This is a genomic window from Pseudarthrobacter chlorophenolicus, assembly GCF_000962805.1.
Lineage (GTDB): Bacteria > Actinomycetota > Actinomycetes > Actinomycetales > Micrococcaceae > Arthrobacter > Arthrobacter chlorophenolicus_A.
The window spans coordinates 57672-172635 of sequence record NZ_JZTW01000002.1 but is presented as its reverse complement, the minus strand read 5'-3'; the positions used below and the strand labels follow the sequence as shown (position 1 = coordinate 172635).

Genomic DNA, 114964 nt, shown 5'->3' with positions numbered 1-114964 from the left:
CTTGTAGGCGCCCACGACGCTGCGGGAGGCCACGGTCAGGGCGAAGCACAACTGGTGCTCCAGGAGCAGATCGTCTTCGCGGGCGTCCGGTGCTGCTGCGGTGGTCATTGGTCCTCCAACTGTTAGTGCACTAATAATTAGCGTACACTTTTCATAGGCAGGATGTCAGATGGAAGGAAAGTTCATGGCCAGGCGCAACACTGAAGACAGGGGCAATGCTTCCCAGCGGTTCATGCGGGCCACCGGCAAGTTGCGGGCAGTCTTTGGGCCGGCCAACCGTTCCGCCCTGGGCCACGCCATGACCGAGGAGAACCGCCGCCTGCTCGCCCAGCGCCAGGCTGAAAGCCAGCAGTGGGAAACCATCACCCGGCCGGACGGGAGCACCTACGTGGTGCCGAAGGATCCGGGCGACAAGTCCCTGCGCTGACCGGCCTGCGGCACCCTCGACAACTGATCGGCTGCCGTTCCCTGCCGCGGGTTGACGCCTGATATGCCGGAGCTTTTTGGCCACTCGCGGCGTAAAATGAGGGGCACCGGCTCCCGGGTGGAGCCAATGGCTCATTTCCTCGCACCGGGGAAGGGGGTGGAAAACAGTGGCACACGTACTCAGCGGATTCATGAGCATGACGGACCGGCTCCGCTTCTTCTTCGGTCCGGCGACCCGGCTTGATGCCGATACTCCAGTGATCCACAGGCACGACGATTTCGAACAGGCCTCTGAGGAGGACCTTTCGCACTTCGTGGTGGAAACCGACTCAACAGGCCACCACTACGCCGTCCGGCGCGAAGACCTGGAACGGGAAAGCTGAACCCTTCCGGTCTACGGCCCCGGGCCGCACTACGTGAAAAAGCCGGGCTGCCTTCCATCAACTGATGGAAGGCAGCCCGGCTTTATGCCCGATTTTCGCCGGTCAGCGGCCGGTGCCGCCGTACACGGTGGCTTCGTTATCGCTGTCCAGCTCGAACGCGTTGTGGATCACGCGGACAGCCTCATCCAGCAGGTCCGCGTGAGTGACCACGGAGATGCGGATTTCCGACGTGGAAATCATGTTGATGTTGATTCCGGCGTCGGACAGGGCCTTGAAGAAGGTGGCCGAGACGCCGGGGTGGGAACGCATGCCTGCGCCGATCAGCGAGAGCTTGCCGATCTGCTCGTTGTACTCGATGGTCTCAAAGCCGATCTTGTCCTGCGCGGCGTGCAGGGCGGCAAGGGCATCAGCGCCCTCAACGATGGGCAGCGTGAACGAAATGTCGGTTTTGCCGGTCCCGTGGGTGGACACGTTCTGGACGATCATGTCGATGTTGGAATGGGCGTCCGCGATGACCTGGAAAATAGCGGCGGCCTTGCCCGGGATGTCCGGAACGCCCACAACAGTGACCTTGGCTTCCGAGCGGTCGTGCGCAACGCCGGAGATGATTGGCTGCTCCAAGGCAACTCCCTCTTGAGTGGTGATCTTGTCTTCGGCGCTGGGGATGACCCAGGTGCCTTCGTGCTGGCTGAATGAGGACCGGACGTGCAGCGGCACGCCGAACCGGCGGGCATACTCGACGCACCGGAGGTGCAGGATCTTGGCGCCCGACGCCGCCAGCTCGAGCATCTCCTCGCTGGAAATGGTGTCAATCTTTTGGGCGGACGGAACCACGCGGGGATCGGCCGTGTAGATGCCGTCCACATCCGTGTAGATCTCGCAGACGTCAGCTTCCAGTGCCGCTGCCAGGGCCACCGCCGTGGTGTCTGAACCGCCGCGGCCCAACGTCGTGATTTCGTTGGTGCTCCGGCTCATGCCCTGGAAACCGGCCACAATGGCGATATTTTCCTTGTCCAGCGCCGTGCGGATGCGGTGGGGGTCCACATCGATGATGCGGGCCTTGCCGTGGATGCCATCGGTGATCATGCCGGCCTGCGACCCCGTGAAGGACTGTGCGGACGCGCCGAGTTTGTTGATGGCCATGGCCAGCAGGGCCATGGAGATACGTTCGCCGGCGGAGAGCAGCATGTCCATCTCGCGGGCGGGGGCGGAGTCGGTGACCTGGGCTGCGAGGTCCAGGAGTTCGTCCGTGGTGTCGCCCATGGCGGAGACCACCACGACAACCTCGTTGCCGGCCTGCTGGGCGTTTACCACCCTGGCGGCAACACGCTTAATGCCGTCAGCGTCCGCCACGGAGGACCCGCCGAACTTCTGCACGATGAGCTGTTTGGTTACCGCACCGCCGGCCTGCAGGCCCTGCGGCTGCGTCGCGTTGTGCACTTCGGTGGTGGGCGTACTCATGGCGCATACCTTCATTGGATCAATGGGATTTTCGGAAGCCAGGCAGCGGGGCGGCCCGGCGTCCTCCGACAGTTTATCGCCGCCTGTACCGCGCCGCTGAATTGTGACCGAATCTCAGTCTGGAGGACGACAACCCGGCCACGGCAGCTGGCGTACGCTCGGAGGATCAGCACGAGCAACACTGTGGGGGACAGGTGCGCACACGATGGCAATAATTTCGGAACAGCCCGGCGGGCAGCAGGTTCCCGACGACGGGATTACGGCCCAGGGGGTGAGCCGCAGCTTTGGTGCCGTCCGCGCGGTGGACCATATGGACTTCCATGCCCCCGCGGGCAGGGTTACGGCACTTATTGGCCCCAATGGTGCAGGAAAGACCACCCTGCTTCTCATGCTGGCCTCGCTGCTGGCCCCGGACCAGGGCTCCATCACTGTTGGCGGCCTGGACCCTGTCCGGAACCGCGCGGAGGTCCGGCGCCGGCTGGGCTGGATGCCCGACACCCTGGGCGTGTGGGAATCGCTGACGGCCCGGGAGATCCTGACCCAGATGGCCAGGTTCTACCGGCTGCCCGCGTCCGGGATTGCCCCGCGGGTCACCGACATGCTGGAGGGTGTCCGGCTGGCAGCCCTCGCCGACCAGCCCGCCCGGGTCCTTTCACGAGGGCAACAGCAGCGGTTGAGCCTGGCCCGCGCCCTCATCCACGATCCGTCGGTGCTGCTTCTGGACGAGCCTGCTTCAGGCCTGGACCCCGGTTCCCGGGTTGAGCTGCGGACCATGCTCCGGCAACTCGCAGCCGAAGGAAAAGCCGTGGTGGTGTCCTCACACGTCCTCAGCGAACTGGATGAGATCGCGGACGGTGCAGTGTTCGTCAACAACGGGCGCACCGTCCGGCAGCAGACCACCGAGGAAGCGGCCGCCGCTGGCCGCCGTTATGCGATCACGGCGGCCGATACGGCTGCGCTCGCCGCGGAACTGGCGCGGCTGGGACTTGAATTCCGCCGCGAGGAAGGCCGCCGGCCGGGCGTCAGCCTCGTTCTGCACAACGAGGTCGGGGCGGAGCGGCTCCTGCGTGATCTGGTGCTCGCCGGCGTCGGAATCCGTTCCTTCGCCCCTGCCGCCGGTGCGTTGGAGGAGACCTACATGAACCTCGAGGGGGAACGGCGATGAGCAGCATGACGGAAAACCGGGAAGTATCTGCCCGCCGTGGAGCGCCCGGCCCTTACCTGTCGGGGATAGCCCATGTGGTGGCCCTGGAGCTGAAGCAGCGGCTCCGGTCCCGTGGCTGGTACATCATGCTGGCAATCTGGTTCGCCCTGACCGGACTGGTGACCTGGCTGACCTGGGCGAGCTGGAGCGCCTCGAATGCTTTCCAGACACGCGACTTCGGTGGCGTGTCTGGAACAGCCCTCACCGGCCCGGGCTCGCTGATCTTTGAGGTGGTGCTGGCGTTCGTCCTGCTGTTCGCGCTGCTGGTTGCGCCGGCACTGTCTGCCAACGCTGTGAACGGGGACCGGGCAGGCGGCACCTTGGCCATCCTCCAGGTCACGCTGCTGGAACCGGGCCAGATCCTTTGGGGCAAGTTTTTCGCGGCCTGGGCTGCTGCCCTGGCGTTCCTGGTGGCCAGCACCCCTTTCCTGGTGATTGGCGTGGCACTGGGCGGCCTGACTCCCGCGTACATACTTGTGTCCCTGGTGATGCTGGCGGTCGAGGTGGGCATTGTCTGCGCCATCGGCGTCGGGATTTCCGCGCTGGCCGGCCGCCCGTTGTTTTCCATTGTGGTGACCTACCTGGCGGTGGCCGGCCTGGTGGTGGGCACCCTGATTTCCTTTGGGCTGGGCACCGGACTGACCCAGGGCACGGTGATGGCCAACAATCCCCAGTACCGTGCCTACGCGCCGCTGCAGTCAGACCCCGTGGACGCCGGATACACCTGTGCCGGACCTCTGCGGGAACAGTCCGCCATGCATACCGAGCGGGTGGCGTGGACGCTTGCCATGAATCCATTCGTGGTGGTGGCGGACGCCATTCCGTACCCGGACAGGACGGTGCGGCAGAACTTCACGTCCATCGGCGCGATCGAAGGCATCAGCCAGGCGGCCCGCCAGGCCATGGCGGGGCCGGACGGAACCGTGGCGTGCGCCAACGGCAAGGTCCAGCCCACATATCTGGGACAAAAGACGCCGCTGTGGCCGTTGGGCCTTGGCCTGCAACTTGTGCTGTCCGGGTTCCTGATGTGGCTCGGCTGGCGTTCGCTTCGGACGCCCGCCCGCAAGCTCGCCCGCGGAACCCGCATCGCCTGAACGTGCCGGCGGGGCTGGTTCAGGCCCCGCCGGACGGGACCTTGCGAGGATTGCCCCATCGGGATCTGGACAGCCCGGGGCCGGTATCCCACGATTGAACCAGCTGTAATTCAATTGGCCGGCAATCGCCGGCCGCTTCCGGGGCTGGGGCCTGTCCAGGGAAGGCGGACCCCACGTGCCCGATCAGCGGCAACCTTCCGGAAGTCCCGCGCCGGAGCCCTTCTTTGAGCCGATCGGCAGGGACCCTGGCCCGCCGGGCGCTGATCCTTCCGGATCCCCTAATACCTGGGATGACGACGGCGACGACGGCGGGCGGACGGCCGGTCCGGCGTTGCGGGCGGCGGTGCTTTCGGCAGTCGTGGCCTGGCGGGGCAGTATGGTTTCGCTTCGCTTTTGGGCCGTTGCGGTGGGAGCAGCGTGTGCGGCGTGGGCCCTCGCCGCAGGCCTGGTGTGGGCATTGGCTGCTGCGGAAGGCGACCAGGCCGGCCTGGTTCCTGCTTCGCCGCTGATCTACGTTCTTGCGTCCTCGCTGCTGCCGGCTGCGGCGGCCTTGGTGGGGATGCACTGGGGCATGGCGTGCCAGCTGCGGCGAGCCGCGGACGGGGAGCCTTATGGGGGTTTTCTTCCCGCCGTCCTGGCAACTGCACTGCAGTGCCTGGTGTTCGCAGTGCTGGTGCTGGTCAGTCTCCTCATCCAGGCAGCCGTTGCCGGTGGTCCGGGATCCGTTGCTGCCACCGCGGCAGGGCTGGCGGCGGGGGAAGGGATCCTGTTCGGTGCGATGGGTGTTGCGGTGGCTGCCCTGGTGGCTCGTCCGGTCCTGGCGAACGTGGCGGGCTGGGTACTGGGCCTGTTCCTCGTGGCGGGGACACTGGTTGCCGGTGCGCTGCTGGTGCCTGCCGTCCGCTCCGAAGAACCGGTTACCGTGGCCCTGAACGTGCACCGGGACGCAGACGGAACTCCCGTTGCTTACGAATGCTCGCAGATCCCGGCCGGGACCGTTGAGGTTTACCGCACGGAGCGGATCATGTGGCTGCCGCCGGTGAGCCCGATTGTGGTGTTGATGATGCTGGCCGGTGAACCGGGGCCGGGGCAGGAACTGCCCGGCTGGCTTTCGGCGGAGCTGCAGACCGCGGCCGACGGAACCAGGGTTCCGTGCGTCAACGGGGAACCGAGGAACCTGGATTCGCCGCGAATGCCCCTCGCAGCGGCTGGCCTTTTGCTGCAGGCTGGCTTGACTGGTGTCCTGCTGGGCGGCGCGCACGTGGCGGCGTCCCGCCGTCGTCCGCCCGCCTGACAGATTCCGGCGCGTGCGCTGGCGGGAAACCGGACTCCGTCCTGTCTCCGACGCCGGGATCAGCTCAGGGCGTTCCGCCGGCCCTCGAACGCGCGGCCCAGCGTGACCTCGTCCGCATACTCCAGGTCGCCGCCCACGGGCAGTCCGGAGGCCAACCTCGTGACAGCAATCCCGATGGTCTTGAGCATCCGCGCCAGGTAGGTGGCCGTAGCCTCGCCCTCCAGGTTGGGGTCGGTGGCGATGATGACTTCCTGGATGGCGCCGTCGTTCAGCCGGGTGAGCAGCTCACGGATGCGCAGCTGTTCGGGGCCGACGCCGGCAATTGGATTGATGGCTCCACCCAGCACGTGATACCGCCCCCGGAACGAGCGTGTACGTTCCACCGCGAGGACATCCTTGGACTCCTCCACCACGCAGATGAGGGCCGGATCGCGGCGCGGGTCACGGCAGATGTTGCAGAGCTCCTGCTCCGTGACGTTGCCGCAGACCGTGCAGAACTTGACCCGGTCCTTGACCGTAGTGATGGCTTCCACCAGCCGCTTCATATCCTGTGGATCTGCTTCAAGGATGTGGAATGCCAGCCGCTGCGCCGACTTGGGACCGACTCCCGGAAGGCGTCCGAGCTCGTCGATAAGCTCCTGGACCGCACCTTCGTACACAATTCCCTCTTTAGCTTGGTTTGGTTGTTTTGCAGGTCATGGCGCGGCTGCCGCGTTCGTGGACCGGCGGCCGTCAGTAGCGCGGAGCTAGGGGGCTGCCGTCCGGTGAACGTTCTTCGATCAGCTTTCCGCCCAGAATACGCTCCACGGCAGCGCGTCCGAAGACGCCGGACTCCTCGATGGTTTCGTCGTCCGCGCTGGGAATGTCCTGCACATAAGTGGCCGCTGCTGCGGCCGCCCGGGCGGGAGCCTTGGCCCGTCCGGCTTCGGCTTCCGGGCTGTTGGACAGCCTCTGATAGAGGCTTTGACGGGTCGCTGCGGCGGCAGGCGCCGGGGCGGTTGCAAGGGCCGCCGAAGGTGCGGATACCGGCGAGGAGGATGCCATGGCATACTCGCGGGCCTGTTGTGGTTCCGGGCCGGCCGGCACTGGCGGTGCCGGCGATGCTGCCGCCGGCACGGTGGTGCGGGCCGGTCCGGCCGACGGAGTAACGGGGATGGAGGGCGGGGCCTGGGCCGTGGCGGGCTCGTAGTGCGGCGTGCTGGTCACCGCTGTGACACCTGCCGGCCTGTCCAGTTCCGCACTGGTCCCACCTGTGACGGGAGCGGCTCCCACGTTGCTTTCGGTCCCAACAACCCAGACGCCAGGGGCCTGTTCCACAGCCCGGGTCCAGGGGTCGTGGGCGCCGTCTGCTGCACTCGGGGGGCTCTGCCGGGCGTCCCCAACAGGGGGTGCCGGTGGTGCCTTTGCGGAGTGGGGTGCCGGTGAGGACTGCGGTGCCTGGGTGGTTGCGGTGGCCTGTGCTGCCGCTGGATTGCTTCCCTTAGCGGGCGAGGGCGCCCAGTCCATGGGAGGTTCTTCTTCCAGCGGGGGAGCGTCCTCGTCCCTCGGCGGTCCCCAGTCGTCGTCCGAGTAGGAGTAGTCGCCTGCAAGGGGCGCGTAGGTGTCCCCTCCGGCAGCAGCGCCGGTGCCTGAAGGTGCGGCGGTGCTGACGGGGCTGTTGGCGGCAGAATGCGCGTTAGTGCTGCCGGGTGTTCCGGCTCCGGACGGAGCGGGCCCGGTGGGGTTGCCGGCAGCGCCGGGGTTTTCAGTAGCGTGGCCGCCGGGTGTATAGCTGCCGGGTGCCGGGACATCGTCCCTCGCACCCTGTGCTTGCTCCTGCGACGCCGGCGCCATAGGGACTTCTGCGCGTTCGGCCGCTTGCGCTGCGCCTGACCCCCCGGGCGCGACGGAGGAACCGGTGCGGGTTGGCTGGGAGGATGCCGCGTTGTGGACGGGACGTTCGCCGGCATCAGCAGGTTCAGGCGTCGGGGTGGGCGCCGGGGCCAGGCCCCAGGCAACGTCAGCTGAGCTGGCCGTAACCGCCGGGCTGGCCGTTGCCGCCTGGTTGGCCGTAGCTACCTGGCTGGCGGGTGCTTTTGGGTTTGGTTCAGCGCTCGCTTGGCCTGCGCCGGCCGCCACTGCATTGATCTGGCAGTCGATGCCCACTGTTGTGTGGATCGCCTGGCGGAGGTTCTCCGAGTGGTCCGCCCGTCCAAAAGCACCAGCGAGGCCGGAGGTTGCGAAAGCGAGCGTAAGGACGCTGCCGTCGAAGGCGCTGACCTGGGCGTTCGGTTCCACCAGCGCCCAGGTGCTGCGCTTGATTTTGGACAGGGCCTGCAGCACGTCCGGCCACGCACGGCGAAGCACTTCAACGTCACCCATGCCTGCGGGGCCGCCAGGGGCCGTAGTAACGCGCGGCGCGTTGTGCCCGGCACTGGCCGTGCTGCCGGGGCCGGGAGTGCGGTCGCCGTGGTCAGGCGATGCGTGAGCTGAAGCTGCGGGGGCGGTTGCGTGCCGGGTTGGCAACGAAGCGGGCTGGGCCTGTTCCGAAGCGCGCTGTGGTCCAGTCGCCGCAGCAGCAGGTCCTGACTCGGGCGCCGGTTGGCCTGCACCGGGCTGGACCGGAGAGGTGATGCCTCCCGGGTGGCGCTCGTTGCCAGGCTGATCCACGGGCCAGTCGTTGGTGCTCACGCGCGGGGCGGTCAGCGGTGGGCGGTCATCCGTGGTCGCGGCGGTTCCCGCACCCGGAGCGCCTTGCGCCGTCCGCGGCGAAGATTCCCCCGTTGCAGGGCGGGAAGGTGCATCTGGACCAGCCTGCGGCTGGGCCGACGCGAGGGGGGCCCGGGGAGTCTGCCCTTGGGATCCGTCCGCAGGGGCCGGTGCTGGAGCAGCCTGCGGTACCTGGGTCTGACCAGCGGGAGCCTGGACGGCTGCGGCACGGCCAGGGGCGCCCTGCGTGGAGGGGGACTGGGCTGTGTGGGATTGGGCTGCGGGGGCGTAGGGCTCGGAAGCCTGGCCACCGGAAACCTGTGCTGCCGCCGGAATCGCGGCAGCTGCAGTGGCGTGTGGTGCCGAACCGGCACCCAGTGTGCCGCTGGCACCCTGGCCGGCGGCAGCCCCGGCGTCGTTCCCGGAGTAGTTCAGCCGCCGCTCGACGCGGTCGATGCGTGCAGCAATGCCACGTTCGTTCTGCTCCGAACTTGGCAGCAGGATCCGGGCGCAGAGCAGTTCCAGGTGCAGCCGCGGAGACGTGGCGCCTGTCATCTCGGTCAGCGCCGTGTTGGTGACATCGGCAGCACGGGACAACTCCGCGGCGCCAAGGTTATGGGCCTGGTTCTGCAGCCGGGCGATCTGGTCCGCCGGCATGCCGCGCAGGATGACTTGGGCGCTCTCCGGCATGGCCTGCACGATAATCAGGTCGCGGAACCGCTCCAGCAGGTCCTCAACGAAGCGCCGGGGGTCGTGCCCCGTTTGGATGACGCGGTCCACCGCTCGGAAAACGGTGGCTGCGTCCGAGGCGGCAACAGCCTCCACAACGTCGTCCAGGAGCGAGGCGTGCGTGTAGCCGAGCAGCGCAACCGCGAGCTCGTAGTCGAGACCGTTCGGCCCTGCGCCTGCCATGAGCTGGTCCAGGACGGACAGGGAGTCACGGACGGATCCGCCGCCGGCGCGGATGACCAGGGACAGGACGCCGGGGGCCACCGGAACGTTCTCCTGGTTGCACAGGAGCTCCAGGTAGGCCATCAGCGGTTCGGGCGGAACCAGCCGGAAAGGATAGTGGTGCGTGCGGGAGCGGATGGTGCCAATGACCTTGTCCGGTTCCGTGGTGGCGAAGATGAACTTGATGTGTTCCGGCGGCTCTTCAACGATTTTCAGCAGGGCGTTGAAGCCGGCCGAGGTAACCATGTGCGCTTCATCGATGATGAAGATCTTGTAGCGGTCGCGGACCGGGGCGTAGGTGGCGCGTTCACGGAGATCGCGGGCATCATCCACGCCGCCGTGGCTGGCCGCGTCAATCTCAATGACATCGAGGGAGCCGGAGCCGCCGCGGGCCAGTTCGACGCAGCTTGGGCACACGCCGCAGGGGGTATCGGTGGGGCCCTCCGCACAATTCAGGCAACGGGCCAGGATGCGGGCGGAGGTGGTCTTGCCGCAGCCTCTGGGACCGGAAAACAGGTAGGCATGGTTGACGCGGTTCTTGCGCAAAGCCGTCATCAGTGGTCCGGTGACATGCTCCTGCCCGATAACGTCTGCGAACGAATCGGGACGGTATCTGCGGTAGAGAGCGGTAGTAACTGTCACAGGAAAAACCCTACCAATCCGGGCCGACATCCTGCCGCCCTGTGGGGGAATAGTAAAGACCCCCCATGCACCCGCCAGAGCCCGTCTACCCTTGCTACCTTCCGGTCCTGGGGGAGTTCAACAGGATGACGCCACATGAGGGGCCGTCAGATACTTTACCTGAACATCGGGCCCGACTCGAATCGGCGGCGCCCACGCATCTTCCGCCCGCCCCGCCTGCCCGAGGATGGAACGGCGAGCGCAGAGGGGGTCATTTCCATTGCTTATCCCGCCGGCAGCCGCGATCATAGGTATGTACACCGATTGGGGCAATCTCAAGGTTGTGAGCTGTGTGGCCTGGCTGAACGGGCCGGACCCGGCAGCTCAACAGTGTGCGATGGAATGGGCGCGTTGGGGGCGCCCATTTCTGTTGCACGGCCCCTTTGGGTGGCTGGCCAGCCGGGCGGGCGGAACTCATCATGGCCAGCGCCGCGGCGGCCGGCCAGGCGCCGTCGTAATGCCGAAAATGGCCCAATTGGGCGATGCGCGAATCTTCAGGTAATCTAGTATCTGCTTTTGATTCAAGAGCAGCTGGAGAATTCGCCTAGCGGCCTATGGCGCACGCCTGGAACGCGTGTTGGGTTAACGCCCTCGGGGGTTCAAATCCCCCATTCTCCGCCAGCCAGGAACCCGGTCCCACGGTGTGGGGCCGGGTTTTTGCATGCTCTGGCCAGGAGGCGGGCATTCCGGAGGGCCTGTGCTTAGGCGTCGGGTGCCGCCATTCCCAACCGGAGCAGACGTGCCCGCGCGGCAATTTCACTCGGTCCACGGGGACCAAGCGTGAGGCGTACGACGCCGAGGACGGCTTTGGTGGCCAGCCTCACCGGCAGTGGGAACGGGCCCAGCCTCGGGACCGAGAGCCCCAGCATCTCCCGATACCGGGGCTCGAGGCTGTACACGGCGCCGGCAAAGAGAACACGATAGCCAGGCCGCAGCATCGGGTGCAGGGGAGCCTTTCGGATGAACTCCACCGTCTCGGCGACCCGGTGGTCCGCGCGCAGTTGGTTGCTGTCGTACCAGCGGTCCAGTTCGGCCCGCATCTCAGCCTCCGTCAACGGAGGCCGGTCGACGCCCATCAGCCTGCCTGCCTGCGCCCACTCACGGACGTAAGCATCAGGGCCACCCGGGACGGGGCCGCCCCAGATTTTGTGTGAGGCCAGGAACGCGTCCGTGAAGGCAACGTGGATCCAGCTGGCCAGGTGGGGATCGTTGGCGCTGTAGCTGTGCGCGTGGCCATCGTTGCCGTCATAGGTTCCGCGCACGGGTACATGCAGGCGGCGCACCCTGCCCGAGGCTTCTTCTGCGGCTTCCCGTGAACCGTACGTCACCGTGAAGATCCAGCGGATCGTGTGGGCAAGGCGGCCCAACGGGTCCTCCCGGAAGTTCGAGTGCTCGTGGACACCGGCCAATGCCCCCGGATGGAGGGACTGCATCAGGAGTGTCCGGATTCCCGCCACGATCGTGGACATGGAGCCGTGGACGGCCCACACAGCGGAACCGGGGTGGTGGTATCCGGCGTCGTCCCCGTCTTCGAGCCGCACGGCCCAGTCCGGAGGGGCGTCCGACCTTCCGGTGAACGTCCTCCTGATTTCGCCTTGCCACTTCCGAAGAAAGCTCCGCATACCCCATTGTTGCCCGGTTCTGCCGGTCGGTGGGAGGGACTTGCCCTGGACAGCTCACCGGGGACCAGGGCTTCCATGTCCCGCACCAGTCCAACCTGCGGGTTTCCACATAATCCCCGCAATGTGTTCTTAGGGGTTCACACCGGTCCACCCGTGTGGTCCCATGAGATGTACCGTCAAGAAAGCGCGGGTGGCTACCTTCTGGAGCCAGTCAATTGGGCAAGCATTGGGGAACCGGTATGGGCGGAGATGCCCGGCGCTTCAGCCACCCTGCCGCGCGTGCGCTGGTTGCTACCGGTGCCTTGGCGGTGGCCTTCGGTGCGGTCAACGCCAGTGCTTCGTCCGCCGGCCTGTGGCCAGGTTCAGCCGACACCGTCCGGACCGCCGCCACACCCGCGGCGAATGGGTCGTTAACTGGTGCGGGGAACGGCTTCCCACTTCCCGGGACACCTGACCTGGAGACACAGGCGTCCGGCCGCGTTGGTCCCGGCCTGCTGTCCCCGGCAATCCTTACGGATCCTGGGGCTGCCATAGCTTTTCCGCGCCCCCAGGTAGGCAGCTCGGGAGTTGGCTCACAGTCCACGGTGTCGATGGAACTGTCGGGCATCGGCAGGCCACCGGCAGGCTTCCTGATGGCACCGCTGGCCCTCCTGAATGCCAGCTCTCCCTTCGGTTTCCGCACCAGCCCGCTGACAGGGACGGCAGGGGATTTCCATCTTGGCCAGGACTACGCGGCGCCCTGCGGGACAACGGTGTACGCCGCCGATTCCGGCGTGGTGCGGGCTGCCGGCTGGCACCCTTGGGGCGGCGGCAACCGGGTGGAAATTGACCATGGCGACGGCCTCATCACCACCTACAACCACCTCGAGTCGATTGCAGTCCGTGCGGGAGACAAGGTGCAGGTTGGACAGGCCATCGCCCGGGTGGGGACCACCGGCTGGTCCACCGGGTGCCACCTGCACTTCGAAACGATCATGGACGGCCGTTACGTCAGCCCCCGGGGCTGGAGCCTGATGACGCTCCGCGCATTGGGAGGACCTGTGCCCGGGCCCATGGTTTCCTATGCCCCTGGCGCCGGAGCTCCATCGGGGGCCACGGTGTGGACCATTCCTTTGGGGGTGGGGGCGGATCCGTCGGCCGGCCAGGAGGAGAGCGCTGCACCGACGACGCCCCCCGCCACGGCGTCTCCGTCACCTTTCCCCCCGGTAACGCCAGGGCCTACGGGAACAGTCCTGCCGCCGCCGGGTGCTCCCCACGTACCGTCGCCTACGCCTACGCCTACGCCTACGCCTACGCCTACGCCGAGTCCGACGGCGCCGGCCGCGACCCCCAGCCCGACGCCGACACCGACGCCTTCGTCACCATCGCCCTCACCGAGCCCGACGCAGACGCCCACGCCGACCCCAACTCCCACGCCCAGGCCTACTCCGACACCAACGCCCACCCCGTCGCCAACGACTACGCCCACTTCTACGCCAGTGCCAAGTCCCACGCTGCCTCCCACGCCCACGCCCACTCCTACTCCCGCACCGTCGCCGAGCCCGACGCCCACTTCTACGCCAGTGCCAAGTCCCACGCTGCCTCCCACGCCCACGCCCTCATCGTCTGGCTTGACGCCGACTGCACCTCCGCCGTCGTCCGTGGCGCCAAGCCCGGTGCCGACTTCCACCGCCACCCTGCCCCCTACTGCCGCGCCGACCCCAACGCCGCAGCCCTCCGCCACGTTGCCTGCAACGGACCCTTAGGCCGGAATCCCCCCGGGCCCACGCCGAACCACCCCACGTACAGGAAACACGCAGCCGCGACCAGTACCGTGGGCGGTTGGCAACGAAGCACCGGCATGGACAACTACCTGAGGACGCAACGCGTGGCACCCCTGTACCCAATCCACCTGACCCTGAATGATGGCACCACCACCGAGTTCGCCCGGTTCAAGGGCAACGTGGTTCTTGTAGTCAACGTCGCCTCGAACTGTGGTTTCACGCCGCAGTACGCGGGCCTGGAAGCCCTGTACGGCAAGTTCCGCGACCGGGGATTCGAGATCCTCGGCGTCCCCTGCAACCAGTTCGCAGGCCAGGAACCGGGCAGTGACAGCGAAATAGCCGAGTTCTGCGAGCGCAACTTCGGTGTCTCGTTCCCGCTGACCACCAAGGCCGATGTGCGCGGCAAGAACCAGCACCCGCTCTACGCCGAGCTGACCAAGTTCAAGACAGGGATCCTTCCGGGGCTGGTGAAGTGGAACTTCGAGAAGTTCCTGGTGAACCGCGAAGGCGACGTGGTGGCGCGGTTCGCACCCACCGTGGAGCCGGATTCGGCGGAGGTCATCGACGCGATTGAAAAAGCACTCGGCTGAAATGTAGGCTATTTCCCGAATTTGCCCTGCAGAAAGCGCAGTTCTTTTAGCTTTTTCCACATCAGCTCCGGCGATTTGCCCAAAGTTTGCCAAATGTCTGATTGGATAAATATTACTGAGGGGTACAAGGGAAGCGCCGTTTCCCACCGACCACAGAGGTAGCAATGGAGCACATCGAGGCCGAACATCCCCGGCCACGCCACTTCCTACTCCACCTGAGCGATCCCCATTTGTTGGGAGGTCCGGAACCCCTGTACGGCGTCGTTGACAGCGAAGCCCGTCTTACGCAGCTCTTTGACGAGGTCAAGGCGTCCGGGGCGAGGCCGGAGGCCGTCATCTTTACCGGCGACCTTGCTGACAAGGGCGAGCCGGGCGCTTACGCCAAGCTGCGCGCTATTGTCGATCCCGCTTGCAAGGAGCTCGGCGCCGAGGTCATCTGGGCCATGGGAAACCATGACAACCGTGCCAACTTCCGCGAGGGCCTGCTGGACCAGCCCCGCGATGACGCTCCGGTGGACAACAGCTACTTCATCAACGGCCTGCGCGTGATCACCATGGACACCACCGTTCCCGGGTACCACCACGGGGAGCTGAGTGGGTCCCAACTGGAGTGGTTGGCCAGGGAACTTGAGACGCCCGCGCCGGACGGCACCATCCTCGCCCTGCACCATCCGCCCGTGCCCTCGGTCCTGGACCTGTCGGTGCTGGTGGAATTGCGTGACCAGGGAGCGTTGGCTGCGGTGGTCCGGAATTCAGATGTGCGGACCATCCTGGCCGGGCACCTTCACTATTCCACCACCGCCACCTTCGCCGGGATCCCGGTGTCGGTGGCCTCCGCCAGCTGCTACACCCAGGACCTCAACGTCCCGGTCGGCGGCACGCGGGGGCAGGACGGCGGCCAGGCATTCAACCTGGTCCACGTGTACGAGCACACGATTGTCCACTCAGTGGTCCCCATGGGAAGCGCGACGACGGTGGGCGAGTACGTCTCGCCGGAAGAGACTGCCCGGCGCCTCGCCGCAGCCGGGGTCCGCATCCCCGAGACCGCGAAGCAGCGCACATCGCCAAGGACAGGCGCCACCACCGGGCGCTGACTTTGCGCCGGCTTCCGTTGACGTCACAAGCGGTGCTACTTCTCCCAGGGCGCCTTGATGGGATAGTACTTTTCCAGGAAATCCGTGACCAGTTCGGCGCGTTCATCGGCTGCGACTTCCGGGAAGCTGCCGTCATTGAGGCAGAAGAAGTCCATGTTGCGCTTGGCCAGCAGCTTCGGCAGGTAGTTCAGCCCGGCCCGCATGGTGGTGTCCACGTAGCGCACCTTGGCCGCGGTCTGCGTGACGGCACGTCCGGTCAGCAGCGCGTAGTAGTGGTAGAACGAGTTGGTCACCGAGATGTTGTCGGCCGCCCGGAACCTGCTGGCGGCAGTCTTCCGGAACTCCTCCGGAAACTCCTCCTCCATCTGCGTGATGAGGCTCCGGCGCAGCGGCGCAGCAGTGTGCTCCAAGTGGCGGGTGGTGATCCGGCCGAACCTGGTCCAGAGCAACTTACGGTTGACCCGTGCTGCGTTCTCGAACCCGCTGCGTTCCGCGGCGTTGTCGCCCAGGCCGATCCTGGTTTCCGCCTCAATGAACTTGGTGATGCCGCCGGGGGTGAAGAACAGGTCCGGGCTGACAGGCCGGCCGAAGAACATGTCGTCGTTGGAGTACAGGAAGTGTTCAGAGAGCCCGTCGATGTGGTGCAGCTGGCACTCGACGGCCTGGGAGTTGTGGGTTGGCAGCACCGAGGGATCGGCGAAGAACTCCTCGCTCCGGACGATGGTCACCGCGGGGTGCTCTGCCAGCCAGGCCGGGGCGGGGGAATCCGTGGCGATGAAGATGCGGCGGATCCACGGTGCGAACATGTAGACGGAACGCAGCGCGTACTTGAGCTCGTCGATCTGCCGGAACCGGGCCTCGTGGTCGTCGCCCTCGCCCAGGACGGCGTCCTTCTGCTGGGCACGCCGGGCGGCAATGTATTCGGGCGAGCTGCCGTCCACCCAGGAGAACACCAGATCGATGTCGAAGCTGATGTCGCTGGCGTGGTCGGCGAACATGTTCTCGATGGTGGGCCAGGTGTGGCCGTAGCGTTCCACCGTTCCGCGGACCGCGTCCTGGCGCAGGAGCGTCCGGCGCGTCAGTGAGTTTTCGATGGGCAGGATGATCTGCTCGCCCTCGAAGGACCACAGCTCGATCTGCACACCGGCGGAGGCGCCGAACTCGAAGCCGCCTACCGGTTCCACGCGGGGCCGGTAGAGACGGAAGATGCGCGCCTGCCGGTTGGAGGACAGTTCGCCGTCCGCTACCAGGACGGAGGTCTTCTTCTTGGCGTCAACGGTCATGGAGTAGAAGGGCTCGTCCCGGCAGGCTTCCACCAGGGCGGCCCGGAGCTTTTTCCGGTCCCGCCAGCCCAATGCGATGACAGGCCGGTCGTTGTTGCCTCGCACCAGGAGGTACGCCAGCCCGGCGTTGGCCAGCACGTTGCGCAGGAACAGCAGGTCTTCCACCATGGCCTGGTAGGGGGTCCTGTTGTCGTTGACGACGGCGTAGCGGCCCTTGTGCCGGATCACGTCAGGGCGGAGCCTGAACCGCTGTTCAGCCTCGGCCGAGGTCACCTCGGAATGGAACTGTTCCTCGCTTGAGGGCTGTCCGGCGTAGTAAACCTCGTCCTGGACCGGTGCTTCTGTGATGGTTGTCTCCGTGCTGGTCAAAGTAAGCCTTTCTACCTGCATGATAGCGGCGCGGGGGAAACAGCTTGTTTCGCTTGCGTCGGCTGCCCGCGTCAAGCGGGATGTGGCGGACCTCCCGGGACCGGGTGCCGCGGGGGAGGGGCCGGCGTCAGGCGCCCAGCGCCTCCCGCCAGCTGCGCAGGAAGGCGCCGCCGGCGTCGTCGTGAATGACCGAATCTGAAAGTCCCAGGTCCCTGGCCGTCAGGATATCGTACGGCTTCTCCGGGACGCCGTCAGCGGGGCGGACGTCCACATGCTTAACCGGGTGGTCGTTGTGGTGCAGCCAGTCAGCCATGGCGTAATCAGTCCGGGAATCACCCACGGTCCGCCAGGCTTCGGGCGTGATCCCCTGGGCGGCCAGCAGTTCAACTGCCCGGCTCGCCCCAAGGTCCTTGCCCAGCCGCACCGACTCAATATCGGTGGAGATGATGGTGGGGTCCACGCGGTAGTCCACGCCGTCGTCGGAATCCGGCGCGTGGTGGTCCAGGCGCACTACGCCCAGGCCGTGGCGGGCCATCAGCTCCATGGCGTCCGCGTCGAAGAGTTTCTGTTCGGCAAGGTACTCGGCGCTGGCCACCTCAATGTGCTGCTCCACGGACACCATGGCCCGCTTGGTTTCATCGAAGAACATGTGGGCGCTGTAGTCCTCCGCGACCAGGCGGCGGATATCGTCACCGTACGCGGCAGGCACGGCCAGTTCCCGGTCAACGTGGACGGGGCCCGGGCCCGCGGCCGAGTAGCTGAACCACACCGCGCCCTTTTCGCAGACAGCATGGATGACGGTGCCGTCCGGGATGCCCGCAGCGAGCATCGGCTCCATGACCTGTTCCCGGATGAAAGCATCCGAGCGGCCGGTGTTGAAGATAACGGGGATACCGGCGGCAGCCAGTGACACAAGGTCCCCGATGATCTCCGGTTTGACGTCCCGCGTGACGGGGCTGGCTATTGGACCGTCCACATCCAGCAGGAGCGCCAGCGGCGGGGTTGACGGCAGGCGGGTTCCGGGCACGGACATGGCGGGGGCTTCGGATGCTGTCATGGAGCCATTGTCTCAGTTGGGTGGTCAACTCCCCGCTCCGGCGGCCCAAAGGTCACCGCGTGTGACATGGTCACCGTTTGGCTACAACCTCAAGGCGCCACGGCCGGGTACTTCCGCTGCCGTCGGCAGGATGCCTAGGGTGGCATGGTGATATTCAAAGCTGTGGGCGAGGGCCGCCCTTACCCCGACCATGGTTACAGCACGCCCAAGGACTGGGCCTCGCTGCCGCCGCGGCCGGTCCGGCTGGACGAACTGGTAACCACCAAGCGCACCTTGGACCTGGAGGCGCTCCTTGCGGAGGACTCCACGTTCTTCGGCGACCTGTTCCCGCACGTGGTGCAGTACCAGGGCACCCTGTACCTGGAGGACGGGCTGCACCGCGCGGTCCGGACTGCCCTGCACCAGCGCACCGCGATCCACGCCCGGGTCCTGGTGATAGATGGCTAGGAAGAAGAAGCCGCAGGACGTCAGCGTCCTGCACGGGCACCATGTGGTGAGCGGGCAGGAGCTGCGGGCCACGTTCGATGCAGGCCGGAACGCCGACGAAACAGCCCGTGTACGGCGGCGAGTGCTGCACGGCGTGGTCCTGGTGCTCCTGATCGGGCTGATCGCAGCCGGTATCATCACGGCCCTTGCCATCATCAACGGGAGATTCAGCATCCCCTCTGCGGAGCCCGCCGCGAAGACCGTCAGTGCCTGTCCGGCCACGACGTTCGACTACACGCCGAACGAACAGGTCAACCTCAACGTCTACAACTCCACCAGCAGGCCAGGGCTGGCGAAATCCGTGGCGGATGAGTTCCTGGCGCGCAAATTCGTGGTGGCGACGGTGGGGAACACCGAACCGAGTTACCGCGGGGTTGCCGCTGTGATCTCCGGAGCTGCCGGGCAGTCCGCGGCCTTCAGTGTCCAGCGGAACCTGCCGGGATCGGACTATTTCCAGGACAGCCGGACGGACGGCACCGTGGACGTCATTCTTTCGCAGGATTACCGGGCTCTTGCTCCGGCGGAACTGGTGGACCAGACTCCCGGCACGCTGAGCTGCCCCAGGGAAAGCCGGCGGGTGGCGGACGATGACATGTGGCCCGTGATGCCCTCGGCAGCGCAGGTCTCCTAACGCCTGTTGCCCCATCAGTTGGGGTAATTAAACCCGGCTTTTAGGGACCCGAAGTGATGGGGCAACTCAGCCGGCCACGGCGCGAAGCGGAGCCAACCGCACGGGCCGGCCGTCGTCGTCGAACCTTGCCCCGGCACCCAGCTGGATGAACCGTACGGTCCGCGCCACCCGCGCTTCCAGCTCCGCGGGCTCGTCGCTGCCCCTGGCCGCGCTCGAGGACAGGGTGCCCAAAATCAGCTGCGACTGCTGGCCCACATCGGCGGCAGGCAGGTAGCCCTGGTCCATGCCGTCACGCAGGATGCCCTGCAGGAGGACGCTCAGCTCACCGACATGGTCGGCAAGTTTGGCAAAGGACGACGGCGAGAGCACAGCGCCCATGGCGGGTCCGGGCGGCAGGTGGCGCCGGGTGAGGTCCTCCACCTGCGCGCGCACGTACAGGGCCAGCCGCTCCACCGGATTGTCCAGCCGGCTGAGCGCGTCCCGCAGCTCCGTGAGGAACTTTTCCGTCTCCTCCAGGGCGTATGAGATGAGCAGCTCTTCGATGTCCGCGTAGTAGTTGTACACGGCGGTGCGCCCCACCCCGGCGTGCCGGGCAACATCGGTCATGGTCAGCCCAGGCAGGCCGTGCGAGAAGAGCAGTTCGCCGAAGGCCGTCAGGATGCGGCGTTGGGTGTCGGCGCGTTGTGCTGCGTTGGTGGCCGCTGAAATCCTGGGCATACAGACACTTTACCGCGATGTGTCACTAAACGGTGAGTGCCCCGCCGGTAGCCGGATCAGACGCTGCAGCCGTCCGGGCCGCAGGCTTCGCCGTCGCCGGAATTTACCAGCACCAGGGGATTGGCGTCCTGCCAGGCCTGGTTGAGGGCGGCGGTGAACGTCTCTGTGGGCTGCGCCCCCGAGAGGCCGAATTTCCGGTCGATGACAAAGAAGGGGACCCCGTTGATGCCGAGGGCACGGCCTTCCTCAAAATCATTGCGGACGTCGTCGGCGTACTTGTCGGTGGTGAAAAGCGCCTCCACTTCGGCGTCCGGAATTTCGAGGTCGCTGCCCAGCGCGGTGAGGTAAGCCTGGCTGCCGATGTCCTTGCCATGCTCGAAGTGGTCGCTGAGCAGGCGCTCCTTGGCCGGGTCCTGCTTGCCGTGTGCGGCGGCCAGGTGGATGAGGCGGTGCGCGGTGAAGCTGTTGGCCACCACCACGTTGTCGAACCGGTACTCCAGGCCTTCACCCCTGGCCTGCTCCGCAACGTGTTCGAACATCTGGGAGACCTGCTGCGGGGCCATGCCCTTGCGGGTGCTGAGGTACTCGAGTTCGGTGCCGTCGTAGTGTTCGGGGAGGCCGGGGTCCAGCTGGTAGCTGCGCCACTGCACCTCGACCGACTCGCGGTGCGGGAACTCAGCCAGGGCCGCTTCGAAGCGGCGCTTGCCAATGAAACACCACGGGCAGGCAACGTCGGACCAGATCTCAATCTTCATGGACTGCATAACCGGTGCGGTTGTGCCGCCATTCCGGAACCCGGTATGAGATACCACACGGTAGGTATTGTGGGCCGACGCATCCTGCGCAATAGTCTGATCAGGGGTCCAGCAGAGGGCCGAATATACCCAAGCACTCCACCTCGGCTAGACGTGCCGCGGCGGGGTGGCGCCCGGCCCACTGGGGAGTCTGGCCCGTCTCACCTGGGAGGTCAGGATGCGGATTGGCCTGGTTTCAGGACCTTGGATTCCTGTTCCGCCGGCTACCTACGGCGGGACGGAACGGGTGGTGGACACCCTCGCCCGGGGCTTCGCCGCCGGCGGCCACGAGGTGTTCCTGGCTGCCCCTACGGAAAGTACCTGCCCGGTGCCCCTTGTTCCCGGCATGCGCCCGGCAGACTATTCGGGCATGGGCACCAGCCTGTCGGAGCTCAGCCATGTGGTCAGGGCCTATGAGGGGCTGGCGGACGTGGACATCATCCATGACCACACCCTTGCCGGCCCCCTCTATGTGCACCGGCCCGGGCGCGTTCCGGTGGTGACCACCATCCACGGCCCCCTGCATGCCCAGGCGGCCGACATTTACCGGGCCATTGCCCGGGCCGGGGCAGTGATCGCCATCTCCCGGGACCAGGCCGCGCATGCTCCCGGCGTACCCGTCACCCGGGTGATCCACCACGGGATGGACCTGGCGGCGGTTCCGGTGGGAACGGGACGGGGCGGCTACTTGTGCTTTGTGGGCCGGTCCTGCCCGGACAAAGGCCTGCTGGAAGCCATCAGCATTGCCCGGAAGGCGGGGATGCACCTGAAGATCGCGGTGAAGATGCGGGAACCGGAAGAGGTGCGCTATTTCCGGGACGTTGTTGAACCCATGCTGGGCACCAACGAGGACTTCGTGGGGGAGGTGGATGACGCGGCCAAGTACCGGCTCATGGGGGAGGCGGTGGCATTCCTTAACCCCATCCAATGGTCCGAACCGTTCGGCCTGGTCATGATCGAGGCCCTCGCCACCGGAACGCCGGTGATTGGAACGGCTGTGGGGTCCGCGCCGGAGATTGTGGAGCACGGCCGGACAGGATTCCTGGGCGGGACCGAACAACTGGCGTCCTTCGTTCCGGCCGCGGCCGCCCTGGACAGGGCAGTGTGCCGCAGCGCGGTGCAGGGCCGCTTCAGTGCGGAGCGCATGGTGGCGGACCACCTGCGGCTATACACCGAACTGATTGAAAGGAGGCTTACGGCGGGGGTTCCGCATGCCGCCGCGGTGGACCAGAATCGATAGGGCAACGGTGCTTCCCGGATTCCCAGGGCAGCACCTCGTCGCTGGAGAGGGGAGTCCCGGATGACCGCCTGGAACGCCGATAACGAAGCATCTGTGTCCGATTCCGGATCAGTCACCGTCCTGGAGGGCTCCTCCTTCTGCATCTCGTCCGGAAGCGGGGACATCACGGCCGACGGCGGCACGAACGGTGCGTTCTTCCAGGACACGCGCATCGTCTCGGGCTGGGTCCTGCGCATCAACGGCGCACTGCGCGAACCCCTGACAGCCCAGCGGCCGCAGCCGTTCGAGGCAATCTTTGTTGGCCGGGCAAAATGGCCCGGCGGCAGGTTCGACAGCCCGCTGGTAGTCCGCCAGGTCCGGCATATCGGACCGGGCATGCAGGACGACATCACCTTGGAGAACTACGCTGCCGAACCCGTGGAGTGCGAGATCGAGCTGCAGGTCCAGGCCGATCAGGCGGACCTGTTCGACGTCAAGGGCGGCCGGGACACCGGCACCGACGACACCACCCGGGCCGTCACGGACGGCAAACTCATCATCGAGGCCGGGCGGCATGGCCAACAGCGCGGAACAGCCGTCGGCGCCAAGGGGGCCGAGGTCAGCACCGAAGGCCTGCGCTTCCGCGTCAGCGTTCCGGCCCGGGGGAAGTGGACCACGAGTATCATCGTGGTCCCCCTGGTCAACGGTGACGCACCGGACAAACCATTCCGCGAGGGGCAGTTGCCACACCACCGCGAAGGCGTGCGCCGGCACCTCGACTGGGAAGAAGGCGTGCCGCGGATCAGGATCGAGGACGCCAGCCTCCAGGACCTGCTCAACCGCAGCCAAAGCGACCTCGGCGCGTTGCGCATCTTCGATCCCCACCATCCGGACCGGGCAGCCGTCGCCGCCGGGGCACCGTGGTTCATGGCCCTGTTCGGCAGGGACTCGCTGCTCACTTCCTACATGAGCCTGATGGTCAACCCCAACCTCGCCCTGGGCACGCTGCAGACCCTGGCCGGCATCCAGGGAAAGAAGGTGGACAACGACTCCGAGGAGGAACCCGGCCGCATCCCGCACGAGGTCCGGCTCGGGGTGACAGCGGGACTGTCACTGGGTGGCACCGCGTACTACGGCACCGCGGATGCCACGCCGCTGTTCGTGGCCGTCCTCGGTGAACTCAGCCGCTGGGGCCTGTCCAAGGACGTCATCCAGCCGCTGCTCAGCCATGCGGACCGGGCCCTGGAATGGATCGAAAAGTACGGTGACCGGGACGGAGACGGATTCGTCGAATATCTGCGCCCCAACGACCACGGGTTGGTCAACCAGGGCTGGAAGGACTCCTGGGACGGCATTAACTTCGCCGACGGGACTATCGCCGAACCACCCATCGCCCTCTGCGAAGTGCAGGCCTACGTCTACTCGGCCTATCTTGGCCGCTCCCTGCTGGCGCACTGGGGCGGGGACTCAGAACTGGAACACCACTGGGCCGCCAAGGCAGCAGCCTTCAAGGAGGAGTTCAACAAGAAGTTCTGGCTGCCGGACAAAGGCTATTTCGCCGTCGCCCTGGACAAGGACAAGCGCCCGGTGGACGCCCTGACCTCCAACATCGGGCACTGCCTCTTCTCCGGGATCGTGGACCGGGACAAGGCGCAGTCCGTGATGGAGCACCTGATGTCCCCCCAGATGTTCACGGGGTGGGGCATCCGCACGCTCGCCTCTGACATGGGGGCCTACAACCCTGTCAGCTACCACAACGGGTCCGTCTGGCCGCACGATACCGCCATGGTGGCCACCGGCCTGATGCGTTACGGGTTCGTGGACGAGGCGAAGCGGGTGGCCCTCGGGGTCTTCGAGGCAGCCGAACATTTCGACAACCGCCTGCCCGAACTCTTCTGCGGCTTCGACCGCGGTGAGTTCCCCGGCCCCGTGCCGTATCCCACCGCCTGTTCGCCGCAGGCGTGGGCTGCCGCGGCGCCGGTCCAGCTGGCGCGGATCCTTCTCCGCTTCGACCCCGTCTTTACCCGCGGGGTGGTGCACCTGGCGCCGATCCTCCCGGACACCGTGGGCGCGTTCAGGGCCGAAAACGTCCTGCTGGATTCGTCCCGCGTGACCATCACCGCCTCCGGTACCAGCGGCAGCATAGAAGGACTTCCCCCGGGATTGAAGCTGCTGGCCCAGCCGCGCCCGCCACTGGCCTACCCGCCGGGAAGCCCGGAGGCCGCTTCAGAGCATGGCGGCCTGAACCAGCCAGGCGCGTGAGTGCCTACGGGAGGGCGCGTTCCAGGACGAAGTCATGCTCCACGGTGTTGCCCAGCCGGAAGGACTTGGTGCCCACCTTCCGGAACCCGGACTTGCCGTAGAAGCGGATGGCACGGGCATTCTGGCTGTTGACACCCAGCCAGATCCCGGCCCGGCCAGCTTCGGCGGCTGCCTGTACGCTGGCGTGCATCAGTTCGGCGGCGGCACCCAGCCCGTGGTGTTCGGGATGCACGTAGCACTTGCTGAGCTCCACCGACGGCGTGAGCGTCAGGGCCGAGGCGACGTCCGGGTCAGACGCCGGCCGGTCCACCAGCAGGCTGTAGCCGTTGAGCCGGTCGCCGCTGTCCAGGACCAGGATGGTGATGTCCGGGTCCGCGAGGTAGCGGCGGAAGTGATCTTCGCTGAGCGTGTTCGCAATGTGCGCCGCGATGTCCTCCGGCGACGATGACGGCGGGCAGGCCAGCGGAAAGGTGACGGCCGCCAGTTCAGCCAGCGCGCCGGCGTCGTCCGTGGTGGCGCGGCGGATGGTGTGGCTCATGTGTATCCTCCGGGGTCAGGGGGCAATGGTGCGGATGGGGGAGCCGGCCAGCCAGGCGGTGACGTCCTCGAACGCGCCGCCGTAGAACTGCCGGTAGCTTTCCTGCGTGACATAGCCCAGGTGCGGCGACAGGACGGTGTTCGGGGCTGCCAGCAGCGGATGGCCGGCCTGCAGGGGCTCCTGGTCGAAAACGTCCAGGGCGGCGCCGCGGATCCAGCCTTCGTTCAGTGCCCGGATCAGCGCCTCCTGGTCCACGAGGGGGCCGCGGGCGGTGTTCACCAGGATCCCCTCCGGCCCGAGCAGCCTCAGTTCCTGTTCTCCAACAGTGTTCTCCGATCGCGGGGAGAGCCGCAGGTGCAGGGTGGCGACGTCGGACACGCGGAACAGCTCCTCCTTTGTCACCAGCCGCACCCCGGCCTCCGCCGCTGCCTCGGCTGTGAGGTTCTGGCTCCACGCCACCACCTCCATGCCGAACGCCTGGCCGTAGCCCGCGATCCGGCGGCCGATCTTGCCCAGCCCCACCACGCCCAGGGTCTTGCCTGCCAGTTCAACCCCTACGGTCTTCTGCCAGGAGCCCGCCCTCAGCGAGCTTTCTTCGGCCGGAAGGTGCCGTGCGATGGCCAGGAGCAGCGCCCAGGTCAGCTCCGGGGCTGCCGTTGGTGACCCCGGTGTTCCGCAGACCGTGACGCCGTGGTCAGTGGCTGCGGCGACGTCGATGGACGCATTGGCCATCCCCGTGGTCACCAGCAGTTCGAGGGCGGGCAGTTTCTCGAACACCTCGCGCGGGAATGCGGTCCGTTCCCGCATGGCGATCACGATGGTGGAGCCAGCGAGCGCCGAAACCAACGCATCCTGCGAGGCGAAGGGTTCGCGGAACGTGGAAACTTTGACCCCTTCCGCTTCCAGGGCCGCCCAGTCGGCGTAGCCATGGGCCACGTCCTGGTAGTCGTCGAGGATGGCAAGGCGGTGCGGCATGGCGGTGTCCTGTCCTTCGCGGTGTCCGTTGAGGGGGCAGGTTCATCCTAAGCCTGGGGGTCACGCGGTGCCGCCGGGAACCTGGCCCCCTGCGCGGCGTGATAGCAATGAAGGTGATGAGTGACTTCCTGTTCCCTGTTTCCGCCCCGTGAGCGGCCGGCTGTTTTCCCGTATTCCTGCCAGCTGGATCCTGCTCGCCTGCATTGGCCTGCTGGCACTGAACCTGCGCGGGCCGTTCGTGGCCGTCGCGCCGGTGGTGGGTCCCATGCAGGCAGAACTGCATTTCTCCCCTGTGGTGCTGGGACTTCTGACCAGCATTCCCGTGCTGTGCTTCTCGCTCGCCTCGCCGCTGGCGTCCCTGGCCGCGAGGAAGTTCGGCGCCGAGTTTGCCGTGAGCCTCACCATCCTGGGCGTCCTGGCGGGCGTGCTGGTTCGGTCCGCCGGGGGACCTGCCCTGGTGGTGGCGGGCACCGTGATCATTGGCCTGGCCATCACGGTAGGCAACATTGCCGTGCCGCTCATCATCCGCCGAGACTTCTCGCCCTGGCGGCAGGGGACCGCCATGGGCATCTACACCGCTGCCCTGAACATCGGTTCATTCCTGACATCCGTGGCCATGGCGCCCCTGGCTGAGTGGACCGGCTGGCGTGCCGCCCTGGCGTCGGTGGCCCTCCTGGCCGTGGCCGCTATCGTCGTGTGGACGTTGGCAGTAGGCCCGCGTACCGCACTCTTCGTCTCCGCTGCCGGGGACGCCGCCGAGGCCAAACTGCCGCCGGTGGCCGGAACCGGCTGGATCACCTTTGGCCTGACGGCCGGCTTCGGCGGCCAGGCCTTCTCCTACTACGGGGTCACCGCCTGGCTGCCCACCTATCTGCACGATGAGCTGGGCATGTCCGCCGCGGAAGCCGGTGCGGCGTCCTCCATCTTCCAGATCCTCGCCATCGTGGGCGGGCTCGGCGTGCCGTTCGCCGCCAAATACATGAGTACGACGGCGGTGGCGGTCACCCTGGGCGTGTTGTGGACGGCCGTCCCGGCCGGCCTGCTGCTGATGCCGCAGCTGTGGTGGCTGTGGTCCACCTGCGGCGGAATCGCCCAAGGCGGCGGCATCACCATCATTTTCATCGCCATCATCCGGCTGGCCCGGAACCAGGCCATGGCGGGCAGGATGTCCGCCACCGTGCAAGGCCTGGGCTACTGCCTCGCCGCGGTTGCCCCGCCCCTGGTGGGTTTCGTCCATGATGTCTCGGAGTCCTGGACGCCGGCATTGCTGGTCATCCTGGCCTCGGTGCTGACCTTCTTCGTCAGCACCACCCTCTCCGTCCGCAAGGTGCCGCGGGGCAGCTGAGGCGCGTGCCGCCGTCGGACGTTCACGCCCTAAAGCCTTAAACGCGAGGGATGGCATCCAACGTTGTTGGATGCCATCCCTCAAAGGGTTCCGTTGCCGGGCCGGCCCTCCGGATTTCGGAGGGGCCTGTTGCGAAGGGCGTGCCGGCCCGGCGGACGGAAGTACGGACAGCTGCGGCCGGTCAGGCTGCAGCGAGCTCCTCGACGGTGGCCTTTTCGCGGGCCTCGGTGAGGTACCGGGCGTAGGCCGGGAGGGTGAGGAAGGACGGGAACTCCGTGGCGAGGGTGACTTCCTCGAAGATGTCCCGGGCGTCTTCGAAGCGGTCGCCGTCGAAGCGTTCCAGCCGGGCGAATTCAGCGTCCAGCAGCTCCTCCACCCACTCATGGGTGACGATCTCGCCGTGGTCCGTGATGGCGCGGGCGTAGATCCACTGCCACAGCTGCGAACGGGAGATCTCGGCCGTGGCGGCGTCCTCCATCAGGTTGTGGATGGCCACCGCGCCGTTGCCGCGCAGCCAGGACTCGATGTAGCGGATGCCCACTTCGATGTTGTTGCGGATGCCCTGCTCGGTGATGGTGCCGTGCAGGGAAGCGATATCGATGAGGGCGCGGTCGTCCGGGGTGACGTCGTCGCGGCGCTTATCCAGCTGGTTGGGGCGCTCGCCGAGGACGGCGTCAAACACTTCACGGCAGATGGGCACCAGGTCCGGGTGGGCCACCCACGAACCGTCGAAGCCGTCCCCGGCCTCGCGGGTCTTGTCCGCCCGGACCTTTTCGAGGGCGTTGGCGTTGGCTTCGGGGTCCTTACGGTTGGGGACCGCTGCGGCCATGCCGCCGATGGCCATGGCGCCGCGCTTGTGGCAGGCCCGGACCAGCTGCTCGGTGTAGGAGCGCATGAAGGGGGCAGTCATGGTGACCTGGCCGCGGTCCGGCATGACGAACCGGGGGCCGCGGGTGCGGAAGTTCTTGATGATGGAGAAGATGTAGTCCCAGCGGCCGGCGTTCAGGCCCGAGGCGTGGTCACGCAGTTCGTAGAGGATTTCCTCCATTTCGAACGCGGCGGTGATGGTTTCGATGAGCACCGTGGCGCGGATGGTGCCCTGGGGGATGCCGAGCAGGTCCTGGGCGAGAATGAAGATGTCGTTCCACAGCCGGGCTTCGAGGTGGTTCTCGATCTTGGGCAGGTAAAAGTACGGGCCCTTGCCCTGGGCCAGCAGGCGGCGGGCATTGTGGAAGAAGAACAGGCCGAAGTCCACGATGCCGCCGGCGATGGGCTGGCCGTCGATGAGCATGTGCTTCTCCGGCAGGTGCCAGCCGCGGGGACGGACCACGATGGTGGGCAGGTCGCCCGCGGGCTTCAGCTTGTATTCCTTGCCCTCGTCGCTGGTGAAGTCGATCCGGCGTTCCAGGGCATCGGTGAGGTTCAGCTGGCCCTTGATGACGTTCCGCCAGGTGGGGGTGGAGGAGTCTTCCATGTCGGCCAGCCAGACCTTGGCGCCGGAGTTCAGGGCGTTGATGGTCATCTTCTTGTCCACCGGGCCGGTGATCTCCACGCGGCGGTCCTCCAGGCCCGGGGCCGGCGGAGCGACCCGCCAGGACGCATCGTTGCGGATGTGCTCGGTTTCGCGGAGGAACCGGGGGTCCTGGCCGGCGGCGATGGCAGCCCGGCGGCTGCGGCGGGCCTGCAGCAGCTCCTGGCGGCGCGCCGCCGTCGCGCGGTGCAGTTTGGCGATGAAGGCCAGCGCGTCCGGCGTCAAGACCTCGTCCTGCCGGCAAATGGGCTGGGCAGTCATGGTGATGCCGTTGATGGTGAAACTGTCAGTAAAGCTGTTCATGGGAATCTCCTGGTAACCCCGGTTGCTCTATCACTTTTGGTTGCCAAGGGGGCCTTTTAGGGACCAAAAGTGATAGAGCAACGAGCGGGACAAGCTGGGTTTTAGTGGAACTGGCCTTCTTCGGTGGATCCCACCAGGGCCAGGGTGGAGGCGTTGGGGTTGAGCGCCGTGGAGATGGTGTCGAAGTAGCCGGTGCCGACTTCGCGCTGGTGCTTGGTTGCGGTGTAGCCGCGGGATTCGGAGGCGAATTCCTTTTCCTGGAGCTCGACGTAGGCGCTCATGCCTTCACGGGCGTAGCCGTGGGCGAGATCGAACATCGAGTAGTTCAGGGCGTGGAAGCCGGCCAGGGTGATGAACTGGAACGTGAAGCCCATGGCGCCGAGTTCACGCTGGAACTTGGCGATGGTGGCGTCGTCCAGGTGCTTGCGCCAGTTGAACGACGGCGAGCAGTTGTAGGAGAGCATCTGGTCCGGAAACTCGGCCTTGACGGACTCGGCGAACTTGCGGGCCAGCTCCAGGTCAGGGGTGCCCGTTTCCATCCAGATGAGGTCGGAGTACGGGGCGTAGGCCTTGGCGCGGGCGATGCAGGGTTCGATGCCGTTGCGGACCTTGTAGAAGCCCTCGGCGGTGCGCTCGCCGGTGATGAATTCCTGGTCGCGCTCATCCACATCCGAGGTGATCAGGGTGGCTGCCTCGGCGTCGGTGCGGGCAATGACCACCGTGGGGGTGCCGGCGACGTCGGCCGCGAGCCGTGCCGCGTTCAGGGTCCGGACGTGCTGCTGGGTGGGGATCAGGACCTTGCCGCCAAGGTGGCCGCACTTCTTCTCGGAGGCGAGCTGGTCCTCCCAGTGCACGCCGGAGGCGCCTGCCTGGATCATGGACTTCATCAGCTCGTAGGCGTTCAGCGGGCCACCGAAGCCGGCCTCGGCATCGGCAACGATCGGGACCAGCCAGTCCTCGACGGTCTGGACACCCTCGGCGAATTCGATCTGGTCTGCGCGGAGCAGGGCGTTGTTGATGCGGCGGACCACCGTGGGGACCGAGTTGGCCGGGTAAAGCGACTGGTCCGGGTAGGTGTGGCCGGAGTTATTGGCGTCCGCGGCTACCTGCCAGCCGGAAAGGTAGATGGCGCGCAGCCCGGCCTTGACCTGCTGGACTGCCTGGTTGCCGGTGAGGGCGCCGAGTGCGTTGGTGTAACCGCCGGTCCTGTGCTCCTCGGTGAGCTGCTTCCACAGCTTCTCGGCACCGCGGCGGGCCAAGGTCTGCTCTTCGGTGACTCGACCGCGGAGGCGGACGACGTCGGAGGCTGAGTAGTCACGGGTCACACCTTCCCAGCGGGGGTTGGCGGCCCACTCGAGCTCCAGGGCGGCGGCCTGCTCTTCAGGCGTCTGCGAGGTGGGCTCAAATGCTGCAGTCATCGTTGATCTCCTTGATTGAGCTCCGGAGGGAGTAGGTGGGAACCGCGTCGTTGAGTTTCCCACCGGCTTATCCGGTGCGGTGTTTCTTTCCGTGAGAACTACTTTTCAGCACTATCGACCCCCTTTCCAGAGGAAAACTATGGAAAGAAATGCACTTCTTCACGTATTCTTCAGAAATGTCGCCTACAAGCTGGAACAGGGAAGTTTTGCCGCCGTCGTCCTCCGGGGCCGGCGCGGAACTGGACATCATTGCGCTGGGCCGCCGCGTCCGACACCTGCGCAAACAAGCCGGGCTCACGCTCGATGACCTGAGTGCCGCCGTCGGGACCGCCCCCAGCCAGCTCAGCCTGATCGAAAACGGCAAGCGCGAGCCCAAGCTGACACTTCTGCAGCACCTGGCCGCGGCGCTGAACATCAGCATCGACCAGTTGCTGGGCGCCGAACCGCCCAGCCGCCGCGCAGCCTTGGAAATCGAGCTGGAACGGTACCAACGCGGGCCGCTGTACGAGTCCCTGAACCTGCCGAAAATCCGCATCAGTTCGCGGCTTCCGCTGGACGTGCTGGAGGCGCAGGTAGGGCTGTTGCATGAGCTCGAGCGGAAGATGAACGAACAGGTGGCCACCCCGGAAGAGGCCCGGCGCGCCAACGGTGAGCTGCGGGCCATGATGCGGGAGCGGGGAAACTACTTCCCGGAGTACGAGGCGGAGGCGCAGAAGGTCCTCAAAGAGGTGGGCTACACCGCCGGTCCGCTGAGCCAACATGTCATCGCGGACATCGCCGCGCACCTTGGATTTGCCCTGTACCACGTGGGCGATTTGCCGCATTCCACCCGGTCCGTGACCGATTTGAAGAACCGCAGAATTTATCTGACGCAGAGCCAGCGGCAGGACCACGATCCCCGCTCCGTACTGCTCCAGGCCCTGGGACACTATGTCCTGGGGCATGAAACGCCCAAGAACTACGGCGACTTCCTGGCCCAGCGGGTGGCCACCAACTATTTCGCCGCCGCCCTGCTCCTGCCCGAGCAGGCAACCGTGGAATTTCTGCAAAAAGCCAAGGCCGCCAAGGAAATCGCCGTCGAAGACATCCGGGACGCTTTCGCCGTTTCCTATGAGACGGCGGCCCACCGGTTCACCAACCTGGCCACCAAGCACCTGGGCATCACCACGCATTTCCAGAAGACGCACCAGAGCGGCATCATCTACAAGGCCTATGAGAACGATGGCGTGAACTTTCCGCAGGACCATACCGGCGCCATTGAGGGTCAGCCTTCCTGCAAGGCCTGGACCTCCCGGGCAGTGTTCGACGTTCCGGACAAGTTCAGTGCCTACAGCCAGTACACGGATACCCCGTCCGGCACCTACTGGTGCACCGCGCGGACCGAGAGGTCGGCCACCGGCGAGTTTTCACTCAGCATCGGGGTGCCCTACCAGCACGTGAAGTGGTTCCGCGGGCGTGAGACGACAGCCCGTGCCACCTCCAACTGTCCCGACCCGAACTGCTGCAAGCGTCCGCCGGCAGCGCTGACGTCGGAGTGGGCCGGGAACGCCTGGCCCTCAGCCCGCGCCCATTCGCACCTGCTGGCGGCCATGCCGCCCGGCGCGTTCCCCGGCGTGGACGAGACCGAGGTGTACAGCTTCCTCCAGGCCCACTCGGGAAGCTGAGCTACGGCCAGTCGGCGGTTCCGGTGGTGACACGTTCTGGGATGTTCCGGACGCGTCAGTGGCCGACTCCCGGCACTGACCGACGCCCGCTCAGCTGTGGTGGGTTCCCCGCGACGCGCGCTCGCTTTCGTGAGGACAGTGAGCGGGCGCGTGGGGGAGAGCCGCCACGAGAGAGTGCGCGTCGGTGGGAGGGCCGCCGTTACCAAGCGCGTTGCTAGCCGTGCAGTGCCCGGTACGCGGCTGCGGCAGCGGGGTGCAGGGGAATGCCGGCGGTGTTGATCAGCGTTTCCGGGCTGAGGAACTGCACGCCGAGGCTGGACTGCGGAATCAGTTCGCCGGCGTGGTTCACCAGGAGCTGGACGGTCCGCTCGACCGTCCCGGCGTCCAGGTCGGCGCGGCACAGCAACAGGTTGGCTGTACCCACGGTCCAGACGGCGGGTACACCGGGGTAGCTTTCGGCGGGGATGAACACGCGGTCGTACTGGGCACCATGCCGGACGCGCAGTTCCGGCAGCAGGGAGGAGAGGTCCAGCAGCGCCAGCGGCACCTCCCGCTGCGCTGCGGTGATGGCGGCCGTGGGCACGCCGCCGGACCAGAACAAGGCGTCCACGGTACCGGCCTTCAGGGCCGCCAGGCCGTCGTTCAGGCCCAGGCTGACGACGGCGACGCTGCCTTCCGCCGCCGGACCGCCTTCCGCCGGGGTAGCAAGGCCCGCTGCCGCGAGCAGCCGCGGCGTGGTGAGCGACGTCCCCGAACCCGGCTGGCCCACTGCCACGGTCCGCCCGGACAACTGTGCCAGGGCAGTGATGCTGCTGCCCTTACGCACGATGCAATGGACGTAATTTTCGTAGACCTTCCCCAGCGCGGCCAGTGGCGCGACGCCCTCGCCTGCCGTGGCGCCCCCAGCCCCGGCAGGGCCGGCAACCGCATCGGCAAGGGATACGGCAAGAGTGGCCCTTCCCTCCCGCAACTGCGCCAGATTATCCAGGCTGCCGCCGGTGGCCACGGCTACAGCTTTCTGGGCCACGCCGTGGCGTTCCAGGGACGCGGCCAGGAGCGTTGAGAACTCGAGGTAGAAGCCACCCGCCTCACCGCCGGCCACGGTCAGCAGCCCGGGCCGGTTCCCGCTGCAGGCGGACAGCATGGCCGGGAGGAGGGCCGCTGCTGCCAGGCCTGCCCCGTTTTTCAGGAGGGACCGCCTAGGGAAGCCGGCACCGGTAAGGCCGGACGTTCCGGCCTCAGCCACGTCCATCCCCGCCTTCGGAGAGGCTGCCCAGCACCGGAACAGGAAATTCGAGCCGGGCAGACAGTCCGTGCGGTGACGCGGTTCCCAGGACCAGGCGGCCACCGTTGGCCGCCGCCAGTTCACCCACGATCGTCATGCCCAGGCCTGTTCCCCGGACCGAGGCGTGCTGCGGCGCCCGCCAAAATCTTGTTGACGCCTGGGCGAGGTCCTGTTCTGAAAGCCCCGGGCCGTCGTCGTAAATCTCCACCGTGACCGTGGAAAACTCCGCCCTGACGGCGGCAGTGACGGAGGCCCCGGGTGCGTACTTGACTGCGTTGCCCACGAGCTCGCCCACCATCTGGGCAAGCTCGGCCGGCTCGCACGCTACCAGGACCGGGGCCGGTGGCGGGGGAGCGATGACCAGCCGCACGCCGGCGCGGCCCGCAGCGGGGGCAGCCCGCTCCACTTCCTCCTGCAGGACGGGGTACGGGTCGATCGGCGCAGCAACGGGCCTGGCCCCCGGGCTGTTGAAGTCCCGGACGGCGTCCTCGCTGGCCCGATGCTCGGCGGCGGCCAGCTTCAGGACGTCATCCAGGATCTCCTCCACCCGCTCCAGTTCGGCCACCGCACTGGCGGCGGCGTCGTGTTCCCGTTCGGACTTCAGTTCAAGCTGGAGCACGTCCAGCCGAAGCCGGAGCGCTCCGATGGGGTTCCGCAGCTGGTGCGACGTATCGGCAATCAGTTGGCGCTGCGAGTCGATGCTGTCGCTGACCGTCCGCGCCATGGCAGAAAAGGACCTGCTCAGTTCGCGCAGTTCCGGCGGGCCGTCCTCCGGCAGCCGCCCTGCCCGGCCCGTGCGGCCCAGTTCGGTTACGGCGGAGTTCAGCCGCAGGACGGGCCGCAGCACCCAGCCGGTCACGCGCGCGGCGGCCAGCAGCAGGACGGCAGCGAGGGCGACGGCGGCGGCTCCCACCACGAGCCAGCGCTGCTGCAGCTTTGCCCGGGCGGCGTCGAGATTGACGTCCATGGCCACGCCACCCAGCACCTGGTTGGCGCTGCCGAAGGGGCGGAAGATCACCTCGGAGCCGGAACCGAGCGGCTCCAGCGGCGCCAGTGCGGTGCCGTTGACGTTCAGCCGGGCCAGGGACAGCGCATCCTGCACGTCGGAGCGCGATTCGCTGAGTCCTCCCGAGCTGAGCGTCTCCTGCTGCAGCCGGACCACGATCCCCTCGGCATAGAGGGCGGAGTACGTGTCCATCTCGCGCTGCAGCCGCGCGGTATCGCCGTCGCCGGCCGCATCGAAAGCAACCTGGGCCAGCCGGTTCAGGGACGCCACCCGGTTGATCTGGACCTCCTGCGTCAGCTCCCGCGCCGCCGAGGACAGGATGGTGCCGGACGCCAGGAACACCACCACGAGGCACAGCACGCTGAGGACGCCAAGGACCCGCAGCCTCACGCCGGATCCGCTTCCACCCGGTAGCCCACGCCCCGGACGTTGATGATGAAACCGGGCTTCTGCAGTTTTGCGCGCAACCCGGTCAGGTGCACATCCAGGGACCGGGATGAGGCCAGGAAGGCATCGCCCCACAGGGCGTCGAGGATCTGCTCCCGGGTGACCACCGAGCCGGCGTGCCGGGCAAGGAGGGCCAGGAGCTCGAATTCCGTGGCCGTCAGCGGGAGGACAGCGCCGTCCCTGGATGCGACGCGCCGGCCCAGGTCAATGTCGAGGTCGCCCAGGACGATGGTGTCCGGCACGGTGCCGGTACGGCGGCCCGCCCGCCGGGTAACGGCCTCGATGCGTGCCAGCAGTTCCACGAGCTTCACGGGTTTGACCAGGTAGTCATCGGCGCCGGAGCGAAGCCCCAGGACCACGCTGCGTTCGTCGTCGCGGGCGGTGAGGATGAGGATGGGGCAGTCGGTGATCTGGCGAAGCTTGCGGAGGACGTCCAGGCCGTCCATGTCCGGCAGCCCGAGGTCCAGGAGGATCACCTCGAAGTCCCGGTGGACCAGCAGAGCGTCCGCTCCGCGAGCCACCCTGGTGGTCCTGTGGCCCGCCGTCGCAACACCCGCCGCCAGCGCACCTGCCATGGCGTCGTCGTCCTCGACGATGAGCACTTCCATGGCCATGTTCCTTGTCCTTGGGGGAGGGGCGCGGGCCGGGAGGGGGTCCGGCGCGGGGACTAACCCGCCTTTGGAGATTACCGCCTCACAGGGAACCGGCGCTCGGTATCGGGGAATTGCCTATTCCTAAGGAAGTGTTAGGAAACCCGCTTCCGCGTTGGCTGTGCCGTGGATCACCCATAGTTTGGTGGAGGTCCTCCGCGCTTTCGGGAGACCGTCACACCAAGGAAGGTTCATGATGAGCACCGAACAAGCAGCGCCGCTGACGGGGGCAGCCCAGTCCGAGGCGGCACAAACCCGCCGGGCCGTGGGCAACATCCTCAAGGGCTCCGCCGGAAACCTGGTGGAATGGTACGACGTCTACATCTACACGGCGTTCCTGGCCTACTTCCAGCCACACTTCTTCAATTCCAAGGACCCGCTGCAGGGTGCCCTCGAAGGCATGGCTGTCTTCGCCGTCACCTTCCTCATGCGGCCCATCGGCAGCTGGTTCTTCGGCCGGTTCGCCGACCGCCGGGGCCGGAAAGCCGCTTTGACGCTGAGCGTGACCATGATGTCCGCCGGGTCGTTCTTCATCGCCATCCTGCCCACCAAGGACGTAATCGGCGTCTGGGCCCTGGTCCTGCTGGTCCTGGCGCGCCTGGTTCAGGGCTTCTCCGTGGGCGGCGAGTACGGCACCAGTGCCACCTACATGTCTGAGGCCGCCACCGCCAAGCGCCGCGGCTTCTTCTCCAGCTTCCAGTACGTCACCCTGATCGGCGGCCAGATGCTGGCCCTGCTGGTCCTGGTGATCCTGCAGAACGCCCTGGGCAAAGAAGCCCTGACCGAGTGGGGCTGGCGCATTCCGTTCGCCATTGGCGGCGTGGCTGCACTGGTGGTCCTGTGGCTCCGGCGTTCCATGGAGGAAACCGTCTCCGCCAGCCAGGTGGAAGCGGCCTCCGGTGCGAAATCTTCCGGCGAGGCACAGCCCGGAACACTGAAGCTGCTCTTCACCAAGCACTGGAGGGCGCTGCTGATCTGCATCGGCGTCACCCTGGGCGGCACCGTGGCGTTCTACACGTACACCAACTTCATCCTCAGCTTCATGAACAACACCAGCGGGATTCCCAAGGAAACCACCTCGGTGATCAACTTCTGGGCGCTCTTCATCTTCATGCTGCTGCAGCCCGTCTACGGCATCATCTCGGACAAGATCGGCCGCAAGCCCCTGCTGCTCTGGTTCGGCATCACCGGCGTGCTGTTTACGTGGCCGCTGATGTCCGCGCTCGCCGGCACCAAGGACCCGGTGGTCGCGTTCCTGCTGATGATGGGCGGGCTGCTGATCATGGGCGGCTACACCTCCATCAACGCCCTGGTCAAGGCCGAACTGTTCCCCGCCTCGATCCGCGCACTCGGCGTGGGGCTGGGCTACGCGCTCGCCAACTCGATGTTCGGCGGCACCGTCCCGCTGATCGGCGCAGCCCTGCAGAAGGCTGGCCAGGTGGAACTGCTCTTCACCTACGTCACCGTGGCCATTGGGGTGTCGCTGCTGGTCTACATCTTCGCGCTCAAGAACAAGAAGTCGACCCACCTGGACCAGGAACAGGGCCACGCCTGGGACGCCGGTGCGGCTTCCAGCGCGGACGACGACGATCGCTTGGCCGCCGCCAAGCGCTGAGCGTCCGCAGTACGCACCGCGCCCGTTCCCCGCTTGAGGGGGACGGGCGCCGTTGCGTTTAAAGCGCGGTGTAATCAGCCTCTTGGGCGGCGGCGGATCAACGAGGCATGGGCCCTCATCATCCGGGGCACCACCAGGTAGACGGCGGTGGGGACCACCACGAGGGTCAGGGTCAGGGCTTTGAAAACCGGATGCCATCCCTCGGTCAGCGGTGCGGAGGCCATCATGCCGAGGGCTACCAGCGGGAAGATCGCCAGCCAGGTGATGGCCGCCCGGACATGGACGGACGGAACAGCCGGCGGCGAGGCGGGCGCAGAAGCGGCGGGTGGGGTGAGGACGGCGGGGCCGGGAGCGGTCTCCATGAAAATCTCCAACTAATTAGTTGCTTTTGGTGTGAACCGAGAATATGCGCCGCGTCCGGCAATTGCAACTGGTTGGTTGGAATTGCGTAAACTGGTGCCATGGCCTGGAACACGGAACGCACCAAGGAACTGCTGCTGGCTGCCGCCACGGAGGAGTTCAGCGCCAACGGCCTGGCCGGCGCGCGGGTTGACCGGATCGCCGCAGCCGCCGGGGTCAACAAGGAACGCATCTACCAGTACTTCGGCAAGAAGGACGAACTGTTCGACGCCGTCCTGGCCGCCGAGATGATCCGCGTCATGACCGAGGTTCCCATCCAGGGAACCGGACCCGAAGCATTCGGCGACTACGCGGGCAGGCTCTTCGACCGGCACACCACCGACGGCGTGCTGCCGCGGCTGGTGTTCTGGGAAGGGCTGGAGCGGGGGAGCGAAACCGTCAGCAGGGCCACCCGGACGGACCACTGCGCCATCAAGGTGGGGCAGGTGATGGAGGTGCTTCCCGGCGTGGCCCGGGAGGACGCCGCGGACCTGCTGATCACTGTGGTCACGCTCTGCGACGGTTGGCCCGTCCTGCCCCAGATCGACGCGCTGCTGGCGGGCGGCGGCACCCACCGGGCCGTCCGCCGTCGTGCTTTCATTGTGCGGACCGCAACCCTGATGGCCGGCGCCCTGCTTGAAGAAGCGGCAGCGGCGGCCTAAGGCGGGCAGAACTCCCCATGGCCCCGGCCTTGACCGGCGCCTAGGATGACTGTGAACCGCTCGGTTCACACTGTCACTTTCTGGGGGAAAAGGACTCATCCCATGCCGTTGCCGCGCCCTGCCCTGTCACAGCCGCATCAAAACCCAAGGCAAGGGGCGTGGGTCCGGGCCCGGGCCGTCCTTGCCGCAGCCGTACTCCTCGCCGCCGGCCTCTTTGCCGGAGCCGTGCCTGCGCACGCCGCCACCTACACCTTCAAGGGCGTGGTCAAAGGCAAGCTGACCGCCACCGCGACTCCCGCGGCCCTGGGGAACGCCTGGGTGGGCGCCTACACCAGCGACTCGAGCGCCTCCTTCGTGGCGGGCGCGTGGTCCGGCGCCGACGGCACGTACAGTTTCACCGTCCCGGCAGCGGGCAGCTACAAAATCTGGATCACCTGCGGAAGCAACCCCTGCGCCGACACCTACGCGGACGAATGGAACGGCAATTCCTCCGGTGCCTACAACTCCACCCCGTTGGCCGTCTCCGACGCCGCACCCACCACTACCTACAACCCGCAGCTCGAGGCTTACGGCACCATGAGCGGGCGGATAACGAACTCTGCCGGCCAGCCCGTGACGGCCGCCGAGATCTCCGCCTCGCCCGCCAATGGTGGCCAGTACAGCACGGCGCGGCCGGACGCCAACGGCTACTACACGCTGGCCAAAGTTTCGCCGAACCAGGCCTACATCAGCGTGCGGGACGATTCAGGCCAGCGCCTCTACCTGGAGCAGTACTGGAACGGGTCGCAGGGCGTTGACACCTACGCCGCCGCCACTGTCCCGCCAGGCGTCAAGTGGACCAACGCCAACTTCGTCCTGAAGAACGAGACAGTCCTGGAAGCCACCGTCACAGACCCGGCGGGAGCACCCATCGCAGAAGTGGGCTACGTCCCCTACGTCTTCAACGATGCCACCGGCGCCTGGGACGGCCCCCAGATGGGCCCGCTGACCTCCGACGCCAACGGCAAGATCTACTGGCGCATGACGGTGGGCAAGAAGTACAAGATCTGCGTCTTCGACACCTACTACGGTGAACCCCGGCAGTACCGTTACAAGTCCGAGTGCTACAACAACGCGCCCACCATCGACACCGCCGCGGTGCTGACGGCGACCACCGCCGGGCAACGTGTGCAGGTGCCTATGCAGTTGGAAGTGGCCGGACTCTCGCTGTCTCCTGGCCGGATCTTCGCTTATGGTTCAGTCCAGGCAGCCCAGACCCTGACAGTTGATCCGGGAGTCTGGGGTCCGGCGCCCGTAACCCTCGCCTACCAGTGGCACCGCACCAAGGGTTCAGAGGCGACCGACATCGCCGGTGCCACCGCCGCCACCTACACCGTCACGTCTGCAGACGCCGGCTATGACATCTTCGCCAAGGTCACCGGAAGCAAGTCCGGCTACGCCTCCTATACGGACACGGTGCACGCCGGGCAGGCAGGTGCGGACGCCACCACGGCGTCCAAGCCGTTCACCATCACCGGGACCCCCAGCGCCGGCAATACCCTCACCGTGGACCACGGAACGCTGACGCCCACCCCCGAGTTCGGGCCGTACTACGACTGGTTCGTCAACGGCGCCCCAGACTACCGCTCCAACACCAAAACCTTTGCCCTCACGGCGGCCGACGCCGGCAAGAAGGTCATCGCCCGCCTCAGCGTTCACGCCTGGCCGCTCCAGCCGTACTACGGCCAGGCCTCGGTAACGGTTGCCGCAGACGCGCTGACGGCGCCGGTTCCCACCATCACCGGCACCGCCAGGGTGGGCGCCACGCTGACCGCCAACCCCGGCACCTGGGGTCCCGCGCCGGTGACCCTGGCCTACCAGTGGTTCCGCAGCGGCGTTGCCATCAGCGGCGCCACCGCGGCAACGTACCCTCTGGCAGCCGCTGACCTGGGCAAGACCATGACGGTCCGCGTCACCGGCACCAAAGCCGGATATACGACGGCGGCGAAAACCTCCGCGGCCACGGCGGCCGTAGTTGCCGGCGCGCTGACGGCACCGGTTCCCACCATCACCGGCACCGCCAGGGTGGGCGCCACGCTGACCGCCAACCCCGGCACTTGGGGTCCCGCGCCGGTGACGCTGGCCTACCAGTGGTTCCGCAGCGGCGTTGCCATCAGCGGCGCCACGGCGGCGACGTACCCTGTCGCGGCTGCGGACCTGGGTAAGACCATGACGGTCCGTGTCACCGGCACCAAAGCCGGGTACACGACGGCGGCGAAAACCTCCGCGGCCACGGCGGCCGTAGTTGCCGGCGCGCTGACGGCGCCGGTTCCCACCATCACCGGCACCGCCAAGGTGGGCGCCACGCTGACCGCCAACCCCGGCACGTGGGGTCCAGCGCCGGTGACGCTGGCCTACCAGTGGTTCCGCAGCGGCGTTGCCATCAGCGGCGCCACCGCGGCAACGTACCCTCTGGCAGCCGCTGACCTGGGCAAGACCATGACGGTCCGCGTCACCGGCACCAAAGCCGGATATACGACGGCGGCGAAAACCTCCGCGGCCACGGCCGCCGTTGTTGCCGGTACGCTGAGCGGTCCCACTCCGACAATCACCGGCACCAAGACCGTGGGCAGCACCCTGACAGCGAACCCCGGCACGTGGGGACCCGCGCCGGTGACCCTGGCTTACCAGTGGTACCGCGGCAGCACTGCCATCACCGGAGCCACGGCTCAGTCTTACAAACTGGTGGCCGCTGACAAGGGAGCCGCCATCAAGGTCCGGGTCACCGGCACCAAGACGGCGTACACAGCTCTGGCCCGCTACTCGGCTGCCACTGCGCTGATCAGCTGATCCCCTCCGGATCAAACAGGCTCTCCGCCCACCCGTGCCGGCTGCACGGGTGGGCGGCGCCACTTAACAGGGACCGGTGAGCCGCGCGGACTATATTGGGGCTTGTCAGCACACCACCACCATCGCGGGAGTCTGCACCCATGGCCAAGGAACTTGCCACCCAGCTCATCGAACAACTCCAGGCTGCCGGCGTGCAGCGGATCTACGGGATTGTGGGGGACAGCCTCAACCCCATCGTGGACGCCGTCCGGCAAACAGGCGGCTCGGCGAAGGGCGGCATCGACTGGGTCCACGTGCGGCACGAGGAAGCCGCCGCGTTCGCAGCCGCGGCGGAGGCGCAGCTCACGGGCCGCCTTGCCGTCTGCGCCGGGTCCTGCGGCCCCGGCAACCTGCACCTGATCAATGGGCTTTACGATGCCAACCGCAGCGGCGCCCCGGTGCTGGCGATTGCCTCCCACATCCCCAGCAAGCAGATCGGCAGCAGCTTCTTCCAGGAAACCCACCCGGACCGGCTGTTCAACGAATGCTCGGTCTACTCGGAACTGGTGAGCACTGCCGAGCAGGCGCCGCGCGTCATGCACAGCGCCATCCAGCACGCGCTGGGACTGGGCGGAGTCGCCGTCGTGACCCTTCCCGGCGACATCGCCGGGCTCGAAGCCAGCGCGCCAACGCCCCTGCCTGCCACTTTCCGCCCCGCCAGCCTCGTCCCGGACCCGGCCAGCGTCCAGGCCCTGGCGGACGCCATCAACGATGCCGGGAAGGTCGCCATCTTCGCGGGCGCCGGTGTCGAAGGCGCCCACAGCGAACTGATGGCACTCGCGGAACTGGCCAAGGCGCCGGTGGGCCACTCCCTGCGCGGCAAGGACTTCGTCCAGTACGACAACCCATTCGACATCGGCATGACCGGGCTGCTGGGCTACGGCGCCGCCGCTGAGGGCATCGAGGACGCCGATCTCCTGGTCCTTTTGGGCACCGACTTCCCGTACGACCAGTTCCTGCCGGACACCCGCACCGCGCAGGTGGACAGGGTGGCGCACCGGCTGGGCCGGCGGACCGACGTCGACATTGCCGTGCACGGGGACGTGCTGCCAACCCTGCGCGCGCTGCTGCCCCTGGTGAAGGCAAAAAAGAGCCGCAGGTTCCTGGACCAGATGCTCAAGAAGCACGACCGGCTGATGAACAAGGCCGTGGGCGCGTACACCCGCAAGGTGGAGAAGAAGCAGCCCATCCACCCGGAATACGCGGCCTCGCTGCTGGACCAGATAGCCGCGGAGGACGCGATCTTCACCGCGGACACGGGCATGTGCAACGTCTGGACAGCGCGGTACATCAACCCGCTGGGCACGCGGCGGCTGATCGGGTCCTTCCTCCACGGCTCCATGGCCAACGCCCTGCCGCACGCCATCGGCGCGCAGCTGGCGTACCCCGGCCGGCAGGTCATCTCCGTCTCCGGCGACGGCGGCCTGTCCATGCTGCTCGGCGAGCTCATCACCGCCGCCGCCTACAAGCTGCCGGTCAACGTGGTGGTGTTCAACAACTCCACCCTGGGCATGGTCAAGCTCGAGATGCTGGTGGATGGTTTGCCCGACTTCGGCGTGGACGTCCCGGATGCCAACTACGCTGCCGTGGCCAAGGCGCTGGGCTTCCACGCCGTCCGGGTCACGGATCCGGCGCAGATCGAATCGGCGTACCGGGAAGCGTTCGCCCACCCCGGCCCGTCGCTCGTGGAGCTCATCACCGACCCCAAGGCGCTGTCCATCCCGCCGAAGATCTCCGGTTCCCAGGTGATCGGGTTCGCCACCGCGATGTCCAAGGTGGTCCTGAACCGCGGGGCGGGCGAGGCCGTGAGCATGGCGCGCAGCAACCTGCGCAACATCCCCCGGCGCTGACCGTCTCCGGACACCCCCCAGATGAGGGGCTTAAACACCTGAACGCTCCTGCGGCCGGTGCAGGAGCGTTCAGGTGTTTTGTGGCGTGTTGCGCCTGGGCTAGCGGGCGCCGCCCTGCCACAGGGCATCGAACGGTGCACCGGAGGCCACCCGGTTGCGGATGCCCTCGGTCACGAACTCCTTGGCCGCACGTGCGGCCTGCAGCGGCGATGCGCCCTTGGCGAGTTCCGCCGTCACGGCGGCTGCCAGCGAGCAGCCGGCGCCGGAGACGGCCACCTCGCCCACCTTCGGAGCGCTGAGGACTTCGAGGGTTTCGCCGTCGAAGAAGACGTCGACGGCGTCCGGGCCGTCCAGCCGTACCCCGCCCTTGGCCAGGACTGCCGCGCCGCTGAGTTCGTGGATGCGGACAGCGGCGGCCTTGAGGGACTCGACGTCGGTGATCTCCAGGCCGCTCAGGGATTCTGCCTCAAAGTGGTTGGGGGTCACGAAGGTGGCCAGCGGCAGGATCTCGGCCTTGAGGGCCTGGTCCGTGTCCAGGGCGTGGCCGGGTTCCTGGCCCTTGCAGATCAGCACCGGGTCCAGCACCACGTTGCCGAAGCCGTTGGCCTTCAGGGAGCCGGCCACTGTGCTGATGGTGGCGGGGCTGCCGAGCATGCCGATCTTGACGGTGTCCAGCACGGAGGGAGCGCCCGACGCCGGTCCATACGCCGCCGCCGTCGCCTCCAGTTGGTCTGCGATCACCTGCTGGTCCACCGGGACGAAGCGGTGGTTCCAGTTGTCCTTCGGGTCGAAGGACACGATGCAGGTCAGGTTGGCGATGCCGAAGACGCCGAGTTCCTGGAAGGTCTTCAGATCGGCCTGGGCACCGGCGCCGCCGGTGGCTTCGGACCCTGCGATGGTGAGGACGACGGCCGGAGTGGTGGCGGACGGCGATGCGCCGGTGGAAACGGAAGTCATCCCACCATCCTGCCATCCGGCGTCGTGCGTTGCCTTGTGTTGCTGAACAGGGGACCCGGCGCTTCCGTGTTCAGGCAGACAAGTGCGACTGGCGCCCCTCGGGGTCCACCCGGACCAACCGCCAGACAGCCAGGCGGCCGATGGCCAGGGAGCCGCCCGCCACGAGTGCAGCGGACAGCAGGTACGTCGGGTCGGAACTGGACCACGGCCGGGAACCCAGCGCGCCCAACCCCAGCCCGATCAGCACACCAAGGCCACCGAATGCGGCAACATGCAGCCACTGGTTCCGCACGGGCTGCAGCAGGATACCCAAGGGTGCGCCCAGGCAGAATGCGAGGACCATGGCGGGCACGGCTCCCCAGATAAGGGTCGCCAGGAACGTGGGAAGGAACCAGTTGCCGCCGTTCTGGAACGCCAAGGCGAGGGCCAGGCACACCAGGCTGGCCATTGCGCCTGCGGCCAGGGCCGATGTTCCCAACACCACGCGGCGCGGCCTGCTCACACCCGTCCCTTGGCAACCTGCTGGAGGGCCCCGCCCAGTTCCGGCTGGCGGTAGATGAATCCGGCGGACAGGAGCTTCTGCGGCAGCACCCAGCGGCTTTTGAGCACCAGTTCCGTTTCGGTGCGGATCAGCACAGCGCCCGCGCGGAGGAGCCAGGCGGGGGTGGGCAGGCCAAAGCGCTTCCCGTAGGCACGGCGGACCAGCCGCATCAGCTCGTGGTTGCTCACCACGTCCGGGGACGCAATGTTGACCGGTCCGGTGATGTCCGTCCGGGCATGCAGGAAGCGCATGCACCGGTACAGGTCCTCCACGTGGATCCAGCTGAATTTCTGGTTTCCGTCGCCCATGTGCCCGCCCAGGCCCAGCCGTGCGAGGTTGGCGAACGGCCGCAGCGCCCCGCCGCCGGGGCTGAGGACAATGGAGATCCGCAGCGGGATCTTCCGGGTCTCCGGCGTGGCTGCAGCCTCCAGTGCAGCCTCCCAGGCCCGGGCCACGTCCACGGAGAATCCGGTGCCCGGCTCGCCGTCGTGCTCTGATTGGGGCCGGTCCCGGGCGTCCCGGTAGATGGTCCCCGTGCTGGCGTTCAGCCACGTCGACGGCGGTTCCTGGCACCGGGCGATGGCGCGGCCCAGTGCCTCGGTGGTCCGGACACGTGAGCTGAGGATGGCGGCCTTGTTCCGCGCGCTGTACCGGCAGGACACCGAGCGTCCAGCGAGGTTGACCAGGAGATCGGCGCCGTTGAGCACCCTGGTGAGGGCGTCGTCGTCGTTCCAGCTTGCCGACGAACTCCCCGCGCCCTTGCGCCCGATGGTCCGCACGGCCCAGCCGTCCTGCTCGAAACGCGACCGGACGTACCTGCCGATGAAACCCGAAGCGCCGGCGATGACCACCGTCTTGGTTGCGCGCATTGTTCCCCCTTGTTGGTTTTTCACGATGTGTTGCCGCCTGCCTAAGTGCGGACGCTGCGGCTGAGGTTGAGGACGTCGTCCAGGACTTTGCTCACACCGGGAACGCGGGCCAGCCCCAGTCCCTTTGCGATCAGCGGCGCTGCCCCATCCACCAGCCGCCTGGTGCGCTGTTGCCCTTCCGACGTGTCGTAGACCCAAAACAGGGTGACGCCCATGTAGCAGAGCCACAGCAGTTCGGGCAGATCGCTGCGCAGCTTCCTGGGGACAGCTGGCCGGGCGCCGTCCACTGCTTTGCGGAAGATCTCCAGTGAGGCTTCCCGGGCGGGGGTGGAGGCTGCGGAGAAGGGGTTGACGGGGGAGGTGGGACGGATGGCCGTGGCCACAAAGTCGGCACCGAACCGGTGGTAGGGGGCCATGACGTCGAGGCCTGCGTGGAGGACGCCTTTGAGCCGTTCTGCCAGCCCGCCCGCTTTATCCAGCGCACCGGCCGCACGTTCGGCGTGCTCAGCCTGGACCTGGACGTAGAGCTCGTGGACCAGGTCGTCCTTGGACTCGAAGTAGTAGTAGGCGTTGCCGGCGGAGACGCCTGCCTCGGCCGCGATGGCGCGCATGGTGGTCTTCTCGAAGCCGATTTCCCGAAACATCCGCAGGGCCACCTCTGCGAGCTTCTGCCGGGTCTGCTCGCTCTTTGCAGCCAATTGTTCCCCCAAATTTGAACGTGTTCAAGAACGATTATGGCACATCTTTTGAACGTGTTCAGTTTCTGCTCTCCCTGCTCGCTGGTGCTTGCAGACCGTGGCGATGGGAGAATGGACCAACCCCAGTGCTAATACAGCCGGCGGCCCGGTTCCGCGGCCGCCGAGCGAACCACTCCGAACGGATCTCCGCCATGCCCGCTGTCCCAGGACACAACACCGCGCCCGAAACCACCTCGCCGGGATCCCCTGCGAAATTCGCCTCAATCGGCTCGCCATATTTCGGCATCATGCTGGCTTTCATGGCGGTGGTGCTCATCCTGTCCAACATCGGCGCATCCAAGGGTGTGGCGATCGGCCCCATCGTCACCGACGGCGGCTTTTTCCTGTTCCCGCTCGCCTACATCCTGGGTGACGTCATCAGCGAGGTGTACGGCTTCAAGGTGGCGCGCAAGGCCATCTTCGCCACCTTCGCACTGTCCGTCTTCGCATCCGTTTGCTACTGGGTGATCATCGCCCTGCCCGGGTTCGACGACGAGTACAGCATCGCCAAGCAGTCAGCACTGGAGGGGGCACTCGGCCCCGTGCCGCAGATCGTGCTGGCCTCGCTCCTTGCGTTCCTCGCCGGCCAGACCATCAACTCGTGGATCCTGGTGAAGATGAAGGCGCGCACGGGCGAGAAGTCGCTGTGGGCACGGCTGATGGGGTCCTCCGGGGCGGGCGAATTCGTGGACACCCTGATCTTCTGCAGCATCGCAGCGTCCGTCATCGGCATCACGGACTTCGGTACATTCGTGAACTACGTGGTGGTGGGGTTTGTCTACAAGACCCTGGTGGAGTTCCTTTTCGTCCCTGTGACGGCGTCGGTTATCGCGTGGGTCAAGAAGCGCGAACCGAGTTACGGGGCGGTTGCCGCCTCCTAGTGCGGCCTCCTTCCTCGCCGGGGACGCTGGAACGGTGCGGGGACGCTGTTCCGGTTCAGCGTCCCCGCACCGTTCCAGCGATCTCGACGGCGGGGGCCCGCTGCGGGGAAGGAAAGTCGGCTACCGGCGGAGTGCCGCGAGGACACGCTGCTTGAACTCCTGCTCCCGGAACAGGTCCTTCCACTCCACCCGGATGAAGAGCCAGCCATCTTCGGTGAGCGCCTTCTCCCGGCGCCGTTCCTGGAACAGGACTTCGGCCGTGGGCTTGTAGTCGAAGTACTTGACCTTCCCGTCGAACTCGAGGGCCACTTTCTTCTCCTTCCACGCAAAATCGAGCCGGTACCAGCCTGCGCGGCTGTAGACCTCCACCTGGGCCTCGGGCGTGGGCAGCTTGAGCCTGCAGATGAGTTCCCGCGTCAGTGTTTCCCCTGCCGATTCGGCCCGGGAGTCCGCGTTGGCCAGTGCTGCCCGGAGGTTCCGTACTCCGCGGTAACCCGCCAGCCCATCCGCCGCAGCCCGGATAAGGCCGGCGTCCGCGCCCAGGCGCAGTGCGCTGTCCATCAGAATCAGCGTCTGGCGGTAGTCAAGCATCAGTGCACAATCCACTACCGTCCGTTCAAGCGTGGTGACGCGGAGCCCGTTGAGCGTCAGGACTTCTGCGTCGCTGTAGGGCCGGGTGTGGCCACGAACATCCTTGCCGAGGCGTTCGCGGGACGGCCGCACGCGGAACAGCAGATGGATCATGTCGTCAGCATTCCAAAGGAAGAGGCCATGAAGCCGCGCCGCGGAGGTATGGCTGTAAACGGATCCGCCGGTTGACGTCGTCAGCGTCCCGTAGGCGTGGGCGTGGACCAGCTGGACACTGCGCAGCGAGGCGGACTGCTTCGCCCACACCGCAGCACGGATATAGCAGCCATGGCGCAGCCGGACCAGGTCGCCGCTGCTGACAAGCTGACGTACCGCACGCGAGTTGAGTCCCTCGGCACGCAACTGGTCGGTTCGCCAGAGGTTTCCTGTGGCCGGAAGTGATGGGAGCTGTGTCATGGACCCAGCCTCGGGTGGGCTCCGCGCCCAGGCCAGGTACCGCCGTCGTTATGTGGAAAAGCGTGGGGACGCTGGAACGGTGCGGGGACGCTGTTCCGGTTCAGCGTCCCCGCACTGTTCCAGCGATTTCGACGGCGGGAGGCCGCCTCACTGCCTTAGGAGTAGTAGTTCGCCAGGGTTTCGGCCTTGAAGTCGAAGAAGGTGCCGGCCTCGATGGCCAGGCGGGCGTCGTCCACCATCTTCACGACGAAGCGCTCGTTGTGGATGGAGATCAGCGTGGCGGACACCATTTCCTTGGCCTTGAACAGGTGGTGGATGTACGCCCGCGAGTAGTTCTGGCAGGTGTAGCAGTCACAGCCATCCTGCAACGGGCCGAAGTCGCGCTTGTACTTGGCGCCGGACAGGTTGTACCGGCCGGTGGGGTGGTAGAACGCTGAGTTGCGGGCGACGCGGGTGGGGGAGACGCAGTCGAAGGTATCGGCGCCGTTCTCGATGGCCGTGAAGATGTCATCCGGCTCGGAGATGCCCAGCAGGTGCCGCGGCTTGTCCTCCGGCAGCTCCTCGTTGCACCAGCGCACGATGGTGCCCAGGTTTTCCTTTTCCAGCGCCCCGCCGATCCCGAAGCCGTCGAACGGCATGGCGCCCAGGTCGCGGCAGGCCTTACGCCGCAGGTCCTCGTACTGGGCCCCCTGGATCACGCCGAACAGCGCCTGGTACGGCTTGCCCACCCGCTCCTCAGTGAGCCGGAAATGCTCGGCGATGCACCGCTCGGCCCACAGCCGGGTGCGCTCCAGCGATTCCTCCTGGTAGCCGCGCGAGTTCTGCAGCGTGGTCAGCTCATCGAAGGCAAACATGATGTCCGCGCCGATCTGGTGCTGGACCTGCATGGAAATCTCGGGGGAGAAGCGGTGCCGGTCCCCGTTCAGGTGGGACTTGAACCAGACGCCGTCATCGTCGATGTGCGCAAGGCGTTCCTTGCCGGGGGCCACGGCATCGTCCGGTCCGGAGGCATCGACAGACTTCATGTCGATGACCTTCTTGAAGCCCGAACCCAGGCTCATCACCTGGAACCCGCCGGAGTCGGTGAAGGTGGGGCCTGCCCAGTTCATGAAGGCGCCCAGCCCGCCTGACTCGTCAAGGATGTCGGCACCCGGCTGCAGGTAGAGGTGGTAGGCATTGGCCAGCAGCGCCTGCGCGCCGAGATCCGCCATGGACTCCGGCAGCACGGCCTTGACGGTGGCTTTGGTCCCGACGGCGATGAAGGCCGGCGTCTGGATCTCACCGTGCGGGGTAGTGATGGTGCCTGTGCGGCCCAGGAATTCGCCGCCGTTCTCCGAGACCTGCGCGGCCGACGGCAGGCAGGATTCACCCAGGCGGGTCCCCACCGTGAACGAGAATGCGGACTGCTCCGCCGGAAGCGCGGGATCAGAAGTGGTTGCGGGGGCGGGGTTGGCTGGCACCGTACCAGTGTGCCAGCAAACCGCCCGGCACCAACAAAGCAGGGCCCACCGCGGACCCCGCCGGCCAACACCCGCCCAGCCGAACTCACATCCCGGGCAGCCAGGCCGTCAGCCAGCGATCCGTCAGTTAGCGCCCCGTCAGCTGACCGGATCCGATTCGGGATATTCGGACTTCCGCCACGAATCCCAGGAGGACCGGATGGCGTCCACCTTCGCCGCGCCCAGATCGTACGTGGAGGCAATCACCATGGAGCCGCCGTCGGGCCGTACGTCCTCGATGACCGGCTGGTCGGCCACCACCAGGAGCCCCTCGCCGTGCGCGGCGTAGTCGTGGACGGTGAGCCCCACCTGGTGGTTGCTGCGGTACCAGACCTTCCCGGAGATCTCTTCCCCCGTGCCCAGCGTGAGGCGGTAGTCCTCGCCCGGAGCCGGGACGTCGGTGAGCCCGAGCTTCTCAATCGCGGACCCCGGGCCGCCCGGCAGCTGCAGGAACAGTGTGTGCCGTGCGCCGTTCGGGTGGCGCTCCAACGCGAAGCGGAGCTGCTGCAGGAACGTGAGCCACCCCTGGGTGATGTCCTCGTCCCAGGCGGCCCATTCGGAGTTATGGTCCAGCGCCCCGCGGGTGACGTTGACCCGTGTCCCGCCGGCCACAGGATGCAGCTCGAACGTATCGCCGCCGTGGACGGTCAGGCTGGTGTGGTCCGGTGCTTCCTGCACGTTGTCGGCAAAGTAGATTTCCTTGATTTCTGCATCAAGGTCTTCGGCCTGCCAGCCATGCCACTGGGCCACCCGGGACGGTTCACGCAGCATGTTCCAGACCTGCGGCGCATCGGCGTTGATCACTACGCTGAGATTGTTCGTCATAGCCCCGAATCTACAACTCCCTCCGGGGCCCCGGTAGGCCTAATTTGTTCAGGCCCGCACGGCCTCCAGTTCGTTGCCGATCCGGCGCTCCAGCTCGGACATGCCGATGGTTTCCGACCCGCCGTGCGCACGCAGGAACAGCAGCGACTCCAACCGCAGCAGCCGCCATTCACGTTCTGCGTCGTGGTTGGAGTTGTCGATGGAGCGGAAGATTTCCTTGTCGTACAGGTTGGGCTCGTTGAGCGAGCGCTGCCGTACCTTGGCCGCCATCCGGGCTTTGAACGGATCCGTTTCCTGGCTTTCGGGGATGCGGATGAGTTTCTCGTACACCGCCGCGCGTTCGTCCTGGCCGTCCTGCCGGCAGATGTAGCTGGCCAGCGCCAGGGACGCCTCCACGGACGCCCAGCGCCCTGGGTTTCCGTCGTACGGCAGCACTGTGAGGAGGTCCGCGATGGACAGCGCGCCCTCCGCGTCCTTCAGTGCGACGAACAGTTCATGGGCGAGGTCGGTGAGGTCCTTCAGGCAGCTGCCTGACTTGAAGTTCACGCCCTTGGAGAGGCGGTCCGTCAGCAGCAGGACACCCACCGCGTCCGGGTGCGCTTCCGCGGCGGCTTCCACCACGGACTCGGGGGTGCCGCCCGGTGCGGGGATCAGCGCCAGTTCCTCGTCGCTGGGCCCGTTGGCTGCGGGCGGAGCCGCCGGAAGGGGAGGTACGACGACGGCCGGCGCCTGCGCGTTGGCGGCCGGCTCAACGCCGGGCTGCTCCTGCCCGGCTTCCGTGCCTGCCGCGGCACCGGCCGGGCGCGCATCCGGCCCCCGGGTGTCCGGCGCCGTGGCATCCGGCCCTGGTGCTATCCCCTCCGGGGCGGCTGCCCGCGGAAGGTGCGTGACGGCGTCGTGCGCTGCGTCAACGAGGGTGACCGTGCTGCCGGCGGCGATGCGGAGGGTTCCCCCGCCCGTCAGGCTGGCGAGGACCAGGGCAGGCACGCCAAAGTCATCCCGCTGCAGCTCCAGCTGGTGGATTTCCGCCGTCCGCTCACCGTCGGGCAGGAGGATGTGGCTGCCGGTGGTCAGTGATCCAGCCTGCTGCTCGCGGTGTTGCCGGGCCGGTGTTTCGGTCATGGGAGTCCTTAAGTTCTCTTGCGGTCCGCCCTACAGTCTACAAAGGCGGGTGCCTGAAACCGGGGACCCCCACGTCCCCGCGGGATGTCAGAAGCCGACGCCCGCGAAAGCCAGTGCCTGCCGGATGAGGCCGCCGCGGCCGCCGCTGAACTCGAGCTGGACACCAGGGCTGAGGACTTCGTCAGGGGTCATCCAGGTCAGTTCCAGCGCATCCTGGCGCGGTTCACATTCGCCGGTCACCGGGATGACGTAGGCCAGGGACACCGCGTGCTGCCGCTCATCGGTGAAACCGGTCTGGGACGGCGCCGGGAAGTATTCGGCCACCGTGAACGGCACCGGGCTGATGGGCAGCTGCGGGAATGCCAGGGGGCCCAGGTCCTTTTCCATGTGCCGCAGGAGCGCGGCGCGGATGGTTTCACGGTAGATCACCCGGCCGGATACCAGGGACCGGACCATGGTGCCGTCGTCGTCCGCCTGCAGCAGCGTGCCCACTTCGTTGACGTAACCCAGCGGGTCCAGCCTGACCGGAACCGCTTCCACATAAACCATGGGCAGCCGGCCACGCGCCTCAAAAAGGTCTTCTTCGGAGAGCCAACCGGGATTCGGGTCAGGGGTGCGCACGTTCATGGTTAAGTTCTACCCCATGGGGCGGCGCTCGGAGATCCACACCGTGGCGGGCACGCTGGCGGCGAACACGGTGGCGTCCGGGTTGGCCACGTGCAGGGTGCTGCCGAACGCTTCCTCCGTTACGCTCACTTCGAACCCCGCGGCGGCGAGCCGTTCCCGCACCGGTTCCAGGCCGCCGTCGTACTCAAAGCCCAGCCCCGAACGGGAGGGCCCGGAGGCAGGACGGACCATCAGGACTCCGCCGTTCTTGGCGGTAAAGTCGGCGGTTTCGTCGCTGTCCGGCACGGGCCGCGGGCGGGCGCCGACGTGGCGCAGCGTGCGGGCGGCGCCCTCGGTGTCTTGGGTGAACCAGACCGCGACGACGGCCAGCGCCTGATCGGCGTCGGCGCACTGGGCGCCGTGCCCGGCCGGGTCCGCGAGGAAGCTGAAGCCGTCCGGCCCGTTGATTCTGCAGGCATTCCCATGGTCCGCAGTGACCAGTTCTGCGGGGGTGCTGCCGTCCTCCGCCGCCGCGGACTCGTTGGTTCGGCGGGCAAATTCCGCGAGGTCGCCCACTTCCACCGCAAGGGTGGTGCTGCCGTCCAGCGGATCCCCCTCGGGGACGCTGTGCACGGCCAGCCGCCCGGCCGCGGAGTCGAAGACGCGGAAGCTGCCGTCCCCTTCGGTCAGGACCAGCCCCAGGGCGGTGAGGAACCGTTCCCAGTTGTCGATGCGTGAGGTGAAATGCAGGGGGCGGACGCGGAGCATTACGGGGTCCTTAAGCTCGGAATCGGGGCTATATGCCCATGATGGCACAGGGCCGCCCGGGCCCGCGCGGGCGGACGTGACGGTTGGGCCGGAGCATCCGTGCCGGTAGTGCAGGCCTTGTGATGTCGGTGGGCGGGGGCACAATAGGGCCATGGCTGTTGAACTCGAGGAACTGCTGGTGCCTGATGCCGCTGCCTGGCGGGCCTGGCTTGAGGAGAACCACCGGAGCAGCCCGGGGGTGTGGCTGGTGCTGCATAAGAAAGGCGGTACGGTGACGGAACTCGACTACGCCGCGGCGCTGGACGAGGCGTTGTGCTTTGGCTGGATCGATGGACAGGGCAGGCGGCGCGACGACGAAACTTCCTTCCAGCGCATGACCCGGCGGGGTCCACGGAGCCCCTGGTCCGCACGGAATGTTGGCCACATTGCCCGGCTGGAGGAGGCGGGCAGGATGACCGAGGCCGGCAGGGAGGCCGTGGAGTCGGCGAAAGCAGATGGCCGATGGGACAACGCCTACGGCGGGCAGGCGACGGCTGAAGTTCCCGAGGACCTGGCCGCCGCCATTTCCGCCGTGCCGGCAGCGCAGGCGATGTTCGATGTCCTGACCAGGACCAACCGTTTTGCGCTGATCTACCGGACCAACTCGGTGAAGCAGGCTGCCACCCGGGAGCGGAAGATCGCCGGATTCGTGGAGATGCTGGCCCGCGGCGAGGCGCCGTACCCGCAGAAGAAGCGTCCCGGGGACGCTCCGCAGCCCTAAGCCGGCCGCCGACCCCGGTCCCTGAAAGTGGTAGTGCCAAAACGTTACGCCACTGACGTGCGGCGATGGTTGCGCAGTTGGGTTCCTGGCACCGGACCGGTAGATTTGATGGCTAACTTGCGCTGGTGCCGTTCCCCGACCCCGGGGGACGGTACTTGCGCGTTCAGCGACGGATTGAAACCATGCCCCGAAAATCTCCCCGTACTGCCCTGCCCGCCCTCGCCACGGCTGTGAAGCGCCGCCCGGTCCTGTGGGCCGCGGTGGCGGTGGCGGCCGTCGTCGTGCTGGTCCTCTCCCTGGTCCTCGCAGGGCGGGCGCGCACCGGCTTGGAAGCCACGGCCGGGCGGGTGCTGGACGGCGTGGCGGCCGCCCAGGAGGCGTCCAAGGCCCGGTCCGGTGGTTACGCCCCGCTGTGGCTCAAGGGCAACAACCGGACCCTGTTCGAGCGCGGGGAAGAAGTCCAGGCGGACGGCGCAGAGGATGTCCGGAGCATCGAGTGCGGAGCGGGCTGGCTGGCCGGTGCACGGGTCCAGGGCCAGGTCTACCTCCGGAGCAGTGCCTCGGACGCCGTGTCCGCGGATGCCGGACGCGTGACTCTGCCGGACTGTATCAGCGCCGAGGCCCGCGATGCCCTCCTCACGGACCTGGGCGTTGCCAAGACCTGGCCATCGCCGGACGCCGCCGCGCTTGCGGCCCCGGCGAAGGACCCCGGATACCGGCCCGCCTACCACCTCACCCCGGACCAGCGCTGGATGAACGATCCGCAGCGGCCCTTCTTCAAAGACGGTCTCTGGCACTACTACTACCTCTACAACGCCGACTACCCGGAAGGGAACGGCACCGAGTGGTTCCACGCCACCAGCACGGACCTGGTGCACTGGAAGAACGAGGGCGTAGCCATCGAGAAGTTCCGCAACGGACTCGGTGATATTGAGACAGGCTCCGCCGTGGTGGACACCGAGGGAACCGCAGGGTTCGGCAAGGGCGCTGTGATCGCCGTCCTCACGCAGCAGGACGCCGGCGTGCAGCGCCAGTCGCTCTTCTACTCCACGGACAACGGCTACAGCTTCAAGAACTACGACGCCAACCCCGTCATGGACAACCCTGGCGCGGAGCACTGGCGCGACCCGCGGATCGTGCGGGATGACGCCAACAATCAGTGGCTCATGCTGCTCGCCGAGGGCCACAAGATCGGTTTCTACACCTCGCCGGACCTGAAAAAGTGGACGTATGTGTCCGCGTTCGAGCAGGACGGGATGGGCATCCTGGAATGCCCGGACTTCTTCCAGATGGACGTGGACGGCGACCCCGCCAAGCGCACCTGGGTCCTCGCCGCCGGGGCCAACGGGGCGGAGGAAGGCCGCACCACCGGCCTGGCGTACTGGACCGGCAGCTTTGACGGGGAAGCCTTCACGCCGGAGGGCGGCCACCAGTGGCTCGACGACGGCTCGGACTTCTACGCCGCCGTCACCTGGGACGATCCCCGCCTGACGGACGGCCAGCGCAAAGCCTCCCGGCACGCCATCGGCTGGATGAATAACTGGGCCTACGCCCGGGACCTCCCCACCGACGGCTGGTTCGGTGCGGCATCCGTGGTGCGGGACATCCGCTTGGAGTCCGACGGCGGCCGGCCGGCTTTGGTCTCGGCACCCACCCCGGCGCTGCAGTCACTGGAGGGGGAGGCCAGCGAGGTGCCGGCAGGGAACCTGGGCGGTGGGAAGGTACTGCCCGTCCCGGAGAGCGGGGCCTACAAGGTGGACCTGGAACTGGAAAGGCCTGCCAACGGGGCCGGTGAAGCCCGGGTCCTCCTGCAGGGCGCGGGCAAGGCGTACGCCACCGTGGGGTACGACTTCCGGACCGGCCGGGCGGTGGTGGCCCGGGACGGCGATGCCGTGGCCACCGGCGGCACCAAGGTGGACGGGGCCTACGGCCAGGTCCGCGCCGGAGGCGGCAATTCATCCGGGCCTGCACCGGCAGCGGGTTCCGGCAGCGACACAGTGCACCTGGCCGTGTACGTGGACAGGTCCTCGGTGGAGGTCTTCGCGGACGGCGGCCGGCAGGCGCTGACCTCCCTGGTTTTCCCGCCCGTGGGCACCAAGGAAACCCGGCTGGTGCAGGAGGGCGGCGACGTGACCCTGCGCAAGGGCACCGTCACGCCGCTGGCCTCAATCCGCCAGGGCAATTTAAGCTAGGGCAATTCCAGCTAGGGGTTCTCGACGGGGAACGCCACGCCCTCGCCCACCACGCGGAGGCACAGTTCCATGCCAGGCCTCGCTATGGAGGCATTCCAGTGCCGGATGGTGATGATCTCCCCGCCACCGGGATACCGGTGGTCGGTGCGTTTGGCCAGTTCGGGCGGGACGGAGAGCTTGAGCCGGACGGTGGTTTCGGGACCGAAGTAGTCGGTGTCCACCACCACGCCACGGATGTCGCCGTCCTCGGCGATCCGGATCTGTTCGGGCCGGAGCATGAGCTGTGCCGGGCCTTGGGCCGGCGGCCTGCGGACCGGGATGCCGCCCAGGGAACAAGTGGCCAGGGAGCCTTCAATCCACGCATCCAGGATCACGGCGTCGCCCAGGAACTCGGCGGTGGCGCGGTCCGCGGGGCGGGTATACACCACGAACGGGTTGCCGATCTGGGCCAGTTTTCCGCCGCGCATGACGGCCACCTGGTCCGCGAAGGACAGTGCCTCGGCCTGGTCGTGCGTGACGAGGATGGTGGTGACCCCGGCCTCCGCCAGGACCTTCGCCACGGCGCGGCGGGTAGCCACCCGCAGCCCTGCGTCGAGCGCGGAAAAGGGTTCGTCCAGGAGCATCAGCTCAGGTTCACGGGCCAATGCCCGGGCCAGGGCGACGCGCTGCTGCTGGCCGCCGGAAAGCTGGTGGGGCCGGCGTTTGGCCATGGCCGGGTCCAGCGACACCATTTCCAGGAGGTCGCTGACGCGGCCCGCCACGGCGCGGCGGCCGCCGGACAGCTTGGCGGTGTCCAGTCCAAAAGCAATGTTCTGCCCCACCGTGAGGTGCGGGAAGAGTGCGCCGTCCTGCGCCACGTAGCCAATATGGCGCTTGTGGGCGGGGACCCAGACACCGTCGCCGGCCACAGTGGAGCCGTTCAGGGCGATGCTGCCGGCCAGCGGGTGTTCAAACCCGGCAATGAGCCGCAGCAGCGTGGTCTTGCCGGAACCGGAAGGGCCCACAATGGCGGTGGTGCCGCCCTTGGACACTGCCAGGTTGACCCCCTTCAGGACCTCCTGAGGGCCGAAGTTCTTCGTGACATCGATGATCTGCAGGTGCGTGTTGGTGCTGGCCGCCACCGACGGGGAGACCCGGGGCTCCGGCAACCTCGATGTGGATGGTGCTGTCACTGTCCGGCTACTTTCTTGGACTGTTGGAAAAGGAGGTAGGTCATCGGAGCGGAGAGCAGGATCATCAGCAGCGCGTAGGGGGCGGCGCCGGCGTAGTCGATCTCGCTGCTCTTGCTCCAGAATTCGGTGGCCAGGGTGCGGGTGCCGTTGGGCGACAGGAGCAGCGTGGCCGTCAGCTCATTGGCGATGGCCAGGAACACCAGCGCCGCGCCGCCGGCGGCCGCCGGCGCGGTGAGCCGGAGCGTCACCCGGATGAACGACGCCAGCGGCGGCTTGCCCAGGGACTGCGCAGCCTCATCCAGTTCCTTGGGCGCCTGCGCCAGGCCGGCGCGGAGGCTGACCAGGGCACGCGGCAGGAATAGCAACACGTAGGCGGCCACCAGCACGCCGGCAGTCTGGTACACGCCCGGCACCAAGCGGATGCTGACCGTGACGAAGGCCAGGCCAACCACGATGCCCGGCAGCGAGCTGGTGATGTAGTTGGAGAGCTCGAGGGACTTGCTGAACCAGCCGGGATGCCGGACCGCCAGGTAGGCCATGGGGAAGGCCACCACGGTGGTGGCCGCCGCACCGGCAAGGCCGTAGCCCAGGGTAGCCAGGAGGGCGGGGAGGAACTCGTCGGCGGCCCACGCCGGGGCCCCGCCCAGCGCGGTCCAGCGCAGGACGAAGAACAGCGGAAGTCCCAAAGCCAGTGCCGTCAGGGCTATGAGGAAGAGCTGGGACGGCAGCTGGTAGACGTGCAGGGGAAGCCGCAAAGCCCTGCCCTGGGCACCGGGCCCGATCCGGGCGTACCGGGCGGTGCCGCGGCTCCGGACCTCGGCCACGAGCAGGAGCAGGCAGAAGAAGACCAGGACGCTGGCCAGCATGTTCCCGGCGGCTCCGTTGAAGGTGGACTGGTACTGCACCATGATCGCGGTGGTGAACGTGTCGAACCGGATCATCGCAAAGGCGCCGTATTCGGCCAGCAGGTGCAGCGAAACCAGCAGCGCGCCGCCGGTCATCGCGATGCGCAGCTGGGGGAGCACCACCCGGAAGAACGTGGCCCAGTTGCCCAGGCCCAGGGCGGCGGCGGACTGTTCGATGGCGGGGTCCAGCCGGCTCAGGGACGCCGCTGCCGGAATGTAGACCAGGGGGAAGTAGGAGAGCGTGGCGATCAGGACGCCGGACCACAGCCCGCCCATCGAGGGCACCGCCGAGACCCAGGCGTAGCTGTTGACGAATGCCGGGATGGCCAGCGGGGCGGCCAGGAGGACCGCCCAGATCCGGTGGCCGCGGAGGCTGGTGCGCTCCACCAGCCAGGCGCCCGCCACACCCAGCAGCAAGCAGAGGGGCACCGTGATGATGGTCAGCAGCAGCGTGTTCAGCAGCAGCTCCATCACGCGCGGCCGGAAGATCAGTGCGACGGCGGTGTCCCAGCCGGTTGCCACCGTCATGTAGGCCACGTACCCCAGGGGAACGAGGGAGAACAGGGCGATCAGCACCGCCACGATGGACACTGCTGAAACGCCGAAAGGCGGGCGGGGGCGCTTGCCCCGGCCCGCCGTCGTCGTGCTCTCGCCCGAAGGGGGAGCCGATAGATCGGTGGTCACGGAATTAGAGGAGTCCTGCCTTGGTCATCAGGTCGGTGACCTTCTCGGAGTTGAGCTTGGCGGCGTCCACGGCGGGGGCCTGCAGGTCCTTGATGGGGACCAGCTTGTCGTTGGCCGGAACGTCGGAAGCGATGGCGTACTCGAAGGACGTGCCGTTCTTCAGGACCTCCTGGCCCTTCTTTCCGGTGACGAACTTCAGGAATTCCTGCGCGGCCGCGGCGTTCTTGGAGGACTTCAGCACGCCGCCGCCGGAGACGGACAGGAACGCGCCCGGGTCCTGGTTCTTGAAGTAGTACGGCGTGACGTTCTTGGAGTTCTCGCCGGTCTTCGCCTGGTCGCCGTAGTAGTAGTAGTGGTAGATCAGGGCGGCATCCACTTCACCGGCGTTGACGGCCTTCATGGCGGTGCTGTTGCCCTTGTAGGCCTTGAAGTTCTCCTTCATGCCCTGCAGCCATTCTTCGGTGGCGTCTTCGCCCTTGAGCTCCAGCAGCGCCGAGACGATGGCCTGGAAGTCCGCGCCGGTGGGGGAAGCGGCCCACTTGCCCTTCCACTCCGGCTTGGCGAGGTCGAGCATCGACTTGGGGAGCTGGTCCTCGGAGATCTTGGCCTTGTCGTAGACCAGGACGGTGGAGCGGGCAGCGATGCCGGTCCACTTGCCCGTGGAGGGCTGGAACTCGGTGGGGACCTGCTCCAGCGTGGCCTTATCCACATCGGCGAACAGGTCGGCGTTTTCCACCTGCGTCATGGCGGGGGAGTTTTCCGTGAGGAAGACGTCGGCCGGGGAAGCCTGACCTTCCTGGATGATCTGGTTGGACAGTTCGGTGTCCGAACCCTGGCGCATGGTCACCTTGATGCCGGTCTCCGCCGTGAAGGCGTCCACCCATTCCTTGGTGAGGCTTTCGTGCTGGGCGTTGTACACGGTGATTTCGCCTGATGCCCCGGCGGCGCTGCCGGATGCAGAGGACGTTGCTGCGGGGGTGGTGCTGCCGCCACAGGCGGTCAGGCCGAGGACAGCGGACGCGGCAAGGGAGATGCCGGCCAGAGCGCGGTTGCGGATCTTCATTGAGGAGCTGCTTTCTGGGAAATGTCAGGGGGACCGTTACTGCCGGTCCGTGCGGGCCTTGGGGAAGGGCCCTCGCAAAACTGTAGGGTAGGCAACCCTAAGCAACTACAGGGAAAGCGCTTAAGGTGACCAGCATCACAATAATTACGGAAGTGTGGCGTGACTTAATTCTATTCCGTGGCCAGGGTTGTGGCCGCTTCGATTGCCATCCAGGCCTGCAGCTGGGTGGAAAGTTCGACGGCGGCACCCGCCGGGTAGGTGCGTGCGGCGGGCGCGTTGGCGTGCAGGGAAAAGATGCTGGCATCTGGTGCCGCCCCGGCTGATTCGCCGGGCTCAATGGTGCGTCGGCCGTTCCAGAAGGCCTGTGCCGTATCAGTGACCAGCCGGGATGCGGTGCGGCGGGTCGCGTCGGGGAGCCGGGGGTCCCTTGCGGCCAGCGCCAGGTACCGGCACAGGATGCCGGTGAAGAGGCCGCCGTCGCCCGTTCCTTCGCAGCGGAGCACGCTGCCCTGCCCGGGTGTGGAGGCTGCGACTGTCAGCAGCCGGTCCACGCCGTCCACTACGGCGGCTGCCTGTGCAAGGTTCGCCTCTCCGCCCAGTTCGAGCAGCGCGCCCAGTGCGGGCCCCTGGTTGTAGGTGTACACGGTGCGCTCCACCAGTACTTCCCCTGCCGTGCCGGCGCGCGCCCCGTCGAGGTACAGGTGCTGATCGGCGTCGAACAGCGTGGCATCCAGCCAGTCGATCAGCGCCTGGGCCTTGGCTGTTTCGCCCGTGCGGGCGTAGTACAGCGCCACTGGGCCGTTGGCCGGCGTGTTCTTGAAGTCCCGCTTCTTGCTCCAGAACACACCGCCGCCCAGGTCATCGGTTCCAGCGGCATCGAATTGCAGGGTCAGCGAACGGCGCACCCGCGCGTTGCGGCCGCGCCCCGGCCGCCGGGTCTCTTCGGCGAGCCGGTCCAGGCGGTGGGTGGCCAGCGCCAGCCACGCCATGTCGTCGTAGTAGTTGTTGACCACCGTGAAGGCGTTGCGCAGCCGGATGCCCGTCACCAGGCGGGATGCCAGGTGGCCGGCGCTTGGATTGGTGGGGCCGTTGAACCGGGCCGCCGGGGTGGCCCCGCTTCCCAGCTCCCGCCGGCCGGTGTCCACCAGGCAGTCGACGTAGTGTGCCTGCCACCAGTAGTGCCAGGGGTTGAGCAGCGCCGTAGCTTCGGCGAGGGTGCGCAGCTTGCCCCGCCATCCACGCGCCTGCCGGCCGCCCTGCCAGGTCACCGCTGCCAGATGCGTGTTCGGCAGGAACAGCAGCCTGCGGCCGAACAGTGCGGTGACGGACTGCGCTGCATGGCTGGCCCGCTGCTGCCAGTCGGGTGTGGAAGCATCACTGGACGTCATGGGCCCAGCCTAGCCATGCCGCCACCCCCGCGCTGCCTGCCCTGGACGTCCAATGCGTGCAGTCCGGCGGCATTTCAGTTAACATTGACTAACTGATACGTCGCGGTCCGCCTGCGCCGTTGGGGGCCACATCAAGGAGGATGCATGGATGTCAGAGGCAGTGCAGCACTGGTCACCGGGGGCGCCTCCGGCCTGGGGGCTGCCACGGCCCGGGCGCTGTTCCAGGCCGGAGCGTCGGTGGTGCTGGTGGACCTTCCGTCCTCGGCCGGCGCGGAGCTCGCACAGGAACTGAACGCGTCCGTGGAAACGGGAACATCCGGCCAGTCCGCCGTCTTCGCCCCTGCGGACGTGACCAGCGAGGCTGAGGTGCGCGCCGCCGTCGAAGCCGCCGCAGGGCTGGGGCCGCTGCGGATCGTGGTGAACTGCGCGGGGATCGCCACCCCTGGAAAGGTATTGGGCCGAGACGGCGTACTGCCGCTGGATGCCTTCACCCGGGTCATCCAGGTCAACCTGATCGGAACGTTCAACGTCATCAGGCTGGCCGCTGAAGCGATGGTGGCCACGGAACCGGCCGGCACGGACCTGGGCGGTCCCGAACGGGGAGTCATCATCAACACCGCCTCCGTGGCTGCCTTCGAAGGGCAGATCGGGCAGCCGGCCTACGCCGCGTCCAAGGGGGCCGTAGCCGCCATGACCCTCCCGATCGCCCGCGAACTGGCGCGCTCGCTGGTCCGGGTGGTCACCATCGCTCCCGGGATCTTCGAAACGCCCATGATGGCGGGCCTGCCGCAGGAAGCGCAGGACTCACTGGGAGCGCAGGTGCCGCACCCTTCGCGGCTGGGCAGGCCCGGCGAATACGCCAAGCTGGTGCTGCACATCGTGGACAACGCCATGCTGAACGGCGAGACCATCCGCCTTGACGGTGCCATCCGGATGGGGCCCAAATGAGTGCCGCCGGGCTGCCGGATGCAGACTTCTTCGCCGTCGAATCCTTGCTCAGCCAGGCGGAACGGAACAAGCTCGCCGAGCTCCGGGACTTCCTTGCCGCCGAGATCGCCCCGCACGCCGGGGACTGGTGGAACAATGCTGAGTTCCCGGCCCACATCCTGCCCAAGCTCGCCGCCCTGGAGCTGAGCACCCCCTCCCAGCGCGGCTACAGCCACCTTTTCGCCGGGCTGGTCATTGCCGAAATGACCCGTGTGGACACCTCGATCGCCACATTCTTCCTGGTCCACCACGACCTGTTCGTCCAGTCCCTGCACGCTTTCGGATCGGCGGCCCAGAAGGAACGGCTCCTCGCTGACGCCTCGGACCTCCGCATCACGGGAGCGTTCGCCCTCACAGAGCCGCTTCACGGCTCCGACGTGGCCGGCGGCATGGAAACCACGGCACGGCGGATCTCCTCCGCAACCGGGGAGGACGACGACGGCGGCGACGCCTGGGTGCTCAACGGAGCCAAGCGGTGGATCGGCAACGGGACGTTCTGCGACTACATGCTCGTGTGGGCGCGCGACGAAACGGCAGGGTCGGTGCGGGGGTTCATCGTGGACGCCACACTGCCCGGCATCACCCGCAGCCGGATTGAGAACAAGATTGCCCTGCGCACGGTCCAGAACGCGGACATCGTCTTCAAGGACGTCAGGGTGGCCGAGGCCGACCGGTTCACGCCGGTCAGCAGCTTCGACGACACCAAAGAGCTCCTGCGCAGTTCACGGATCATGGTGGCCTGGCAGGCCGTGGGGCAGCAGCTGGCGGCATTCGACGTTGCCCGGCAGTACGCCGTGGAGCGCCGGCAGTTTGGCCGGCCGCTGGCCCACTTCCAACTGATCCAACAACAGCTGGTGACCATGCTGGGCAACGCCGTGGCCAGCATGGGGATGCTGGTCCAGCTGGCCAGGCTGCAGGAGGAAGGCTCGGCGGACATGGCCCAGGTGGCGCTGGCCAAGTCCTACGCCAGCGCCAGGATGCGGGAAAGCGTGGCGCTGGGCCGCTCCATCCTCGGCGGCAACGGAATCGTCACCGATTACCGGATGGCCAAGATCTTCGCCGACGCCGAGGCCATCTACACCTATGAAGGGTCCTACGAGATCAACACCCTCATTGTGGGGAGGGCCATCACCGGGATCTCGGCGATAGCTTGAGGCCCCGGTTCCCGGGCTCTGCCTAGGCCGGGTACGGTTGCTTCTCGCCCGCCTCAACCCTGATGTCCAGGCTGTTGTTCCGGACCGGCATGGGGCAGGTGCCGTAGGGCGTGAAGGCGCTGGGATAGTTGATGGCCCGGTTGAAGTCGAGCACCACAGAGCCGTCCGGGCGGGGGCGCGGGAGTGAGACCTTCCGCCAGTCATCAGTCGTATCCCCGTTTGTCTCGTCATGGAACGTGACCGTCAGGGCGCCGAGCTTCTCCTCCTCGGCCTGCAGCCGGAACTCGTGGGGACTGCCGGGGAGCCGGAATACCACCTCGCCCACGGTCCTGTGGACGCCATCCACCAGGGGATTGGCGGTGCTGATGGGGACGTCGACGGGTGCGGGGTACGGCTCGAACCGGGCCGTCACTTCCCACTCCGGGTTGTAGGGGTAGGTGGGCACGCCGTCGAATCCTGTGAACACCGGTGACTCAGCGTCCCGGGTGCGGATCGCGTACCGCCCGCCGCGCATGGCCAGTTCCACCACCGTCCGGTCGCCGGCTGGGCCGCCGAACTGCACCCACATCAGCGATTCCTCGTCGGCGAGGACCGCGGTGATGCTGCCGTCCACCGTTTCGCCGGTCTCCACGAGCGTCAGCCCGTCGGACGGCACTGCGGTGAGTACCGCCGTCGTGCGTTCCCCCGGACCGGTTCCTTCCGCGGACCCGTACCCCTGCGTGGACCACAAACCGGGGACGAGTTCCACCGCGGCAGGGGAGCCCTCCAGCCATTGGAAGGATGTCAGCGTGAGCCAGCCGTGGACGGCGGCCAGGGCCTTGTCCCGGTTCGCGCGGAAGCGCTGCCAGCGCTCGAGCTTCGCGGTTGGCGCGGCGGCCCCTGCGGGTGTGGTGGTGGTGCTCATGGTTCCTTCCTATCGTGCCTGTCCGCTTCAACCGGCGCCGGCCCCGCTTCATTCCGTGGGCGCTCGCCGCGCTGGCAGTCCGCAGCCCCTTGCCCGGGCGGCGTGCAGGAGTACGCTTCTGAAGCATCAGGAAGGCATAACCGCCGATGGAGACACCATGAAGATCGCAGTCTTTGGAACCGGTACTGTGGGCCGGACGCTCGCCGCGGCGTTCAGCTCCCTGGGGCACGAGGTGGTGGTGGGAACCAGGGATCCTGCGGACACTGCCCGTCGCACGGAGGCTGGCCCCATGGGCGGGCAGCCGTTTAAAGAGTGGCAGGCGGCGCATGAAGGCGTCCGGCTGGAGACGTTTGCCGCAGCAGCGGAAGTAAGCGACCTGGTGGTCAATGCCACCAACGGCGCGGCGTCGCTGGAGGCGCTTGCTGCCGCCGGGGCCGCCAACCTGGCCGGGAAAGTCCTGCTGGACGTGTCCAACCCGCTCGACTTCTCCCAGGGAATGCCGCCGGTCCTGAACCCGGTCAACACCGAAAGCCTGGGGGAGCGGATCCAGCGGTCCTTTCCGGATGCGAAGGTGGTCAAGGCCCTCAACACCATGAACGCAGGGCTGATGGTTGACCCTGGACGGCTGGCGGGCGGCGACCATTCGGTGTTCGTCTCAGGCGACGACAGCGAGGCCAAGGCACGGGTCACAGGGCTGCTGCAGGAACTGGGCCACCGGGACATCATCGACCTCGGGGATATAGCTTCCGCCCGCGGTGCGGAGATGGTGCTTCCCCTGTGGCTGCGCCTCTTCGGGGTCCTCGGCACCCCAGATTTCAACTTCAAGGTGGTGCGGGGCGGCTGACACAGTCTGAGACACATTCGGCCTTCGCAGAGCCAAAGGGGTAGCATCTTCTGCTAGTAACGTGGCTCACAGTATCCAGCGCAGTGTACGAGCCAAGTCCGAAACCCTCGAAAGATTGCTTCCATGGCTCACACTGCAGCACACCCCGAATCCGATCTTGCCTCCGAACTCAGGGCAGACGTCCGCCGGGTCTCCACCCTGCTGGGCGAATCCCTGGTCCGCCAGCACGGGCCCGAGCTCCTCGACCTCGTTGAGCAGGTCCGCCTCCTCACCAAGGAATCCAAAGAGGCTGCCCGCGGCGGCGCGGATGCCACCGGACCCTGGAGCGCGCACGACGTCGTCGCCCAGGTCCGCGAGCTCCTGGGCTCCCTGCCGATTGAGCAGGCAACGGACCTGGTGCGCGCCTTCGCGTTCTATTTCCACCTGGCAAACGCGGCCGAACAGGTCCACCGCGTCCGTGGCCTGCGGACCCGCGCCGAGAAGGACGGCTGGCTCGCCAAGACGGTAGCCGAGATCGCCGGCCAGGCCGGGCCCGGGGTGCTGCAGGAAGTGGTCAACGGACTGGACGTCCGCCCCATCTTCACGGCCCACCCCACCGAGGCCTCCCGCCGATCGGTGCTGGACAAGATCCGCAAGCTCTCCGATGTCCTGGCCCAGCCCACCACCGAGGGCACCACTGCCCGCCGCCGCCAGGACCGTCAGCTGGCCGAAGTCATCGACCAGATGTGGCAGACGGACGAACTCCGCCAGGTCCGGCCCACCCCGGTGGACGAGGCCCGGAACGCCATCTACTACCTGGGCGGCATCCTTACCGACGCCATGCCGGAAATGCTGTCTGATCTGTCCGAACTCCTCGGTGAACACGGCGTCACCCTGGCCGCGCAGGACGCCCCGGTGAAGTTCGGCTCCTGGATCGGCGGTGACCGTGACGGCAACCCCAACGTGACGGCAGCGGTCACCCGCGAGATCCTCCAGATCCAGAACCAGAACGCCATTCGCATCAGCATCGGCATGATTGACGAGCTGATCTCCATCCTCTCCAATTCCACGGCGCTGGCCGGCGCGGACCAGGTGTTGCTGGATTCCATTGATGCCGACCTGAAGAAGCTCCCCGGCCTGGACAAGCGCGTCCTGGAGCTGAACGCCCAGGAGCCTTACCGGCTGAAGCTGACCTGCATCAAAGCCAAGCTGATGAACACCGGCAAGCGGGTGGTGGCAAACTCGAACCACGAGCATGGCCGCGACTACAGCGGCACGGACGAACTCCTGGCAGACCTCGACCTGCTGGAACTGTCGCTCCGCAACCACTCGGCGTCGCTGGCCGCGGACGGCGCCCTCGCCCGGGTCCGCCGCGCCATCGCGTCCTTCGGCCTGCACCTGGCCACCCTCGACATCCGTGAGCACGCTGACCACCATCACGACGCCGTCGGGCAGCTCATGGACCGCATCGGCGGCCCCGGGCTGCACTACGCCGAACTGAGCCGCAAGGAGCGCTTCGAGGTCCTGGGCTCGGAGCTTGCCTCCCGCCGCCCGCTGTCCGGCCACCCGATCAAGCTCGACGGCGCCGCTGACGGCACCTACGACGTCTTCCGCGAGATCCGCCGGGCCCTGCGCATGTACGGCCCGGACGTCATCGAGACCTACATCATTTCCATGACCCGCGGCGCGGACGACGTCCTGGCCGCCGCCGTGATCGCCCGTGAAGCCGGCCTCGTCAACCTGTTCGGCGAGAAGCCCTACGCCAAGCTCGGCTTCGCGCCGCTGCTCGAAACCGTGGAGGAACTCCGCGCCTCCGCCGAGATCATCGACCAGCTCCTCTCCGACCCCTCCTACCGCGAACTGGTGCGGCTGCGCGGGGACGTCCAGGAAGTGATGCTGGGCTACTCGGACTCCAACAAGGAATCCGGCGTGATGACCAGCCAGTGGGAAATTCACAAAACCCAGCGCAAGCTGCGTGACATCGCCGCAAAGCACGGCGTCCGCGTCCGCCTGTTCCACGGCCGCGGCGGTTCGGTGGGCCGCGGCGGCGGGCCCACGTACGATGCCATCCTGGCCCAGCCCAACGGTGTCCTGGAAGGCGAAATCAAGTTCACCGAGCAGGGCGAGGTCATCTCGGACAAGTACTCGCTGCCTGAGCTGGCCCGCGAAAACCTTGAGCTCTCGCTGGCGGCTGTGCTTCAGGGCTCAGCGCTGCACCGCGACCCCCGGACCTCCGACGACCAGCGCGAACGCTACGCGCACGTCATGGAAACCATCTCCGACGCCGCCTTCGAGCGCTACCGCAGCCTGATCGACCACCCGGACCTGCCGGCGTACTTCATGGCGTCCACCCCGGTGGAGCAGTTGGGCTCGCTGAACATCGGCTCCCGCCCGTCCAAGCGCCCTGACTCGGGTGCGGGCCTTGGCGGGCTGCGCGCCATCCCGTGGGTATTCGGCTGGACCCAGTCCCGGCAGATCGTCCCCGGCTGGTTCGGCGTCGGGTCAGGGCTCAAGGCCGCCCGCGAAGCCGGCAACTCGGAGCAGCTGGTGGAGATGATCGGGCACTGGCACTTCTTCCGCTCCGTACTCTCCAACGTGGAGATGACGCTCGCCAAGACGGACCTGGACATCGCCGGCTACTACGTTGACACCCTGGTCCCCAAGGAGCTGCACCACATTTTCCGTGCCATCCGTGAAGAATACGAACTCACGGTGACCGAGGTGCAGAACCTGACCGGCGAGCACGTACTCCTGGATGCCCAGCCCACGCTCAAGCGTTCCCTCGAGGTCCGCGACCAGTACCTGGATCCCATCAGCTACCTCCAGGTGGAACTGCTGCGCCGTGTCCGCGCGGAAGCCGGCGAGGGCATGAGCAACGGCGAGATCGACGAACGCCTCCAGCGGGCCATGCTCATCACCGTCAACGGTGTGGCAGCCGGCCTCCGCAACACGGGCTAACCCCCGGGTTGCCCTATCACTTTTGGTCCCTAACAGCGGCTGTTAGGGACCAAAAGTGATAGCGCATCGGGTTTGGGTAGGGTTGAAGCCATGCCTTCGTTCCAGACCCGCCTGAAGATCACCGGGCTCCGGCCGGGCAACGCCCCCGAATGCGTGATGGACGCCGCCGTCGAGGCGCTGGGAACCCGCCACCATGTTGAGTCGCACCAGCTGCAGATTGCCGGCGGAGTGCCCCTGCTCAACCTGCGGTTCCTGGTCGAAGCCACCGAATACAGCGGCGAGAACCGGCAGGCGGTGGAATCGGCAGCAATGATGCGCGACGCCGTCGAACGCGTTGCGCTGACGGGTTCCCTGAGCGTGCTGCGGCGCAGCCGCGGCAAGTGGCTGCCCGTCTGACCTTCCGCGATTCCACCGGGAACCTCAGCCGAGCGGCCCGGGTTCCTCCACGGGGGAGCGGTTGCCGCGACGGCGGGTAACGATGATTCCGACGACGGCGCCCACCACCAGGCCGAGCACCACGCCGATGAGGGAGCTCGCCCAGAAGGGCAGCTTCGTTGCCGAGCCCGTGAAGTAGCCGAGTCCCACCAGCCAGCAGGCCCACAGCAGCGCTCCGAGGCCTGCGCACAGGCTGAAGCCACGGACCGAAACGTTGGCGATGCCGGCGGCGGCGGAGGTGGCAAGCCGGCCGCCCGGAATGAATCTGGCGCCGATGATGGCCCCGTAGGTGGAGGACCTGCCGGCCTTCGCGAGGGCGTCATGGATGCCCTGATGCACCCGCCGGCCCCATTTCCAGCGGTCCAGGACATGGCTCAGGCGGCGGCGGAACAACTGGAACACCACGATGTCGCCCGTCCACGATGCAAGGGCTGCAAGGGCGAGCACCAGGAAGATGTTCGCCCTGCCGTCTGCTGACAGCGCGCCGCCGGTGATGACGACCATTTCGGACGGAATGGGTGGAAAGATGGCATCGCCAAGGACCACGGGGATGATCCAGAAATAGATCGCTTCCCCCCAGCTGTCAGCGCTGCCAAAGTCCATTGCCACAAGGTACCGCACTTTCACGGCCCGGCTGCCGGGGTCAGGCCGCAGGATTCCCGAAGTTTTCCGGCGCCGTCCGCGAGCGTGCCCGGACGGTTTCGCTGAGCTCGAGGCCGCTCCGGTATTCCACAGGGCGGCCCGAGATCGGATCCACGAAGCGGATGCCGCGGGCCAGCAGCTGCAGGGGTTTGCCGTAGTTGTCCGGGGCCTTGTCCAGCAGCTCGGGATAGAACGCATCGTTGACGATTCCGAGCCCCAGCGAGGCCATATGGACGCGCAGCTGGTGGGTCTTGCCCGTGTGCGGTTCGAGCCGGTACCTGGCGAGGCGGGCCCCGGCGCCGTGCGCACCCGGGGCCGTGCTGCCGTCGAGCGTTTCCAGCTGCTCAATCCGCGTCTCGGCGTTCGGCTCGCCCTCCACCACCTCGGCAAGAAGGTAGCTGCGGGACTTGGCCATCCGGTTGCGGACCACCACCGGGAAGTCGACGGCGGGGTGTCCCGGCGCGGGGTCAGCGGCCGAAACACACTCGTATTGCTTCTGCACCTGCCGCTTCTCGAACAGCACCTGGTATCTGCCGCGCGTCTGCGGGTTGGTGGAAAACAGCAGGACACCGGCGGTCATGCGGTCCAGCCGGTGCATGGGGATCAGGTCCGGCAGGTCCAGCTGGTTCCGCAGCCGCACCAGGGCCGATTCCTGGATGTAGGTGCCGCCGGGGGTGGTGGGCAGGAAATGTGGCTTGTCCACCACCAGCAGGTGTTCGTCCTGGTGCAGGATGCCCAGCTCCACGGGAATCCGGGTTTCCGGGGGAAGCGTGCGGTAGTACCAGATGAAGGTGTGGTCCTCGAGCCTGGTGTGCCGGCTCAACGGAACACCGCCTTCGCCAACGATCTCGCCGGCGTCGAACCTGTCCTCGATGCCCTGCGGATCGATGTGTCCCCAGCGGTGCATCATGTAGTCCATAGCTGTCTCCCAGGGGCCCTCGTCCGGGAGGCGCAGGCGGGTGGCGTTAACGCCGTCGCGCACGGGGAGGGGGGATTGCATCACCGGTCCATTCTACCGGCGCCCCGTGACGAGGCCACGTGCTATCCGACGACAAAAAAGTTCTTGACAAAAAAAGTTGTCGGTTGCCATGATGGAGCCATGTTGGACATTGCAGTGATTGAGGACCCCGCGGCGGCCGAAGCCTCGCTGGATCCCATCCGCTCGGCCATGCTCCGGGAACTGGCGCAGCCGGCGTCGGCCACCCAGCTGGCTGTCCGGGTGGGGCTGCCGCGGCAGAAAGTGAACTACCACCTCAAGTCACTGGAACGGCACGGCCTGGTGGAACTGGTAGAGGAGCGGCGCAAGGGAAACGTCACCGAGCGCGTCCTGCAGGCCTCCGCGGCCTCCTACCTGATTTCGCCCTCGGCCCTGGCTTCCGTGTCCCCGGATCCGCGTCGTTTCGCCGATCGGTTTTCGGCGTTCTGGCTGCTGGCACTCGCGGGCCGGATGGTCCAGGAGGTGGGAAAGCTGATCGCCGGAGCTGCGACGGCCCGGCAAAAGCTCGCCACGTTCGCCATAGACGGCGAAGTCACTTTCCGCTCCGCCGCGGACCGGGCAGCCTTTGCCGAGGAACTCGGTGTTGCCGTCACGCACTTGGTAGACAAGTACCACGACGCCGGACCGTCCCCGCGGGGCCGCCGCCACAGGCTGGTGGTGGCACTGCATCCCGTCCTCAAGCCGTCCCCTGAAACCTCACACGAACCCGCAACCAAGGAGCAGAACAATGACTGAGAACCGCAACTTCGAAATCGTCTACGACGCCGAGCTGCCCGGTACGCCGGAGCGTGTCTGGGAGGCGGTCACTACGGGTACCCCCGGCTGGATGTTCCCCACGGACCAGTGGCCGAACGTCAAGACCGTCAATGAGTACCCCACCCATCTGGTCTCCCGGATGGACGGTCCCGATGGCTGGTTCAACCAGCTTGAACACGTCCTGGAGCCGCTGGACGGCGGCCGGGCCCGGCTGCATTATGTCCACAGCGGTATCTTCGCGGACAACTGGGACGCGCAGTACGACGGCGCCAGCCGTCACACCGAGTTCTACCTGCACACCCTGGGCCAGTACCTGCAGCACTTCGACGGCAAGCCCGTGGTGTTCACGGACATCCAGGGGCCGGAAGCATCCCAGGCGCCGGACGGGTTTGCACGGCTCCGCCGCGCCCTGGGCGTCGAGTCGACGGTGCAGGGCGGCCAGGTGGAGGTAGAGCTCGACGGCGTGGGCCGGCTTTCGGGCGAGGTGGACTTCTCCAATGAGCACTTCCTGGGCATCCGCACCGCAGACAGCCTGTACCGCTTCTTCGGGCGGAACGCGTGGGGCGCCCCCGTGGGTATGACGGTGCACGATTTCAGCGGCGCCGGCGATTCGGAGACCACGGCCAAGGCCTGGAGCGGGTTCTTGGAGCGCGTCTACGAGTAGGCCGGCTGGGCCGTTGCCCTGCCGCTGAAGGTGCCGGGACGCTGGAACGGTGCGGCGACGCTGTACCGCTACGGCGATTTGGCACCGTTCCAGCGATTTCGGCGGCTGAAGTCAGGCGATGGCGACGGCGGGGGCCTGGGTCAGTGAGCTCCGCAGCTGGGGTGCGGCGTCGAGTCTGTCCTGGGCGGCCCGCAGGGCCAGCACGGCGGTTTCGAGTTTGCCGGGCGGAAGGGTGAAGGGGAGCCGAAGGTACCGCTCGAAGGCGCCGCCGATCCCAAACCGCGGCCCGGCGGCCAGCCTGATCCCGTGCTCAGGAGCGATCACAGTCAGCGCCGTACTGATAGGGGCGGGCAGCCTGCACCATGCGGACAGTCCGCCCGAAGGTGATGTGGTTTGCCAGGACGGCAGGTGCTCCCGGAGCAGCTCCAGCAGTGCGGTGCGGTTGTCCCGGAGGGTGTCCAACAGGGCCGGCAGGGGCTCGTCCAGGGACCGGACCAGGTGGGCCGCGGCCAGTTGCTCCATGACCGGTCCGCCCAGGTCCAGGACGCTCCGCGCCGCAGTGAACCGCTGGATCATCGGCTCGGAGGCGCGGATCCAGCCGGTGCGCAGGCCGCCCCAGTGGGACTTGCTGAGCGACCCCACGGAAACCACCGCACTGCTGAAGCCGGCCAGTGGTGTGGACTGGACGCCGTCGAGGTTCAGCTCCCTCAGTGTTTCGTCTGCGATCAGGATGGTCCCCGCCGCGGCAGCGGCCGCAACCAGCCGGCGGCGCTGGGCGTCGGGCATCATCATGCCCGTGGGGTTGTGGAAGTCGGGAACCAGGTAGGCGATCTTGGGGCGCTGCTGGGCCAGTGCTGTTTCCAGTGCCGGGAGGTCCCAACCGGACTCCGCGAAGCCGACCGGCACGGGGCGGCAGCGGGCGGCACGGATGGCGTCCAGTGCGTTGGGGTAGCTGGGGTGTTCCACCAGCACCTTGTCCTGGCGGTCGGCCAGGGTGCGGATGATGATGGTCAGCGCGTGCTGCGCGCCGGACGTGACCATGATCTGTCCGGGGCCGGTGGGAACGCCGGCTGCCGCATACCTGTCGGCAATGGCCTGGCGAAGTGGCAGTAGCCCCACGGCGTCATACCCGAATCCCGGCAGCAGCGCCGGCAATTCCGTCATCGCCGCGGCGAAGGCGCGGTGCACCACCTCTCCGCTGGCCGGCAGTGCCGAATAGGCCAGGTCGATCAGCCCTTCGGGTGCGGCCAGGCCGGGAGCAGTCAGCGCGGGGCTGGCTGAAGTTTGCGGGCTGTAGAGCGCCGGGCCGAAGGCTGTCCGCTCCGGGATGCGCGTCCTGCCTCGGCTGCCCTGACCGCTGCTGAGGAACCCCTGCTCACGCAGGGTCGAGTAGGCCGCGGTGACAGTGGTCCGGCTGACGTCCAGTGCGGTGCACAGGGCGCGCTCGCTGGGGAGTGCCGTGTCCAGCGGTACGCGGCCGTCCAGGATGAGGAGTCGGATGACGTCTGCCAGTTCCCTGTAGGCGGGGGCGCCGCCGTGGTGCCAGATGCCGAGCATGCGGCCGAGTGCAGCCGCGCCAAGGGAAGGAGCCATATAGCCAGTATCTTAAACTGGCTATGTAAATCAATGCCAGTTTGATGGGAGGGTTGACCAATGATGTTCCGCAGACTCGTTCAACTTTTCGCCGGCCTCGCCATGTACGGCATTTCGCTGGCCCTCTTCATTCGCGCCGGGCTTGGCTTGGACCCCTGGGACGTATTCCACCAGGGCGTGGCCAACCGGACCGGGTTGAGTATCGGCGTCGTGGTCATCATTGTCAGTTTCCTGGTGCTCCTGCTGTGGATTCCCCTGCGCCAGCGGCCCGGCTTCGGCACCCTCTGCAACGCCATCCTGGTGGGTGTCTTCGCCGATGTTGGCCTGGCACTGATTCCCTCCCTGTCCAACCTTGCCGGACAGGTGGGCCTGCTGGCCGGCGCCATCCTCCTGAACGGCATCGCCTCGGCATGCTACATCGGCGCCAGGTTCGGCCCGGGAGCCCGTGACGGGCTGATGACCGGACTCGCGCGGCGCACAGGGTGGTCAGTCCGGTTGTCCCGAACCCTCATCGAGGTAGTTGTCCTTGCGGCAGGCTGGCTGCTGGGCGGGTCAGTTGGCGTGGGAACCGTGCTGTACGCGCTGGCGATCGGGCCGCTGGTACAGCTGCTGCTGCCCTGGTTCATGGTTCCGGCCGGTACTCCGAAAGTGGCCCTGGTGGCGCGTTCGGACGGGAGCCGGAACGGCGGCCCGGACGCCGCGGGTGAACCCAGCTATTCCGGGAAGGGCTGGCACCTCGGGCAAAAGTAGATGTCGCGTTCCTCTTCGCCGTTCAGTTTCCCCAGCAGTCCGCGCCGGACGGGCGTGCCGCATTTGAGGCATGCGTGCTGGTCCCGGCGGTACACCCAGTAGCCGGGCCGCCCGGCCATCCTGCCCACGGGCATGCCGCGGGCGTTGAGGATGGTGACGCGGCGGCCTGGGCCAAGGTTTGCTTCCAGGAGCTGCTTGGCGTCAGTCATCAGGGTTCGCAGGTCCGCCACCCCTGACACGGGTGTGGCCGGATGTACGCCGGAGAGGAAGCAGGCCTCGCAGCGGTAGATGTTCCCGATGCCAGCGAGGTTGCTCTGGTCCAGGATGGCCACGCCGATGGGAACCTCCGGCCGCGCCCGGAGCCGGCGTTCGGCCTCGTCCAGGTCCCAGTCCGGTCCCAAGAGGTCCGGGCCCAGGAAACCGACAATGGAGTCCTCGTTCGCTGTCGCCACCACTTCCAGGATGCCCAGCGAGAAGCCGACGGCGTCCGCGGCGGCAGTGCGCAACACGCACCGCGCGGTGAAGCCGGGTTTCCGCCACCTGCCGCCGGGCGGGTAGACCTGCCAGGTGCCTTCCATTTTGAGGTGGGAGTGAATGGTGAGGGCCTTGTCCCCTGGCCCCTTGACCCGCATGAGCAGGTGCTTGCCGCGCGGGACAACCTCTGTCACGGTCCATCCGGTGAGGTTCAGCGTGGCGAAGCGCGGTACGCGGAAATCCGAGGCGGTGAGTGTCTGGCCGGCCAGTGCTTTGTGCAGTCGACGGGCGGCCCGCCAGACGGAATCTCCCTCAGGCACGGATCCTCAGACCTTTGGGAGTGGAGTAGGCGCCGGCAGCGCTGAGGGCAGCGGCGACGGGGGTGTCCAGGATGCCCTGGCCGTTGACTTTTTCCATGATCAGTTTGTCCACGGCTCCGCGGGTGACCACACCCACCAGGGCTGCGCCGGCGGCGTCAAGGATGGCGGGGTCGTCGGAGAACGCCAGCAGGGTCTTGCCGCCCCGCTCGACGTAGAGAACCAGGGCGCCGTCCACCAGCACCACAAGGGCTCCGGCTTTGCGGCCGGGCCGGTGGCCGGTGCCGGCATCATCCCGCAGGGCCGGCCAGGGCAGGGCGGCGCCGTAGGGATTCGCGGGATCCGTGGCGGCCAGGGCAAGGGCTACGGGTTCAGGTTTGGCGATCTGGCTGTCCTCCGCATACGAGCGAAGCCGGTCCACCGTGGCGGGGACAGCGAACTGCGCCGCGCCGAGGTGTTCAATGAAGTACCCGCGGCGGCACCGGCCGGCTTCCTCGAGCCTTGCCAGCACCTTGTACATCAGGCCAAAGCCGCCCAGGATCTGCTCCGCCATGACCGACCCGCGGGTTACCACCCCATATCTGTCCAGCAGCAGCTCGGCCGTAGCCCGGGCATGGATGGTGGCATCCAGTTCCGGCTGTGGAAGGGCGGACCAGCGGCCGGCAGCCGTTGGGGGAGTGGCGGCTGCACCCTGGGAACCGTACCGTCCGCCGGCCAGGCCCGCGGAGCCCATCAGCCCGGTGCCGTGGGAGCGGCCCAGCCTGTTCAGCCGTGGAGCCCTGGAACGGGGAGCCTTCGCCACCTGCCGATGGGCCGTATGGCCACCCGCGATCAGCGACCGGACGGGTGCAAAGGTGTCACCGGTGATCCGTCCGGCCCAGGCGAGATCCCAGAGGGCGGACACCACTTCCTGGTCGCTGAGCACCGAGTCCATGCCGCCCGCCACCTCCGTGAGCTGGCGGAAAAAGTACCCGCCGCCGTTGTTCCGGAGATGGTCGAGGAGCCGCAGGCCGGCGTCACCCGGTTCGTAGTCCGGTGCAGGGTTCAGCGTCAGCTCCGCGGAGTCTGCCAGGTGCAGGCTGATCCAGCCGTCATTTCCCGGCAAGGCACCGGCTCCGGACCAAAGGACTTCGCCCGCGGCCATCAGCTCATCCAGCATGGCGGGCTGGTAGTTGGACACCCTGCCGGCCAGGATCAGTGGTTCCCAGGCGGATGCCGGGATGGGGACGCCGGAGAGCTGGTCGATGGCGGTGACGATGCCGTCCAATCCCCGCAGTGCCGGCTGCCCCCGCCCGCCGCCCGGGATCCGGACGTTTTGCCAGGCAGGGAGGAACCGTCCGTAAGCGGCGGCGTCCACGGGCTCCACTTCGGCGCGCAGCGCGGCCAGGGACCGCCTTCGGAGCTTCCGCAGCACCTCGGCGTCACACCATTCGCTGACGGCCGCGTGCACGGTTTCGCGCAGGATTTCTTCCTGCTGTCCGTCCCCGCCCGGCAGATCGCTGTCCTCGCCGCCGGTTGGCGCGGACTCCGGCCCGGCGGCGACGGGCGTGGCGTGGGGCCGGAATTCGCCTTCCACCACGCGGCCGTCGTCGGCGAGGCGCTTTAGGGCGGTGCCCACCACGGCGACGCCCAGTCCCAGCCGGGCGGCGGCTTCGGGAGCGGTGAAGGGCCCGTGGGTGCGGGCGTAGCGGGACACCAGGTCGCCCAGCGGGTCCGCTACGGGCTCGATGAACGCCAGCGGCACGCCCATGGGCAGCGGCACACCGATGGCATCACGAAGGCGGGCCGCGTCCTCCACGGCAGCGAACCGTTCCGCACCGCCGATGTTGACCTTGATGGCGCGGTTGGCCCGCTGCAGCGCCACGAGGTGGGCGGCGGCTTCCTCAACAGTGGCAGAGGGAGTGTGGGGCGGTGTGCCCTCGGCAGGCTCAGGCGCAGGGTGGTCGGCAAAGTCGGCATCGGCATCGGCATCGTCCCCGGCGGCGGCGGCCCCGGAGGGATCAGCCACAGGGGTTTCACCGGGATCGACGGCAGTGGCAGGATCAACCCCTGCAGCAGGCTCCAAACGGGCGGCGGCCTCATCCGGGTCCAGCGGACCAAGCAGCCGCAGGAGGTCGGCCACGCCCTCAAGCCCCCGCACCCTGCGGTCCGGCACCAGCCGCTGCAGTTCGCGTTCGGTGGCGTCGATGACCTTGGCATCCAGGAGCTCGCGCAGCTCCACCCGGCCCAACAGCTCGTTCAGGAGGGTGGAATCCAAAGCAAGCGCAGCTGCGCGCCGCTCCGCCAGCGGGGAATCGCCTTCGTACAGGAACTGGGCAACGTAGCCGAAGAGCAGGGACTTGGCGAACGGCGACGGCTGCTGCGTGGTGGTCTGCACCACCCGCAATTCGCGGCGTTCAACGGCGGCCGCAATGTCCTTCAGTGCCGGCAGGTCGTAGACGTCCTGGAGGCACTCGCGGACGGTCTCCAGAACGATGGGGAACGTGGGGTATTTCCGAGCCACATCCAGCAGCTGGGCGGACCGCTGGCGCTGCTGCCACAGGGGCTGCCGCTTGCCGGGGGTCTGCCGCGGCAATAACAGGGCACGGGCCGCGCACTCGCGGAACCGTGAAGCAAACAGGGCACTGCCGCCCACCTCGGCCGTGACGATCTGCTCCAGGTCCTCAGGGTCGAAGAGGAACAGCTCGGCGCCCGGGGGCTCGTCCTCCATCATTGGCACCCGCAGGACGATGCCGTCGTCGGCGGCCATGGCTGAGCCGTCCAGGCCGTACCGCTGGTGGAGCCGCTGGCCCACGGCCAATGCCCACGGTGCATGGACCGGCATGCCGAAGGGGCTGTGCAGGATCACCCGCCAGTCGCCCAGTTCGTCATGGAACCGTTCCACCACCAGGGTGGTGTCGCTGGGAACCACTTCGGTGGCCTGTTTCTGTTCAGACAGGTACTGGATGAGGTTGTTGGCGGCGAAAGCGTCCAGTCCGCTGGCCTGGCAGCGTTCGGCGGCCGGGCCGGCGTCGGAGGCGGACAGCTCGCGCACGAAGGCGCCGAGGGCGCGGCCCAAGTCCACTGGCCGGCCCAGGGAGTCACCTTTCCAGAAGGGCAGCTTGCCGGGCTGGCCAAAAGCCGGGGAGACCAGCACGCGGTCGTGCGTGATGTCCTCGATCTTCCAGCTGGTGGCGCCGAGCGCGAAGACGTCGCCAACGCGGGATTCGTACACCATCTCCTCGTCCAGCTCGCCTACGCGCCGGCCACCCTTGGGGGCCGGAGCCGGCTTGCCGTCCTCCGAGGGCGACGCCGAGCCTTCCATCTCCGTGCCGATGATGTAGACGCCGAACAGGCCGCGGTCCGGGATGGTTCCGCCGGAGGTCACGGCGAGCCGCTGGGCGCCCGGCCTGCCTTCGATGGTTCCTTCGTTGCGGTCCCAGATGATCCGTGGCCGCAGCTCGGCGAATTCGTCGGACGGGTAGCGGCCGGCCAGCAGGTCCAGGGTGGCCTCGAACGCCGAGCGGGGGAGCGAAGCGAATGGGGCCGACCGGCGGACCGTGGCGAACCATTCCTCAACGTCGATGCTGCCCAGGGCGGTGGCGGCAACCGTCTGCTGCGCCAGGATGTCCAAGGGGTTGGCGGGGATGCTGAGGCGTTCGATTTTGCCGTCCAGCATGCGTTCCACGGTGATGGCCGTATGCACCAGGTCCGCCCGGTGCTTGGGAAACAGGACGCCCTGCGAAATTTCGCCTACCTGGTGCCCCGCGCGCCCCACGCGCTGGAGGCCGCTGGCCACCGACGGCGGCGACTCCACCTGGACCACCAGGTCCACCGCCCCCATGTCGATGCCGAGTTCCAGGGAGGATGTAGCTACCACGCACCGCAGCCGCCCGGATTTGAGGTCGTCCTCGATGAGCGCACGCTCGTCCTTGGACACCGAGCCGTGGTGCGCGCGGGCCAGCACCGGGTCCGCTCCCGCGGAGCTTCCGGCCTGCGCCATCATGTGTGCCGGTGTTGCAGTGGAGGCAGGCACGCCCGACGACGGCCCGGAGCCGGTGCCGGGCGCGCCAAACGCCTCCACACCGTCCTCCAGGGGCCCGTCCCAGCCGCCGCCCGCGGCCATAAGCTGGCGTTCGGCGTAGATTTCGTTGAGGCGCGCCGTCAGCCGTTCCGACAGCCGGCGGGAGTTGGCGAAGACAATGGTTGACTGGTTGGCCAGTACCAGGTCAACGATCTTTTCCTCGACATGCGGCCAGATGGACGCCTGCGGCTGCAGCCCGGAGGCCGGGCCGGAGTCGAACGCTCCCGCTGCACCCTGGAGATCGGACATGTCCTCCACCGGTACCGAAACCGTAAGGTCCCAGTTCTTCTTGGACGGCGGCGCCACGATTTCGACCGGAGCGGTCCCGGCAAGGAACTGGGCCACAAGCTCCTTGGGCTCTACCGTTGCGGACAGCCCGATCCGCTGTGCGGGCTTGGGCAGGAGAGCGTCGAGACGCTCCAGCGAGACGGCCAGATGGGCTCCGCGCTTTGTCCCCGCAACGGCGTGGACCTCATCGATGATGATGGTGTCCACTTCGGTGAGTGTCTCCCTGGCCCGGGACGTGAGCATCAGGAACAAGGACTCGGGCGTGGTGATGAGAATGTCCGGCGGGTTGCTCAGCAGCGCCCGGCGGTCCGCCGTGGTGGTGTCTCCGGACCGGACGCCCACGGTGATCAGCGGGGCGGGCATCCCCAGCCGCTTGGCCGTCTGCGTGATGCCGATTAGCGGCGAACGCAGGTTCCGTTCCACGTCCACGCCGAGGGCCTTCAGCGGCGAAATGTACAGCACCTTGGTTTTGCGTTTGGGTGCCCGGGGACGGCGGGCTTTCGCAGGGGCCTTGGTTCCTTTGGTGCCGGCGGCGGCCGCGGGTGCGGCACCTTCCGCCAGGGCTCCGGTGTCCGGGGCGGGCGCCGCGGAGAGGAGCCGGTCCAGTGCCCACAGGAAGGCGGCAAGGGTTTTGCCGGACCCGGTGGGAGCCACCACCAGGGCGTGCGAGCCCGAGGAAATGGCGTTCCAGGCGCCGTCCTGGGCAGGGGTGGGTTCAGTGAAAGCGCCCAGGAACCAGTCCCGGGTGGGCCGGGTGAACTGGCCCATTGGCGCTGTGGCCACGGCACCCCGGCCGTCCGTGGAGGGCTCTTCCTGGTTCATGCCTCCATCATGCCCCACCCCACCGACAGAGCGGCCGGGGCCACGAGGACGGCGCCTTCGCTGCGGCCCAGCCGGATCGACGCCATGCCAGTTCACCCTCCTCACCCGATGGCCCGCAAGGCGAATCTGTGACAGGTCCGTTATGGACCCCTGCCTAGCCACGGTCAATTTGATAAGTATACTTATCGTATCCGGGGGGCGAGTCTACAGTTCACGCACATCCCGGCGATGACGTGCACTAATACGACTGAAAGCAGGACACATCATGACCAGCATGAGTTCCACCGGTCGCACCGCGGGCCGGACCAACATCCAAAAAGCAACCCTGGCCGTTGGCGCCGTCTTCCTCCTGGTGGGGGTTCTGGGCTTCATCCCGGGCATTACGTCCAACTACGAAAGCCTCGGCTTTGCCGGGCACGGTTCCGAGGCATTGCTCCTGGGCATCTTCCAGGTCTCCATCCTGCACAACATCGTGCACCTGCTCTTCGGCATCGCGGGCATTGCGATGGCCGGCAGCGCGGTCCAGTCCAGGAACTACCTGATCGGCGGCGGTGCCATTTACCTGGTGCTGTGGCTGTACGGGCTCCTGATCGGCCAGGATTCGGCAGCCAACTTCGTCCCGGTCAATACCGCTGACAACTGGCTGCACTTCGTCCTCGGAGTTGCCATGATCGGCCTGGGCGTCGCCCTTTCACGTGGCACGGCCCGGACCGGGCACACCACCGCGTAGGCGCCACCAGAGACGCAAGCAGGCGGTCCGGCAGATGCCGGACCGCCTGCTTTTTGGTGCCCTGAATGATCCGGCGTCAGGCGGGCTGGAACGCGCCGATGGTCAGCAGTTTGACGTCTGCGTTGCTGCAGGCGGTGGTAGGTTGCGCCAGGAAAAGGGACTCGGTGTCCTCCGGCGGATAGATCCGGTAGCCGGCCGCGTCAACCGGTGAGCAGTCGGTGTAATTGCCCGCTTGCGTGTACCGCAGCTGGGCCCAGCCCGTTTGGCCGGGCGCCAGCAGGACTTCCGTGACAGGAACGGACTCGTCCCGGGTGGCCGCTGCCCCGATGGGACCGCCCGCCGCGTCAGCTGCGAGGGACACTCCGGGGAAGCCCTTGAGGATGCAGGGCTCGCTGCCGGTGTTGGTGAGGTTGAGCTTCATGTAGACGCTTCCCGCGGCACCGCCGCCGCTGGCGTCGGTGGCGGCAGACAGTCCTGCCGCCTTGCAGAGTCCGGGCCCTGCCGGCGTGGTGGTTGCCGGGGCTGCGGACGACGGCGGCGCGGCCGTTGTAGCCGGGGGTGCGGACTGTGAGGGGCTGGCGGAGCCCGTCCCCGGCGCGGCCGGGGTGGTGCTCGTTTGGCTCTGCGGCTGGCCGAGACCGCATGACGCAAGCAGCAGGACAGCCGCCACACCGGCCGTCGACAAGGCTATCCCCTGGAGTGTTTTCTGAGACCTCATGCCACCACCTTCGCGGCAGTCCGGGGTGGCGTCAACGATGCCACGTGGTCCCAAGGCAATTTGATGCCCGGATCGTGATGATCCGGGCATCAAATAAGGCCTAGTTGGTGCTGTCGGCTGCCTTCCGGCGTGCGCCGCTCCGAAGCAGTGCGAGGCCGCCCAGTACAAGTCCGGCCACGCCGGCCCCGAGGCCTGCCCAGCTGCGGGCATCGGCGCCGCTGTCCGTCACGGATGCTGCCTCTTCCGTATGGGCGGCCGCGGCTGCTGTGGTGCCGTGCCCATCAGACGCGGCGGTGTCAGTGATGGTGATGGACGGGGCCGGTGCCTTCAGGGAGTGCGGGTCCTGGCCATCCTTGGCGATTTCCGACCAGTCCGTTTGGCCGGCCTCGCACGTCTGCAGCGTGGGGAAGTTCAGCGTGGTGCCTGCGGCATCGGGAAGCTTGACGGACAGGACCAGCGTGTCGCGCAGGTCGTGGGCCAGGGGCGTTTTGGCCGTATAAACGATCTGGCTGGTCCGCTTGGTGATGGAGCTGCCGTCGGCAAGCTTTTTCGGCTCGGCGAGCTGTTCGGTCACCTTTTCCGCGGTCCAGTTGGGGTTCACGGTGGGCTGGGCGTCATTGAGCTCTGCCGGCAGGGTAATGGCCACCTTGGTGGTGGCTGATTCCTCGCATCCGTGGGGGATGGCGAATGTCAGCAGTGCGTAGGAGTTGGCGGACGTCTTGTCCGGCGTCACGCCCACATGGGCGGAGGCAGCTCCGGCGCCGGCCAGGATCAGCACGGCGGTGCCGCCCGCGGCTGCGGCTGTGGTCAGGGTGCGGCGAAGGATCGGGGAATTCATGGGTTGCCTTTCTGGCGCACGCCAAAGGGGGCGTGCAAAGTTATTGGGAAGGCCCAGGCCGGCGCTCGGTGCCGGCGCGGGTCAGTAGGAAAGCGCGACGGCGGAAGGCGGACCGCGTCGGCTGTCCTGCCGCAGGTTCCGCCAGGGGCGGAGGGGCGCGGCGGTTGGCGGAAGTGCTGCGGGAACGGGCCCGGCGTCGTTGAAAACCAGCGGTGCGGGAAGGCCGGCGAGGGGCCGCAGCCACCCGGCCAGGGCCCAAAGCGCTGCCTCGCCCTTGGCCAGCAGCAGGGCGCAGCCCAGGGTTGCCAGCGCGTGCGCGGCAAGCATCAGGGAACCCGAAGCAGGGTCCGCTGGGTCTACATGCCCGGCCAGGGCCAGCAGGTCCGGCGGAAGCGAGGGCACGCCGTGCTGGTGGCCTGCATGGGCTGCCACGGGACCTGACGGCAATGAGGACACGCTGAAAGTGGCGAACAGTTCGTGCAGCGCCAGTTGCCCGCCGCCCATCAGCCCGGCCATGGCCGGGAAGGAGAGCTTGAGCCTGGTGGCAGCGGTGCTGGCGAGGCCCGTGAGGGCGAGGATGGCCAGGAGGATCCCGGGGGCGGGCAGCTGCCCGCCGCCTGCCACGTGGGCGCCGGCGGCGAGGGTCAGGATGCCAGTTGCAAGTGCTGAGGCGCGGACCAGGTGGAAGGGTGTGCGGTGTGCCGGCACTGACTCTCCCCTCCCGATGCGATGGCGCGTACAACTGCAGGAACAACGGCTGTTCCTGCCCGCCCGATTCTACCGGGGAACCGGGGACGTTACGGCGCCGGGCTTGCCGTATGTGGAAACCCGCACCGGGCAAGGGGAGAAGGAAACGCTCAGGCCCCCGCCAGCAGCTCCGCCAGGACGTCCGCAGCGCCCTGGTGCCGGACGAGCCGCGCGGACTGGCCCGCCCACAGGGACATGAGGTCCGTATTTCCGGCAGCGGCGGCCGTGGGACGGAACCGGCCGGTCAACCAGTTCTGGACGGGGAACGGGGCGATGGCCGGCGGCGCGAGTTCCGAGGTAACCCGGTTGGGGATTCCGCGTGCAAGCCGGCCGCTCAGTGCGCGGGTCAGGACTGTATTGCCCGCGGCAGGGCTGTGGAGCAGCTCCCGATAGGCCGGCGCGGCGGCCGATTCGCGGGTGGCCAGGAACGCCGTGCCAACCTGGACCCCATCGGCGCCCAGCGCCAGTGCGGCGGCAAACCCGCGGCGGTCGGCGATGCCGCCCGCCGCGATGACAGGGATGCTGACGGCATCGGCCACCTGGGGGACCAGGGAGAACGTGCCCACCAGGGAGTCCTCGGCCGGGCGCAGGAAGGACACGCGGTGGCCGCCGGACTCCATCCCGCTGGCCACCACGGCGTCCACGCCGCCCGCTTCGAGGGCCAGGGCCTCCTCCACGGTGGTGGCGGTGCCGGCCACCTTGATGCCGCGCCGGTGCGCTTCTTCCACTATTTCCGGCGCGGGGACGCCAAAGACGAAGCTCACGACGGCGGGGGCAGCCTCCAGGGTTGCCTCCACCTGCTCGCCGTAGTCGGCCATGAATCGTTCCGGCATGTCCGGCAATTCGAGGCCAAGCTCCTCGAAATAGGGCTGGAGGGCGCGGACATAGCTGTCGAACTCGGTCCGGGGCAGTTCCGTCGTCTCGCTGCCGGTGGGCACCCACAGGTTCAGGGCGAACGGCTTGGCCGTGGCGGCGCGAAGCTGCGCCGCCGTCTTGAGGATCGCGGCGCCGTCGTACCCGTACAGGCCGTACGAACCCAGCCCCCCGCCGTCGGACACCGCCGCGGTGAGTGCCACGGAAGACACGCCGCCGAAGGGGCCAAGCACCACCGGTACGTCAATGCCGAGCACGTCCGTGAGCCTGCTGCGGCGTGAAGCGGCGTGGTCCTGCTGGGGCATGGCGTTCTCCTGACGGATCCGATGGTTTGCGGCGGCTTCGACCAGTCTTGCAGGGCCGGGCGGCGCGCCCAAGTCCCGGTCCGACGCCGCTGCGTTCGCGTGGAGAAGAGTGCCGGCCACGCCAGCGCCGCCCGGCGATAGACTGCATTCCATCAGTGCAGGCGATCTAAGGAGAAGTTCATGGACTACACCGGAAGCCAGTCAGAAAAGGTTGTTCCGGCCGGTGAACTTGGCCGCAGCCACATCGGCCAGACCATCACTTTCCAGCCCAACGAGTTCACCGTGGTGTTTGGCAAGCTTGCCGGGATCGCGCGGACGGACGCCATGGTCTACCTGTCACTGCAGGGCGTCGGAAACGGTACGCACCTGAAAGACGAGTACGACCTCCCGGCCGCCCATGACGTGTATGTGCCGGTGGATGTCATCAGCAACGCGGAAACCACCATCAAGGACCTCTTCGGCAAGGTCCAGGAGAACCTCCGCGGAGGCGGCCACAAGGGCGGCGAAGACCGCACCGACAAGCTTTAGCCGGCGGGCCACCAGCGGAGGGTGGCCCGTCCGGGCCTTAAGCCTGCGGAAGCACCACCACGCCCGTGGCGGCCTGAAGGTACGGAGCCGGATCAGGGTCGTCGCCGCCGGCCCACTCGAGCCACGCCTGGAACGTGGCACCGATAAAGGCTGCGCAGGCATACCGTGCAGTAGCGGCAGGAACCCCTGCCGCCTCGAGGTGCGCCAATGTGCGTTCACGCTGGGCGCCGAGGGCCTCGTAGCTCCGGTTGAGCAGTTCCCGGTGCGCGCCGATCAGGCGGAGGCGCGCCCGGGTGACCGCCAGGTCGGGCAGGGCAGCGGCTCCGGCAATTACCGCCCGGCGCAGTCCTTCCAGCGGATCGTCACCTGCACGCTGCGGGGGGCCCGCTTCCAGCGCCAGAACCGACGCCTCGATGGCGGGTTCGGTGCCGCCCCACACCAGGTCTGCCTTAGTGGCGAAGTAGCGGTACAGGCTCTTCCGGCCTACTCCGGCAGCCCGGGCAATGTCCTCCATGGAGGTTTCCTCGTACCCGTTCCGGCCGAAAAGCTTCACAGCCACCCGCGCCACGGCCTCGGGATCGATAGTGGCTGGGCGTCCCGTGGACCTGGTTGCTGGCTCTACCGTCGGCATGCCAACAGTATTCACCCTGCACTCCCTTCCATAATGACACTCTGTGTCATAAGCTGGCGGCATCAGCCCAATCAACCGAAGGGAACACCATGGGCAACGACGCCGCATGGCAGGAAAATGCCACTCCAGGCCGCTTTTCCGGCAGGACCGTCATCGTCACCGGGGCCGGCTCGGGCATCGGCCAGGCCACCGCGCTGCGGATTGCCCGGGAAGGTGGACGGGTCATTGCCGCGGACATCAGCAAACAGCGGCTGGACGATCTCGTGGCCGATAACCCCGGCCTGGACCTTGTCCCGGTTGCCGGGGACATTTCAACCGATGAGACAGTCGCCGCCGTCATTGCCGCTGCCGGCGGGCGGGTGGATGCACTGGCCAACATCGCCGGGATCATGGACAACTTCGCCCCCATCCACGAGGTGGACGACGAGCTCTGGGACCGGGTATTCCGCATCAACGTCACCGCGCTGATGAGCCTCACCAGGGCCGTGGTTCCGCTGATGCTGGATTCAGGTGCGGGATCGGTGGTCAACGTCGCATCCGAGGCAGGGCTGCGCGGGTCCGCCGCCGGCGCCGCCTACACAGCCTCGAAGCATGCCGTGGTGGGCCTGACCAAGAACTCCGCCGTCATGTACGGCCCCCGCGGGCTCCGGTTCAACGCCGTTGCGCCGGGCGCCACCCTCACCAACATCGAAGCCAACTGGGGCTCGGAACTGGCAGCGGGCCGGCTTGGACCGCTGATGCAGGCCAACATCCCCGCGCCCGCAACCGCTGCACAGCTGGCAGCGTCCATCACGTTCCTGCTCAGCGAGGACGGCACCAACGTCAACGGCGCAATCCTCGCGTCCGACGGCGGCTGGTCGGCGCTGTAAGGCGGCACGGACCCAGGTGCCCGGGCACCAAAAAGCAAGCGTACGACGGCGGGCCAGCCCCGGCGTCGTACGCTTGCCTTTGTTCGTGGGTACCGTCCGCGGCGGTCAGGGGCGCGGCCGTTGCTAGGCTCCTCGGATGGGGCAGACGCTGGGGGCAACGCAATTGAACGATCGGTGGGACGGCGGGCTGCTGGGCCCAGAACAGTCCAGGCTCACTGAATCGTGGCTGGAGGCGCCGCTGCTCGTGGCTGACCTGTCCTGGGGGATCGTGGACACGAAGGTCCTCCACGTCCAGTCGGCCGCCGGTCAGGTCATCGTCAAGACCGGGGGACCGGATAACCACCACCTTGCCCGCGAGATCAAAGCCCATCGGGCCTATACCCGTCCGCTGGTGGAGTGCGGGCGGGCGGCCCACCTGCTCCGCGCGGATCCCGGCGCCAATTTACTGGTGATGGAATACCTCGAAGGCCGCTTGGTTGAGGGCACGGAAGCCGAGCATGAAACAGGCACTTACGCCCAGGCCGGTGAGTTACTGGGGCGGCTCCACCGCCAGGAGTCTCGCTCCGATGACACCCACGAAGCCCGGGCCACGGCGAAGGCCCTCGCGTGGCTGGACCGTGCGCACCGGATTGATCCCGCCGTCGAACGGGAAGTCCGGCGCCGGTTGGCGGAGTACCGCCCGGTGCCTGTCGACGTCGTTCCTACCCACGGCGACTGGCAGCCGCGGAACTGGCTTCTCCACCGCGGTGAGCTCCGGGTCATCGACTTCGGCCGTTTCGATTTCCGCCCTGCCGCCACTGACCTGTGCCGGTTGGCGGTGCAGCAGTGGCGGGGACGGCCGGCCCTTGAGCAGGCATTTTTGGGCGGCTACGGGGAAGACCCCCGGTCCCGCTTGGTCTGGCGCATCGACCTGCTCCGGGAGGCCATCGGGACGGCCGTGTGGGCGTATCTGGTGGGGGACGAAGCCTTCGAGAACCAGGGCCACCGGATGCTGCGCGAGGCACTGGACCGTTGGTGAGCGGCGCCCGCAGCCGGCTGCCCTCTGCCCTTCCCGACGCGCACACTCGATGCCGCGCCGAATATACGGGGTGCGCCAATGAGGATCCGCAGCGAATACGGGTAAGCGCAGCGAAAACGGGTAAGCGCAGGCCGGCTGCCCTCAGGTGGACGGCGCTGCAGCCGTGGAGGCGCGCACCGTCAGGTGCGTGGGCATCACCGAGCGGGAGCGGGCGCCGCCGCCGCGGAGGGGATCCAATTGTGCCAGCAACATGGTCACTGCCACCCGGCCCGCCTGCTCGATGGGGGAGGACATGGTGGTCAGGGGCGGATTGCAGAAGTCGGCGCCGAAAATGTCGTCGCAGCCCACAATGCTCATGTCCCCAGGCACCCGCACACCCCGCTCCCGGAGACGCTGCAGCATGCCGATGGCGATCAGGTCGTTGAAGACAATGCAGGCGGTTGCGCCGCTGTGGACTGCCGTGTCTGCTGCCGCAGCGCCGGACTGGGTTTTGGGCGCGAACGGGCCAAGCTTGACCACCTCGATGCCGCGTTCCTCACTGGCCAGGGACAGGGCATCCCACCGGCGGGCATTCGACTGCGAGGAGACTGGCCCGGATACGTACGCCACCTTCGTGTGGCCCAGTGAGATCAGGTGGTCAAGGGCCTGGCCGGTGGCCGCGGGGGTATCGATGATGACTGCTGGAACGTCAGGCACATCCCGGTTGATGGCCACCAAAGGCATGGCCGCGCGGGCGGCCAGCAGGGCCTCATCCGTCAGGCGGGAGGCGCCCACGATCAGCCCGTCGGCACTTTTCCGGAGTTGCTGGATGGCGCTGGCTTCCACCTCGTCCGACTCTTCGGTATCCACCAGGAGCTGCGTGTAGCCGGCAGCTTTGAGCTGGAGCTGGGTTCCCCGGATGAGGTCGAAGTAGAAGGGGTTGGTGATGTCCGGGACCAGGACGCCCACGGCGCCGGTCTTTCCGGAGCTCAGGGCCTTTGCCTGGGAATTCGGCGTGTAGTTGAGCTCGACGGCGGCCGCCTGGATGCGCTCGCGGGTGCGGATGTTGACGCGGTCCGGCGTGGACAGGGCCCGGGACACCGTGGAGGGAGCAACACCGCATAGGGCGGCGATGTCGTGGATGGTCGCGGGGCGGCTCGCCGAGACTGGTTGCAGTGCCATGGCGTTCCTCTCTGAACGGACTTGGCGGGAGCGCGGTTGTGACCGGAGACACTGCGCTGAAAGCCTTAGGATGTCACGGATCGCACGTGATGGCAACCGGTTGTCAGTCGATTGCAACGCCGCTAGTGTTGTGGGGGAGATGTGATACCAGCCACGGCATGCCTTCCGCCAACGATGCACAGGCGTGCCAGCACCAAGGAGAAACCGTGAGCGAAACTGCAACCTGGCCCCTGTCCGGATTCGGCGACGAAATCGACCCCGATCCGCACGTACAGGCCGCAGTGCTGCTGGCACTGGGTGCCAGCCATATCGAGGTCCGGAGCGCGTGGGGGACGAACGTCTCCGAACTAACGGCGGAGCAGGTGCGCGAACTCAAGGCCATCCTGGACGGCCGCGGACTGAAGGTCTCAGCAGTAGCCAGTCCCATCGGCAAGGTGGACATCAGCCTGCCCGTGGAGCACGAGGTGGAGCGCCTGCGCCAGATCATCTCCGTTGCCAGGGGCCTGGACACCCAGTACGTCCGGATCTTCTCCTTCTACCGCGCCGAGGCCCAAAGCGCCGAGGGCATCCGCGGCGACGTCATGGTCCGCATGGCCGCGCTGGCAGCGGAAGCCGAGGCGGCCGGCGTCGTGCTCCTGCACGAAAATGAAAAGGACATCTACGGCGACACCCCCGAACGCGTCCTGGACATCATGGAAACGGTTGCCTCCCCGGCGCTCCGCGTCGCATGGGACAACGCCAACTTCGTGCAGGTGGGCGTCAAGCCGTACACCGCAGGCTACGCCATGCTCCGGCCGTACCTCGAATATTTTCAGGTCAAGGACGCGCTGTTCAGCACCGGCGAAGTGGTCCCCTCGGGCCACGGCGACGGCGAGCTGGACGCCACGGTGGCCGCCCTCAAGGCGGATGGCTTCAGCGGCTTCGCCTCCCTTGAACCCCACCTTGCCAGCGCCCACGAACTGGGCGGTTTCTCCGGGCCGGTTGCGTTCGGCATTGCTGCGCGTGCCTTTGCGGTACTCACCGACAAGCACGGGGTTTCGTTCTCGTGACCATCAAAGCGGCTGTCATCGGCTGCGGTGACGTGTCCTCCGTCCACTTCGGGGCAATCGCCAAGCTCGACGGCGCCGCGCTGGCCGGGGTGTGCGATTCCGACTCCCGGCGGCTCGCCTCAGCCGTGGACACCTTTGGCGTTCCGGGATTCAACGACCACCTCAGCCTTATCGAGCAGGTCCGGCCGGACGTGGTGCACATCTGCACTCCGCATAACCAGCACGCTTCCATAGCGGCGGACTGCCTGGAACAAGGCGTTAACGTCATCGTGGAGAAGCCGTTGGCCCACACGCTGGCCGAGGGCCGGCGGCTGGTGGCTGCAGCCGAAGCAGGCCGGGCAAAAATCGCTGTGTGTTTCCAAAACCGGTACAACGCGACGTCGCAGGCCATGCACAATCTGCTGGCATCCGGGGAGTTAGGCAGCGTGCTCGGCGCATCGGCAACTGTCATGTGGCAGCGGACGGCGGGCTATTACCGCAACCGGCCCTGGCGCGGAACCTGGGAAGGCGGGGGCGGGGGCCTCCTCATGAACCAGGCCATCCATACCCTGGACCTGCTGCAGTGGCTGGCGGGGGAGATTACGGCCGTCAGCGGCAACGCCTCCACCCGCTTCCTTGGCGGAGACATTGAGGTGGAGGACACCGCGGAATTCGTGGCAGAGCATGCCAACGGGGCCCGCAGTGCCTTCTACGCCACCCTGGCGAATCCGTACAACGCCCCCGTGACACTGGACGTCATCACCGAAGGGGCTGTCCTCAACCTGCGCGGCGACCTGACGGTGACGTACGCGGACGGGCGGGTGGACGTGGTGCCTGAGCGCCGCAGCGCCTCGGGCGGCCGGGACTACTGGGGTGTGTCCCACGAGCTGCTCATTGCCGATTTCTATGCCCGCCTCGATGATGCAGAACCGTTCTGGATCAGCCCTGCCGAGGCGGAGAAATCGCTCCGGATCATCAAGGACATCTACCGGCAGAGCTACCCCGACGCCGGCGAAACCGTTTCCTGAAAGACCGCGGCAAAACAAAAGTGCAACTTTTCTGACAACCGGTTGCCAAATATGGCAACGATGCGTACTGTGGGTTGCACAAGCGGTGTGGCGCACGCCACACACTTTCACCAAGCACTACTCCCTCATCCAAGGAGCCAACAATGAAGTTAGGTCCCAAGGCGGCAGCGGCCGCCCTCGTACTGAGTGCCTCGATGGCACTTACCGCCTGCGGCGGCGGCAACGCCGGAGCAGGTGCGAATTCCGGTGCCACCACGGTTACCGCACTCACGCTGGGAACGCTGCGGGACCTGACCTCGTGGGATCCGGCCCAGGCCCATGTGGGCCACGCGCTTCAGCCCTACCAGGCAGCTTACGATTCGCTCATCCTTCGAGAGTCTGATGGCAAGCTCAGCCCTATGCTTGCCACGGCATGGAAGTACAACGATGCCCGCACCAAGCTGACCGTGGACCTCCGGACGGACGTCACCTTCAGCGACGGGGCAAAGTTCGACGCCGAAGCCGCCAAGGCCAACCTGGACCACTTCAAGAAGGCCAATGGTCCGCAGATGGCCCAGCTGAGTTCGGTCTCTGACGTTGCAGTGGTTGACGCGGACACCGTGGACATCAACCTCAGCGCCCCGGATCCGGCGTTGGAGTTCTTCCTCAGCCAGGCGGCCGGCCTGATGGGCAGCCCGAAGGCGCTCGGCACCGACGCCATAAAGACCGAGCCGGTGGGCTCCGGCCCCTACGTTATGGACAAGGCCGCCTCGGTGAAGGATTCGCAGAGTGTCTTCAATGCCCGCGAAGGGTACTGGAACAAGGATCTCCAGAAATACAAGAAGCTCACCCTCAAGATCCTGCTGGATCCGACCGCCCGTACCAACGCACTGGTCTCTGGCCAGATCGATGCCACGCTTCTTGACCCGAAGAACGGCAAGCAGGCCGAAGGCGCCAAGATGAAGCTGGAGACCAACCAGGTTGACTGGTCCGGCCTGCTCCTGCTGGACCGTGACGGTTCCAAAAACCCGGCCCTGGCCAACCTGAAGGTCCGCCAAGCCATCAATTACGCGTTCGACCGCAAGACGATCCTCGACCAGGTGATGCTGGGCCAGGGCACCCCCACCTCGCAACCGTTCGGCAAGGACAGCGGTGCGTGGTCCGAGGACCTTGAGAACTACTACAGCTACGATCCCGAGAAGGCCAAGCAGCTCATCAAGGAGTCGGGCTTCGAAGGAAACATCAGCATTGACGTTCCCACTCTTCCGGGCGCCGAAACCCTGATCTCCGTGCTCAAGCAGCAGCTTGCGGACGTGGGCATCACCCTCAACCCGGGTGCAGCCATCACCAACACCTTCACCGCGGACGTTGCCGCCCGGAAGTACTCGGCCCTGTTCTACAACCTCTTCCAGGGTGAACCCACGGTGGCCATCGACCAGATCGTATCCACCAAGGCCCTGTACAACCCGTTCAAGAGCACTACACCGGACCTCGAACAGAAGATCCTGGCCGTACGAAACGCCGGTGATAACGCTGGAGAAGCTGCCAAGGAAGTCAACAAGTACGTGGTGGAACAGGCCTGGTTCGCCCCGCTGTTCCGCGTCAACCAGATGTACTACCACAACGACAAGGTCAACGTGGAGCCGCAGGCCCAGCAGGCCGTTCCGTCCATCTATAACTACTCGCCTGCCAAGTAGGACCCCATGATCAAGTTCATTGCCAAGAGGCTGGGCAGCGGGGTGATGGTGCTGTTCGTTGTCTCCGTGCTCACCTTCACCCTGCTGTACACCTCCAGCGGAAGCATCGCCCAAAACATCCTCGGAGACCAGGCCACTCCTGAACAGGTCGCCGCGAAGGAACACGAGCTGGGCCTCGACCAGCCCCTGTTCGTCCGCTATTTCTCCTGGCTGGGCGATGCCCTGGGCGGAAACCTTGGGGCCTCATGGTTCACCAACGAACCGGTAGCCAACTCCCTGGCCACCCGCATCCCCGTGACCATGACCATGGTTTTCGCCGCAATGATCCTGATCGCCATCTGCGCAGCACTCATTGGTGTTGCCGCAGCCGTAAAGCGCGGCTGGGTGGACAGGGTGGTCCAGGTGGGCGCCATCATCGGCGACTCCATCCCGGGATACGTCATCGGCGTGTTCCTGGTAACCATCCTGGCCATCCAGCTGGGCCTGTTCCCGGCCACCAGCACCATCTCCCCCGGAGTGGGTCCGGAGGTTTGGGTGGTGTCGATGACCTTGCCGGTCATCGCACTCCTGATCAACGGCGTCACCGGCGGCGCACAGCAGATCCGCAGTGCCGTCATCAAACAGCTCGAGCGTGACTACGTCCGGACCCTCCGCAGCCGCGGGATCGGTGAGCGGGAGATTCTGTTCAAGCACGTACTGCGCAGCGCTGCCCCGGCGGGGCTCACGGTGCTGAGCCTGCAGCTGATCGGCATGCTGGGCGGCGTGGTGATCATCGAACAGATCTTCGCGCTCCCCGGTATGGGACCGCTTGCAGTAGCCGCAACCGGCCAGACAGATCTTCCCGTGGTCATGGGAGTCGTCATGTACACCGTGGTGGTGGTCATCGTGGTGAATCTCCTGGTGGACATCGTCAATGGCTGGCTCAACCCGAAAGTGCGTGTCTCATGAGTGATTCCGTAGATACAGCGGCAGTGTCCGTGGCCACGGGCCAGACCGGCACGGTGGTCCGTTCCACCGTGATGCGCCGACTCCTGAAGAACCCCCTGGGCATCGCAGCTCTCCTCATCCTGGGCACCATTGCCTTGCTGGCTATCCTGGCTCCGGTGTTGGCACCCTTCGAGGAGAACTTCGCCAACATCTCCAAGACCCTCGCCGCGCCGGATTTCACCAACATCCTGGGAACGGACAGCGCAGGCCGCGATAACTGGAGCCGCCTGCTCTTCGGGGCCCAGCTGACGCTGCTGTCGGCCTTGCTGTGCGCCGGGGTCGCCATCGCCATCGGCCTGCCCGCCGGCCTGATTGCCGGCTACTACGCGGGCAAGTTCGAAGCTGTCTCCAACTGGATTGTCAGCATCCTCATGAGCCTTCCCGGGCTGATCGTGCTGCTCACCATCCGTGCGGCGTTCGGCCCGTCCGTGTGGATCTCAATGATTGCGTTCGGCATCCTCATCAGCCCGTCCTACTTCAGGCTCACCCGCGCCGCGGTTCAGTCCGTGCGGAACGAACTGTACGTTGACGCCGCCAGGGTCTCCGGCCTTTCTGACCTGAGCATCATTGCCCGTCACATCTTCTCGGTGGTCCGCGCCCCCATCATCATCCAGACGGCGGCGATCGCTGGCGTGGCCATCGCCATCCAGTCCGGCCTGGAGTTCCTGGGTCTCGGCGACCCTACCAAGGCAACCTGGGGCGTCATGCTCTCGGAGGGGTTCAAGAACGTCTACCTGACCCCCACCCTGCTGCTCTGGCCGGCCCTGGCCATGGCCCTCACCATCGGCGGACTCGTGCTGCTGGGCAACGCCATCCGGGACGCCCTGGAAGACGGCGAAAAGATCAAGCACCGCAAGAAGCGCGCTGCCGTTTCGGCTACGGGCGCCGCCACAGCAGGAACACGCACGACGGCGGAACCAGCCAAGGCGCGCCAGTCACGGAAGGCAGTTGCCGCCGTCGAAAGCGGGACCGAGCACCACCTGGTCAAGGTGACCGGCCTCGGTGTCGGCTACCCACAGGCTGACGGATCCATAAAGAAAGTGGTGGACGATGTCTCCTTCCACGTTGACCGCGGCGAGATCCTCGGCATTGTGGGAGAGTCTGGATCGGGCAAATCCCAAACCGCGTTCTCCATCCTCGGGCTGCTGCCGGACAACGCACGGATCGTGGCAGGCTCCATCCAGTTCGACGGACACTATACGGTTGCCCCTGAGGACGAAAAAGTCAGCCAGGAGCGGCTCACCAAACTGCGCGGCAAGCGGATCTCCTACATCCCGCAGGAACCGATGAGCAACCTGGACCCGGCGTTCACCATCGGCTACCAGCTGGTGACTCCCATGGTGCGAGTGCTTGGCATCAGTAAGGCCGAAGCACGCCAGCGGGCACTCAAGCTGTTGACCGACGTCGGAATCGTCAACCCGGAGCGCACGTTCGACGCTTATCCCCACGAGGTTTCCGGCGGTATGGCTCAGCGTGTGCTGATCGCCGGTGCCATCAGCTGTGAACCGGACCTGGTCATCGCTGACGAGCCCACCACGGCCCTGGACGTCACTGTCCAAGCGGACGTCCTGGACCTCCTCCGCGAACTCCAGCAGCGGCTGAACATCGGTGTGGTCCTGGTGACCCACAACTTCGGCGTCGTCGCCGACCTCTGCGACCGTGTTGCAGTGATGCAGAACGGACGGCTGGTGGAGGAGGGCACCGTCCGCGAGATCCTCCGCAACCCGAAGGAGAAGTACACGCAGACGCTGCTGGGTTCCATGCTCGAGGGCAAGGAACCGATGACCATGCTCGTCTCCCCGCCGGAAGGGCCGGTGGCCCACGGTGAAACAGCCCACCATGCAACTGCAGAAAAGGAGCCGGTCGCGTGAGTACCCCTGCCGCTTCCCAGCACACCCCACCGCTGCTCTCCGTTGAAAACCTGGTGGTGGAATACCCCAGCAAGAAGTTCCGCGCCAAGCCGTTCCGCGCCCTGACGGACATTAACATCACCATCGGGCAGGGTGAAACCCTTGGCCTGGTGGGGGAGTCCGGCTCCGGAAAGACCACTTTGGGACGCGCCGTCCTGGGACTGGCACCGGTAACCCAGGGCAAGGTCATCTTCGAAGGCAACGACATCAGCAACGCCTCCCGCCGGGAACGGAGGACACTGAGCCGGGACCTCCAGGTGGTCTTCCAGGATCCGTATACCTCCCTCAACCCGGCCCTGGAGATCGGCGACATCCTCGCCGAGCCCCTCGCGGTTCAGGGACTGGACAAGGAAACCGCCAGGAAACGCGTCAAGGAACTGCTGGACCAGGTGGGATTGCCGTCGGACGCAGTCCACCGCCTGCCCCGCGAATTCAGCGGCGGCCAGCGGCAGCGCGTCGCCATCGCCCGCGCACTGGCCCTGTCACCCAAACTGATTGTCTGCGACGAACCGGTCAGCGCCCTCGACCTCTCCACGCAGGCGCGCGTGCTGGACCTGTTCCTTCAGATCCAAAAGGACACGGGCGTCTCCTACCTTTTCGTCTCCCACGACCTGGACGTGGTCCGGCACATCAGCCACCGGGTGGCCGTCATGTTCCGTGGCGAGATCGTGGAACAGGGTCCGGCCGAAACCGTGACCCGGAACCCCGAACACCCCTACACCCAGCGGCTGCTGCTGGCATCCCCAGTGCCGGACCCGGACCGGCAGGAACAGCGCCGTGCTGACAGGCACCGCCTGCTGGAACAGCAGCGCCAACAGACCGAACAGGCCGGGGCTGCGGCCTGAAGCCGCAGCCCACAGCTAAGACCCAAGGCCTCAGCAGGCCGGAACAACGGAGGAATGACGTGGCCAAAATAGGCGTACAAGCCATGATGCTCAAGGACAGCTTCGCGGACATCGGAGCGTTCGAGACGCTGCGCAAGGTCAGTGCCATCGGCTACAACGCCGTGGAGATCTCGCAGATCCCCATGACGCCGGAGAGCGTGGCCGAGCTGGACAAGTCGCGCAGCGAACTCGGCATGGACATCGCCGCGCTCTCGGTCAACGTTGAAGGCCGCAAGGGCATGCCAGTGGAATCGCTGGCGGAGAATTTCGACAAGATCGTGGCCGACGCCAAGCGGCTGGACACGTCGCTGCTGCGGATCGGGATGCTGCCGTTCCCCGCCATGAAGTCAATCGACGCCGTGATCGACTTTGCCAAGCAGGCCAACGGGTATGCGGAACGGCTCCAGGAACACGGCATCAGCCTGTACTACCACAACCACCATATTGAGTTTGCGAAGTTTGACGGCAAATACATGCTGGACGTCATCGCGGAGAACTCCCCGGCCATGGGCATGGAAATCGACGTCCACTGGGTTCAGCGGGCCGGCCTTGACCCGGTCCGGACGCTCGAAAAGTACGCCGGCAAGACGGCCATGGTGCACCTGAAGGACTACCGGATCGGACAGATGCCGGAATCGTCCTTCGGGCTGCTGGAGAAGGGTGACTTCCCCGGTTTCATGGCCGAATTCAAGAACGTGGTCCAGTTCGCCGAGGTGGGCGAAGGCAACCTGGACTTCCCCTCCATCGTTCCCGCCGCCGTCGAGGCCGGTGCCCAGTACCTGCTGGTGGAGCAGGACGAGCTGTACGGCCGCACCGTGTGGGATGCCCTCCAGACCTCTTACGACAACCTCACCGCCATGGGCCACGCGGACCTTTTCTAGGTTTCGGCAGGCTCAACCACCGGACCAACAAGCTTCACCAACCACGAAGGAAACACAGTGAGCAAGAAAGTACGCCTCGGCATCATCGGCCTGGGCCAGCAGGGCGGCGCCTACGCGAAGTTCATCACCGATGGACTGGTGCCCAACATGGAGATCGCTGCCATCTGCGACACGGACCCCGCCAAAAAGGAACTCGCCGCGTCCACCTACCCGGACGTCCCCTTCCACGACGACTACATCGCCCTGCTCGACAGCGGTGACGTGGACGCCGTCGTTACCTGCGTCCCGCACTACCTCCACCCCGAGATGGGCATCGCGGCGCTGCAGCGGAACGTCCACGCCCTGGTGGAAAAGCCCGCCGGCGTTTACACCAAGCAGGTGAAGGAACTGAATGAGTTTGCGGCGTCCAAGCCCGAGCTCTCTTTCGCCATCATGTTCAACCAGCGCAACAACCCGCTGTACCGCAAGATCAAGGAAATTGTGGACAACGGCGAGATCGGTGCCATCCGGCGCACCAACTGGATCATCACCACCTGGTGGCGGCCGCAGGGCTACTACAACTCCAGCGAGTGGCGTGCCACGTGGGGCGGCGAGGGCGGCGGCGTCCTGGTCAACCAGGCCCCGCACCAGCTGGACCTCTGGCAGTGGATCTGCGGTGTCCCCAAGTCTGTCTACGCCAAGGTGGCTTACGGCTTCCGCCGGGACATCGCCGTCGAGGACGAAGTGACGGCAGTGGTGGATTACGGTGACGGCGCCACCGGCGTCTTCGTCACTGCCACGCACGACCTCACCGGAACGGACCGATTCGAGATCCTGGGCGACCAGGGCAAGATCGTGGTGGAAGGCTCCAAAACGGCCACGGTCACGCGCCTGAACAAGCCGGAGCGGGAACTCAGCGACGGCATGGGCATGGAGGACGTCCGCAAGCTCTTCATGGGCCAGCTCAAGCCCGAGGAGTACTACACCACCGAAACCATCGAGTTTGAATCGGTCTGGGGCGGCCAGCACGCCGGCGTCCTGGAGAACTTCGCCGCCAACATCCTGGACGGCACTCCTCTGCTGGCGCCGGGCTCGGACGGCATCAACGGCGTCCGCCTGGCCAACGCCATCCACCTCTCCAGCTGGACGGGTACCGAAGTGGGCCTGGACTTCGACGAGGACGTGTTCCTGGCCGAGCTGAACAAGCGCATCGCCGCGGAAGGCCAGTTCCCCGAACGGAGCTGACGTCCCCTCCCCAACTGGGTAGCAGTTAATGTCGTTTTGGGCTTCCGTAACGACATCTGCTGCTACCTGGTTGGGCGGGACGTTATCGCGGACACTCATGGCAACCAGCCGGTTTCCTGTTGCCAAGCCCGATTAGGATGGGGCAGTGAGCGAATCCAGGACGCAGGACCTTTCCGATTCATCCGCCGGGGCCCGCAAGCCGGTCCGCAGCGGCAAATCAAGCGCCACCATCTACGACATCGCCAAGCTGGCCGGCGTGAACCCCTCCACTGTTTCCCGCGCGCTCAGCAAGCCGGGCCGCGTCAGCGCCAAGACCCAAAAGCTGATCGAGGATGCCGCCGCCCAGCTCGAATACCGGGTCAACCCCTTCGCCCGCGCACTGCCCACCGGCCGCACCAACACCCTGGCACTGATCGTTGCTGACATCACCAACCCCACCTTCTTCGGCATCATCCGCGGGGCAGAATCCACCGCCACTGCGCGGGATTACACGCTAATGCTCGCCGAGTCCGCCGAATCCGCCGACACTGAACTGACGGCGGCGCGCCGCATGCTGACTACGGTGGACGGCCTCATCCTGGCCAGCCCCCGCATGGACGACAACCACATCCGCGAACTGGCCCGGGAGAAGCCGGTGGTGGTGATCAACCGCCAGGTGGACGGCGTCCCCTCGGTGGTGCCGGATGTGAACAAGGGCATTGGCGAGGCCGTGCGGAACCTCGCCGCCAATGGCCACCGGAAGGTCGCCTACGTGGCCGGGCCTCCGCAGTCCTGGATGACCGCCCGCCGCTGGGAAGGCGTCAGGGCTGCGTGCGAGTGGTCCCACCTGGAGTGCATCCAGCTTCCGTCGCACAAGCCAACGGTCGACGGCGGCAGGCAGGTTGCGCGCGACGTCGTCGCCAGCGGTGCTACGGCAGTGATGACGTACAACGACCTCCTGGCCATCGGCCTGATGCAGGAGCTGCAGGCCGCCGGCATGCAGGTTCCGGACCGGATCAGCATTGTGGGCTTCGACGACATTTTCGGCGCGGACTTCACCACGCCGGCCCTCACCACCATCCGGTCGCCGATGGCAGCCTGCGGCACCGAGGCGGCAACCCTGCTGCTGGAGGTGCTCCACGGCGCCGAGGAAGTGTCCCCGGCGCTGCAGGTGGAAACCGAGCTGGTCCTGCGCGGTTCCAGTGGCAGGTTGCTGGCGGCGGACCATCCCGCCTGACGCCCCACGCCAACGAATGGCAATATTTGGCAACCGGTTGACAAAAGCAGGTTGCCAAAACGATCATTGATCTATGTCACAGTCGATTGCCTCCCATCCCGACCGGCTCCTGCCCGCTGACCCCGGAACGCGGAGCATCGCCCGCAGCCTGCTGGAACGTGTGCAGGACCTGCCCATCATTTCCCCCCATGGCCACGTTGACGCAGCCGTCATCGAGCACAACACCGCTTTTCCTGATCCTGCAGCGCTGCTGGTCAGCCCGGACCATTACGTCACGCGACTGATCCATGCCAGCGGTGTGGACCAGGACCTGCTGCGTCCCCAGGCCGGCACCACGGGGAACCCGAACGCGGCGCCGGATGCCCGCACCGTATGGCGTGAGTTCTGCAAGGCTTGGCCCCTGTTCGAGGGAACGGCCTCCGGTTATTGGCTGCGGACCCAGTTCCAGAGCGTCTTCGGCCTCCAGCAGGAGCCTGACGCCGGGAACCCGGATGCCAGCTACGACGCCATCTCCGCCCGTCTGCAGGAACCCGGCTTCCGCCCGCGCGAGCTCTTCAAGGACTTCAACATCGAGGTGCTGGCCACCACCGATGACCCGCTGGACAGCCTGTCCAGCCACCAGGCCATCGCCGCTGATCCGTCCTTCCACGGCCGCGTCCTGCCAACGTTCCGGCCGGACCAGTACCTGAACATCGCCCACCCGCAGTGGCAGGACAACGTGGAGCGCCTCATCGCCGCAGCGGGCGACGGCGGCACGGGCTACGGCGCGTACATCACCGCCCTCGAGAACCGCCGCCGCTATTTCGTGGACAACGGCGCCGTCTCCGCGGACCACGGAGTCCGCACGCCGCGCACGCTGAAGCTCAGCGATTCGGAAGCCGCCCGCCTCTTCGACACAGCCCGCTCGGGTAAGGCCACGGCGCAGGACCGTGAAGACTTCGAAGCGCACATGATGTACCAGATGGCCCGGATGTCCGTTGAGGACGGCCTGGTGATGACCATCCACCCGGGCTCGTTCCGGAACCACCACGAACCCACCTTCAACACTTACGGTGCGGACAGCGGCCACGACATCCCGTTTGCCATCGACTACACCGAAGCGGTCCGGCCGCTGCTGCAGGACTTCGGAACTGCCAAGGACTTCCACCTGGTGCTGTTCACCATGGACGAGACGGTCTTCTCCCGGGAACTGGCGCCGCTGGCCGGGTTCTACCCGTCCGTGTTCCTGGGCGCCCCGTGGTGGTTCCTCGATGCACCGGACGCCATGCTCCGCTTCCGCTCCGCCGTCACCGAGACGGCAGGGTTCTCGCGTTCGTCCGGTTTCATCGACGACACCCGCGCGTTCTGCTCCATTCCCGCCCGGCATGACGCCTCGCGCCGGATTGAGGCCTCATTCCTCGCCCGGCTCGTGGCCGAGCACCGGGTCACGGAAGAGCGCGCCCACGAACTGATCGTCGACATCGTTGACGGGTCCCCACGAAGGGTCTTCAAGCTGTGACCACCGCAAAAACCGCCGACGCCGCCGCACCGCTTTCCGAGGCCACGGCACCTGCCGTCCCGCAACTGTCCCGGACGCTGCGGCCTGTGCCGAAGGCGCCTGTCCGGATTGTCCACCTCGGTCTTGGTGCCTTCCACCGCTCGCATCAGGCCTGGTACACGCAGCACGCCGGAGATGCCGCCGAGTGGGGGATTGCAGCGTTCACCGGCCGCCGCCCTGACGCGGCTGAGGCGCTGTCGGAGCAGGACGGCCTGTACACGGTGGTGGAGCGCGGGGACGCCGGAGACACCTTCGAGGTCGTCGGCAGCATCGTCGAGGCGGTGGACGGGGCCGACGCCGGCCGCCTCACCGCCCTGATCGCCGCCGCCGGCACCGCCGTCGTCACCCTGACCATCACCGAGGCCGCCTACGGGCTCGGCGCCGATGGTCATTTGGACCGGAAAGCGCAGGGCGTCGCCGCCGACCTCCAGGAACTCTCGGCCGGAACCGCAGGCCGGCCGGCCACCCCGGTGGGCCGCCTGGTCCACGCCCTGGCCGCCCGCAAGGCTGCCGGCGCCGGGCCGCTCGCCGTCGTCTGCTGCGACAACCTCTCCAACAACGGCACCGTTGCCCGCACCGCGGTGGTGGGCATGGCGGAAGCGTGGAACCCGGAGCTCTCTGACTGGATAGTGCAAAACATCAGCTTCGTCAGCACTTCCGTGGACCGCATCACGCCTCGGACCACGGACGCCGACGTTGAATCCGTAAAAGCTGAATGCGGCTACTTCGATAACTCCCCAGTGGTTGCAGAACCTTTCCGCAACTGGGTCCTCAGCGGCGATTTTCCCGCCGGACGTCCGCGCTGGGAGGACGCGGGCGCCGTCTTCGTAGAGGAAATTGAACCGTACGAGAACCGGAAGTTGTGGTTGCTGAACGGTGCGCATTCCCTGCTGGCCTACGCCGGCCAGCTCCGTGGGCACGCAACGGTTGCCGAAGCCTTGGCAGACCCGGTGTGCCTTGCCGCCGTCGAGCGTTTCTGGGACGAAGCGGAGGACAACCTCACGGGCGCGGCAGCCCACGGTGCGGACCTGCAGGTTCCGGCCTACCGGGAGCAGCTCCTGGCGCGGTTCCGCAATGCGCGGATCGCGCACCACCTCACCCAGATCGCCATGGACGGCAGTACCAAGCTGCGGATGCGTGCCGTTCCGGTTTTGACGGCAGAGCGCGACGCCGGCAGGTCCGGTGCGGGCGCGGCCGCCATGATCGCGGCGTGGGTTGCCTTCTGCATCGATGCAACAGGAGGCGGCCGGACTGTGCAGGACCCGCTGTCCGATGACATCGCGGCCGCCTGCGCACTGGCCGGCGCGGACCGGGTGCGTGCCCTGCTAGCACTGCTGAGCGTCCCGGTCTCACACGATGACGCCGTCGTGGAACTCGTGGCCGGACTCGCCGGAGGCTTCGCCCGCCAAGCGGCATAGGCCTCCCTCGGCCTGCCCGCTGGCTCATCGGCTGCACCGCGCTCCTGCCCTCGGAACTGCCCGGACGTCCTCGTGCGCCCGGGCATTTTCGGGTGCGCGGAAGGGCGTAGTTTGCCGTGATTCCGGATGGACCAAGGTAGCCGCGGGCACAGCAAAATTCTGCAGGGCGAAAACAATTGGCAACCGCTTGCCATAATCTTGCCAAGTGACTAGGATTACAACCAGACTTCAACAATGTGCTGCCTCGCGGCAGTGGGTAAAGGAGCCCCTCGTGAAGAAGCTGAACAGGCTCAGCATCGTCGGCTATGGCGCCGGCGATGCCGCCAACAACCTGGCATTCACCACTGCCACCATGTTTCTGCTGGTCTACTACACAGACGTCGCAGGGATTTCGGCAGCCGCCGCCGGCACGCTGCTGCTGGCCGTCAGGATCTTCGATGCGTTCGCCGACGTCTTCGCCGGACGCATCGTCGACAGGACCTTCAGCAAGCGCTTCGGCAAGTTCCGTCCCTTCATCATGTTCGGTTCCATCCCGCTGCTCCTGCTCAGCGTTGCCACTTTCTCGGTTCCTCAGATCGGCGAAACCGGCACCCTGCTGTACGCCTACGTCACCTACCCGGCGCTGGGCCTGGCGTACAGCCTCGTGAACATCCCCTACGGGTCATTGGCCGGCGCCATGACCCAGGATCCGGGGGAGCGGGCCAAACTCGGCTCCGCCCGCATGATCGGGGCGGCGCTGGTGGGTTCGTCGCTGGGGATCTTCGTAGCACCGCTGATCAAACCCGGCGCCAACCTGCAGGCAACCTTCACCGGAATCACCCTGGCGTTTGTGGTGATTGGTGCGGCCCTCTACTTCTTCACCGTCTTCACGGCCAAGGAACGGGTCCACCGTTCGGTCCCCAACGTTTCCTTCAAGCAGAGCGTGGACACCCTCAAAGGCAACAAGCCCCTCATGATGCTGTGCCTGAGCTCCTTCCTCTTCCTCACCGGCTACCTGGCACTTACCTCGGTCCAGCTGTACTACCTGCGCGATGTGCTCGGCCGGCTGGACCTCTACCCGGTGCTGTCCATCGCACAACTGGTCCTCACCTTCGTACTGGCGGCCATCATGCCGCGCCTGGTCCGCATTATCGGCAAGAAGAACGTCTACATCTACGCTTCGCTTGTCTCGGTTGTTGGCGGAATCATCATCTTCCTGGCGCCGCCAAGCCAAACGTGGATCGGCTTCGGCGGGCTCATCGTCAGCCTGGTGGGCGTGATGGCCGTCAATATCGTGGTGTGGGCCCTTGAAGCGGACACCGTGGAGTACGGCGAATGGAAGACCGGTGTCCGCACCGAGGGGATCACCTACGCGCTCTTCTCCTTCACCCGAAAGACCGGCCAGGCGGTGGGCGGGGCCCTCGCGGCCTACGCCCTGGCCCTGGGCGGGTACAAGTCCGGCGCAGTCCAGACCGCCGAGGCCGCCTTCGGAATCCAGGTGGCCGCAGGTGCCATCCCCGCAGTCCTGACAATCCTGGCCGTGCTGGTGATGTCCCGCTACAAGCTCACGGACGACATGCACGCCAGCATCATCCGGGACATCAAGGCCCGCCGCGCGGAGGCTGAAGCCGGCCCGGACGCAGCTTCCGCGCCGCAGGCTGCTGCCTCCACCACTTCCGCATCCGCAGCTCATACCAGCTAGCCCCGACACCCCGCACCAGCCCACCAGACCCACCCCGCAGACCCAGCCCCGCTCGAAAGGACCAGCTGTGAAAATCATTGCCGCCGAAGTGTTCGTTACCAGCCCGTCGCGTAACTTCGTGACTCTCCGGATCACCACGGAGGACGGTGTGACCGGTATTGGTGATGCCACCCTGAACGGCCGTGAACTCGCCGTCGCCGCGTACCTGAAGGAACACGTGGCCCAGTTGCTGATCGGCAAGGACCCGCACCGGATCGAGGACACCTGGCAGTTCCTGTACCGGTCCTCGTACTGGCGCCGGGGCCCGGTGACCATGGCGGCTATCGCCGCCGTCGACATGGCCTTGTGGGACATCAAGGGCAAGGTGGCCGGCATGCCGGTCTACCAGCTCCTGGGCGGTGCGTCCCGGAACGGGCTGCGCGCTTACGGCCACGCCTCGGGTGCGGACATTCCCTCCCTGTTCGACTCCGTGCGGGAGCACCTGGAGCTGGGCTACAAGTCCATCCGGATCCAGACCGCCGTCCCGGGTATCAAGGCCGTCTACGGTGTTGCCGCCCAGGCGCAGGCCTCCGGCGAACGGTACGACTACGAGCCCGCCGGCCGCGGCGCGTTCCCCGTGGAGGAGGACTGGGACACCCGCGCGTACCTGCGCCACCTGCCCACCGTCTTCGAGGCTGTCCGCAACGAGTTCGGCCCGGAGATCCCGCTGCTGCACGATGGCCACCACCGCATGACCCCCATCCAGGCTGCGAAACTGGGCAAGGCGCTGGAACCGTACGACCTGTTCTGGCTTGAGGACTGCACCCCGGCCGAGAACCAGGAGGCCCTGCGCCTGGTCCGCCAGCACACCACCACCCCGTTGGCCATCGGTGAAATCTTCAACACCGTGTACGACTACCAGACCATCATCAAGGAACAGCTGATCGACTACGTCCGCGCGGCCTCCACCCACTTCGGCGGCATCTCCCCGCTGAAGAAGGTCATGGATTTCGCCGCCCAGTACCAGATCAAGTCCGGCTTCCACGGGCCTACCGATATCTCCCCAGTGGGCTTCGCCGCGCAGCTGCACGTGGGCCTGGCCATCCACAACTACGGCATCCAGGAGTACATGCAGCACTCGGACAAGACCAACGAGGTCTTCCACCAGTCGATGACCTTCAAGGACGGCTACCTGCACCCGGGCGACGAGCCCGGCATCGGCGTCGAGTTCAACGAGGAAGCCGCCGCGGCGTTCCCGTACCAGCAGGCCTACCTGCCGTACAACCGCCTGGTTGACGGCACGGTGCATGACTGGTGAGCGCGGGCACCATTGGTAAGGCAGCAGCAATGACAAAGCACCGCATCGTTGTCATGGGTGTTTCCGGTTGCGGAAAGACCACCATCGGCGACCTCGTGGCCCGCGAACTGGGCGTCCCGTTCCTCGACGGCGATTCCCTCCACCCTGTGGAGAACGTGGCCAAGATGGCCGCCGGGACCCCGCTGACGGACGAGGACCGCTGGCCCTGGCTCGCCACCGTCGGTTCCGAGCTGGCCAACGCCGGAAACGGGGGACTGGTCCTGGCCTGCTCCGCCCTCCGGCGCAGCTACCGCGACGCCATCCGTGAACAGGCGCCGGACACTGTCTTCCTGCATCTGAACGGCAGCAAGGAAGTCCTGAAGGCCCGCACAGAAGGGCGGACCGGACACTTTATGCCGCCCGCCCTGCTGGACTCCCAACTCACCACGCTGGAACCGCTCGAAGCGGACGAAGCCGGGTTCGTCGTCGACATCGCTGTACCCGTGGACGAAGTGGTGGCGTCGGCACTGGCCAACATTGCCGCCGTCGTACCCTCGGACGAAGGTGCCGTGGGCACCCGCCCGCGGCAGTTCGACGTCGACCTTTCCGCGGCTCCGTTCAATCTCGACGGCGGTGCGCTGGCCTGGGTGGAAGAGACCATCAGCTCCATGACGCTCGAGGAAAAGATCGGGCAGCTGTTCATCAACCACAACAACGGCTACTCGCCCGAATACCTCGACGGCGTGCTGGAGAACTACCACGTGGGCGGCATGCGCTACCGGCCGGGGCCGTCCGCCGCCGTGCAGGAGCACATCCGGTACGCGCAGTCGAAGTCCCGGGTGCCTCTGCTGATCGCCTCCAACCCGGAAATGGGCGGGGCCGGAAGTTGCGACGACGGCACGTTCGTCTCCACGCACCTCCAGGCAGGCTCCCACCCGGACAAGAACATTGCGCGGCAGATGGGGCAGGTGGCCGGCGTCGAGACTGCGGCCCTGGGCTGCAACTGGGCGTTCGCTCCGATCGTGGACATCCACTACAACTGGCGGAACACGGTCATCTCCACGCGCTCGTTCGGCAACACCCCGGAAATCGTGGTGGAACGGGCGAAGGAGTACTTTGACGGCATCAGCGAATCTCCCACCGTCTGCGCCATGAAGCACTTCCCGGGCGACGGCGTGGACGAACGCGACCAGCACGTGGTCACGTCCTACAACACCTTCTCCTATGAGGAATGGGACCGGACATACGGGCACGTGTATCGCGAGATGATCGGACACGGCGTGCAGTCCATCATGGTGGGCCACATTGGAGCGCCGGAGGTGTCGCGGCACTTCCGTCCGGGGCTTTCCGACGCCGATATCCTGCCTGCGACGCTGGCGCCGGAACTGCTGCAGGACCTGCTGCGCGGCGAGCTCGGCTTCAACGGCCTGGTGCTCACCGATGCTTCCCTGATGGTGGGCCTCACGCAGGCGCAGAAGCGCAAGGACCTGGTGCCGGCAACCATAGCGGCCGGCTGCGACATGTTCCTGTTCTTCCGCAACCCCGCCGAGGACTTCCAGTTCATGCTGGACGGCTACAAGTCAGGCGTCATCACCGAGCAGCGGCTGCACGATGCCCTGCGGAGGATCCTCGGGCTGAAGGCGTCCCTGGGGCTGCACCGGAAGTCCCTCGACGAACTCGTCCCGCCGGCCGATGCGCTGTCCGTGATCGGTTCGGACGCGCACCGTGCCATCGCGGCCGAGGTGGCAGATAAGACCGTCACCCTGGTCAAGGACACCGCCGGGAACCTGCCCATCACGCCCGAAACGCATCCCCGGATCCGGCTCTACGGCATCTCCGGCGGGGCGGACTTCACGCGCGCCGATCCGCTGGCGTACCTGGAAACGGTGAAGGAAGAGCTTGTTGCGGCTGGCTTCGACGTGGACCTTTTCCGCACTGCCGAGCAGCGCGAGGCCGCGGGGGAGACCGGCGTGAACTTCATGTCGGTGCTGGCCGAGGAAGCGACTGCCGACTACGCAGACCGGTACGACGCCGCGTTCGTGTTCGCCAACGTCAAGGGCTTCGCGCAGGAGGCAGCCATCAGGATCAAATGGTCCTCACCGATGGCGGCCGAAATTCCGTGGTACGCCACGGAGGTCCCCACGGTGTTTGTCTCGTTGAACCAGCCGAACCACCTGATTGACGTGCCGATGGTGAAGGCAGCCATCCACGCGCACGCCGGCTCGCGGGAGGCCATCCGGGCTGCCGTGGCAAAGATCCAGGGCAAGTCTGAATTCCAGGGCACGTTCAACGAGAACGTGTTCTGCGATTCCTTCGACACCCGACTGTAACAGCCGCCGGGCTCAGGGCGCCGGGCGCAGGGAGATCCCCTGCGTCCGGCGCTTTATTTTCCGGCGGGGTCAAGCGGCCCCACGGCAGGCTATGCGCATGCCGGTCGAATTGAGGGCGGCGGTGAATCCAGAAACGCAGAAGGCCCCCGTTCCTCGAGAGGAACGGGGGCCTTCTAAGTGGCGGTGACGGTGGGATTTGAACCCACGTTGGCTTTTACACCAAACAACATTTCGAGTGTTGCACCTTCGGCCGCTCGGACACGTCACCAACCTCAATAGGGTACCGGAGCAAGACGCACATCCCCAAAACGACGCCTCGGCACATGCTTGGAGAGGGACGTACTCGACGGTCCAGAGGGGTTCACTCTGAATGTCAGACCCTCGCGCGATGATGCCTGTATGGGTAACGCAGGCGTTGGAGCAGCAGCGATGGAGGGTCTTCGGGCCTCCGTCGACGCCCTCGACGCGTTGTTTCTGGAGGACGCAGACCTGGACCAGACTGGTGCTCATGCCGTGGACTGTGAAGCTGTTGATGTGTTGGAGCGGAAGTCGGAGCTTCGGCTGCAGCGGCTGGCGTTGTGGAAGCAGTTGGCGGCGCAGGCCGCGGCCGGACTGGCAGCGGATACGGCGGAGTTCGCTGAGTTCCAGGAGGCGATGACGCCGCCGGACGCCTCGGGGTCGGAGCGGGCGTTCGTGGAGATGTCCACGACGGCGGAGGTCGCCGGCGTCCTGACCCTTAGCCCGGGTGCCGCGGCGGCATTCGTCAGCCAGTCCCGGAAAGTCTTCGCGATGCCACTGGTTCTGGGTGCGCTGGCTTCTGGGTTGATGTCGTGGCGGCACGCGGTGATCGTCGCCGACGAAACCGACTGCCTCGCCCCCGAGAGTGCTGCTGCGTTGGTCGCGCATTTCTTCGACCCTCACGCACCCAACCGAGCGCGCGGGTCGGCGCCCGGTGACCTCGTGGCGCACCTGTTCCGGAGGAAAGTACGGTCCTGGCGCGAACGCACCTACCCCGGCTCCCTCGCAATCCGGCATGCTAGGTGTGTGGCGGACCGGCGGATGGAATACCGGCCCGACGCTGACGGGATGGCATCGATAACCCTGATTCTGCCCGGGGACACCGCCTGCGCCATCTGGAACAAGACCACCGCGATCGCCCGCGGCCTCCAGGGACCCGGCGAGACCCGCACCCTCACCCAGCTCCGGCCCGACACCGCCGCAGCGCTCCTGCTCAGCGCCGGCCCAGGCAGCCACGCCGGCAACTCCGCCGGGACCAGCGGCCCCACGGGTGCCGGTGCCGCCGGCACCCACCCCTCCGGCTCCGATGGCAGCCCCGAGACCTTCGAGGGGCGCAATATCGGCGGTGATATGTTCGCGATTGATCTCAGCAAGGTCCCGGCCCCGAAGGCCGACGTCCTGGTCACCATCCCGCTATTTACACTGCTGGGCAGCACCGACGAACCGGCCGACCTCGACGGGTACGGCCCCATCCCCGCGGCGATGGCCCGGAAACTCGTTGCTGACGGGGCGACCTCGTTTTACCGGGTCTTGGTTGACCCGCGCGACGGTGCACCGCTCGAGATTGGCCGGACCAGTTACCGGCTGTCGGAGGCGATGAAACGCTGGATCAGGATGCGCGACGGACACTGCACGTTCCCCGGCTGCACCAACCCCAGCACAGATAACGACACCGACCACCTCACCGCCTGGCAGCACGACGGGACAACCGGGGTGAGTAACTTGGCACAACTCTGCCCGAAACACCACCGACTCAAACACAACAGCCGCTGGACCCCCACGGCAGCCAGCACAACCGAACCACCCGGCTGGACATCACCCACAGGCCGCCACTACCCGGCCCAACACCCCGACCCACAACCACCACACTTGCCACCCGGACTCCTCGAACAGAAACAACCCGTGACCGGAGGCATCACGGAGGAACCGACTGTCCACGGATCCGCTGAAGCGCGGTGGTCGTTAGAGGCGCAGATCCTGGCCGGCATCGCGGTCTGCCCCGACTATCTCCTTGCCGATCCACCGGATGACGAATTACTGGACGAAGAATTCGCTTACGAGGACCGCATTGTCCCCGACGATCTCGCCCGGGACGATCCGCTATGGGAGGCCTTTTACGCGGCTCCCTTCGAGCTGCCCGCTGATCCGCAGCAGGAACACTGGTTACACGATCTCTCGCTCACATGACCGCCACGGCTGGAGGCTGTAAGAAATCTGATGCTGCCTTCTCTTCCGTGCCGAGGTCGAAGCCAGCACGTTGACATAGCCCCAGCAGACCTCTCCCGGTTGCCCGTCACCAGCAGCCGCGGACCTGCTGAAACGGCGACACCCGCCGTCGGATCTTCCTCCCGAACGCCCGTCCCGATAGATTCGACAGCAAGATGACTAATTCAGAATTGCCCCACCGCGCCACCGCCTACTGGACCACCGCGAAAGAACAGGGCGAGCTCCGCTCCGAGGACCTTCCCGCCCCAGGGCCGGACGAAGCCGTGGTTCGTGCGCTGTACTCCGGCATCAGCAGGGGCACCGAGATGGTGGTCCACCGGGGCGCGGTGCCGGAGCGGGTCGCGGAAGAAATGCGTGCCCCGCACCAGGAAGGCAATTTTCCGGGGCCGGTGAAGTTCGGCTACCTGTCGGTCGGCGTCGTGGAGGACGGCCCGGACGAATGGAAGGGACAGCGCGTTTTCTGCCTCAGCCCGCACCAGGACCGGTACGTTGTCCCCGTGGCCGCCCTCACAAGAATCCCGGACGGCGTCCCGTCACAGCGAGCCGTGCTCACCGGAACAGTGGAAACGGCCATCAATGCCCTGTGGGAGGCCGAACCAAAGCTGGGGGACCGCGTCGCCGTCGTCGGAGCCGGCCTGGTGGGCGGGATGGTGGCCACCCTGCTGCGCACCTTCCCGCTTCAGCGTCTTCAACTCGTTGACGTGGATCCGGGACGGAAGAAGCTGACAGACGCCATCGGCGTCGAGTTTACGAGCCCCGAGAACGCCGCGGACGACTGCGACATCGTGATCCACTGCTCCGCTTCTCAGGAAGGCCTCGAACGCAGCCTTCAGCTTGTGGGCGACGACGGGGACGTCATCGAAATGTCCTGGTACGCGGACCGGAAAGTCACCGTACCCCTGGGGGAGGACTTCCACGCCCGGAGGCTCTCGATCAGGGCAAGCCAGGTGGGCATGGTGGCCCGGTCCCGCCGGCACCGCCGGACCAACGCCGACCGCCTCAACCTGGCCGTCTCACTGCTCGCCGACCCCGTCTTCGACGCATTTCTCACCGGACAGTCAGCTTTCGAGGACCTCCCGGAGGTGGTTCAGGGCCTGTCCGATGGAAGCCTTGAAGCCCTCTGCCACGTCATCGAATACCCGCAGGACGCCGCCCGCCAGCCCGAAAGGCCGGCCTGAAAACCTAACAGCCGGCACACGCCAAGCCCACCGATTCACCACTCCAGACCTACTCCACCAAGCAGAGCCCGAGGTAACCCATGTTCAGCCTGACCGTCCGCCGCCACTTCATGATCGCCCACAGCTTGCCGCGTGAGGCCTTCGGCCCTGCCCAGGGCCTGCACGGCGCAACGTTCGTCGCAGAAGTGGCGTTCCGCCGTCGTGCCCTGAATGACAACGCGATCGTCCTGGACATCGGCGCCGCCGGAACCGTCATCGAGGAAGTGCTCGACGGGTTGAACTACAAGAACCTGGACGACCACCCCGACTTCGAGGGCAAGCTCAGCACCACCGAGGCCCTCGCCCAGTACGTTGCCCAGGCCGTGGCGGCGAAGATCAGCGAGGACGACGACGGCCGCCACCTCGACGGGATCGAGGTCACCCTCCGCGAGAATCCGGATGCCTGGGCCACGTTCTCGCTGGACCTCAACGCCTGACCCATGCGCGTGGTGCGGCTGCTGGTCCCCGCCAACATTCGCCACAGCTCCGGCGGCAACGTCTACAACGCCCGCCTGGCTGAGGGCCTGGGAAACCTGGGGTGGGAGGTGCAGGTCCTTCCGATCGAGGGGAACTGGCCGCACGCTTCTGCCAAGGACCGACGCCGGCTCGGCAGCGTTCTAGGCGCGTGGGAGCCAGAGCAAGGGCAACTGTCAGCCGTGGCGCTGGTGGACGGCCTCGTTGCGGTCGGCGCCCCGGACGAGCTCGAATTCGCGGCCAAGGCGGGCCGGCAAACTTTCATCCTGGTGCATATGCCGGTCCCGGAAACCTCCGGGCCGGAAGCGTTGCAGAAAGAAGCAAGGGCACTGCGTGCGGCGTCGGGTGTCATTTGCACCAGCAGCAGCGCGGCCGCCGTCCTCAAGGCGCGCGGAATTCCCAGCGCCCGGGTCGCCCTTCCGGGAGCCGATCCGGCCCCACCCGCCTCAGGCTCTCGGCCTCCAAACCTCCTCGCCGTGGCGGCGCTGCTGCCCAACAAGGACCAGCTCCTCACCGTGGCAGCACTGGAAGGCATTCAGGACTTGGAGTGGACGGCCTCGCTGGTGGGATCGGAGCAGGCAGATCCGGCCTACGCCCGGCAGGTAGGGGAAGCCGTCGCCCGCAGCGGCCTGTCGGGACGAGTGCAGCTCACTGGGGAGTTGACCGGGGATGCGCTTGAGGCGGAATGGAATCGTGCAGACCTGAGCCTCCTTGTCTCCCGCGAAGAAGCTTTTGGCATGGCGGTCACCGAGTCGCTGGCCCGCGGCGTTCCCGTGGTGGTCCGGCAGGGGACGGGTGCGGTCGAAGCGCTGGACCTTGCCTCGTTGAAGGATAACGACGGCGGCAGGCACCTCCCCGGGGCGGCGCTGGATTTGCTACGCGGCGGCGAAGCCGACGCACCAGTCCTCAACCGGACCCTTCGGCAGTGGCTGGAGAACCACGCTTTAAAGCAGGACTGGCGCAGCCGGGCCCTGGAAGCGCGAGGCCTCCTGCCCGGTTGGGATGAGACGGCAAGGAACGTCGTGCGTGCGCTGACCCGTACCGAGTAAAAAGCCCGGACAGGGCAAGGCTGTTAAAGGCTCCAGTCACCAACCGAAGCAGTGCGGCTACAACCGCGTCCGGTGGCCCGCAAAGAAATCCCGCAGCAGCACTGCGCTTTCCTCCTCGCGGACGCCCGGGTACACCTCTACCCAATGGTTGAGCCTGCGCTCGCGGAGAATGTCGAACACCGAACCTGCCGCGCCGGCCTTCTCGTCCCAGGCGCCGAACACCACCCGGGGAATGCGGGCCAGGACAATCGCTCCGGCACACATTGCGCATGGCTCCAGCGTGACCACCAGCGTGCAGTCGGACAGGCGCCACCCGTCGTCCAAGCCGCGGCCATCCCGGGCACGCTCCCGTAACTGTTCCGCAGCCTGGCGGATGGCCACCACCTCAGCGTGGGCGGTGGGGTCTCCGAGCTCTTCGCGCTGGTTGCGTCCCGAACCCAGCACCTCTCCGTCGGGCCCCAGCACCACGGCGCCAATGGGAACATCGCCAGTCGCGAGTGCCGCGCGGGCCTCCGCCAGGGCAAGGCCCATCCACCTGTCGTGATTGTTCGATGCGGAGACCATGGCTCAATGATAGTTTCGGGGGATAGTAAGCCTGCGTACTGAATGCCGGGGAGGCGCCGTGAGTACCGTTCGGGACCGCGTGGACCGTTGGATCAAACCGTATGCCGCGTTGTGGCTGACCATGGCTGTGGGCGGAACCCTGATTGTCGCCATGGCCCTCCTGGGTGCCGAAGTGTATTCGGACGTGGTGGATGACGAAGGTCTGGCGAGCCTCGACATCCCTGCGCTGGACTACTCCCAATCCCTGCGCAATCCCGGACTTGATGCGTTCGTCACGGGCTTCACCAATATTGGCGGCGGCATCGGCATGCCAATCCTCGCCACAATCCTGACCGCGTGGCTGACCTTCCTCAGCAGGTCCTGGCGCCCGCTCCTCCTCGTCGGTGGTGCGGCTGCCGTTTCCACCACAGCCACCACCCTGGGCAAGCGGCTGGTGGGGCGGACCCGCCCGGACCACTCCGAAGCTGTCCCGCCCTACGAAGACTCACCGTCGTTCCCCAGCGGGCACACCCTCAACACCACGGTGGTGATCGGCGTGCTGGTCTACCTCATTTGCCTGCAGTTCCAGGTCCTCAGCGCGCGCATCTCTGCCATCACCGCCGGCGCGGTCTTCATCATTGCCATGGGCCTGAGCAGGGTCTTCCTGGGCCACCACTGGCTGACCGACGTCATTGCAGGCTGGACGCTGGGCCTGGCATGGGTGGGGTTCGTCATCCTGGCCCATCGGATGTTCCACCTGATACGGCGCCGGGAACATGCCGGTCCGGCGCCCACGTTTGAGCATCCCGTGGTGCGTGACGCTGTGGCAGACGCCATGCACCACGACGGCGGAAAGCACCCCCGCGATGCAGATCACACCGTCGCAGATCGCGACGGCGGGACGCACCCCCGCGGCGCAGATCACACCGGCACAGATCACGACGGCGGGACGCACCACGCCGGCCGCGCCCGGCACCCGGAGCGGGGAACCACGGACTCCGGCAGGGACAGCGCCGGATGATAGTTTTGAGCCATGCGCACTCTCGTTGTGGACCACCCGCTGGTCGCCCATAAGCTCACCGTTCTCCGGGACAAGAACACTCCCTCCCCGGTTTTCCGGCAGCTGACGGAGGAACTGGTGACGCTGCTGGCGTATGAGGCCACGCGCGAGGTCCGCACCGAGCCCGTCACCATCCAGACTCCGGTCAGCACCACGGTGGGCACGGCCTTCACCAAGCCCACTCCTTTGGTGGTCCCCATCCTGCGCGCGGGCCTCGGCATGCTGGAGGGCATGACCAAGCTGGTCCCCACTGCCGAGGTTGGCTTCCTGGGCATGGCCCGGGATGAGGAAACGCTGGATATCATCACCTACGCCGAGCGCCTGCCTGAGGACCTCACCGGCCGGCAGGTCTTCGTGCTGGACCCCATGCTGGCCACCGGCGGCACCCTGCGCGAGGCAATCAAGTTCCTGTTCAAGCGCGGCGCCTCCGACGTCACCTGCATCTGCCTGCTGGCCGCCCCGGAGGGACTGGCCAAGCTGGAGGAAGAGCTGGGCGAGGCAAACGTGCATATCGTCCTGGCGTCGATCGACGAGAAATTGAACGAAAAGTCCTACATCGTTCCCGGCCTTGGGGATGCGGGAGACCGGCTTTACGGCATCGCCGGCTGAGGTTCAAGCCTTCCGCGCAGAAGCCCGCGGCCGTAGCCTGTCCGCATGGACTGGAAACTTGAACTCGTGTTTGTCCCCGTGTCCGATGTGGACCGCGCCAAGGATTTCTACGTTAACAAGGTTGGTTTCAACGCCGACTTCGACGCACGCCCGTCGGAGTCCATCCGCTTTGTTCAGCTGACCCCGCCCGGTTCGGCATGTTCCATCTGCATCGGTGAGGGACTCACGGACGCACCTCCCGGCACCGGCTCAAACCTCCAGCTGGTGGTCAGCGACATCCAGGCCGCCCACGAGCACCTGAAGAACAACGGCGTGGACGTCAGCGACGTGGACGTCCAGGACTGGGGTCACTTCGTGTACTTCGCGGACCCCGACGGCAACCGTTGGGCCGTCCAGTACATCCCGGGACGGTAACGGCACATCCCGGCCACGATCCAACCAGTGACTGGTTGGGCAAATTCCAAGTGTGCTACCCAACGCGAGCGGCCTGCTGCCTGGCTGGCAGGCCGCAGATGCGACGACGGCCGCCGCTGAACCGGGAAGGTTCGGCGGCGGCCGGTCGGAAGGGCCTCAGCCAGTGAGGGCTTTTAGTACCAGTTGTTGCCCAGGTGGAAGTTCAGGGCGCCACACGGCGACTGGTAACGCTCCTTGATGTAGTTCAGGCCCCAGTTGATCTGGGTACGGTAGTTGGTCAGGTAATCGGGGCCTGCGCTCGCCATCTTCTCGGCGGGCAGGGACTGCACGATGCCGTAGGCGCCGCTGCTGGCGTTGGTGGCCGTGGTGGTCCAGTCCGATTCCTTGGTCCACAGCGTGACCAGGCACTGCATCTGGTCCTGGGCCCAGCCGTAGCTGGCCAGCTGGCTGGACGCGTAGGCCTGGGCGCCGGCAGGATCGTTGACGGCAACGACGGGGGCAGGCTCGGGAGCGGGCTCGGGTGCTGGAGCAGGTGCCGGTTCCGGTGCGGGGGCCGGGGCGGGCGCTGCGGCCGGGGCCGGTTCTGCCGCCGGTG

General features: G+C 66.9%; 99 protein-coding genes, 2 tRNA genes and 1 other RNA gene (2 of these 102 only partly in view). 55 read left to right on the top strand and 47 right to left on the bottom strand.

The genetic code is table 11. The features are described 5' to 3' along the window. Positions 1-108 carry the start of a MarR family winged helix-turn-helix transcriptional regulator gene (locus tag UC32_RS04210; protein WP_045730004.1) on the bottom strand. 360 nt of this gene lie to the left of the window's left edge, so 108 of the gene's 468 nt are visible here — the first part of the coding sequence; its start codon is at positions 106-108; its stop codon lies off the left edge, out of view. 76 nt (positions 109-184) lie between these two features. Here UC32_RS04210 and UC32_RS04205 point away from each other — a divergent pair, with 76 nt between their 5' ends. Together UC32_RS04205 and UC32_RS04200 are read left to right on the top strand one after the other, a co-directional pair. Further along, entirely contained in the window at positions 185-427 is a 243-nt protein-coding gene (locus tag UC32_RS04205) for a hypothetical protein (protein ID WP_045730092.1), read from the top strand. Positions 428-593: 166 nt separating this feature from the next. Then, positions 594-809 carry a hypothetical protein gene (locus UC32_RS04200; protein ID WP_015935910.1) on the top strand — a complete coding sequence of 72 codons (216 nt, stop codon included), beginning with the start codon at positions 594-596 and terminating at the stop codon, positions 807-809. 102 nt (positions 810-911) lie between these two features. Here UC32_RS04200 and UC32_RS04195 read toward each other — a convergent pair whose 3' ends face one another. Then, positions 912-2270 carry an aspartate kinase gene (locus tag UC32_RS04195; RefSeq protein ID WP_045730003.1) on the bottom strand — a complete coding sequence of 453 codons (1359 nt, stop codon included), beginning with the start codon at positions 2268-2270 and terminating at the stop codon, positions 912-914. Between the two features lie 205 nt (positions 2271-2475). On the opposite strand from UC32_RS04195, the gene UC32_RS04190 reads away from it, so the two are divergent. The 3 genes from UC32_RS04190 to UC32_RS04180 all read left to right on the top strand — a co-directional run bounded on the left by UC32_RS04190 (position 2476) and on the right by UC32_RS04180 (position 5862). Continuing rightward, complete coding sequence (locus UC32_RS04190) at positions 2476-3435, top strand: ABC transporter ATP-binding protein (protein ID WP_045730002.1); 960 nt, start codon at positions 2476-2478, stop codon at positions 3433-3435. Beyond that, on the top strand, positions 3432-4568 hold the full coding sequence (locus UC32_RS04185) for an ABC transporter permease (protein ID WP_045730001.1): 1137 nt from the start codon (positions 3432-3434) through the stop codon (positions 4566-4568). The genes UC32_RS04190 and UC32_RS04185 overlap by 4 nt, the downstream gene beginning before the upstream one ends. A gap of 175 nt (positions 4569-4743) precedes the next feature. Then, complete coding sequence (locus UC32_RS04180) at positions 4744-5862, top strand: hypothetical protein (protein ID WP_235423585.1); 1119 nt, start codon at positions 4744-4746, stop codon at positions 5860-5862. Between the two features lie 59 nt (positions 5863-5921). Here UC32_RS04180 and recR read toward each other — a convergent pair whose 3' ends face one another. The 3 genes from recR to ffs all read right to left on the bottom strand — a co-directional run bounded on the left by recR (position 5922) and on the right by ffs (position 10291). Further along, positions 5922-6521 (bottom strand): recombination mediator RecR, encoded by a 600-nt coding sequence (recR, locus tag UC32_RS04175; RefSeq protein ID WP_045730000.1) that lies wholly within the window; start codon positions 6519-6521, stop codon positions 5922-5924. Positions 6522-6594: 73 nt separating this feature from the next. Continuing rightward, positions 6595-10143: a DNA polymerase III subunit gamma and tau gene (locus UC32_RS04170; protein WP_082071899.1), complete on the bottom strand. Its 3549-nt coding sequence runs from the start codon at positions 10141-10143 to the stop codon at positions 6595-6597. Between the two features lie 51 nt (positions 10144-10194). Continuing rightward, an RNA gene (gene ffs, locus UC32_RS20235) (signal recognition particle sRNA small type) lies at positions 10195-10291 on the bottom strand. Positions 10292-10715: 424 nt separating this feature from the next. Here ffs and UC32_RS04165 point away from each other — a divergent pair. After that, positions 10716-10803: transfer RNA gene (locus UC32_RS04165), tRNA-Ser, on the top strand. A gap of 80 nt (positions 10804-10883) precedes the next feature. Here the strand turns inward: UC32_RS04165 and UC32_RS04160 are convergent. Then, positions 10884-11804: an oxygenase MpaB family protein gene (locus UC32_RS04160; protein WP_045729998.1), complete on the bottom strand. Its 921-nt coding sequence runs from the start codon at positions 11802-11804 to the stop codon at positions 10884-10886. A gap of 239 nt (positions 11805-12043) precedes the next feature. Between UC32_RS04160 and UC32_RS21055 the strand changes: the two genes are divergently transcribed. The 3 genes from UC32_RS21055 (at position 12044) to UC32_RS04145 (ending at position 15251) form a co-directional block, all read left to right on the top strand. Continuing rightward, positions 12044-13549, top strand: a complete 1506-nt coding sequence (locus UC32_RS21055; protein WP_082071898.1) for a M23 family metallopeptidase — start codon at positions 12044-12046, stop codon at positions 13547-13549. A 95-nt stretch (positions 13550-13644) separates the two neighbouring features. Beyond that, positions 13645-14157 carry a glutathione peroxidase gene (locus UC32_RS04150; protein ID WP_045729997.1) on the top strand — a complete coding sequence of 171 codons (513 nt, stop codon included), beginning with the start codon at positions 13645-13647 and terminating at the stop codon, positions 14155-14157. 164 nt (positions 14158-14321) lie between these two features. Then, positions 14322-15251: a phosphodiesterase gene (locus tag UC32_RS04145; protein WP_045729996.1), complete on the top strand. Its 930-nt coding sequence runs from the start codon at positions 14322-14324 to the stop codon at positions 15249-15251. 35 nt (positions 15252-15286) lie between these two features. Here UC32_RS04145 and UC32_RS04140 read toward each other — a convergent pair whose 3' ends face one another. Further along, on the bottom strand, positions 15287-16924 hold the full coding sequence (locus tag UC32_RS04140) for a stealth family protein (protein ID WP_045729995.1): 1638 nt from the start codon (positions 16922-16924) through the stop codon (positions 15287-15289). Between the two features lie 106 nt (positions 16925-17030). Then, positions 17031-17960, bottom strand: coding sequence for a Cof-type HAD-IIB family hydrolase (locus UC32_RS04135; RefSeq protein ID WP_045729994.1), 930 nt, complete (start codon positions 17958-17960; stop codon positions 17031-17033). Between the two features lie 147 nt (positions 17961-18107). On the opposite strand from UC32_RS04135, the gene UC32_RS04130 reads away from it, so the two are divergent. Next, entirely contained in the window at positions 18108-18407 is a 300-nt protein-coding gene (locus tag UC32_RS04130) for a type II toxin-antitoxin system VapB family antitoxin (protein ID WP_171908923.1), read from the top strand. After that, the gene (locus UC32_RS04125) at positions 18400-19077 is read left to right on the top strand and encodes a LytR C-terminal domain-containing protein (protein WP_045729993.1); all 678 of its coding nucleotides are present in this window, start codon (positions 18400-18402) and stop codon (positions 19075-19077) included. Before UC32_RS04130 ends, UC32_RS04125 begins: the two co-directional genes overlap by 8 nt. Before the next feature lie 66 nt (positions 19078-19143). On the opposite strand, the gene UC32_RS04120 is transcribed toward UC32_RS04125, so the two are convergent. Together UC32_RS04120 and UC32_RS04115 are read right to left on the bottom strand one after the other, a co-directional pair. Continuing rightward, positions 19144-19794, bottom strand: a complete 651-nt coding sequence (locus UC32_RS04120) for a TetR/AcrR family transcriptional regulator (RefSeq protein ID WP_045729992.1) — start codon at positions 19792-19794, stop codon at positions 19144-19146. A 56-nt stretch (positions 19795-19850) separates the two neighbouring features. Then, positions 19851-20549, bottom strand: coding sequence for a DsbA family oxidoreductase (locus UC32_RS04115; RefSeq protein WP_045730089.1), 699 nt, complete (start codon positions 20547-20549; stop codon positions 19851-19853). Positions 20550-20766: 217 nt separating this feature from the next. Between UC32_RS04115 and UC32_RS04110 the strand changes: the two genes are divergently transcribed. Then, positions 20767-21828, top strand: coding sequence for a glycosyltransferase family 4 protein (locus UC32_RS04110; protein ID WP_045729991.1), 1062 nt, complete (start codon positions 20767-20769; stop codon positions 21826-21828). 60 nt (positions 21829-21888) lie between these two features. Next, positions 21889-24069, top strand: coding sequence for an amylo-alpha-1,6-glucosidase (locus UC32_RS04105; protein ID WP_045729990.1), 2181 nt, complete (start codon positions 21889-21891; stop codon positions 24067-24069). 4 nt (positions 24070-24073) lie between these two features. On the opposite strand, the gene UC32_RS04100 is transcribed toward UC32_RS04105, so the two are convergent. Together UC32_RS04100 and UC32_RS04095 are read right to left on the bottom strand one after the other, a co-directional pair. After that, entirely contained in the window at positions 24074-24607 is a 534-nt protein-coding gene (locus UC32_RS04100) for a GNAT family N-acetyltransferase (protein ID WP_045729989.1), read from the bottom strand. Between the two features lie 15 nt (positions 24608-24622). Then, positions 24623-25582 (bottom strand): D-2-hydroxyacid dehydrogenase family protein, encoded by a 960-nt coding sequence (locus tag UC32_RS04095; RefSeq protein WP_045729988.1) that lies wholly within the window; start codon positions 25580-25582, stop codon positions 24623-24625. Positions 25583-25730: 148 nt separating this feature from the next. Here UC32_RS04095 and UC32_RS04090 point away from each other — a divergent pair, with 148 nt between their 5' ends. Then, positions 25731-26927: an MFS transporter gene (locus UC32_RS04090; RefSeq protein WP_045729987.1), complete on the top strand. Its 1197-nt coding sequence runs from the start codon at positions 25731-25733 to the stop codon at positions 26925-26927. Positions 26928-27108: 181 nt separating this feature from the next. Here the strand turns inward: UC32_RS04090 and aceB are convergent, their stop codons facing one another. Both aceB and aceA read right to left on the bottom strand, forming a co-directional pair. Further along, on the bottom strand, positions 27109-28761 hold the full coding sequence (gene aceB / locus UC32_RS04085) for a malate synthase A (protein WP_045729986.1): 1653 nt from the start codon (positions 28759-28761) through the stop codon (positions 27109-27111). Positions 28762-28862: 101 nt separating this feature from the next. Beyond that, the gene (gene aceA, locus UC32_RS04080; RefSeq protein WP_045729985.1) at positions 28863-30179 is read right to left on the bottom strand and encodes an isocitrate lyase; all 1317 of its coding nucleotides are present in this window, start codon (positions 30177-30179) and stop codon (positions 28863-28865) included. A gap of 149 nt (positions 30180-30328) precedes the next feature. Between aceA and UC32_RS04075 the strand changes: the two genes are divergently transcribed. Further along, positions 30329-31843: a helix-turn-helix transcriptional regulator gene (locus UC32_RS04075; protein ID WP_045729984.1), complete on the top strand. Its 1515-nt coding sequence runs from the start codon at positions 30329-30331 to the stop codon at positions 31841-31843. 214 nt (positions 31844-32057) lie between these two features. Here UC32_RS04075 and UC32_RS04070 read toward each other — a convergent pair whose 3' ends face one another. From UC32_RS04070 to UC32_RS04060, 3 genes are read right to left on the bottom strand one after another with little or no spacing between them, the layout of a single operon-like run. After that, on the bottom strand, positions 32058-33095 hold the full coding sequence (locus UC32_RS04070; RefSeq protein ID WP_045729983.1) for a TAXI family TRAP transporter solute-binding subunit: 1038 nt from the start codon (positions 33093-33095) through the stop codon (positions 32058-32060). Then, positions 33082-34524, bottom strand: a complete 1443-nt coding sequence (locus UC32_RS04065; protein WP_045729982.1) for a sensor histidine kinase — start codon at positions 34522-34524, stop codon at positions 33082-33084. Before UC32_RS04065 ends, UC32_RS04070 begins: the two co-directional genes overlap by 14 nt. Then, positions 34521-35189 carry a response regulator transcription factor gene (locus UC32_RS04060; RefSeq protein WP_045729981.1) on the bottom strand — a complete coding sequence of 223 codons (669 nt, stop codon included), beginning with the start codon at positions 35187-35189 and terminating at the stop codon, positions 34521-34523. The genes UC32_RS04065 and UC32_RS04060 overlap by 4 nt, the downstream gene beginning before the upstream one ends. A gap of 238 nt (positions 35190-35427) precedes the next feature. Here UC32_RS04060 and UC32_RS04055 point away from each other — a divergent pair, with 238 nt between their 5' ends. After that, positions 35428-36846 (top strand): MFS transporter, encoded by a 1419-nt coding sequence (locus UC32_RS04055; RefSeq protein WP_045730088.1) that lies wholly within the window; start codon positions 35428-35430, stop codon positions 36844-36846. 74 nt (positions 36847-36920) lie between these two features. Here the strand turns inward: UC32_RS04055 and UC32_RS04050 are convergent, their stop codons facing one another. After that, a complete protein-coding gene (locus tag UC32_RS04050) occupies positions 36921-37208 on the bottom strand; it encodes a hypothetical protein (protein WP_045729980.1) in 288 nt (95 codons plus the stop codon). Between the two features lie 99 nt (positions 37209-37307). Between UC32_RS04050 and UC32_RS04045 the strand changes: the two genes are divergently transcribed. The 3 genes from UC32_RS04045 (at position 37308) to UC32_RS04035 (ending at position 42625) form a co-directional block, all read left to right on the top strand. Beyond that, positions 37308-37907 carry a TetR/AcrR family transcriptional regulator gene (locus UC32_RS04045; protein ID WP_045729979.1) on the top strand — a complete coding sequence of 200 codons (600 nt, stop codon included), beginning with the start codon at positions 37308-37310 and terminating at the stop codon, positions 37905-37907. Between the two features lie 102 nt (positions 37908-38009). Further along, complete coding sequence (locus tag UC32_RS20010) at positions 38010-40736, top strand: carboxypeptidase regulatory-like domain-containing protein (protein ID WP_161797256.1); 2727 nt, start codon at positions 38010-38012, stop codon at positions 40734-40736. Positions 40737-40876: 140 nt separating this feature from the next. After that, the gene (locus UC32_RS04035) at positions 40877-42625 is read left to right on the top strand and encodes a pyruvate dehydrogenase (RefSeq protein WP_045729978.1); all 1749 of its coding nucleotides are present in this window, start codon (positions 40877-40879) and stop codon (positions 42623-42625) included. Positions 42626-42724: 99 nt separating this feature from the next. Here UC32_RS04035 and UC32_RS04030 read toward each other — a convergent pair whose 3' ends face one another. The 4 genes from UC32_RS04030 to UC32_RS04015 all read right to left on the bottom strand — a co-directional run bounded on the left by UC32_RS04030 (position 42725) and on the right by UC32_RS04015 (position 45690). Then, entirely contained in the window at positions 42725-43582 is an 858-nt protein-coding gene (locus tag UC32_RS04030) for a hydroxymethylpyrimidine/phosphomethylpyrimidine kinase (RefSeq protein ID WP_045729977.1), read from the bottom strand. 70 nt (positions 43583-43652) lie between these two features. Then, a complete protein-coding gene (locus UC32_RS04025) occupies positions 43653-44084 on the bottom strand; it encodes a hypothetical protein (RefSeq protein ID WP_045729976.1) in 432 nt (143 codons plus the stop codon). Next, entirely contained in the window at positions 44081-44992 is a 912-nt protein-coding gene (locus UC32_RS04020) for a TIGR01777 family oxidoreductase (protein ID WP_045729975.1), read from the bottom strand. The genes UC32_RS04025 and UC32_RS04020 overlap by 4 nt, the downstream gene beginning before the upstream one ends. 41 nt (positions 44993-45033) lie before the next feature. Then, positions 45034-45690 carry a TetR/AcrR family transcriptional regulator gene (locus UC32_RS04015; RefSeq protein ID WP_045729974.1) on the bottom strand — a complete coding sequence of 219 codons (657 nt, stop codon included), beginning with the start codon at positions 45688-45690 and terminating at the stop codon, positions 45034-45036. A 191-nt stretch (positions 45691-45881) separates the two neighbouring features. On the opposite strand from UC32_RS04015, the gene UC32_RS04010 reads away from it, so the two are divergent. Continuing rightward, on the top strand, positions 45882-46610 hold the full coding sequence (locus UC32_RS04010) for a queuosine precursor transporter (protein WP_045729973.1): 729 nt from the start codon (positions 45882-45884) through the stop codon (positions 46608-46610). A 120-nt stretch (positions 46611-46730) separates the two neighbouring features. Here UC32_RS04010 and UC32_RS04005 read toward each other — a convergent pair whose 3' ends face one another. The 6 genes from UC32_RS04005 to UC32_RS03980 form a co-directional block, all read right to left on the bottom strand. Further along, complete coding sequence (locus UC32_RS04005) at positions 46731-47654, bottom strand: type IV toxin-antitoxin system AbiEi family antitoxin domain-containing protein (protein ID WP_045729972.1); 924 nt, start codon at positions 47652-47654, stop codon at positions 46731-46733. Between the two features lie 155 nt (positions 47655-47809). Continuing rightward, positions 47810-49114 carry a tRNA guanosine(34) transglycosylase Tgt gene (gene tgt / locus UC32_RS04000; protein ID WP_045729971.1) on the bottom strand — a complete coding sequence of 435 codons (1305 nt, stop codon included), beginning with the start codon at positions 49112-49114 and terminating at the stop codon, positions 47810-47812. Between the two features lie 138 nt (positions 49115-49252). Beyond that, positions 49253-49978, bottom strand: coding sequence for an SRPBCC family protein (locus UC32_RS03995; RefSeq protein ID WP_045729970.1), 726 nt, complete (start codon positions 49976-49978; stop codon positions 49253-49255). A 48-nt stretch (positions 49979-50026) separates the two neighbouring features. Continuing rightward, positions 50027-51100, bottom strand: coding sequence for a DUF6707 family protein (locus UC32_RS03990; RefSeq protein WP_045729969.1), 1074 nt, complete (start codon positions 51098-51100; stop codon positions 50027-50029). Positions 51101-51187: 87 nt separating this feature from the next. Further along, complete coding sequence (locus UC32_RS03985) at positions 51188-51727, bottom strand: NUDIX hydrolase family protein (RefSeq protein ID WP_015935952.1); 540 nt, start codon at positions 51725-51727, stop codon at positions 51188-51190. A gap of 9 nt (positions 51728-51736) precedes the next feature. Further along, complete coding sequence (locus UC32_RS03980) at positions 51737-52474, bottom strand: hypothetical protein (RefSeq protein WP_045729968.1); 738 nt, start codon at positions 52472-52474, stop codon at positions 51737-51739. A 151-nt stretch (positions 52475-52625) separates the two neighbouring features. Here UC32_RS03980 and UC32_RS03975 point away from each other — a divergent pair, with 151 nt between their 5' ends. Continuing rightward, the gene (locus UC32_RS03975) at positions 52626-53234 is read left to right on the top strand and encodes a YdeI/OmpD-associated family protein (RefSeq protein ID WP_045729967.1); all 609 of its coding nucleotides are present in this window, start codon (positions 52626-52628) and stop codon (positions 53232-53234) included. A gap of 182 nt (positions 53235-53416) precedes the next feature. Then, complete coding sequence (locus tag UC32_RS03970; RefSeq protein WP_045729966.1) at positions 53417-55426, top strand: glycoside hydrolase family 32 protein; 2010 nt, start codon at positions 53417-53419, stop codon at positions 55424-55426. 11 nt (positions 55427-55437) lie between these two features. Here the strand turns inward: UC32_RS03970 and UC32_RS03965 are convergent, their stop codons facing one another. From UC32_RS03965 to UC32_RS03950, 4 genes are all read right to left on the bottom strand, one after another. Then, entirely contained in the window at positions 55438-56598 is a 1161-nt protein-coding gene (locus UC32_RS03965; RefSeq protein WP_200896310.1) for an ABC transporter ATP-binding protein, read from the bottom strand. Then, on the bottom strand, positions 56595-58187 hold the full coding sequence (locus tag UC32_RS03960) for an ABC transporter permease (RefSeq protein WP_200896309.1): 1593 nt from the start codon (positions 58185-58187) through the stop codon (positions 56595-56597). The genes UC32_RS03965 and UC32_RS03960 overlap by 4 nt, the downstream gene beginning before the upstream one ends. Before the next feature lie 4 nt (positions 58188-58191). Beyond that, entirely contained in the window at positions 58192-59250 is a 1059-nt protein-coding gene (locus UC32_RS03955) for an iron ABC transporter substrate-binding protein (protein ID WP_045729964.1), read from the bottom strand. Positions 59251-59420: 170 nt separating this feature from the next. Further along, entirely contained in the window at positions 59421-60638 is a 1218-nt protein-coding gene (locus UC32_RS03950) for a glycoside hydrolase family 76 protein (protein ID WP_045729963.1), read from the bottom strand. A gap of 144 nt (positions 60639-60782) precedes the next feature. On the opposite strand from UC32_RS03950, the gene UC32_RS03945 reads away from it, so the two are divergent. Together UC32_RS03945 and UC32_RS03940 are read left to right on the top strand one after the other, a co-directional pair. Then, positions 60783-61586 carry an SDR family NAD(P)-dependent oxidoreductase gene (locus UC32_RS03945; RefSeq protein ID WP_045729962.1) on the top strand — a complete coding sequence of 268 codons (804 nt, stop codon included), beginning with the start codon at positions 60783-60785 and terminating at the stop codon, positions 61584-61586. Beyond that, positions 61583-62779, top strand: a complete 1197-nt coding sequence (locus tag UC32_RS03940; protein ID WP_045729961.1) for an acyl-CoA dehydrogenase family protein — start codon at positions 61583-61585, stop codon at positions 62777-62779. Before UC32_RS03945 ends, UC32_RS03940 begins: the two co-directional genes overlap by 4 nt. 22 nt (positions 62780-62801) lie before the next feature. On the opposite strand, the gene UC32_RS03935 is transcribed toward UC32_RS03940, so the two are convergent. After that, complete coding sequence (locus UC32_RS03935; protein WP_045729960.1) at positions 62802-63683, bottom strand: DUF1684 domain-containing protein; 882 nt, start codon at positions 63681-63683, stop codon at positions 62802-62804. 157 nt (positions 63684-63840) lie between these two features. On the opposite strand from UC32_RS03935, the gene UC32_RS03930 reads away from it, so the two are divergent. From UC32_RS03930 to UC32_RS03920, 3 genes are all read left to right on the top strand, one after another. Then, on the top strand, positions 63841-64527 hold the full coding sequence (locus UC32_RS03930) for an NADPH-dependent F420 reductase (protein ID WP_045729959.1): 687 nt from the start codon (positions 63841-63843) through the stop codon (positions 64525-64527). Between the two features lie 123 nt (positions 64528-64650). Further along, the gene (gene ppc, locus UC32_RS03925; RefSeq protein WP_045729958.1) at positions 64651-67464 is read left to right on the top strand and encodes a phosphoenolpyruvate carboxylase; all 2814 of its coding nucleotides are present in this window, start codon (positions 64651-64653) and stop codon (positions 67462-67464) included. Between the two features lie 90 nt (positions 67465-67554). Beyond that, the gene (locus tag UC32_RS03920; protein ID WP_045729957.1) at positions 67555-67860 is read left to right on the top strand and encodes a hypothetical protein; all 306 of its coding nucleotides are present in this window, start codon (positions 67555-67557) and stop codon (positions 67858-67860) included. A 24-nt stretch (positions 67861-67884) separates the two neighbouring features. On the opposite strand, the gene UC32_RS03915 is transcribed toward UC32_RS03920, so the two are convergent. After that, the gene (locus tag UC32_RS03915) at positions 67885-68502 is read right to left on the bottom strand and encodes a DedA family protein (RefSeq protein ID WP_045729956.1); all 618 of its coding nucleotides are present in this window, start codon (positions 68500-68502) and stop codon (positions 67885-67887) included. A 40-nt stretch (positions 68503-68542) separates the two neighbouring features. Beyond that, entirely contained in the window at positions 68543-69541 is a 999-nt protein-coding gene (locus UC32_RS03910) for an RluA family pseudouridine synthase (protein WP_045729955.1), read from the bottom strand. Positions 69542-69640: 99 nt separating this feature from the next. Between UC32_RS03910 and UC32_RS03905 the strand changes: the two genes are divergently transcribed. Beyond that, the gene (locus UC32_RS03905; protein WP_045729954.1) at positions 69641-70273 is read left to right on the top strand and encodes a winged helix-turn-helix domain-containing protein; all 633 of its coding nucleotides are present in this window, start codon (positions 69641-69643) and stop codon (positions 70271-70273) included. Then, entirely contained in the window at positions 70266-70958 is a 693-nt protein-coding gene (locus tag UC32_RS03900) for an SRPBCC family protein (protein WP_045729953.1), read from the top strand. The genes UC32_RS03905 and UC32_RS03900 overlap by 8 nt, the downstream gene beginning before the upstream one ends. Before the next feature lie 111 nt (positions 70959-71069). Here UC32_RS03900 and yczR read toward each other — a convergent pair whose 3' ends face one another. After that, positions 71070-72551 (bottom strand): MocR-like transcription factor YczR, encoded by a 1482-nt coding sequence (gene yczR, locus UC32_RS03895; protein ID WP_045729952.1) that lies wholly within the window; start codon positions 72549-72551, stop codon positions 71070-71072. A 60-nt stretch (positions 72552-72611) separates the two neighbouring features. On the opposite strand from yczR, the gene yczE reads away from it, so the two are divergent. Next, complete coding sequence (gene yczE, locus UC32_RS03890; RefSeq protein ID WP_045729951.1) at positions 72612-73301, top strand: membrane protein YczE; 690 nt, start codon at positions 72612-72614, stop codon at positions 73299-73301. Here the strand turns inward: yczE and UC32_RS03885 are convergent. Then, positions 73265-74095, bottom strand: a complete 831-nt coding sequence (locus tag UC32_RS03885; RefSeq protein WP_045729950.1) for an Fpg/Nei family DNA glycosylase — start codon at positions 74093-74095, stop codon at positions 73265-73267. The two genes, yczE and UC32_RS03885, sit on opposite strands and share 37 nt — an antisense overlap. Next, the gene (locus tag UC32_RS03880) at positions 74088-79211 is read right to left on the bottom strand and encodes an Lhr family ATP-dependent helicase (protein ID WP_152642557.1); all 5124 of its coding nucleotides are present in this window, start codon (positions 79209-79211) and stop codon (positions 74088-74090) included. The genes UC32_RS03885 and UC32_RS03880 overlap by 8 nt, the downstream gene beginning before the upstream one ends. A gap of 319 nt (positions 79212-79530) precedes the next feature. On the opposite strand from UC32_RS03880, the gene UC32_RS03875 reads away from it, so the two are divergent. Further along, positions 79531-79995, top strand: coding sequence for a DUF4383 domain-containing protein (locus UC32_RS03875; RefSeq protein WP_235423584.1), 465 nt, complete (start codon positions 79531-79533; stop codon positions 79993-79995). A gap of 76 nt (positions 79996-80071) precedes the next feature. On the opposite strand, the gene UC32_RS20735 is transcribed toward UC32_RS03875, so the two are convergent. The 4 genes from UC32_RS20735 to UC32_RS03855 form a co-directional block, all read right to left on the bottom strand. Next, positions 80072-80713, bottom strand: coding sequence for a DUF4232 domain-containing protein (locus UC32_RS20735; protein WP_200896308.1), 642 nt, complete (start codon positions 80711-80713; stop codon positions 80072-80074). A 100-nt stretch (positions 80714-80813) separates the two neighbouring features. Further along, positions 80814-81551 carry a YcnI family copper-binding membrane protein gene (locus UC32_RS03865; RefSeq protein ID WP_045729948.1) on the bottom strand — a complete coding sequence of 246 codons (738 nt, stop codon included), beginning with the start codon at positions 81549-81551 and terminating at the stop codon, positions 80814-80816. A gap of 81 nt (positions 81552-81632) precedes the next feature. After that, positions 81633-82259, bottom strand: a complete 627-nt coding sequence (locus UC32_RS03860; protein WP_045729947.1) for a hypothetical protein — start codon at positions 82257-82259, stop codon at positions 81633-81635. Between the two features lie 149 nt (positions 82260-82408). Continuing rightward, positions 82409-83476 carry an NAD(P)H-dependent flavin oxidoreductase gene (locus UC32_RS03855; protein ID WP_045729946.1) on the bottom strand — a complete coding sequence of 356 codons (1068 nt, stop codon included), beginning with the start codon at positions 83474-83476 and terminating at the stop codon, positions 82409-82411. A 180-nt stretch (positions 83477-83656) separates the two neighbouring features. On the opposite strand from UC32_RS03855, the gene UC32_RS03850 reads away from it, so the two are divergent. Continuing rightward, positions 83657-84004 carry a hypothetical protein gene (locus tag UC32_RS03850; protein WP_045729945.1) on the top strand — a complete coding sequence of 116 codons (348 nt, stop codon included), beginning with the start codon at positions 83657-83659 and terminating at the stop codon, positions 84002-84004. A 37-nt stretch (positions 84005-84041) separates the two neighbouring features. On the opposite strand, the gene UC32_RS03845 is transcribed toward UC32_RS03850, so the two are convergent. Further along, positions 84042-84635 carry a TetR family transcriptional regulator gene (locus UC32_RS03845; RefSeq protein ID WP_045729944.1) on the bottom strand — a complete coding sequence of 198 codons (594 nt, stop codon included), beginning with the start codon at positions 84633-84635 and terminating at the stop codon, positions 84042-84044. Positions 84636-84724: 89 nt separating this feature from the next. On the opposite strand from UC32_RS03845, the gene UC32_RS03840 reads away from it, so the two are divergent. Both UC32_RS03840 and UC32_RS03835 read left to right on the top strand, forming a co-directional pair. Beyond that, complete coding sequence (locus tag UC32_RS03840) at positions 84725-85504, top strand: SDR family NAD(P)-dependent oxidoreductase (protein ID WP_045729943.1); 780 nt, start codon at positions 84725-84727, stop codon at positions 85502-85504. A 136-nt stretch (positions 85505-85640) separates the two neighbouring features. After that, complete coding sequence (locus UC32_RS03835; RefSeq protein WP_045729942.1) at positions 85641-86522, top strand: aminoglycoside phosphotransferase family protein; 882 nt, start codon at positions 85641-85643, stop codon at positions 86520-86522. Positions 86523-86663: 141 nt separating this feature from the next. On the opposite strand, the gene UC32_RS03830 is transcribed toward UC32_RS03835, so the two are convergent. Then, a complete protein-coding gene (locus UC32_RS03830; protein ID WP_045729941.1) occupies positions 86664-87683 on the bottom strand; it encodes a LacI family DNA-binding transcriptional regulator in 1020 nt (339 codons plus the stop codon). Positions 87684-87889: 206 nt separating this feature from the next. Between UC32_RS03830 and UC32_RS03825 the strand changes: the two genes are divergently transcribed. The 14 genes from UC32_RS03825 to UC32_RS03760 all read left to right on the top strand — a co-directional run bounded on the left by UC32_RS03825 (position 87890) and on the right by UC32_RS03760 (position 106759). Beyond that, entirely contained in the window at positions 87890-88732 is an 843-nt protein-coding gene (locus tag UC32_RS03825; protein ID WP_045729940.1) for a sugar phosphate isomerase/epimerase family protein, read from the top strand. Further along, positions 88729-89739 carry a Gfo/Idh/MocA family protein gene (locus UC32_RS03820; RefSeq protein ID WP_045729939.1) on the top strand — a complete coding sequence of 337 codons (1011 nt, stop codon included), beginning with the start codon at positions 88729-88731 and terminating at the stop codon, positions 89737-89739. The genes UC32_RS03825 and UC32_RS03820 overlap by 4 nt, the downstream gene beginning before the upstream one ends. 143 nt (positions 89740-89882) lie before the next feature. Beyond that, positions 89883-91415, top strand: a complete 1533-nt coding sequence (locus UC32_RS03815) for an ABC transporter substrate-binding protein (protein WP_045729938.1) — start codon at positions 89883-89885, stop codon at positions 91413-91415. A gap of 6 nt (positions 91416-91421) precedes the next feature. Beyond that, positions 91422-92363: an ABC transporter permease gene (locus UC32_RS03810; RefSeq protein ID WP_045729937.1), complete on the top strand. Its 942-nt coding sequence runs from the start codon at positions 91422-91424 to the stop codon at positions 92361-92363. Continuing rightward, positions 92360-94273 (top strand): dipeptide/oligopeptide/nickel ABC transporter permease/ATP-binding protein, encoded by a 1914-nt coding sequence (locus UC32_RS03805; protein WP_045729936.1) that lies wholly within the window; start codon positions 92360-92362, stop codon positions 94271-94273. The genes UC32_RS03810 and UC32_RS03805 overlap by 4 nt, the downstream gene beginning before the upstream one ends. Further along, positions 94270-95157, top strand: coding sequence for an ATP-binding cassette domain-containing protein (locus UC32_RS03800; protein ID WP_015936003.1), 888 nt, complete (start codon positions 94270-94272; stop codon positions 95155-95157). Before UC32_RS03805 ends, UC32_RS03800 begins: the two co-directional genes overlap by 4 nt. Positions 95158-95216: 59 nt before the next feature. Beyond that, entirely contained in the window at positions 95217-96077 is an 861-nt protein-coding gene (locus tag UC32_RS03795; protein ID WP_235423583.1) for a sugar phosphate isomerase/epimerase family protein, read from the top strand. Between the two features lie 57 nt (positions 96078-96134). Continuing rightward, on the top strand, positions 96135-97301 hold the full coding sequence (locus UC32_RS03790; RefSeq protein WP_045729934.1) for a Gfo/Idh/MocA family protein: 1167 nt from the start codon (positions 96135-96137) through the stop codon (positions 97299-97301). Between the two features lie 145 nt (positions 97302-97446). Further along, positions 97447-98517 carry a LacI family DNA-binding transcriptional regulator gene (locus tag UC32_RS03785; RefSeq protein ID WP_045729933.1) on the top strand — a complete coding sequence of 357 codons (1071 nt, stop codon included), beginning with the start codon at positions 97447-97449 and terminating at the stop codon, positions 98515-98517. A 73-nt stretch (positions 98518-98590) separates the two neighbouring features. Further along, on the top strand, positions 98591-100015 hold the full coding sequence (gene uxaC, locus UC32_RS03780) for a glucuronate isomerase (RefSeq protein WP_045729932.1): 1425 nt from the start codon (positions 98591-98593) through the stop codon (positions 100013-100015). Continuing rightward, positions 100012-101472, top strand: a complete 1461-nt coding sequence (locus UC32_RS03775; RefSeq protein ID WP_052690510.1) for a mannitol dehydrogenase family protein — start codon at positions 100012-100014, stop codon at positions 101470-101472. The genes uxaC and UC32_RS03775 overlap by 4 nt, the downstream gene beginning before the upstream one ends. A gap of 271 nt (positions 101473-101743) precedes the next feature. Further along, positions 101744-103153: a glucuronide transporter gene (gene uidB, locus UC32_RS03770; protein WP_045729931.1), complete on the top strand. Its 1410-nt coding sequence runs from the start codon at positions 101744-101746 to the stop codon at positions 103151-103153. Between the two features lie 67 nt (positions 103154-103220). Continuing rightward, the gene (gene manD / locus UC32_RS03765; protein WP_045729930.1) at positions 103221-104450 is read left to right on the top strand and encodes a D-mannonate dehydratase ManD; all 1230 of its coding nucleotides are present in this window, start codon (positions 103221-103223) and stop codon (positions 104448-104450) included. Positions 104451-104479: 29 nt separating this feature from the next. Then, entirely contained in the window at positions 104480-106759 is a 2280-nt protein-coding gene (locus tag UC32_RS03760; protein WP_052690509.1) for a gluconokinase, GntK/IdnK-type, read from the top strand. A gap of 178 nt (positions 106760-106937) precedes the next feature. Here UC32_RS03760 and UC32_RS03755 read toward each other — a convergent pair. Beyond that, positions 106938-107027: transfer RNA gene (locus UC32_RS03755), tRNA-Ser, on the bottom strand. Positions 107028-107158: 131 nt separating this feature from the next. On the opposite strand from UC32_RS03755, the gene UC32_RS03750 reads away from it, so the two are divergent. The 4 genes from UC32_RS03750 (at position 107159) to UC32_RS03735 (ending at position 111743) form a co-directional block, all read left to right on the top strand. Beyond that, positions 107159-108964, top strand: a complete 1806-nt coding sequence (locus UC32_RS03750; protein WP_412178014.1) for an HNH endonuclease signature motif containing protein — start codon at positions 107159-107161, stop codon at positions 108962-108964. 194 nt (positions 108965-109158) lie between these two features. Continuing rightward, on the top strand, positions 109159-110181 hold the full coding sequence (locus UC32_RS03745) for a zinc-dependent alcohol dehydrogenase (RefSeq protein WP_045729928.1): 1023 nt from the start codon (positions 109159-109161) through the stop codon (positions 110179-110181). Positions 110182-110261: 80 nt separating this feature from the next. Continuing rightward, complete coding sequence (locus UC32_RS03740; protein WP_045729927.1) at positions 110262-110657, top strand: 6-pyruvoyl trahydropterin synthase family protein; 396 nt, start codon at positions 110262-110264, stop codon at positions 110655-110657. A gap of 3 nt (positions 110658-110660) precedes the next feature. Continuing rightward, the gene (locus UC32_RS03735) at positions 110661-111743 is read left to right on the top strand and encodes a glycosyltransferase family 4 protein (protein WP_082071897.1); all 1083 of its coding nucleotides are present in this window, start codon (positions 110661-110663) and stop codon (positions 111741-111743) included. Between the two features lie 57 nt (positions 111744-111800). Here the strand turns inward: UC32_RS03735 and UC32_RS03730 are convergent, their stop codons facing one another. Next, positions 111801-112307 carry a nucleoside deaminase gene (locus tag UC32_RS03730; protein WP_045729926.1) on the bottom strand — a complete coding sequence of 169 codons (507 nt, stop codon included), beginning with the start codon at positions 112305-112307 and terminating at the stop codon, positions 111801-111803. Positions 112308-112365: 58 nt separating this feature from the next. Here UC32_RS03730 and UC32_RS03725 point away from each other — a divergent pair, with 58 nt between their 5' ends. From UC32_RS03725 to UC32_RS03715, 3 genes are read left to right on the top strand one after another with little or no spacing between them, the layout of a single operon-like run. Then, positions 112366-113307, top strand: coding sequence for a phosphatase PAP2 family protein (locus tag UC32_RS03725; RefSeq protein ID WP_045729925.1), 942 nt, complete (start codon positions 112366-112368; stop codon positions 113305-113307). A 12-nt stretch (positions 113308-113319) separates the two neighbouring features. Then, positions 113320-113955, top strand: a complete 636-nt coding sequence (upp, locus tag UC32_RS03720; RefSeq protein ID WP_045729924.1) for a uracil phosphoribosyltransferase — start codon at positions 113320-113322, stop codon at positions 113953-113955. Between the two features lie 45 nt (positions 113956-114000). Continuing rightward, positions 114001-114369, top strand: a complete 369-nt coding sequence (locus UC32_RS03715) for a glyoxalase superfamily protein (protein ID WP_045729923.1) — start codon at positions 114001-114003, stop codon at positions 114367-114369. A 173-nt stretch (positions 114370-114542) separates the two neighbouring features. Here the strand turns inward: UC32_RS03715 and UC32_RS20730 are convergent, their stop codons facing one another. Next, positions 114543-114964, bottom strand: partial view of an aggregation-promoting factor C-terminal-like domain-containing protein gene (locus UC32_RS20730; protein ID WP_045729922.1) — the 3' portion only. It continues 304 nt past the right edge of the window; the window shows 422 of its 726 coding nt (coding positions 305-726); its start codon lies beyond the right edge, outside the window — the gene reads right to left on this strand; the stop codon is at positions 114543-114545.

Coding starts and splice junctions, on each gene's coding strand:
- UC32_RS04005 (WP_045729972.1), bottom strand. CDS start 47,654: ATGACACAGCTCCCATCACTTCCGGCCACAGGAAACCTCTGGCGAACC.
- yczE (WP_045729951.1), top strand. CDS start 72,612: ATGATGTTCCGCAGACTCGTTCAACTTTTCGCCGGCCTCGCCATGTAC.
- UC32_RS03905 (WP_045729954.1), top strand. CDS start 69,641: ATGTTGGACATTGCAGTGATTGAGGACCCCGCGGCGGCCGAAGCCTCG.
- UC32_RS03995 (WP_045729970.1), bottom strand. CDS start 49,978: ATGACGAACAATCTCAGCGTAGTGATCAACGCCGATGCGCCGCAGGTC.
- UC32_RS04055 (WP_045730088.1), top strand. CDS start 35,428: ATGAGCACCGAACAAGCAGCGCCGCTGACGGGGGCAGCCCAGTCCGAG.
- UC32_RS03945 (WP_045729962.1), top strand. CDS start 60,783: ATGGATGTCAGAGGCAGTGCAGCACTGGTCACCGGGGGCGCCTCCGGC.
- UC32_RS04110 (WP_045729991.1), top strand. CDS start 20,767: ATGCGGATTGGCCTGGTTTCAGGACCTTGGATTCCTGTTCCGCCGGCT.
- UC32_RS04050 (WP_045729980.1), bottom strand. CDS start 37,208: ATGGAGACCGCTCCCGGCCCCGCCGTCCTCACCCCACCCGCCGCTTCT.
- UC32_RS04100 (WP_045729989.1), bottom strand. CDS start 24,607: ATGAGCCACACCATCCGCCGCGCCACCACGGACGACGCCGGCGCGCTG.
- UC32_RS03980 (WP_045729968.1), bottom strand. CDS start 52,474: ATGCTCCGCGTCCGCCCCCTGCATTTCACCTCACGCATCGACAACTGG.
- UC32_RS03940 (WP_045729961.1), top strand. CDS start 61,583: ATGAGTGCCGCCGGGCTGCCGGATGCAGACTTCTTCGCCGTCGAATCC.
- UC32_RS04070 (WP_045729983.1), bottom strand. CDS start 33,095: ATGGACGTGGCTGAGGCCGGAACGTCCGGCCTTACCGGTGCCGGCTTC.
- UC32_RS03810 (WP_045729937.1), top strand. CDS start 91,422: ATGATCAAGTTCATTGCCAAGAGGCTGGGCAGCGGGGTGATGGTGCTG.
- UC32_RS04045 (WP_045729979.1), top strand. CDS start 37,308: ATGGCCTGGAACACGGAACGCACCAAGGAACTGCTGCTGGCTGCCGCC.
- UC32_RS03915 (WP_045729956.1), bottom strand. CDS start 68,502: ATGGACTTTGGCAGCGCTGACAGCTGGGGGGAAGCGATCTATTTCTGG.
- UC32_RS03920 (WP_045729957.1), top strand. CDS start 67,555: ATGCCTTCGTTCCAGACCCGCCTGAAGATCACCGGGCTCCGGCCGGGC.
- UC32_RS04115 (WP_045730089.1), bottom strand. CDS start 20,549: ATGAAGATTGAGATCTGGTCCGACGTTGCCTGCCCGTGGTGTTTCATT.
- UC32_RS04060 (WP_045729981.1), bottom strand. CDS start 35,189: ATGGAAGTGCTCATCGTCGAGGACGACGACGCCATGGCAGGTGCGCTG.
- UC32_RS03865 (WP_045729948.1), bottom strand. CDS start 81,551: ATGAATTCCCCGATCCTTCGCCGCACCCTGACCACAGCCGCAGCCGCG.
- UC32_RS04135 (WP_045729994.1), bottom strand. CDS start 17,960: ATGACAGCATCCGAAGCCCCCGCCATGTCCGTGCCCGGAACCCGCCTG.
- UC32_RS20010 (WP_161797256.1), top strand. CDS start 38,010: ATGCCGTTGCCGCGCCCTGCCCTGTCACAGCCGCATCAAAACCCAAGG.
- UC32_RS03875 (WP_235423584.1), top strand. CDS start 79,531: ATGACCAGCATGAGTTCCACCGGTCGCACCGCGGGCCGGACCAACATC.
- UC32_RS03715 (WP_045729923.1), top strand. CDS start 114,001: ATGGACTGGAAACTTGAACTCGTGTTTGTCCCCGTGTCCGATGTGGAC.
- UC32_RS03805 (WP_045729936.1), top strand. CDS start 92,360: ATGAGTGATTCCGTAGATACAGCGGCAGTGTCCGTGGCCACGGGCCAG.
- UC32_RS03970 (WP_045729966.1), top strand. CDS start 53,417: ATGCCCCGAAAATCTCCCCGTACTGCCCTGCCCGCCCTCGCCACGGCT.
- UC32_RS04020 (WP_045729975.1), bottom strand. CDS start 44,992: ATGCGCGCAACCAAGACGGTGGTCATCGCCGGCGCTTCGGGTTTCATC.
- upp (WP_045729924.1), top strand. CDS start 113,320: ATGCGCACTCTCGTTGTGGACCACCCGCTGGTCGCCCATAAGCTCACC.
- UC32_RS03900 (WP_045729953.1), top strand. CDS start 70,266: ATGACTGAGAACCGCAACTTCGAAATCGTCTACGACGCCGAGCTGCCC.
- aceB (WP_045729986.1), bottom strand. CDS start 28,761: ATGAACAGCTTTACTGACAGTTTCACCATCAACGGCATCACCATGACT.
- UC32_RS04205 (WP_045730092.1), top strand. CDS start 185: ATGGCCAGGCGCAACACTGAAGACAGGGGCAATGCTTCCCAGCGGTTC.
- UC32_RS04075 (WP_045729984.1), top strand. CDS start 30,329: ATGCACTTCTTCACGTATTCTTCAGAAATGTCGCCTACAAGCTGGAAC.
- UC32_RS03745 (WP_045729928.1), top strand. CDS start 109,159: ATGACTAATTCAGAATTGCCCCACCGCGCCACCGCCTACTGGACCACC.
- UC32_RS03880 (WP_152642557.1), bottom strand. CDS start 79,211: ATGGGCCAGTTCACCCGGCCCACCCGGGACTGGTTCCTGGGCGCTTTC.
- UC32_RS04190 (WP_045730002.1), top strand. CDS start 2,476: ATGGCAATAATTTCGGAACAGCCCGGCGGGCAGCAGGTTCCCGACGAC.
- UC32_RS04150 (WP_045729997.1), top strand. CDS start 13,645: ATGGACAACTACCTGAGGACGCAACGCGTGGCACCCCTGTACCCAATC.
- UC32_RS04185 (WP_045730001.1), top strand. CDS start 3,432: ATGAGCAGCATGACGGAAAACCGGGAAGTATCTGCCCGCCGTGGAGCG.
- UC32_RS04145 (WP_045729996.1), top strand. CDS start 14,322: ATGGAGCACATCGAGGCCGAACATCCCCGGCCACGCCACTTCCTACTC.
- UC32_RS03975 (WP_045729967.1), top strand. CDS start 52,626: ATGGCTGTTGAACTCGAGGAACTGCTGGTGCCTGATGCCGCTGCCTGG.
- UC32_RS03850 (WP_045729945.1), top strand. CDS start 83,657: ATGGACTACACCGGAAGCCAGTCAGAAAAGGTTGTTCCGGCCGGTGAA.
- UC32_RS03985 (WP_015935952.1), bottom strand. CDS start 51,727: ATGAACGTGCGCACCCCTGACCCGAATCCCGGTTGGCTCTCCGAAGAA.
- UC32_RS03735 (WP_082071897.1), top strand. CDS start 110,661: ATGCGCGTGGTGCGGCTGCTGGTCCCCGCCAACATTCGCCACAGCTCC.
- UC32_RS04195 (WP_045730003.1), bottom strand. CDS start 2,270: ATGAGTACGCCCACCACCGAAGTGCACAACGCGACGCAGCCGCAGGGC.
- UC32_RS04010 (WP_045729973.1), top strand. CDS start 45,882: ATGCCCGCTGTCCCAGGACACAACACCGCGCCCGAAACCACCTCGCCG.
- UC32_RS03990 (WP_045729969.1), bottom strand. CDS start 51,100: ATGACCGAAACACCGGCCCGGCAACACCGCGAGCAGCAGGCTGGATCA.
- UC32_RS03955 (WP_045729964.1), bottom strand. CDS start 59,250: ATGAAGATCCGCAACCGCGCTCTGGCCGGCATCTCCCTTGCCGCGTCC.
- UC32_RS03750 (WP_412178014.1), top strand. CDS start 107,159: ATGGGTAACGCAGGCGTTGGAGCAGCAGCGATGGAGGGTCTTCGGGCC.
- UC32_RS04125 (WP_045729993.1), top strand. CDS start 18,400: ATGGCTAGGAAGAAGAAGCCGCAGGACGTCAGCGTCCTGCACGGGCAC.
- UC32_RS04030 (WP_045729977.1), bottom strand. CDS start 43,582: ATGACTTCCGTTTCCACCGGCGCATCGCCGTCCGCCACCACTCCGGCC.
- UC32_RS03845 (WP_045729944.1), bottom strand. CDS start 84,635: ATGCCGACGGTAGAGCCAGCAACCAGGTCCACGGGACGCCCAGCCACT.
- UC32_RS03830 (WP_045729941.1), bottom strand. CDS start 87,683: ATGGCACTGCAACCAGTCTCGGCGAGCCGCCCCGCGACCATCCACGAC.
- UC32_RS03760 (WP_052690509.1), top strand. CDS start 104,480: ATGACAAAGCACCGCATCGTTGTCATGGGTGTTTCCGGTTGCGGAAAG.
- UC32_RS04120 (WP_045729992.1), bottom strand. CDS start 19,794: ATGCCCAGGATTTCAGCGGCCACCAACGCAGCACAACGCGCCGACACC.
- UC32_RS04035 (WP_045729978.1), top strand. CDS start 40,877: ATGGCCAAGGAACTTGCCACCCAGCTCATCGAACAACTCCAGGCTGCC.
- UC32_RS21055 (WP_082071898.1), top strand. CDS start 12,044: ATGGGCGGAGATGCCCGGCGCTTCAGCCACCCTGCCGCGCGTGCGCTG.
- UC32_RS03815 (WP_045729938.1), top strand. CDS start 89,883: ATGAAGTTAGGTCCCAAGGCGGCAGCGGCCGCCCTCGTACTGAGTGCC.
- UC32_RS04160 (WP_045729998.1), bottom strand. CDS start 11,804: ATGCGGAGCTTTCTTCGGAAGTGGCAAGGCGAAATCAGGAGGACGTTC.
- UC32_RS03935 (WP_045729960.1), bottom strand. CDS start 63,683: ATGAGCACCACCACCACACCCGCAGGGGCCGCCGCGCCAACCGCGAAG.
- UC32_RS04140 (WP_045729995.1), bottom strand. CDS start 16,924: ATGCAGGTAGAAAGGCTTACTTTGACCAGCACGGAGACAACCATCACA.
- UC32_RS03950 (WP_045729963.1), bottom strand. CDS start 60,638: ATGACGTCCAGTGATGCTTCCACACCCGACTGGCAGCAGCGGGCCAGC.
- UC32_RS03835 (WP_045729942.1), top strand. CDS start 85,641: ATGGGGCAGACGCTGGGGGCAACGCAATTGAACGATCGGTGGGACGGC.
- UC32_RS03740 (WP_045729927.1), top strand. CDS start 110,262: ATGTTCAGCCTGACCGTCCGCCGCCACTTCATGATCGCCCACAGCTTG.
- UC32_RS04095 (WP_045729988.1), bottom strand. CDS start 25,582: ATGCCGCACCGCCTTGCCATCCTCGACGACTACCAGGACGTGGCCCAT.
- aceA (WP_045729985.1), bottom strand. CDS start 30,179: ATGACTGCAGCATTTGAGCCCACCTCGCAGACGCCTGAAGAGCAGGCC.
- yczR (WP_045729952.1), bottom strand. CDS start 72,551: ATGGCTCCTTCCCTTGGCGCGGCTGCACTCGGCCGCATGCTCGGCATC.
- UC32_RS04105 (WP_045729990.1), top strand. CDS start 21,889: ATGACCGCCTGGAACGCCGATAACGAAGCATCTGTGTCCGATTCCGGA.
- UC32_RS03840 (WP_045729943.1), top strand. CDS start 84,725: ATGGGCAACGACGCCGCATGGCAGGAAAATGCCACTCCAGGCCGCTTT.
- uxaC (WP_045729932.1), top strand. CDS start 98,591: ATGTCACAGTCGATTGCCTCCCATCCCGACCGGCTCCTGCCCGCTGAC.
- UC32_RS03910 (WP_045729955.1), bottom strand. CDS start 69,541: ATGCAATCCCCCCTCCCCGTGCGCGACGGCGTTAACGCCACCCGCCTG.
- UC32_RS20735 (WP_200896308.1), bottom strand. CDS start 80,713: ATGAGGTCTCAGAAAACACTCCAGGGGATAGCCTTGTCGACGGCCGGT.
- UC32_RS03930 (WP_045729959.1), top strand. CDS start 63,841: ATGAAGATCGCAGTCTTTGGAACCGGTACTGTGGGCCGGACGCTCGCC.
- UC32_RS03855 (WP_045729946.1), bottom strand. CDS start 83,476: ATGCCCCAGCAGGACCACGCCGCTTCACGCCGCAGCAGGCTCACGGAC.
- ppc (WP_045729958.1), top strand. CDS start 64,651: ATGGCTCACACTGCAGCACACCCCGAATCCGATCTTGCCTCCGAACTC.
- UC32_RS03730 (WP_045729926.1), bottom strand. CDS start 112,307: ATGGTCTCCGCATCGAACAATCACGACAGGTGGATGGGCCTTGCCCTG.